82 protein-coding genes, 2 tRNA genes and 1 pseudogene (2 of these 85 cut by a window edge) are annotated in these 115,343 nt (G+C 47.4%); 71 read left to right on the top strand and 14 right to left on the bottom strand.

Features of this window, described 5'->3' with window-relative positions; all coding sequences use genetic code 11:
- From ASG16_RS29355 to ASG16_RS29310, 10 genes are all read left to right on the top strand, one after another.
- On the top strand, nucleotides 1-2,727 hold the 3' portion of the coding sequence (locus ASG16_RS29355) for a non-ribosomal peptide synthetase (protein ID WP_056488090.1). The gene continues 2,001 nt to the left of window position 1, outside the view; only the last 2,727 of its 4,728 coding nucleotides appear in the window; its start codon lies beyond the left edge, outside the window; it ends in the stop codon at nucleotides 2,725-2,727.
- 136 nt (nucleotides 2,728-2,863) lie between these two features.
- The gene (locus tag ASG16_RS29350; protein WP_056488089.1) at nucleotides 2,864-4,141 is read left to right on the top strand and encodes an MFS transporter; all 1,278 of its coding nucleotides are present in this window, start codon (nucleotides 2,864-2,866) and stop codon (nucleotides 4,139-4,141) included.
- An 88-nt stretch (nucleotides 4,142-4,229) separates the two neighbouring features.
- Nucleotides 4,230-5,435, top strand: coding sequence for an efflux RND transporter periplasmic adaptor subunit (locus ASG16_RS29345; protein ID WP_241970866.1), 1,206 nt, complete (start codon nucleotides 4,230-4,232; stop codon nucleotides 5,433-5,435).
- Between the two features lie 3 nt (nucleotides 5,436-5,438).
- Complete coding sequence (locus ASG16_RS29340) at nucleotides 5,439-8,480, top strand: efflux RND transporter permease subunit (RefSeq protein WP_056488087.1); 3,042 nt, start codon at nucleotides 5,439-5,441, stop codon at nucleotides 8,478-8,480.
- 118 nt (nucleotides 8,481-8,598) lie between these two features.
- Entirely contained in the window at nucleotides 8,599-9,648 is a 1,050-nt protein-coding gene (locus ASG16_RS29335; protein WP_056488086.1) for a Gfo/Idh/MocA family protein, read from the top strand.
- Between the two features lie 41 nt (nucleotides 9,649-9,689).
- On the top strand, nucleotides 9,690-9,893 hold the full coding sequence (locus ASG16_RS29330) for a hypothetical protein (RefSeq protein ID WP_026043127.1): 204 nt from the start codon (nucleotides 9,690-9,692) through the stop codon (nucleotides 9,891-9,893).
- A gap of 130 nt (nucleotides 9,894-10,023) precedes the next feature.
- Nucleotides 10,024-10,491: a MarR family transcriptional regulator gene (locus ASG16_RS29325; RefSeq protein WP_056488083.1), complete on the top strand. Its 468-nt coding sequence runs from the start codon at nucleotides 10,024-10,026 to the stop codon at nucleotides 10,489-10,491.
- Between the two features lie 86 nt (nucleotides 10,492-10,577).
- On the top strand, nucleotides 10,578-11,762 hold the full coding sequence (locus ASG16_RS29320) for an MFS transporter (RefSeq protein ID WP_056488080.1): 1,185 nt from the start codon (nucleotides 10,578-10,580) through the stop codon (nucleotides 11,760-11,762).
- Between the two features lie 79 nt (nucleotides 11,763-11,841).
- Nucleotides 11,842-14,244: an AAA family ATPase gene (locus ASG16_RS29315; RefSeq protein ID WP_056488077.1), complete on the top strand. Its 2,403-nt coding sequence runs from the start codon at nucleotides 11,842-11,844 to the stop codon at nucleotides 14,242-14,244.
- 94 nt (nucleotides 14,245-14,338) lie between these two features.
- Complete coding sequence (locus ASG16_RS29310; RefSeq protein WP_056488075.1) at nucleotides 14,339-16,612, top strand: S8 family serine peptidase; 2,274 nt, start codon at nucleotides 14,339-14,341, stop codon at nucleotides 16,610-16,612.
- A 52-nt stretch (nucleotides 16,613-16,664) separates the two neighbouring features.
- Here the strand turns inward: ASG16_RS29310 and ASG16_RS29305 are convergent, their stop codons facing one another.
- Nucleotides 16,665-18,302: a PucR family transcriptional regulator gene (locus ASG16_RS29305; RefSeq protein WP_056488072.1), complete on the bottom strand. Its 1,638-nt coding sequence runs from the start codon at nucleotides 18,300-18,302 to the stop codon at nucleotides 16,665-16,667.
- Nucleotides 18,303-18,434: 132 nt separating this feature from the next.
- On the opposite strand from ASG16_RS29305, the gene ASG16_RS29300 reads away from it, so the two are divergent.
- Both ASG16_RS29300 and ASG16_RS29295 read left to right on the top strand, forming a co-directional pair.
- Nucleotides 18,435-19,943, top strand: coding sequence for a CoA-acylating methylmalonate-semialdehyde dehydrogenase (locus ASG16_RS29300; RefSeq protein WP_056488070.1), 1,509 nt, complete (start codon nucleotides 18,435-18,437; stop codon nucleotides 19,941-19,943).
- 31 nt (nucleotides 19,944-19,974) lie between these two features.
- Complete coding sequence (locus tag ASG16_RS29295) at nucleotides 19,975-21,339, top strand: aspartate aminotransferase family protein (protein WP_056488067.1); 1,365 nt, start codon at nucleotides 19,975-19,977, stop codon at nucleotides 21,337-21,339.
- Between the two features lie 83 nt (nucleotides 21,340-21,422).
- On the opposite strand, the gene ASG16_RS29290 is transcribed toward ASG16_RS29295, so the two are convergent.
- Nucleotides 21,423-21,746 carry a MazG nucleotide pyrophosphohydrolase domain-containing protein gene (locus ASG16_RS29290; protein WP_056488064.1) on the bottom strand — a complete coding sequence of 108 codons (324 nt, stop codon included), beginning with the start codon at nucleotides 21,744-21,746 and terminating at the stop codon, nucleotides 21,423-21,425.
- Between the two features lie 93 nt (nucleotides 21,747-21,839).
- On the opposite strand from ASG16_RS29290, the gene ASG16_RS29285 reads away from it, so the two are divergent.
- The 3 genes from ASG16_RS29285 to ASG16_RS29275 all read left to right on the top strand — a co-directional run bounded on the left by ASG16_RS29285 (nucleotide 21,840) and on the right by ASG16_RS29275 (nucleotide 25,336).
- Complete coding sequence (locus tag ASG16_RS29285; protein ID WP_056488061.1) at nucleotides 21,840-22,421, top strand: LOG family protein; 582 nt, start codon at nucleotides 21,840-21,842, stop codon at nucleotides 22,419-22,421.
- Between the two features lie 167 nt (nucleotides 22,422-22,588).
- On the top strand, nucleotides 22,589-23,890 hold the full coding sequence (locus ASG16_RS29280; RefSeq protein WP_056488057.1) for a hypothetical protein: 1,302 nt from the start codon (nucleotides 22,589-22,591) through the stop codon (nucleotides 23,888-23,890).
- A 186-nt stretch (nucleotides 23,891-24,076) separates the two neighbouring features.
- Complete coding sequence (locus ASG16_RS29275; RefSeq protein WP_082517177.1) at nucleotides 24,077-25,336, top strand: hypothetical protein; 1,260 nt, start codon at nucleotides 24,077-24,079, stop codon at nucleotides 25,334-25,336.
- Nucleotides 25,337-25,346: 10 nt separating this feature from the next.
- Here ASG16_RS29275 and ASG16_RS29270 read toward each other — a convergent pair whose 3' ends face one another.
- Complete coding sequence (locus ASG16_RS29270) at nucleotides 25,347-25,775, bottom strand: hypothetical protein (RefSeq protein ID WP_056488054.1); 429 nt, start codon at nucleotides 25,773-25,775, stop codon at nucleotides 25,347-25,349.
- A 9-nt stretch (nucleotides 25,776-25,784) separates the two neighbouring features.
- A complete protein-coding gene (locus ASG16_RS29265) occupies nucleotides 25,785-26,294 on the bottom strand; it encodes a hypothetical protein (protein ID WP_056488051.1) in 510 nt (169 codons plus the stop codon).
- A gap of 186 nt (nucleotides 26,295-26,480) precedes the next feature.
- On the opposite strand from ASG16_RS29265, the gene ASG16_RS29260 reads away from it, so the two are divergent.
- The 6 genes from ASG16_RS29260 (at nucleotide 26,481) to ASG16_RS29235 (ending at nucleotide 33,940) form a co-directional block, all read left to right on the top strand.
- Nucleotides 26,481-27,827, top strand: coding sequence for an NAD(P)-dependent oxidoreductase (locus ASG16_RS29260; protein WP_056488049.1), 1,347 nt, complete (start codon nucleotides 26,481-26,483; stop codon nucleotides 27,825-27,827).
- A gap of 15 nt (nucleotides 27,828-27,842) precedes the next feature.
- Complete coding sequence (preA, locus tag ASG16_RS29255; protein WP_056488046.1) at nucleotides 27,843-29,120, top strand: NAD-dependent dihydropyrimidine dehydrogenase subunit PreA; 1,278 nt, start codon at nucleotides 27,843-27,845, stop codon at nucleotides 29,118-29,120.
- Between the two features lie 88 nt (nucleotides 29,121-29,208).
- Entirely contained in the window at nucleotides 29,209-30,594 is a 1,386-nt protein-coding gene (gene hydA, locus ASG16_RS29250; protein ID WP_056488044.1) for a dihydropyrimidinase, read from the top strand.
- Nucleotides 30,595-30,628: 34 nt separating this feature from the next.
- A complete protein-coding gene (locus tag ASG16_RS29245) occupies nucleotides 30,629-31,519 on the top strand; it encodes a nitrilase-related carbon-nitrogen hydrolase (RefSeq protein ID WP_056488041.1) in 891 nt (296 codons plus the stop codon).
- Nucleotides 31,520-31,608: 89 nt separating this feature from the next.
- A complete protein-coding gene (locus tag ASG16_RS29240; protein WP_056488036.1) occupies nucleotides 31,609-32,121 on the top strand; it encodes a hypothetical protein in 513 nt (170 codons plus the stop codon).
- A gap of 106 nt (nucleotides 32,122-32,227) precedes the next feature.
- Nucleotides 32,228-33,940, top strand: a complete 1,713-nt coding sequence (locus tag ASG16_RS29235) for a methyl-accepting chemotaxis protein (protein WP_056488033.1) — start codon at nucleotides 32,228-32,230, stop codon at nucleotides 33,938-33,940.
- Between the two features lie 66 nt (nucleotides 33,941-34,006).
- On the opposite strand, the gene ASG16_RS29230 is transcribed toward ASG16_RS29235, so the two are convergent.
- Complete coding sequence (locus tag ASG16_RS29230) at nucleotides 34,007-35,497, bottom strand: NCS1 family nucleobase:cation symporter-1 (RefSeq protein ID WP_048033277.1); 1,491 nt, start codon at nucleotides 35,495-35,497, stop codon at nucleotides 34,007-34,009.
- A gap of 223 nt (nucleotides 35,498-35,720) precedes the next feature.
- Here ASG16_RS29230 and ASG16_RS29225 point away from each other — a divergent pair, with 223 nt between their 5' ends.
- The 15 genes from ASG16_RS29225 (at nucleotide 35,721) to ASG16_RS29160 (ending at nucleotide 48,359) form a co-directional block, all read left to right on the top strand.
- On the top strand, nucleotides 35,721-37,331 hold the full coding sequence (locus ASG16_RS29225) for an ATP-binding protein (RefSeq protein WP_056488030.1): 1,611 nt from the start codon (nucleotides 35,721-35,723) through the stop codon (nucleotides 37,329-37,331).
- A gap of 32 nt (nucleotides 37,332-37,363) precedes the next feature.
- The gene (locus ASG16_RS29220) at nucleotides 37,364-38,017 is read left to right on the top strand and encodes a response regulator (RefSeq protein WP_241970865.1); all 654 of its coding nucleotides are present in this window, start codon (nucleotides 37,364-37,366) and stop codon (nucleotides 38,015-38,017) included.
- A 147-nt stretch (nucleotides 38,018-38,164) separates the two neighbouring features.
- Complete coding sequence (locus tag ASG16_RS29215) at nucleotides 38,165-39,223, top strand: tripartite tricarboxylate transporter substrate binding protein (protein ID WP_056488024.1); 1,059 nt, start codon at nucleotides 38,165-38,167, stop codon at nucleotides 39,221-39,223.
- A 47-nt stretch (nucleotides 39,224-39,270) separates the two neighbouring features.
- Nucleotides 39,271-39,738 (top strand): tripartite tricarboxylate transporter TctB family protein, encoded by a 468-nt coding sequence (locus ASG16_RS29210; RefSeq protein ID WP_056488021.1) that lies wholly within the window; start codon nucleotides 39,271-39,273, stop codon nucleotides 39,736-39,738.
- 17 nt (nucleotides 39,739-39,755) lie between these two features.
- Nucleotides 39,756-41,282 (top strand): tripartite tricarboxylate transporter permease, encoded by a 1,527-nt coding sequence (locus ASG16_RS29205; protein WP_056488018.1) that lies wholly within the window; start codon nucleotides 39,756-39,758, stop codon nucleotides 41,280-41,282.
- A 109-nt stretch (nucleotides 41,283-41,391) separates the two neighbouring features.
- Nucleotides 41,392-41,982 carry a GNAT family N-acetyltransferase gene (locus tag ASG16_RS29200; protein ID WP_056488016.1) on the top strand — a complete coding sequence of 197 codons (591 nt, stop codon included), beginning with the start codon at nucleotides 41,392-41,394 and terminating at the stop codon, nucleotides 41,980-41,982.
- Between the two features lie 94 nt (nucleotides 41,983-42,076).
- On the top strand, nucleotides 42,077-42,493 hold the full coding sequence (locus ASG16_RS29195; protein WP_056488013.1) for a DUF3054 domain-containing protein: 417 nt from the start codon (nucleotides 42,077-42,079) through the stop codon (nucleotides 42,491-42,493).
- A gap of 55 nt (nucleotides 42,494-42,548) precedes the next feature.
- Nucleotides 42,549-42,680 carry a hypothetical protein gene (locus tag ASG16_RS31580; protein ID WP_255413062.1) on the top strand — a complete coding sequence of 44 codons (132 nt, stop codon included), beginning with the start codon at nucleotides 42,549-42,551 and terminating at the stop codon, nucleotides 42,678-42,680.
- An 83-nt stretch (nucleotides 42,681-42,763) separates the two neighbouring features.
- Nucleotides 42,764-43,126: a hypothetical protein gene (locus tag ASG16_RS29190; protein ID WP_056488010.1), complete on the top strand. Its 363-nt coding sequence runs from the start codon at nucleotides 42,764-42,766 to the stop codon at nucleotides 43,124-43,126.
- A complete protein-coding gene (locus ASG16_RS29185; protein ID WP_056488007.1) occupies nucleotides 43,110-43,733 on the top strand; it encodes a thiamine phosphate synthase in 624 nt (207 codons plus the stop codon). Before ASG16_RS29190 ends, ASG16_RS29185 begins: the two co-directional genes overlap by 17 nt.
- Before the next feature lie 3 nt (nucleotides 43,734-43,736).
- Nucleotides 43,737-44,399 carry a thiamine phosphate synthase gene (thiE, locus tag ASG16_RS29180; protein ID WP_056488003.1) on the top strand — a complete coding sequence of 221 codons (663 nt, stop codon included), beginning with the start codon at nucleotides 43,737-43,739 and terminating at the stop codon, nucleotides 44,397-44,399.
- 87 nt (nucleotides 44,400-44,486) lie between these two features.
- The gene (locus ASG16_RS29175; RefSeq protein WP_048033266.1) at nucleotides 44,487-45,395 is read left to right on the top strand and encodes a hypothetical protein; all 909 of its coding nucleotides are present in this window, start codon (nucleotides 44,487-44,489) and stop codon (nucleotides 45,393-45,395) included.
- Nucleotides 45,396-45,480: 85 nt separating this feature from the next.
- Nucleotides 45,481-45,771, top strand: coding sequence for an antibiotic biosynthesis monooxygenase family protein (locus ASG16_RS29170; RefSeq protein WP_056488000.1), 291 nt, complete (start codon nucleotides 45,481-45,483; stop codon nucleotides 45,769-45,771).
- Nucleotides 45,772-46,132: 361 nt separating this feature from the next.
- Nucleotides 46,133-47,659, top strand: coding sequence for a two-component system sensor histidine kinase NtrB (locus ASG16_RS29165; RefSeq protein WP_056487997.1), 1,527 nt, complete (start codon nucleotides 46,133-46,135; stop codon nucleotides 47,657-47,659).
- 190 nt (nucleotides 47,660-47,849) lie between these two features.
- A complete protein-coding gene (locus ASG16_RS29160) occupies nucleotides 47,850-48,359 on the top strand; it encodes a hypothetical protein (RefSeq protein ID WP_048033264.1) in 510 nt (169 codons plus the stop codon).
- A gap of 11 nt (nucleotides 48,360-48,370) precedes the next feature.
- On the opposite strand, the gene ASG16_RS29155 is transcribed toward ASG16_RS29160, so the two are convergent.
- Nucleotides 48,371-49,057: a response regulator gene (locus ASG16_RS29155; RefSeq protein ID WP_056487994.1), complete on the bottom strand. Its 687-nt coding sequence runs from the start codon at nucleotides 49,055-49,057 to the stop codon at nucleotides 48,371-48,373.
- On the bottom strand, nucleotides 49,054-50,289 hold the full coding sequence (locus tag ASG16_RS29150; RefSeq protein WP_056487993.1) for a sensor histidine kinase: 1,236 nt from the start codon (nucleotides 50,287-50,289) through the stop codon (nucleotides 49,054-49,056). The genes ASG16_RS29155 and ASG16_RS29150 overlap by 4 nt, the downstream gene beginning before the upstream one ends.
- A 172-nt stretch (nucleotides 50,290-50,461) precedes the next feature.
- Here ASG16_RS29150 and ASG16_RS29145 point away from each other — a divergent pair, with 172 nt between their 5' ends.
- The 12 genes from ASG16_RS29145 to ASG16_RS29090 all read left to right on the top strand — a co-directional run bounded on the left by ASG16_RS29145 (nucleotide 50,462) and on the right by ASG16_RS29090 (nucleotide 60,006).
- On the top strand, nucleotides 50,462-50,794 hold the full coding sequence (locus ASG16_RS29145) for a MarR family winged helix-turn-helix transcriptional regulator (protein WP_007727206.1): 333 nt from the start codon (nucleotides 50,462-50,464) through the stop codon (nucleotides 50,792-50,794).
- 124 nt (nucleotides 50,795-50,918) lie between these two features.
- The gene (locus ASG16_RS29140; protein WP_048033261.1) at nucleotides 50,919-54,056 is read left to right on the top strand and encodes an efflux RND transporter permease subunit; all 3,138 of its coding nucleotides are present in this window, start codon (nucleotides 50,919-50,921) and stop codon (nucleotides 54,054-54,056) included.
- Between the two features lie 28 nt (nucleotides 54,057-54,084).
- Nucleotides 54,085-55,311 carry an efflux RND transporter periplasmic adaptor subunit gene (locus ASG16_RS29135; RefSeq protein WP_056487990.1) on the top strand — a complete coding sequence of 409 codons (1,227 nt, stop codon included), beginning with the start codon at nucleotides 54,085-54,087 and terminating at the stop codon, nucleotides 55,309-55,311.
- Between the two features lie 323 nt (nucleotides 55,312-55,634).
- Entirely contained in the window at nucleotides 55,635-56,345 is a 711-nt protein-coding gene (locus ASG16_RS29130; protein WP_048033259.1) for a cytochrome c biogenesis CcdA family protein, read from the top strand.
- 23 nt (nucleotides 56,346-56,368) lie between these two features.
- On the top strand, nucleotides 56,369-56,902 hold the full coding sequence (locus ASG16_RS29125) for a TlpA family protein disulfide reductase (RefSeq protein WP_056487987.1): 534 nt from the start codon (nucleotides 56,369-56,371) through the stop codon (nucleotides 56,900-56,902).
- 171 nt (nucleotides 56,903-57,073) lie between these two features.
- Complete coding sequence (locus ASG16_RS29120) at nucleotides 57,074-57,271, top strand: hypothetical protein (protein ID WP_048033257.1); 198 nt, start codon at nucleotides 57,074-57,076, stop codon at nucleotides 57,269-57,271.
- Nucleotides 57,272-57,375: 104 nt separating this feature from the next.
- The gene (locus tag ASG16_RS29115) at nucleotides 57,376-58,467 is read left to right on the top strand and encodes a phosphotransferase enzyme family protein (protein ID WP_056487986.1); all 1,092 of its coding nucleotides are present in this window, start codon (nucleotides 57,376-57,378) and stop codon (nucleotides 58,465-58,467) included.
- A gap of 85 nt (nucleotides 58,468-58,552) precedes the next feature.
- The gene (locus ASG16_RS29110; RefSeq protein ID WP_082195949.1) at nucleotides 58,553-58,723 is read left to right on the top strand and encodes a YycC family protein; all 171 of its coding nucleotides are present in this window, start codon (nucleotides 58,553-58,555) and stop codon (nucleotides 58,721-58,723) included.
- A gap of 28 nt (nucleotides 58,724-58,751) precedes the next feature.
- The gene (locus ASG16_RS29105; RefSeq protein ID WP_056487981.1) at nucleotides 58,752-59,318 is read left to right on the top strand and encodes a thioredoxin family protein; all 567 of its coding nucleotides are present in this window, start codon (nucleotides 58,752-58,754) and stop codon (nucleotides 59,316-59,318) included.
- A 66-nt stretch (nucleotides 59,319-59,384) separates the two neighbouring features.
- Nucleotides 59,385-59,702, top strand: a complete 318-nt coding sequence (locus tag ASG16_RS29100; RefSeq protein WP_056487978.1) for a hypothetical protein — start codon at nucleotides 59,385-59,387, stop codon at nucleotides 59,700-59,702.
- A gap of 92 nt (nucleotides 59,703-59,794) precedes the next feature.
- A tRNA-Tyr gene (locus ASG16_RS29095) sits at nucleotides 59,795-59,879 on the top strand.
- Nucleotides 59,880-59,924: 45 nt separating this feature from the next.
- Nucleotides 59,925-60,006 (top strand) — tRNA-Leu (locus ASG16_RS29090).
- 165 nt (nucleotides 60,007-60,171) lie between these two features.
- On the opposite strand, the gene edeQ is transcribed toward ASG16_RS29090, so the two are convergent.
- Nucleotides 60,172-60,609: an edeine self-resistance N-acetyltransferase EdeQ gene (gene edeQ, locus ASG16_RS29085; protein WP_056487976.1), complete on the bottom strand. Its 438-nt coding sequence runs from the start codon at nucleotides 60,607-60,609 to the stop codon at nucleotides 60,172-60,174.
- Between the two features lie 297 nt (nucleotides 60,610-60,906).
- On the opposite strand from edeQ, the gene edeP reads away from it, so the two are divergent.
- The 18 genes from edeP (at nucleotide 60,907) to ASG16_RS28995 (ending at nucleotide 106,742) form a co-directional block, all read left to right on the top strand.
- Nucleotides 60,907-65,412: an edeine non-ribosomal peptide synthetase EdeP gene (gene edeP / locus ASG16_RS29080; RefSeq protein WP_056487975.1), complete on the top strand. Its 4,506-nt coding sequence runs from the start codon at nucleotides 60,907-60,909 to the stop codon at nucleotides 65,410-65,412.
- Nucleotides 65,413-65,490: 78 nt separating this feature from the next.
- A complete protein-coding gene (locus ASG16_RS29075) occupies nucleotides 65,491-66,738 on the top strand; it encodes a lysine 2,3-aminomutase (RefSeq protein WP_056487973.1) in 1,248 nt (415 codons plus the stop codon).
- A 23-nt stretch (nucleotides 66,739-66,761) separates the two neighbouring features.
- Nucleotides 66,762-73,280, top strand: coding sequence for an edeine non-ribosomal peptide synthetase EdeN (gene edeN / locus ASG16_RS29070; RefSeq protein ID WP_056487971.1), 6,519 nt, complete (start codon nucleotides 66,762-66,764; stop codon nucleotides 73,278-73,280).
- Between the two features lie 6 nt (nucleotides 73,281-73,286).
- A complete protein-coding gene (locus ASG16_RS29065) occupies nucleotides 73,287-74,450 on the top strand; it encodes a pyridoxal phosphate-dependent aminotransferase (RefSeq protein WP_048033249.1) in 1,164 nt (387 codons plus the stop codon).
- Between the two features lie 17 nt (nucleotides 74,451-74,467).
- Nucleotides 74,468-77,758, top strand: coding sequence for an edeine non-ribosomal peptide synthetase EdeL (gene edeL, locus ASG16_RS29060; protein WP_056487968.1), 3,291 nt, complete (start codon nucleotides 74,468-74,470; stop codon nucleotides 77,756-77,758).
- A gap of 33 nt (nucleotides 77,759-77,791) precedes the next feature.
- Complete coding sequence (gene edeK, locus ASG16_RS29055) at nucleotides 77,792-81,775, top strand: edeine non-ribosomal peptide synthetase EdeK (protein ID WP_056487966.1); 3,984 nt, start codon at nucleotides 77,792-77,794, stop codon at nucleotides 81,773-81,775.
- A gap of 30 nt (nucleotides 81,776-81,805) precedes the next feature.
- Nucleotides 81,806-84,496 carry an edeine non-ribosomal peptide synthetase EdeJ gene (gene edeJ / locus ASG16_RS29050; RefSeq protein WP_056487963.1) on the top strand — a complete coding sequence of 897 codons (2,691 nt, stop codon included), beginning with the start codon at nucleotides 81,806-81,808 and terminating at the stop codon, nucleotides 84,494-84,496.
- 1 nt (nucleotide 84,497) lies between these two features.
- Nucleotides 84,498-93,155 carry an edeine biosynthesis hybrid PKS-NRPS EdeI gene (gene edeI / locus ASG16_RS29045; protein ID WP_056487961.1) on the top strand — a complete coding sequence of 2,886 codons (8,658 nt, stop codon included), beginning with the start codon at nucleotides 84,498-84,500 and terminating at the stop codon, nucleotides 93,153-93,155.
- Between the two features lie 16 nt (nucleotides 93,156-93,171).
- Nucleotides 93,172-94,440: an ACP S-malonyltransferase gene (fabD, locus tag ASG16_RS29040; RefSeq protein WP_056487957.1), complete on the top strand. Its 1,269-nt coding sequence runs from the start codon at nucleotides 93,172-93,174 to the stop codon at nucleotides 94,438-94,440.
- A gap of 41 nt (nucleotides 94,441-94,481) precedes the next feature.
- A complete protein-coding gene (locus ASG16_RS29035) occupies nucleotides 94,482-97,847 on the top strand; it encodes a beta-ketoacyl synthase N-terminal-like domain-containing protein (RefSeq protein ID WP_056487954.1) in 3,366 nt (1,121 codons plus the stop codon).
- A gap of 43 nt (nucleotides 97,848-97,890) precedes the next feature.
- Nucleotides 97,891-98,934 (top strand): BtrH N-terminal domain-containing protein, encoded by a 1,044-nt coding sequence (locus ASG16_RS29030; protein WP_056487951.1) that lies wholly within the window; start codon nucleotides 97,891-97,893, stop codon nucleotides 98,932-98,934.
- Between the two features lie 25 nt (nucleotides 98,935-98,959).
- The gene (locus tag ASG16_RS29025; protein ID WP_056487948.1) at nucleotides 98,960-99,196 is read left to right on the top strand and encodes a phosphopantetheine-binding protein; all 237 of its coding nucleotides are present in this window, start codon (nucleotides 98,960-98,962) and stop codon (nucleotides 99,194-99,196) included.
- A gap of 56 nt (nucleotides 99,197-99,252) precedes the next feature.
- Nucleotides 99,253-100,221, top strand: coding sequence for a 2,3-diaminopropionate biosynthesis protein SbnA (gene sbnA / locus ASG16_RS29020; protein ID WP_056487945.1), 969 nt, complete (start codon nucleotides 99,253-99,255; stop codon nucleotides 100,219-100,221).
- 45 nt (nucleotides 100,222-100,266) lie between these two features.
- Nucleotides 100,267-101,235, top strand: a complete 969-nt coding sequence (gene sbnB, locus ASG16_RS29015; RefSeq protein WP_056487942.1) for a 2,3-diaminopropionate biosynthesis protein SbnB — start codon at nucleotides 100,267-100,269, stop codon at nucleotides 101,233-101,235.
- A gap of 24 nt (nucleotides 101,236-101,259) precedes the next feature.
- The gene (locus tag ASG16_RS29010) at nucleotides 101,260-102,021 is read left to right on the top strand and encodes a ParB N-terminal domain-containing protein (protein ID WP_235617743.1); all 762 of its coding nucleotides are present in this window, start codon (nucleotides 101,260-101,262) and stop codon (nucleotides 102,019-102,021) included.
- 164 nt (nucleotides 102,022-102,185) lie between these two features.
- Nucleotides 102,186-105,245 carry a cyclic peptide edeine export ABC transporter EdeA gene (gene edeA, locus ASG16_RS29005; protein ID WP_198674285.1) on the top strand — a complete coding sequence of 1,020 codons (3,060 nt, stop codon included), beginning with the start codon at nucleotides 102,186-102,188 and terminating at the stop codon, nucleotides 105,243-105,245.
- A gap of 201 nt (nucleotides 105,246-105,446) precedes the next feature.
- A complete protein-coding gene (locus tag ASG16_RS29000) occupies nucleotides 105,447-105,734 on the top strand; it encodes a hypothetical protein (protein WP_056487939.1) in 288 nt (95 codons plus the stop codon).
- A gap of 90 nt (nucleotides 105,735-105,824) precedes the next feature.
- Complete coding sequence (locus tag ASG16_RS28995) at nucleotides 105,825-106,742, top strand: aldo/keto reductase (RefSeq protein WP_056487936.1); 918 nt, start codon at nucleotides 105,825-105,827, stop codon at nucleotides 106,740-106,742.
- Here ASG16_RS28995 and ASG16_RS31440 read toward each other — a convergent pair.
- The 4 genes and pseudogenes from ASG16_RS31440 to ASG16_RS28975 form a co-directional block, all read right to left on the bottom strand.
- Nucleotides 106,712-106,849 (bottom strand): annotated as a pseudogene (locus ASG16_RS31440) (DUF3885 domain-containing protein); the annotation flags it as partial. The gene ASG16_RS28995 and the pseudogene ASG16_RS31440 overlap by 31 nt on opposite strands.
- 139 nt (nucleotides 106,850-106,988) lie before the next feature.
- On the bottom strand, nucleotides 106,989-107,381 hold the full coding sequence (locus ASG16_RS28985) for a YkvA family protein (protein WP_048033235.1): 393 nt from the start codon (nucleotides 107,379-107,381) through the stop codon (nucleotides 106,989-106,991).
- A gap of 202 nt (nucleotides 107,382-107,583) precedes the next feature.
- A complete protein-coding gene (locus tag ASG16_RS28980) occupies nucleotides 107,584-108,567 on the bottom strand; it encodes a zinc-dependent alcohol dehydrogenase family protein (RefSeq protein ID WP_056487933.1) in 984 nt (327 codons plus the stop codon).
- 159 nt (nucleotides 108,568-108,726) lie between these two features.
- Nucleotides 108,727-108,936 (bottom strand): CDGSH iron-sulfur domain-containing protein, encoded by a 210-nt coding sequence (locus ASG16_RS28975; protein WP_056487930.1) that lies wholly within the window; start codon nucleotides 108,934-108,936, stop codon nucleotides 108,727-108,729.
- A gap of 190 nt (nucleotides 108,937-109,126) precedes the next feature.
- Between ASG16_RS28975 and rtpA the strand changes: the two genes are divergently transcribed.
- The gene (rtpA, locus tag ASG16_RS28970; protein WP_048033232.1) at nucleotides 109,127-109,297 is read left to right on the top strand and encodes an anti-TRAP protein; all 171 of its coding nucleotides are present in this window, start codon (nucleotides 109,127-109,129) and stop codon (nucleotides 109,295-109,297) included.
- A gap of 91 nt (nucleotides 109,298-109,388) precedes the next feature.
- Here rtpA and ASG16_RS28965 read toward each other — a convergent pair whose 3' ends face one another.
- The gene (locus ASG16_RS28965; protein WP_056487927.1) at nucleotides 109,389-109,763 is read right to left on the bottom strand and encodes a DoxX family protein; all 375 of its coding nucleotides are present in this window, start codon (nucleotides 109,761-109,763) and stop codon (nucleotides 109,389-109,391) included.
- A gap of 151 nt (nucleotides 109,764-109,914) precedes the next feature.
- Between ASG16_RS28965 and ASG16_RS28960 the strand changes: the two genes are divergently transcribed.
- The 4 genes from ASG16_RS28960 to ASG16_RS28945 all read left to right on the top strand — a co-directional run bounded on the left by ASG16_RS28960 (nucleotide 109,915) and on the right by ASG16_RS28945 (nucleotide 114,958).
- The gene (locus tag ASG16_RS28960; RefSeq protein WP_048033230.1) at nucleotides 109,915-110,601 is read left to right on the top strand and encodes a response regulator transcription factor; all 687 of its coding nucleotides are present in this window, start codon (nucleotides 109,915-109,917) and stop codon (nucleotides 110,599-110,601) included.
- The gene (locus ASG16_RS28955) at nucleotides 110,594-111,595 is read left to right on the top strand and encodes a sensor histidine kinase (protein WP_056487924.1); all 1,002 of its coding nucleotides are present in this window, start codon (nucleotides 110,594-110,596) and stop codon (nucleotides 111,593-111,595) included. The genes ASG16_RS28960 and ASG16_RS28955 overlap by 8 nt, the downstream gene beginning before the upstream one ends.
- 85 nt (nucleotides 111,596-111,680) lie before the next feature.
- On the top strand, nucleotides 111,681-112,364 hold the full coding sequence (locus ASG16_RS28950; RefSeq protein ID WP_016739677.1) for an ABC transporter ATP-binding protein: 684 nt from the start codon (nucleotides 111,681-111,683) through the stop codon (nucleotides 112,362-112,364).
- The gene (locus ASG16_RS28945; protein ID WP_056487920.1) at nucleotides 112,361-114,958 is read left to right on the top strand and encodes an ABC transporter permease; all 2,598 of its coding nucleotides are present in this window, start codon (nucleotides 112,361-112,363) and stop codon (nucleotides 114,956-114,958) included. Before ASG16_RS28950 ends, ASG16_RS28945 begins: the two co-directional genes overlap by 4 nt.
- Before the next feature lie 118 nt (nucleotides 114,959-115,076).
- Here ASG16_RS28945 and ASG16_RS28940 read toward each other — a convergent pair whose 3' ends face one another.
- Nucleotides 115,077-115,343: the 3' portion of an isochorismatase family protein gene (locus ASG16_RS28940; protein WP_056487917.1), read on the bottom strand. It continues 261 nt past the right edge of the window; only the last 267 of its 528 coding nucleotides appear in the window; its start codon lies beyond the right edge, outside the window — the gene reads right to left on this strand; it ends in the stop codon at nucleotides 115,077-115,079.

Below are 115,343 nucleotides of genomic sequence, written 5' to 3'. Positions count from 1 at the left end.
ATGGGGGTATTGACAGGGGCGAGACTGGTTGTGGTTTCAAAGGATGTCGTACTCGATTCCCAGACTTTCAGTGAGTATCTGCTGCGACATGAAGTAACAGTTGCGACGCTCCCGCCTACTTTTGTGACGTATTTGGAGCCGGAAAATTTCCCGAAACTGCAAACGTTAATCACCGCAGGCTCCGCAACAAACTGGGAGCTCGTCCATAAATGGAGCGCGCATTGCCGATACATCAACGCATATGGTCCAACCGAAACAACCATTTGTGCGACGACTTGGACGTATGAAGGGCAAGAGGAGCTGCCGCAGCAAGTACCGATCGGAAAGCCCATTGCCAACACAAACGTATACGTGCTCGATCCGCATGGTCATTTGCAGCCCCAGGGAATTCCTGGTGAGCTAGCTATCGCGGGCATTAGCGTCGCTGATGGCTACATCAATCGTGAGGAATTGACGAACGAGAAATTTGTGGCAGATCCGTTTCTTTCCGGTTCGAGGCTCTACAAGACGGGAGATATGGTGAAATGGCTTGCGGATGGAAGTTTGGAATATTTGGGGCGAATGGACAACCAGGTCAAGATACGCGGTTTCCGTATCGAGCTTGATGAGGTTGAAAACGTGATCCAATCACAGGCAGGAGTGAAGGAAGCAGTCGTGCTGGCCAAAAAAGAGCAGGGAGGAGATGCCTGCCTGATCGCTTATCTGGTCTGGGAGCAGCCTGAGTGGAACAGAGATTTGCGTCAGGAGCTTTTGGCTACCCTTCCAGCTTATATGGTACCTACGTATATCCACGTCCTTGAGAGAATGCCTGTAACACCGAATGGAAAAATAGATCGGAGGGCATTACCTGAGCCTGTCATGATCCGGGAGGCGAGTAAGCAACTGAATCCCCCTGTTACAGAACAGGAGATGAAGCTGGCGGAAATCTGGAAAGAAGTGCTCGACCTACAGGAAATCAGTGTGGATGACCATTTTTATGATCTGGGCGGGCATTCTCTCAAAGCGATCCAACTGGTAGCGCGTCTGTATAAGGAAGGCATTGAAGTGAAGATTCAAACGATCTTCCAATACGATACAGTCAGAGCGCTAGCTGGATATGTAGATACAGTAAACCGGATTCGCACCACAAAAGCGCAAGATAAAAAAGAGCTGGAAACCTTGATCTACGCCCATTTTCAAGTACGAAGCAACTATGTAGAGGTACCGTTCGGCAGCAAGCACCGAGCTGTTCTGTACGTGGAGGAAAATGCGCAGGGCAAACACCAAGAAATCCTGTCCTTATTGCGTAGGTCTTGTGATCCTTCGATTCAGCCGCACGCTATTCAATATCTGGATCTCTCCCAAAAAGCATGGGAGAAAGAGAAGAATCATTTCCAAAAGGCTACGCTTGATGAGAAAGATACCCTGTCATGGCAGGAGTGCCTCGTCAACGACCTCGATACGAAGCTCCTTCGTTATTCGGAGGCAATCGTCAATCAGCAGACCTTTATCAGACGGCCGCTGTCACCTTCACAGCGCTATCATGTACAGGAAAAGGACATTTCTGGAACGGTGATTCACTTTGAGCGGATGATCGATCCTAAGACGTTGGAAAAAGCCTTTCTTACCATCTTAGAGCGGCATCATTTACTGCGTTGCACGTTGGATTTTGAGGAAGAAGAGCCATATTGGAAAGAATATCCTTGCCCTAGTGAAATTCACCTCCCTGTTGTTGATGTATCGGGCGATTCGCAAGAAAGAAAAGAAGCGGTGCGCCATCTTTTACAGAGCGAATATTTTTACAAGCAGCATGATTCGATCAGCTCTTTGTCATACAAAGTAATCTTGCTGAAAGAAAGCGAGAAAGAGTATTCGTTTATATTCCCGGCGTCGCATCTCATTTTTGATTTAATTAGCAGCGAGGTCCTGCAAAACGACATGAACCTGTATTACGAAGCTTTGGAGAATGACTCAGACCTCTCGGAGAATGATCGGAATACGTATTGGGACTTTGTCCGACAAATTACGAAGGGTCCAGTCGGAATCGAAGATCAGCAGATTATGGAGGAATTTGACCTTCACGCATTTGAGAATAGTCTTTTGTCCATTGAAAGACAGCTTCCATCTTCATCCACTTTGGACGGCTACACGATTGTTACCTGCGAACTAGATATGGACAACCCGCAGGAGACAGAAAATGCCCGGATTCCGATTGCTCTTCTGGCCAGATTTTGTGAAAGAAGTTATGGAGTCCACAAGGCACCCGTTCTTCTCATGAACTTTGGCAGATCCTTTATGGGGAACCATTTCTTCGATGTGCTTGGCGAGTGTATCGATCATATTCCGCTTCATATTGATCCGGCATGGAGTCTGAATGAGTTGGAAGCGTATGTGAAGGTTCGGTTGGATCTCGCAAAGGATAGGAACATCCATTTCGCCAATCTCGTGCAAAATCCTGACGTAACACAAAATTATCCTCTTTCCCATCACTCACTCATCCGATCCATGCAGATGACACCTATTATTTGCAACTTTCTGGGTGAGCAGAACAAGAGTCATCAACCAAGTGAATACGATTACCTGTTTATAAAAGGAAAGAAGCGTATTCTCTTTGAGGCTTCCTATACATCCATGGGCAAAATGACTATTTTTATGGCGCTGCCATATCGCGAGGATGAAAGGAAGCTACGAGTGATCTTGGAAGAGGAAGCGAAAAAATTGATAGGAATGCCTCTAGTCATACGCTAAGAGAGGCCTAGGCATCGTATTGACAATCGGCAGATGGATTCCGCTCTATTCCGGGTTTATTGTCCGTGGGGTGTAGCGGGATCATCTGGCCGACATAGTGCGTCAGCTAGAGGGATTACTATTCAGGGAGGTTAAGATGGGCAAACAATCATACGGTTTAAATATTTTTCTCTTTTCTTTTACTCGTTTCATTACAGAATTAGGTAGTGGTGTCTACAAATTTGCTCTTGCCCTGTACATTGCGGATATGACGGGTTCTTCCGCTGCATTTGCAACTGTTTTGGGCTTTTCGTACTTGCCAGGGGTGCTGATTAATATTTTTGCAGGCGCCTATATTGATAGACACAACAAGAAAACAATCATGGTTGTCACCGAACTGCTTAGTGGTGCGCTAGTTCTCCTGTTTTTACTGTTTTTCCTTCAGTTTCCTACGAATCTATGGCTATTTGTCGGATACGCCTTTTTGATCAGTACCATTCAGGCTTTTACGTATCTCGCTTTACAAGCATCGATTCCTGAGCTGGTAAATGAGGAAAGAGTAGGTAGTATGAACTCAATTTACCAAGCGATCAGCGCCATCCTTAATGTAGCGGGTCCTTTGGTAGGGGCGGTGGCCTACGGCTTGCTGGGGATGGAAATGATTTTGCTGATAGATGGTCTTTCTTTTATCGGAGCAGGGATCTTGCAGATGTTCCTCCGTTTCCGCAAGACCGAGGCAGTACAGGAGACAACGCAAAGCTATACAGAAACAATCAAGGAAGTCTTCCAATATATCCGTGAACAGGTCGTCATCAAGTACTTGTTCCTGATTTTCCTTGTGCTCAACTTTATTTTCCCTCCGCTCATGTATGTGGGGCTGCTGCATATTGCCTATCAAGCCGAAAAATTATCGGTGGAGCAATTCTCCTTTATTCAGTCCTCCTGGTTTATCGGGATCATTATCGGAGCGGCTATTGTCTCTATGAAAAAGGTGAGCAAATACGTTGAGAATAAAATCTTCCTTCTGATTCAAGTGCAAGGGATTCTCTTGATGACGTGGATCTTTCCGATTTTTGTTCCGGAAACGAGTAACGCCTCGTGGATCATTACGGGCGTGTTTGTCGGAATTTTATCAGTCTCCGCGATCTTCAACTCCATGGGGAACATTCCGATCTTTACCTTTGTTCAATTGAACACACCTGAGCATTTGCGTGCCAGTATGTTTGGAGTGGTCGGCACTTTTACCGGTGTGGCCGTACCGTTTGGGATCTGGTTGTACGGTATTTTACTGGAGGCCGTTTATTGGCCGTATCTCTTGTTGGCCTCAGGTGCCGTCATTTTTGTGATCGCCTTGATCGCTCATCTGAACAAGCAAGTGAGTCAATACTTTAAGAAAAAAGAAGAGCAGGTGGTAGCTACAGACAAGTCTGCTTGAGCAAGGTCAAGATAGAGAGAGAAAATATGATGTCAGTTTCATTCAAAAAGACAATGACAAAACTACTGGAGGACTCTACGTGAAGAGTATGCGCTATGTCGTTTTGACCGTTGTACTGATGTTCATCACGGGATGTGGAGTGGAAACGAAACAGGAAACGGAGCAAACCAAACAAAAGATCGTGCAGGTGCACACCGTAAAACAGACGGATTCCTTGCCGATACCACTTACTGCTTTCGTTGAATACAAACAGGAGAGCCATCTAGCCTTTGGAGCTTCTGGTACGATTGAACGAATGAACGTAACAAAAGGGGCAAAGGTGACACAGGGCCAGGTATTAAGTTCATTAAATACGAACTATTATCAAAAAGGGCTGGAAGCGGCACAAAGTCAGGTTCAAAGTGCATCTGCGTTGCGTTCAAAAACGTTGCAAGGAGCGAGCGCCGATCTCATCAGCAAGCAGCGCTTGGCAGTGGATAGCCAGGAAAAGCGCATGAAGGATGCGCAACGGAAATGGGAGACGGCCCAGGAGCTGTTTAAGGGCGGCGCTATTTCGCAGAGTGAGCTGGATAGTGCGCAGTCGGAAAAAGAGCAAATCGAGATTTCACTACAAGAGGCGCGAATTACGTTGGATAAGCTGCTAAAGGGTGCGGAAGTCAACGAGATTGCCAGTGCCGATGCCGATTTGAAACAAGCGGCCAGTGAAGTAGAGCTCGCAAAGAAAACCCTTCAAGAAACGCAACTCATTGCGCCATTTAGTGGTACGGTCATTGATGTGACCCAAAAGGCAGGCAGTCTTGCCCAACCAGGTGAAAGTATCATTCACCTGGTTGATAGCTCGGAAGTGAAGCTGAAGGTCGATGTCCCATTGGATGTGATGGAAAATTACAAACAAGGGGACACGGTGCCTGTGGCAGTAGAGGGAAAGGGCAAAAGTACAGGGACCATTACATTTATCTCGCCTGTACTTAACCAGGAAACGGGAAAGTATCTTGTAGAGTTAGCTGTTTCCAATAATGACAACAAGTTGATTGAGGGCATGGTCGCGACTGTAGAGATGTCGCGCAAAGTGAACGGAGTGCTCGTTCCCGTCCAAAGTGTGGGCATTAAAGAAACACAGCGCTTCGTCATGGTTGTCGAGAATGATGTGATCAAGAGACGCGACGTGGAAGTGGGGCAAATTTTTGGAAATAACGTTGAGATTTTATCGGGTCTACAGTCAGGCAATCAAATTCTGATCTCCGGCATAACGTACTATGCCGAAGGAGAAGTCGTTAAGGTGAAAGGGGAGTAACCGATGGACAAGGTCATTCTCTTTTTGCTGAAACGAAAAGTGATCCTCTATTTGTGCACATTCCTCATCGTGCTTACCGGAATCGGTGCTCTCTTTTCTTTCCACGTGGAGCTTGTACCGAAAACGAATTTGCCTTGGATTGAAGTGAATATTTCAGGAGGAGCACTGCCGCCTGAAGAGATGGTGGAAAAGGTCACGAAAAAAATAGAGCAGGAATTGAAATCTTTGGCTGGGATTAAAAATTTCTCATCGAAGACAGGGACGGGGTTTTCTGGCATCTCGATCCTTGCAGAGGATGGGGAAGGTGAAAAGGTCAAGCAAGAGACACAAAATATTGTGAATCGGCTGCGCAACGAGTTTCCCAAAGTAGTAGATACCGTAACCGTCACTCAAACGAATTTAGGTGATGAGGACTTAATCGACTACGCAATGGTGGGTGCCGATACACAGACCATGCTCACCTTGCTGAAGACGACCATTAAGGATCGAATAGAATCCGTCCCGGGTGTGAAGGAAGTGGTCGTATCCGAGGACGGTTTTGAAAATAAGGTTGCGATAACATTTCGTCCTGAACGGCTTACTGCCTATCGAACGACAGCAGCGGATGTTGTTGGTCAGCTACAGGGTGCCAATTGGAAAAAAGCCGTGGGGATATTGGAGAATCCAGGTTTCGACACCGTTGTGATGATTGACAACAGCTTAAAAAATGTAGAAGAATTCAAAGCTATTTTGATCAAGACACCGAAGGGCAAGGTTGCACTTGAACAATTGGCAATGGTGAGTGACTTGCGCGGAAGCGTGAAGGACGCTATTTCCATGACAGAAGGAAACCTCTTTGTGCAAATCAGTGTAAAGAGGGCTGCGGGGAGTGACCTGATCACTACACAGAAGAAAGTCGAAGAAGTTGTAAGGCAAATCAATGATGAGGGGGGCGGAAACTACGAGCTGAGAGTCATGTTTGAATCCGTCTCCTTTATTAAAAAAGCGATCACCAATTTGAGTCGAGATGTTGTCATCGGGGGAATATTGGCAATCCTCGTACTCTGGGTATTCCTGCGAAATTGGCGTGTGACGATGGTCATTGCAACGACGCTGCCTCTCTCCATCCTGATGACTTTCATCGCTTTAAAAGCTGCCGGATACAACATTGACATGGTGGTATTGATATCACTGAGCTTGTCAATCGGATTGATTGTTGACGCCGCGATCGTTGTTCTGGAGAGTATTTATCATTTGAGAGAAAAGGGAATGCAGTTGAAACAGGCCATCGTTCAGGGCTCAAAAGAAGTCATTGCACCTGTTTTTGCATCCCAATTAACTTTGATTATTGTATTTTTACCGCTTGTGGTCGCGGATTTTGAACAGTGGCTGAAGCCTATTCTTCATACCATTGCGTTTACCGTTACCTCTACGATTCTTGCGTCAACGATTGCAGCTTTTCTGTTTGTTCCGATTTTTTCCGAGCGTTTTCTCCAACATGATAAACAGTTGCAGCCCCGTAGCGAAAAAGGGAAAACGGGGATTGTTTCTCTCTTTCAGCGATTACTGCTGTTAACCCTTCGTCATCGCGTTCTCACATTGCTGGTGGCTTTTGGGGTGTTTGCAGGGGCCTTGAGTCTCTTCCCATTGATTAAAATAGGAAATGGCTTGAATGCCAATGAGAATCAAATTTTTGCCACACTAACGATGCCCGATGGCACTAGTTTGGAACAGGCGCGAACAGTCGCAGTTGAAGCGGAAAAAGCGTTGAGAGAGTTGTCCGACGTGAATCAAGTCTTTTTTACGGCAAAGAAAGAGACAGTCGAGTTAAATATTTCATTAGTGACCAAGTCGCAACGAACGCAAGAAAAAGAAGAGTTTATGCAAGAAGTAAACGGGCGCTTGAATGCAATTGACGGTGTGGAACAAACGAGTATGACATTTGGATTCTCAGGTAAATCGGCACCTATTGAGTTGCAGGTCGCGGGCGAGGATTTGGAGGTTTCCCGGACGATTTCCACAAAGGTAGAAGAAATGCTGGCGAGCATCCCTGGTGTAGTCAATATTCGGAATGACTTTGAAAGAGGGAAGGAAAAAGTAACGCTGACACCGAATCAGGAGGCAATGGCTCAATTACAGGTTGACTCAGATTCATTGGACAGCCAAATCAGCATGTTGCTTGGGGAGCAGCCCCTATCTACACTCAGTCAAAATGGGATCGAAACCTCGATTGTGGCCAGATTTCCAGAGACTTGGGTAACACATCCTGACCAACTCCAGCAGATTATGATCCGAACCGGAACAGGCTCACAGGTGCCGTTACACGAACTGGTTGATTTCCATTTCAGCAAATCTCCGATTACGATCAAACATGAAAAAGGAGAACAAATCATCACGGTATCAGCAGAACTGTTGGGTACGGATATTGGTACGGCGGGCAGACAAATCAATGACAAGCTGGGGACAGTGGAATTGCCCGCTGGTTACAAGATCGAGATCGCTGGCGATTTGAAGGAACAGAATAACACCTTTACGCAAGGAATCATCGTCCTGGTAGTGGTAATCTCCCTCATCTATGTGATCATGGTGGCGCAGTTTGGGAGGTTATCTCAGCCGTTTATTATCATGCTGTCATTGCCTATGGCCTTGGTGGGAGTCATTCTCGGATTCGTGGTCACGCAGCGAACCTTTGGTGAGATGGCGATGATTGGGCTCATCATGCTGGTAGGAATTGTTGTTTCGAATGCGATTCTGTTAATTGACAGAATCAATCTGCTCCGTTCACGGGGGATGGAATTGGAAGAAGCGATTGTACAGGGCACGAGAGATCGTGTTCGTCCGGTAATTATGACTAAGCTGACAGCGATACTTGGTATGCTGCCGATGGGACTCGCTGTTGCGGAAGGAGCGGAACTAGAGGCGCCGCTTGCTACCGGGGTAATTGCGGGGTTGATTTTTCACACGCTCGTAACGCTTGTATTGGTTCCCGTTCTTTATTCGATCTTTGAGGGGATTCGTGAAAAGCGATTAGCACGAAAAAAAGCGCATCGCATCGCTGATTTGTAAAAAGGGAAGCAGGGCACAGCGCTGTCGAACCAGCGTTGTGCCCTCTAACAACTTCATAGAGTGAATGACATTACGACAGGTGAGTCTGTAGAGTGTTCAACACAAAGGAGGAGCAATCATGAGCATAAAAGTAGGCATTATTGGCTGCGGGTCCATTGCAAACGAACGGCATGCGCCGGAGTATCACCATCATCCAAATGTCGAGCTTTTCCTTGTGTTTGACCCGAATCCAGATCGTGCGCAGAAGCTGGTTGCAAAGTATGGGGGCACGGTAGTGGCTAGCTGGCAAGAGGTCGTTCATCATCCTGAGATTCAAGCAATCAGCGACTGCTCGACGAACGAAATGCACCATATCATCACCACTGAGGCATTATTGGCTGGAAAACATGTCTTGTGTGAAAAGCCAATCGCGACGACGAGCGAAAATGCAGAGGTTATGCTTGCGGCTGCCGAGGCTACGGGTGCGATTCTTATGATCGATCACAATCAGCGGCTGGTTATCGCCCATCAAAAAGCGCGTCAGATCATTGATTCAGGTGAGCTGGGGCGCATCCTATCCTTTAAAACAAGCTTCGGACATAAAGGGCCTGAGCATTGGAGTATCAACAAAACAAACGCCACATGGTTTTTTAAAAAGAATCGTTCTGCACTCGGTGTTGCCGGAGACTTGGGCATCCATAAAGTAGATCTGCTGCGTTATTTGCTTCAGGATGAAATCGTGCAGGTCAGTGCCTTAACAGCCGTTTTGGACAAAAAAGACGAGGAAGGCCTACCAATCGAGGTATGCGATCATATGGTTTGCCTTTTACGAACAAAATCGGGTGCGGTGGGTACGGCTTCCTTTAGCTGGAGCTACTACGGTGAGGAGGACAACAGTACGATTCTGTACGGCGAGCGTGGAGTCATGAAGATTTTTGCTGATCCAGAAAAGGATATTGAGGTTATAACAGCTACGGGCGAAAGAAGAGTAGAACGAACAGGGGCGATACAGACAAACGATCATCAGACAAATAGTGGGGTAATCGATGCCTTTGTAGACGCGATCCAGAATCAAACAACGCCAATCGTCACAGGAAAAGATGGGCTTATCGCTCTTTTGATTATCGAAGCGGCCATGGAGTCAGCCGCAACGGGAAAAACGATTTCTTTGCAACAAAATATTGGATGATTGCCATGTTGCTTGGTCACACTAAGGTAGGAGGTGTAACCATGGAACGAACCATTCAGGTCAATGGTGAGGATTATCATTTCGAGTCAACGTATGATGGGGATTCACAGTATAACGTACAAGTACGATGCGGCAAGAAAGTGGTATCGAGTTTCAAAATCTCGGCTGGATCGGAAAGTGAAGTGTTTGAGGCTGCTCGTGCTCATTTCAGTGCGGACAAGGAATTGGGCAATCTAAATGGATAGAGACTGGGCTCGGAACGCAGCTTGCGAATGCAGGGCTGCGGTTTTTTCTTGTGCAAAAGGAAATCTCATGGTAAGGTTATTTTGTTTCCGTGGAAACAAATATCGAAATAGATGAGGAGCTGATGCTGCATTGGACCCTAAAAAGAAGCTTTGGAATCGATGGATCACCTTTCTACATAAACAGGAGGAGCGCAGCAAGCTACGTGAAGAAATGCTATTGCGCCAGATCAGAATCAGCGTACCTGATTACGATAAAGTTGGAAGGTTATCCGTAACAGAGCTCCACGTCCTTCAAGAGGTAGGGAGGAAGGATCGAGTCAATGTTACGACAATTGCTCAGCATATTGGGGTAACAAAGAGTGCGATATCCAAAATAACAGTCAAACTTTTGAAGAAAGGATTACTCGAGCGCTATCAGCTCGAAGACAATCAGAAGGAAGTTTTTTTCAGGCTGACATCAGTAGGAGAAATGGTTAACGAGATTCACGAACACTACCATCAACGCCTGGAGAATGACGTATACCGATTCTTGGATAGGTATTCCCCCGCTGAATTGGCTTTTTTGGATGAGGTCATAAGAGAAGCAACAGAAGATTAGGGGAAACATACAATTGGAGTTCATTATTTTTTTTGAAAAAATTGTTTCCAAGGACACAATATTAACGAGATAAGAGGAGAGCAACCATGAATCCAAGAAAAGTGCTGTACCTACTTGGGATAACGCTTATGCTGGGTATGTTCGCGCAAAATTTGTTCATGCCTATTTTACCAGCCATGCAAAAAGAGTTTCAGACGAGTGCAACCATGATCAACTGGACCGTGTCAATCTTTACCGTCATGCTGGCGATTATGCAAATCATCTACGGACCATTTATCGATCGGTTCGGCCGAAAACGTGTCATGGTACCTGCCCTGATTCTATATACGATCGCGTCAATTGGATGCTATCTGGTTGATTCTATTTATGGGCTATTATTTTTCCGGGCTTTACAAGGGGCAGGGTTTGCTGCCATTCCGATCGTAGCCGCAACGATCATTGGAGACCTATTTACAGGAATCCAACGTGCATCTGCGATGGGTACTTATCAGATGCTGCTTGCGCTCAGTCCGGCACTTGGTCCACTGTTAGGTGGCTGGATTGGCGGCATCGGCGGACATTCTGCGGTCTTTTTGTTTTTGGCGATCTGCGCAGTCTTTCTCGTCGGCATCAATGCTGCACTGTTACCCGAAACGAAAAGGAATCAAGCTACATCATCAGGCGGTTTTACACTAGGGTCTTTCCGTTATATTTTGCTCCACCCAGTCGGTGCGTCTGTCATTTTGATCGGTTTTAGTCAAATGTACGCCTATTATTGCTTTCTGCTGTTTCTTCCTGTCCAATTGACGAATCAATACGCAGTCTCCGTTGAAATGATCGGATTGGTTTTCTTGCTCGTGTCAGTCGTCTTTATTATCAGTAGCAAGCTGTCTGCTGTATTGCAAAATCGATGGGGGGCACGTAAAACATTGCTGGTGACGACCGGTTCGAATGCTTTGGCGATGCTTCTTTTTATGACTGCGGCTGATGTTTCTTTTCTCCTGCTTGTCTTAACAAGTACGCTGTTTGCCTTAACCTTGGGTGTAGGTATGCCTGCACATACGATTTTGCTATCCGAAGTATTTGAAGAAGAGCGTGCAACGTCTATTGGTGTGTACAATTTCATCCGCTATACGGGGATGGCTGCGGGTCCGGTTGTAGGTGCGATGCTGTTAGAATGGGGAGGGGTCTGGCTTGAATTTGGTATGGCTGGTATCCTCATTGCTTTGGCGGCCTTGTTCACACATCAAATGGTGAAAAGAACCGCAGCGAACATCCAAGGGGAGTTCTAATGTTCGGACAGACTTTTCATGTTCGGCTAAATATGCTACAACAGGGATGAAACAATGGAGCGGGAGGAGCAATCTAAAGATGCAGCATCAAGAAGAACGGGACCCGAGGGTACTGATTGCAGGTTTTAGCGAAAATCCGTCCAGTATCCAGTCACTATCCGAAGGCGAATGCCTAACATTCCTGCAAATGCTCGAACAGCATCGTCAAGAACATCCAGGCGAAGAGCTTGATTGGATGGAAGCGATGGTGTTGACGCGGATGTCTGCCTTGCGGATGCACAAAACAGGAGGCCATACGCTTGCGGCTGAATGGGTAGATCGTGCGCTTCAACTAGCCCCTGATTATCACTATGCTGGAGAGGTTAAGCTGGAGCTGTACTTTTCACAGTTGCGATCCCATGTCTTCCTCACTGAATTCAAGTCCGTGCGTGAAACGGATAATGTCGTCATGCGCAGGAGAACAGTTGAGGTGCTGGAAGAACAGGCAACCAATGAGTTGGCTGAAATCACGAAGTGGCGCTCTCTTACTGAAGTGACGCTACTAGCAGCGCAAAAGTGGAACGATTCGGAGGCGGAAGCTACGGCTGCTGCCCTCGTGCTGTTATACACGGAACGACAAAATTTATTAGTACAATTGCAAGAACGTGTTCAAGCATATGGAGCGTCTTTATCCGGGGTCTTTTACTCCAGTGAAATGCTCGTCCAATTGCAAGAGACGATTCGCGCTTTAACGAACCAGCAAGAACAGAAAGAAAAGCTCCTGCCGCAAAGGCACGAAAGGGTAGAAGATCGCGAAAAAGCGCCTCAGCAAGATTTGAGTGCTTTAGAGCAATTGGAGAAGTTGATCGGCTTGGACGAGATCAAGCATCGGGTTCGGCAGTTGGCCCAATTTCTGCAGTATCGCCAGCTTCGCGAAGAAAAGGGCTGGCATATGAAAGACCAGCTCCCCCTTCATCTCGTGCTGATGGGGAACCCAGGCACAGGGAAGACGACTTTGGCTCGCTTAATCGCCAAGCTGTATCAGGAGCTCGGGTTGTTGGCAAAAGGACAGCTCATCGAGGTGGATCGTTCGCAATTGGTCGGCGCTTACGTGGGACAGACAGAGCAGCGCGTCATGGAAGCGATCAAGCAGGCAGACGGTGGAGTTCTGTTTATCGATGAAGCATACAGCTTGAAGCGCCCAGATAGCTCCGGTAGTGATTACGGACAAGTGGCGATTGACACGCTTGTATCCGCTATGACGAGTGGCGAGTTTGCAGGACGCTTTGTTGTGATGCTGGCGGGCTATCCGGAAGAAATGCGTCATTTTTTGTACGCCAATCCTGGGCTGAATAGCCGTTTTCCAGAGACGGGCCACTTTTTACTGCCGGACTATCAAGCGGACGAACTAGTGCATATCGCAGAAGAAGTAGCTGTCCGGAACGATTTTACGCTGACAGAGGCGGCAAAAGTTACGCTGCGTCAGCGCATTGAAAAAGCGCAAGTAGACGAGACATTTGGCAATGCACGGGCAGTTACAAATATCGTGCTCGATGCGATCTTTGCTAAAGGACGCGAGACAGACGGTAAGGAACTGAAATGGGATGACTTTACGATTCTGAAACCAGAGGATGTCCGTGGCTTTGATCCACCGCAAAAAGAAAGCAATGCAGAAGCCAGGCTGCAAGCTTTGATTGGTCTTGCTCAAGTGAAAACCGAGCTGAAAAAAATCGCGGCGTATGTGTCCGTCCAGCAAGAACGCGCAGCAAGAGGTCTGCCGAAAAGTCCGATTGAGCTGCATGCCGTCTTTACTGGAAATCCAGGCACAGGGAAGACGACGGTTGCCCAGTTGTATGCACAGATTTTGCAAGAAATCGGCTATTTGAAACGCGGTCATCTTGTTACAGCGAGTAGAGCCGATTTGGTAGCGGGGTATGTCGGTCAGACCGCAGCACTTACACGCAGAAAAGTTCGAGAAGCATTGGGTGGTGTCTTGTTTATCGATGAGGCGTATTCGCTGCTCGGCGGGGGAGAGCGGGATTTTGGGCAGGAAGCGGTTGACACACTCGTAGAAGAGATGACCAAGCACGAAGAGAATCTGGTCGTGGTCCTCGCGGGCTACCCACTCGAAATGAATTCATTATTGATGAGCAACCCCGGACTCTTGTCACGGTTTAAAAAATATATTGCGTTCGCCGACTATACCGTGAAGGAACTCGTGCACATACTTGAACAGGCTGCATGTGACGTAGGGTATGCCATTGAGAAGAACGTGCTGGAAATGATCTCACAGTCTTTGGATAAAGCAGTCAGTGATCATCGATTGAATGGCAACGGCCGTTTTAGCCATAACCTATTGCAAGAGGCGATCCAAAACCAGGCCGTGCGACTGATGGATATTCCGAAGGAGGAATGGAATCAGGAAATGCTGATGCAGTTGGCATGGGCCGATTTTCAACCCCTATTACAGTGGACGGTAGAAGAGGATGGGACAAAAAATTAGTTTTTGTCCCATGTCTATGCCTTCTTACTCTTTTGAGAATTCACCCTTTCTCTTATAATGGATAGAAATGGATTCATTATGCCATGGGGGAAGGGTGTTTGGTTTGCGAAAAAAATGGCAGGCAGCTTTATGCACGACACTTGTTCTGACGCTTTCACTGGAGGGCATTCCGGCGGATGCCAAGCAAGAGGGAGAGCGTCGGGGAAATATCCAGATCGAAGCGGATAAAGGTCTTGCACTGGACAAGCTTACGTCGAAAAAGAGAGAGTCTGAGCTCGTCGTTATTCAGTTAACCGGTCCTGTTCGTGAGGAGTGGAAAGAAGAACTGGAAGATATCGGCGTCACGCTTGGTGATTACATACCGGATTATGCATTCATCGCGAAAATTGAGGATGAACAGGTAAGAAGGGAAGTTGAGGAGCTTTCCTTTGTCGAAGATGTTTTGGCGTTTACACCGAAGTCCAAGGTATCGTCCGAAGTTCGCTTTCAAGGAGGCAACAGAGAGCGGGTCGAGGTTGCCGTCATCGGTTTCAATCAACGGGTGGACATGTATCGAGCGATGACGGAATTGACGGAGGATCAAGATATACGAGACATTCAATCGCCAGAGGATGCTCCGCATATATCAATCGCGAAGATGGATCAGCAAACGATTGAACAAGTGATCGAATCAGAAGATGTCATTGCAGTTGTCCCCGTGCCAGAAAACACGCTGCGCAACGATGTGGCAGCTACTATCATTCATGCGGACAAGCTAGCCTCGACAGGGTACACAGGCAAGGGACAAATTGTTGGCGTCGCCGATACCGGACTTGATACAGGGAAACTTCAAGCGATGCATCCAGATTTTAAAGGCCAGATTGAGAAACTCATTTCTATTGGGCGACCGAATGATGCAAGTGATGTTCACGGTCATGGCACACATGTAGGCGGTTCCATTGTGGGCACAGGAGAAGCATCAGATGGACAGTATAAAGGAACAGCACCGGGAGCGAAGCTCGTTTTTCATTCCATCGAGACCGCAAAAGGGAAGCTCAACACGGATGTCGAGACCATTTTGCAGGAAGCATACGAAGAGGGAGCCCGCATTCACTCCAATTCATGGGGGACGAATGATAAGGGAGCTTATAGCCTATCATCGCTTCTGTTTGATCGCTTTTTATGGGAGCATCCAGATATGACGGTGCTTATTGCGGCTGGAAACGATGGCGAGAAAGGCTATAAAACGATTGGGAGCCCAGCCACTGCTAAAAACGTCATCGCCGTTGGCGCTACGGAAAATGTTCGACCCAACTTGGGTAAGGGCTCTGATAAAGCGGACGACGTATGGGTATCGAGCAGTCGCGGCTTAACGGAGGACGGACGTTTGAAGCCTGATATTGTCGCACCTGGTACAGCGATCTTGTCCACGCGCTCTTCTCTGGCACCGAGTAAAAATTTCTACAAGCGTTTCAATGAGCATTACGCATATATGAACGGCACGAGCATGGCTACGCCGATTTTAGCGGGCGGTGTGGCACAAATCCGGGAATTTTTGCAGGAAGAAGGGGAAAAAAATCCGAGTGGTGCATTAGTAAAAGCCATGCTGTTGACGAGTGCAGACAACTTGGATGAAGACATGCGAGAGCAAGGCTTCGGACGAGCCAATCTGGAGCATGCGATTGAAACGGACTACAAGGACGAGAAGGATGGCATTCGCACGCGTGAAAAAGTCACGTATAAGGTCAAGGTCTCGGATGATTCCAAGCCTTTGGCAATTACGCTTGCGTGGACGGATTATCCCGCTGCCATTGTCGCAAAGCGTGCGCTCGTCAACGACTTAAATCTGAAGGTGACGACACCAAGTGGAGAAAAGCTGAACGGCAACGACTTTTTTGAGGCCCCGTACAACGATGAAGTGGACAACCTCAACAACGTCGAGCAGGTATGGATTACCGAGCCGGAAGAGGGAACCTACACCGTGACGGTCGAAGGCTATAACATCCCGAAAGGACCTCAGCCGTATGCGCTAGCGACAACGGGTAAATGGCAAAAGGCCGATGACGAGGAAGAGGAAAAGCCGCCAGTTGTAGACAAAGAACCTGCGCGAACAGGGAAACTGACGAAGAAGCAGAAAAGCATGGAGTATTTGATCCGTGTTAATGAACCTGGTGATTTGGAATTGTCCGTAGAGTGGGAAGAGGATGCCAATATTGATTTGTACGTGTATAACAGTCGTTCACAAGAGCTTGCTGCTGCAACAAGCACCGACAATCCAGAACCACTTACGGTGAATCTGGAAAAATCCGGTCTGTACAATATTCGCGTTGTGTTGACGGATGGAAAAGAAGCGAAGTATCGCCTATATATGAAAAAGCCAGGAAAATAAATAACAGACACAACCTTCATCTTTTGATCAGGATGAAAGGTTGTGTCTTTTTTTACTGATGCTGCTCTTCTTTGCTTAACCAGTCCCGCGCTCGCAGGGCGATTTCCAGGCAAATCCTGTTTTGCGTTGCCGTGTAATCCTCACCGAGAATTTCTTCGATTTTTTCCAAGCGATGATAGAGCGTTTGACGATGAATGAACAGTTTTTCCGCAGCCTCCTGCTTAGACAGGTTAACATCCAAATAGACACGCAGCGTGTGCACGAGCGGGGAGCCGTGTGCTTGGTCATGGGCTAACAATGGGCCGAGGTAATCGCTTATAAAGGTCTTTAGCACAGGCTCACTAGGTACGTGGAACAGGAGTCGGAACAATCCGAGATCAGCGAAAAACGGACTGGATGATTCCTGATAAAAAGCCAGTGCCTGTTCCGCCTCTGCGAGGTGTCGTCCAGCGTCAGACAACCGTTTCCCGGCTCGACTGATGCCCATCCAGAGCTGAACATCCGCCCCTAGCATTTGTGTCATGATTCTTTTGACATCGCGAAAGGCTTTTTTCAGAGTACGACGGGAATCTGCAAGCGGCCTCTGCTCGATCAGTAAAAAGTAAAAGCGATGGCCCTTGCAACGTATGAAAGGACGAAAGTGATGACGAGTCAATAGGGAGCGGAAGATAGCCGTTAGATCGTGCGGCGGAAGGGAATCCTCGGCCAAGTTCTTCGGCTTCTCAAACGATAAAATAATCATGTGATAGGCCGAGGCTTTACCGCTGCCCGTGATACCGAGCAAGGAACGCATTTGTTCCTCCGGTATGGTGCGGTTGGCAATCAAATCATCAAACAGCCGGTTTTCGGTAGCAAGTGCCTGTTCCTCCACAAACATTTTTCGCATTAAAATTTGGGCCATCGCGCTGACTGTATTGTCTAAGGTGAGGAGCAAATACTCATCCGGACTTCGTTCATACAAGACAATACCGACATAAGCGAGCACGTGACCCATCGCCATCACTGGTTGATAAGCAAGCTGCCTGGTCGCAGATAGAGAAAGGAAGCGGACGCCAGCTTCACTACTTTCCAGATTGGAAAAATGAGTCCGCATCAAATCACTCATCTCCACTGCAACATCATGCGGTACCACAGGGGCAAATTGTGTGGAGCCATCTGGTGCGTAATAGAAGACCTGCATCTGAATCGCGACCTGAAAATGCTGTAATAGCTTGGGTACGCCAGCTGCCTGCAGGCTGAGCTGTTGCAAACTGCGAGAGTATGCTTCGAGATTGCGAAGTGCTTGCATCTGCGCATGGATCAAATGCTCGTGCAAATCTTGCGTGATGTCCACAAAGCGCACAGGCTGATGAAAGACGAGCAACGGAAACTGGTGGTGGTTCGCCAACTCAAGCATATCCTCAGGGATGGAGGGGATGTAACGTCCCAGCTCGATGCACAGTCCAACTGCTTTTCTCCGAATGAGCTCTGATAAATACGCAAGTCGCTTTTCCTTTTCTTCGCCAAATCCTAGCCCGGTGGATAGGATCAGCTCGCCGCCATTTAAAAACTGTCCCGTATCGGCAGTCTCCAAGACGTGAACCCAACGAACAGGAAGGGACAGGCCGCGATGCCCCGCCACCACTTGGGCATGTTGAAACAATGGTCGCTTGATGATTTCTGTAAGGGTCAGGCGCAAATCGTTACTCATTAGGTTCACCTCTTCCGTTTACACTCTGTATGATTAACCCTACGTAATGCGTTACGCTTTGTCTAGTGCTGACAGGCATTATTTTTGGATAAAATGGAATTGTCAATTAATTGAACGTGAGGAGTTGAAGGGATGAACACAGCAATCGTTGGAAATCCGTTGAAAAACTACATCGGGGGGCAGTGGGTAGATTCACTGACGACACGTTTTGAGGATGTACCCAATCCGGCAACAGGAGAATTGTTGTCACGCGTGCCACTGTCCACGAAAGAAGATGTGGACATGGCTGTTGCTGCTGCGAAGGAAGCGTTTGTGAGGTGGAGTGCTACCCCTGTCGTGGATCGTGCGCGTATTATGTTTCGTTTTCATAGTCTTCTCGTCAAGCACGAGGACGAACTCGCCCGGATGATCACCATGGAGAACGGCAAAAATCTGCCTGAGGCACAGGCTGAGCTATTGCGTGGACTGGAAATGGTAGAGTTCGCTTGCGGGATGCCAACACTAATGATGGGAGAAACATTGCCCAATATCGCAAACAGCATCGACAGTCAGGTGATCCGTTTTCCGCTGGGGGTAGTGGGCGGGATTACTCCCTTTAACTTCCCGGTGATGGTTCCGATGTGGATGTACCCGATTGCGATTACCGCAGGAAATACGTTTGTCCTGAAGCCCTCGGAGCGTACGCCGCTGTCTTCGATTCGGATTGCTGAACTACTCAAGGAAGCAGGGCTGCCAGACGGTGTATTCAACGTTGTAAACGGAGCGCATGATGTCGTCAATGGTCTGTTGGAGCATCCGGACGTTAAGGCGATCTCATTCGTCGGCTCGCAGCCAGTTGCGGAATATGTGTACAAGACAGCGGCGGCGAACGGAAAGCGTGTGCAAGCACTGGCTGGAGCGAAAAATCACCATTTGGTCATGCCTGACACGGATTTGAAGCGCGCGGCAAAAACAATCACGAGCTCAGCGTTCGGCTGTGCAGGAGAGCGGTGTATGGCAGCCAGCGCTGTAGTAGCTGTTGAAGAGATTGCCGATGAGCTGATCGCGCATCTGATCGAGGAAGCGAGTGCTCTTGCGATGGGGAATGGTTTGGAGGAGGGCATCGATCTCGGACCAGTCATCCGTGATTCTCACTTGTCCAAAGTCCATGACTATATCGAAAAAGGTGTCGCGTCTGGCGCTGCATTGGTTCGTGATGGTCGCGAGGACGCGAAAAAGCTGCCGGATGGTTACTTCCTCGGGCCAACGATTTTTGACAAGGCAGATGCCGAGATGGTCATTGTCCGCGATGAGATTTTTGCGCCTGTTCTGAGTGTCATGCGTGTAAAAGACTTTGAAGAGGGCTTGGAGACGATCAGCCGCTCGCGTTTTGGCAATGGGGCGACCATCTATACGAACAACGGAAAATGGGGAAGAGAATTCGTTCAGCAGGTGGAAGCGGGAATGGTCGGTGTCAATGTAGGAGTGCCTGCTCCGATGGGCTTCTTTGCTTTCTCAGGCTGGAAGCAGTCCTTTTACGGTGATTTGCATGCAAACGGAAAAGATGGCGTTCTCTTTTTCACGAAGAAAAAAACGGTCACATCCAGATGGTTCGAAGATGGCGATACCAGCATTGGCTCGCAAAAAGTTTTTGTTAAGTAACCTCTAACGAAAAAATAAGGAGGATTGCGCGATGGAGCAAGGACAAGTAACGAAAGATTTTGATAAAGAGCGCTTGCTGGATGCCGACCGTTCGCATATGTGGCACCATATGTCCCCCTACAACCCCAATCCGATGATCGTAACGGAAGCGAGCGGATCGTGGATCACCGATATCGACGGGAACCGATATCTGGATGGGATGTCTGGTTTGTGGTGTGTCAACGTTGGCTATGGTCGACAGGAGCTCGCAGACGCCGCTTATGAGCAGTTGAAGCAATTGGCTTATTTTCCACTCACACAAAGCCACGTACCCGCTATTCGTCTATCCGAGAAGATTAGCGAATGGCTTGGGGAGGAGTATCGCGTTTTCTTTTCCAACAGTGGCTCGGAAGCGAACGAGGTCGCATTCAAGATTGCCCGTCAATATCATCACCAGAACGGGGAGTCGGGCCGTTACAAATTCATTTCGCGACATCGGGCTTACCACGGGAATACGATGGGGGCTCTCGCTGCAACTGGTCAATCCATACGAAAGGAAAAATACGAGCCATTAGCGCCTGGCTTCCTTCATGTACCGCCGCCTTACTGTTATCGCTGTCCGGCTGGAAAAACATACGGCAAATGTAATCTGGAGTGCGCCCAATATTACGATCAAGTGATCAATTGGGAAGGTGAAAAGACAGTAGCAGCGGTCATCATGGAGCCGACCATTACAGGGGGAGGCGTTCTTGTTCCTTCGCCGGAATACATGCCAAAAGTGCGGGAAATCTGCGATAAGTACGGCGTGTTGATGATCGTAGACGAGGTCATCTGCGGATTCGGTCGCTCCGGTCAAAAGTTCGGCCACCAAAACTTCGGAATCAAGCCAGACATCGTGACTATGGCCAAAGGGATTACAAGCGCCTACCTGCCACTTTCTGCAACGGCTGTGCGGGCAGAAATTGCAGACAAATTTAATGAGCAGGGGAATAATCTGCATTTCCGTCATGTCAATACGTTCGGCGGCAATCCGGCGGCATGCGCGCTTGCCCTGAAAAATCTCGAAATTTTAGAAGAGGAAAAACTGGTGGAGAGAGCGGAAGAACTCGGTGGAGAATTGCGTGCCAAGCTCGCGTTTCTCGCAGATCATCCTTACGTTGGAGACATTCGCAGCTTCGGCTTCCTGATGGGGATCGAGATGGTTGAGGATCGCAAAACAAAGGAACCTGCGGCGCCAGCGAAATTAACACAGGTGATTGCAGAGTGCAAGAAGCGTGGGCTAATCATCGGACGCAATGGCGACACCATTCCGAGCTTCAACAATGTGCTGACACTCTCGCCACCGTTTACCACGACGAGCGATGATATCGATTTTATTGCGCAGGTAATGAGGGAAGCCTTTGATACGTTAGAGTAGGGGTAGCTTGGACGAAAAGACGGATTGATGAGAGCAGCGGCAGACTAGGAGGTACGAAAAACCTAGAATGCCGCTGTATGTATTCAACGATGGAGCTGATAGCGCTTTTGCAGCTTTGCTCGATGTGCTTCCAATATCTCCTCAAAAGGAACCTCGTATTGGTTTGCCAGTAAGATTAAATTCCCGAGTACATCGCCCAGCTCTTCCACCAGCTCCTGCCGAGCTTCCTCTGCCGGCTTTTCCCCTTCATCAGGACGATCTCGACCAATTTCAATGGCGCGTACAGCTCTTGCCAGTTCGCCAGCTTCTTCCATCAGAAATCCTACACGAATAAACGGACCATACCCAGTCCATCCGCGCTCTTGATAAAAATCTCCAACCCATTTTTGAAACTCAGTTATATTCACATATATCTGTCCCTTCCTGATTTTAGTATAATTATATTACACGCAAAGAAATTCAGGGAAACATTCTACTTCAACAAGTTTTGGGAGGATGACATGAAACGTATTTGTGTTTATGCAGGTTCCAATCCGGGTGTAAATCCACTTTTTGAGCGGTACGCACAGGAGTTGGGAAAAGAATTGGTCGCTCGTGGTCTTGAATTAGTCTATGGTGGTTCTAGCATGGGACTGATGGGACGTGTTGCAAATGCAGTACTGGAAGGCGATGGCAAAGCGATCGGCGTCATGCCTACGGGACTGTTCCGCGGAGAAATCGTACATAAAGGGCTGACAGAATTGCATGAGGTCCTGACGATGCACGAGCGCAAAGCGAAAATGATCGATCTGTCTGATGGCTTCATTGCTTTGCCAGGTGGATTGGGTACCTTTGAAGAAATTTTCGAAGTGGTGAGCTGGGGTCAAATTGGCATTCACCAAAAGCCAATCGGACTGTTGAACGTGGACGGCTACTATACGCCGTTGATGCAAATGGTGGAGCATGCGACCGAAGCTGGATTTATTCCTGCTATGCAGGGCGAATTGATTCTGTGCGAGAGTGATCCCGCTATTTTGCTAGATCGGATGCGCGATTACACACCACCGGTGAAAGTAAACAAATGGTCAGAGCTGGATAAATAAGAACGAGTGAAAAAATAACCCGAAGCCTCCGTTTGTGCGAGGAATTCGGGTTATTCTAGTTATTGACAGGACGAGTGCAGGAGTGCTAAGGTAGTTGATTATATACCTAGTAAACATATAGGAATAATATTAATATGATTCATCTTCATACGTCAGGAGGATTCTTCATGAACAGATCAGCGAAATGGCTACAACTCTCCGCTTCGGCTGCCGTACTCTCAGCGGCACTCGTTTTTCCAACTGCTGTAGGTGCAACAACGAAAACCACGGTAGAAGCACACACAGAGTGGAGCAGCTTTTTGCAGCAGCAATACGGTGTGAAATTTGACAAGACGGTAACTCGCGAGCAATTTGAGAAAGCATTGCTCAAGATCGTATCTACTACCACAAGTATATCGGAAAAAGACTTGTCAGCCAAAACTTTCTTGCCTGCATCCAAAGATGCCTCCAAGCTGGTTGTATGGGAAGCGGTTAGCGCTGCCGCAAAAGCTGCTGAGTTAAAAGAGCTCGGGTATACATATAGCGAGGAAAAAGTAGCGGCTGCCTTGAAAAAAGCAGGGATTTCGTACAAAAAAGGCGGGGCGCTGACCTTGCAGGCTGCACAAGAGCTGGCTGTGGCCATTGACACGAGGCTTGTGTCCGCCAATGCCTTGAAGTCAGCTTCTGTAGAAGGAGCAGTATCCGCAGAGCTTGCGAGTCAATTACTAGCCAAAGTAGCAGAGTTCCATGGCTCTGCCAAAAACTATCTGGGCACAATCGCCGATGAAGAGATTTTTGGCAAGCTTGCACAGGCGTGGAACGAATCGCAAATCATTAAAGCCGGCGAATTGCAAGAGCTCGTAGACAAAGGCTTGAAGCAAAACCTGATTACTGGCTACAATCTGAAGGATGCCACATTCGATCCTCATTTTGATCCACAGCGCACGATTACGTATGGGCATAGTGATATCGCGCACGCCATTCAATTAATCGGCTTGTTAAAAAGTGAAGGCGTCGATGCCAAGGTTCAATTTGAACCGAAAACATCTGCTTTCATTTACTTGAAGGAATGGGGAGAGCCTGTTCAAACAGCCGATTATCAGGTGGTTCAGATTGAAAACGGCAACTACATTGCGTATGCCAAGGAGTACGATCTCAGCCTGGAATTCGACAGTGTGGAAGAGAAAGAGAAGTTCCAGCCGCTCGTTTTGAAATACGCCAAACGGGATCAAGAGGACATGACCGGATTGCTCAAGGCTTCTTGGTGGCAGCCGCTGTATCATTCCCGCACGGAGCTGGCAGATTATGCTGTCATTACGAACAACGTGTTAAAAGATGGCCGTTATGTCGTGCAGTCTTTCTCTCTGAATGAAGAATCACCTAAAGTCGTGGAAGGCTTCCAAAAGCTGAATGACAAAGTAAAGGTAGAGACATACAAATTTTGGGTGGATCAACCGTTCTTCAATTATCTCAACGGCGAATCGAAGTAAATAGCGTGCATCGAAAAGCGTCCTTCCCTTCACAACAGCGGGGAAAGGACGCTTTATTCTGTTACATGGATTATGCATGAAAAAATCCGTTTAGCGGATTTTGTCTATTTCTGGTATAATTTAGGGATAGCCGTTGTTTTATGGCGATGGTTGTATAGTCAGGCTGATAGTTTGGGAGGGAATGAAGTGGAAAAGAAAGCGAAAATGCTACTGTTGTCCTGCTGTTTGTTCGCTTCGACAGCATTCGGAGCAAGCGCATCAACGACAATGCCAATCACGCCGCAAAGCGGTACTGGAACATCCGTACAGGCACCAGCAGATTTGTCAAAAGGGCTGCTCGTGAATACCTTCACTTCCCATCAGTGGAAACAAGATTCGCTTACGAAGCTACTGGGGAAATCCGTGAAAGAATTTGATGATTATGTGTATTACCCACAAGGAATCAGCATAAAGTGGGACGAAAACAAGCAAGCGTTTGCCGTTCTCGTTGAACCTTCCTATAAAGGTGAAGTGGCAAAGGGTATTACGACCTCCAAAAGAAAAGACGAGATCGTTCGAGTCTTGGGTAAACCACATTTTACGGATGAAAAGCTTGAGTTGATTGGCTATGCGGAACAGGGCTACCACTTGTTTTTCACGTTTGCTCAGGATAAAGTAAAAGCCATTTCTATCTATCGTCGTGATCAAATCACCGATACAAAAGCACTTGTTGATATGGCTAAAAATTTGCAAGAGTACGGTGAAAAATTAGGGGCACCCGCTGAATATGCTGATTTTTCTATCTTTGGTGCATGGGGTAAGCCGGATTTTTCGTACCACCTCAGAGGAATCGGTACATACGCCTGGGAATATCCATCCAGAGGCATCGCCTACGATGGTATGCCAGATGATGCAACGCTAACCATCTACAGTAATTTTGCAAGCAAAGACGATCTCGCTGATTTGAAAAACGTAAAAAACATTGTATTTTCCAAAGAAGATGCGCTGTTCCTGATCGAGAAAATAAGGATCGAGACCGAAAAAGAAAAAATCGAATTGGCGAAAAAAGCTGGAATCCTTTCACCAGACAAGAAAAAAATCGCGGTGATTGATTCAGACAATTTGTACAATACCGCGAATATTCGCTTCTATCAGCCAGACTACACACCACAAGCTCAACTGTTTCCAGGTTATTTTATTGATGAAGTAACGTGGCTGGACAATAACTGGATCTTGTATCAGACAATGATGGGTGTAGGAGTCTATCATGTTACTACCCATGAAAAGATAGAAATTGTAGGGACGGAGAAAAAGGCAAACGAGCCGTTTGATATGCTGGATGTCGATACAGTCAAGCCAGATCTGACGAAAAAAGCCATTGTATTTGAAGTCGGCATGAAAGAGAAGAATCAGACTTATACGGTTCGCTATCAAATCACGGGCGACAAAATCACGTTTACCTGGTAGGGAGCAGGGATTATCGTTCTTTTTTGGCGCTGATGGGTGAGTTGGCTGCTTCTTTCTCGGCTAAGTACGAGCGCATGCCTCGAATGAACAACTCGCGAAGGACTTCCTGCTGCGTCTTGCTGCTGACGAGAGAGCGAATGAGCTCCAGCTCAGCTACCAATTCTGAATCAAGGTGAAGGTTGACAGTCTTCCCTTTGGTTCGGGGGTGTAGCTCGTAGTACTCTGCTGATTTTTTTACGATTCCTTCGATGACAACAGCTTCGTCCAACCATTCCTGGTCAGGGATATACAAGCATGGTGCTTCTAAAATAATATGGGTCAGTTCTTCGCTAAATCGAATGGCGAGGGGCTGGCCCTTTTTTTTATGCAAATCGCGAATTTGTCGTGATCGCTCTTGATTGGCAGATGTATTTTCCAGCGTGATTACGGCCAGTTCCATAGTGCCTCCTTACGGGATGAGCAGTTCTTCTTCTGGTACCGCCAATACTTCTCCCGTTTTGTCCAATTGTACTTGGTAGGTGAAGTGCTGATCGCTTCGCTCGACGGAGGTGATAATTCCCCAGCAGCAGGTACTATCCCTTGTGAGCTGGACACGATCCAAAACCTCGTAGCTCGGGCGAAGATACCCTTTTTTATATAGATAAGTGAGCACGGATTCTCGAGGAAAAAGAAATCGTTTGTTTCCTTGTTTACTGGTCAAAAGGGGGAAGGTCTCCCGTTCGTCTATACACTCCCCTAAGTAGCCTTGATCTGCCCAGCGTTTGACGGTAGCCATACTGCCGACACGGCCAGCTTTTGTCTCCAGGATGTCTAGAATTTCGCGCGAAGAGAGAAACGCTTTGCGTCTTTCGAGTTGCGTCAGGTAGTTTTTGCGCTCAGTTTCCAACTGGCCAAGAAGTGCGTGTGCATCCGCAATTTTTTGTTTCACTACCTTGATTTCCAGGTCGTAATCCTTCATACGGGACGGCCCTTTCTTCCTTGTTTGTTTTTATCGTATTCGAACATGAAATCATTCATGTCAATCCAAGCAGATTGATTTCGTTATCTCACTAGCCAAATACGAAATGTAACAATCATAAAAAAGCGATTTCGCACATTGATTAATAGCAAGCATGTTTAGATCTGGTGAGGAGGTTGTGGACAGATGAGCATTCCCAATGAGCTCGCGAAAAATTTCGCGGAAGTCGTGCCTGCCCTAAAACCGATGGAAGCCATCGATGAGGCGAATCGCTGCTTGTATTGCTACGACGCACCCTGTATTAAGGCTTGTCCCACGTCGATTGATATCCCTTCCTTCATCAAAAAAATTGCAACCGGGAATTTGTTCGGATCAGCCCGGACGATCATGGAGTCGAATCCCGTTGGGGCGAGCTGTGCGCGCGTATGTCCAACCGAAGAGCTGTGTGAGGGTGCCTGTGTACTAAATTCAGCCTCCAAGCCCATCATGATCGGGCTTCTCCAGCGTCACGCGACAGACTGGGCAATCCAAAATCAAGCTACGCTTTTTACAAAAGGCGAAGCAAATGGAAAACGGGTAGCGATCGTCGGAGCAGGACCGGCGGGGTTATCAGCAGCGCGTGAGCTTGCTCGTCTCGGCTACGCAGTTACTGTATTTGAAGCCAAAGAAAAGGCAGGAGGATTGAACACGTACGGCATCGTGTCGTTCCGTCTGCCGCAGGAAATTTCGCTATGGGAAGTCGAGCAAGTAGAGGCATTGGGGGTAGAAATACGTACCCATACGCGAATCGGCGTGGATGTAGCGCCAGAAGAGTTATTGGACCAGTATGATTCGATCCTGTTGGCAGCGGGTATGGGTAATGTCCCTCAGTTGCATATCCCGGGAGAAGAACTGGAAGGTGTCCTCGATGCCATTGCACTCGTGGAGGAGACCAAGACCAAGCCACTATCCAACGAGCTGCTCGGCAAAAAAGTCGTGATCATCGGTGCGGGGAATACGGCGATTGACGCTGCCACCTGTTCGAAACGGCTGGGTGCAGACAATGTTCAGATTCTATACAGGCGGACAGTTCAAGAGATGTCCTGTTATCAGTTTGAGTACGAATTCGCCAAGCAGGATGGCGTAGAATTCCGCTGGCTCGTTGCCCCAACGCGTGTACTCGAGGAAAACGGCCGAGTGAAGGGATTGGAACTGGTGCGAATGGAGCTAGGTGAGCCGGATGAGAAAGGAAGAAAGCGGCCAGTAGAGATTCCCGGCAGTCATTTTGTCATCGAAGTAGATTATGTTGTCAAAGCGATCGGACAAAACAGACATCTGTCTTTGATTGAATCATTTGGACTTCATCATCGCAATGGGATTGTTGAGGTCGAGGAAGGCACCTATCGAACCTCCCATGGCAAAGTTTACGCGGCGGGCGATGTCATTTTTGGTGGGGGCAAGACAGATGCGATGGTAGTCGATGCAGCCAATCATGGGAAACGAGCGGCTCATGCTATCCACCAATCGCTCCGTGATCAAAAACAACCAGTATAAAGGAGGAGACCTATCATGGCGGATCTCAGCATTAATCTGGCGGGAATCCAATCCCCGAATCCATTCTGGTTGGCCTCTGCGCCGCCGACCAATTCAGGCTACCAAGTACAGCGTGCCTTTGAAGCAGGCTGGGGTGGAGCGGTCTGGAAGACACTCGGAGAGCCGATCATCAACGTCACCTCCCGTTTTGCAGGACTGAACTTCGGGGGACAGCGAGTCTTCGGTTTTAATAACATTGAACTGATTACGGACAAACCACTTGAGGTCAATTTGAAGGAAATGGATGAAACGAAGCGCCGTTTTCCGAAGCACACGTTGATTGCGTCGCTCATGGTTGAACATAAACAGGAAGCATGGCACGAGATTGTCAAAAAGGTAGAGGCAATCGGTGTTGACGGACTGGAACTGAATTTTGGCTGTCCGCACGGCATGGCAGAACGCGGGATGGGCTCTGCGGTCGGTCAGCATCCAGATTTAATCCGGCAACAGGTCGAATGGGTAAAAGAAGTCGCCCAAACCCCTGTCATCGTCAAGCTCACCCCAAACATTACGGACATCCGGTTTACAGCGCGGGCCGCGAGCCAGGGGGGAGCCGATGCCATCAGCATGATCAACACGATTAACAGCTTGATGGGGGTTGATCTCGACAAATGGCTGCCGATCCCACATGTAGATGGAAAAGGGGCGCACGGCGGCTATTGTGGACCAGCAGTCAAACCAATCGCCCTGAACATGGTCGCAGAATGTGCACGTGATCCCAAGGTTGGTATCCCGATCTCTGGTATTGGAGGAATCTCTGATTGGCGTGATACTGTTGAATTTTTGCTGATGGGAGCAACGGGTGTTCAAGTATGTACAGCCGCTATGCATCATGGCTTCCGGATCGTGGAAGACATGATTGATGGGCTAAACAATTACTTGGATCAGCGTGGAATTGCGTCCGTAATGGATATTGTCGGAAAAGCCGTGCATACGTACTCGGATTGGGGCCATCTGAATCTGAATTACAAGGTCGTGGCGCGAATCCATGAAGAGACCTGTATCAATTGTAACAAGTGTCATATTGCTTGTGAGGACACCTCGCATCAATGCATTGACATTGTTCCTGATACAGCGACGGGCAAAGAGCGCTTAGTCGTACGAGAAGAAGATTGTGTAGGGTGTAATTTGTGCTCCATCGTTTGTCCAGTGGAAGGAACGATCGAAATGGTCGAGATCCCGAGCGACAAAGCCCCTCTCAGTTGGAATCAGCGGCAGGCTGCTTTGGCTGCGGGTGGCAGCTGCGAGCTGTAAAGCGTCATGTTTTCGTCGTGTGGTGCATAGCGTGTACAAGGGAAGGCATGTCTACTTAGTGACGGGTTGAAGGGGAGATGATCATCGAATGAAAAAGTGCATTCGAAATGGCACAGTCGTGACAGCGTCAGACACGTATCAGGCGGACATCCTGATCGAAGGGGAAAAGGTAGTCGCAATCGGCTCCAATCTGGATGGGAAAGATGCCGAAGACATCGATGCTACCGGATATTATGTTTTCCCAGGAGGAATTGATCCACATACCCATCTCGATATGCCTTTTGGCGGAACGGTTACTTCCGATAACTTTTATACAGGCACGAAGGCAGCAGCATTTGGAGGGACGACGAGCATCATCGATTTTTGTCTGACGAATAAAGGGGAGCCATTACATTCATCCATTTCGACCTGGCACGAAAAAGCAAGGGGCAAAGCAGTCATCGACTACGGCTTCCACCTGATGGTTTCAGATGCGAATGATCAAGTTCTCGAGGAATTAGGAGCAGTCGTGCGAAATGAAGGAATTACTTCGCTCAAAGTATTCATGGCCTACAAAAACGTGCTGATGGCCGATGATGAGACGCTATTTAAAACGTTGGTTCGGGCTAAGGAACTAGGTGCCCTTGTACAGGTCCATGCAGAGAATGGAGACGTTCTGGATTATTTGATCAAGCAGGCGATTGCAAACGGGCAGACAGACCCCGTGTACCACGCTTACACCCGCCCACCAGAAGCAGAAGGAGAAGCAACAGGACGTGCGATTGCACTGACTGCACTGGCAGATGCCCAACTGTATGTCGTGCATGTATCGTGTGCTGAGGCAGTACGAAGGATAGCAGAGGCTCGCGAAAAAGGATGGAATGTGTACGGGGAGACATGCCCGCAATATTTGGTACTCGATATTACGGATCTACAGAAGCCGGACTTTGAAGGAGCGAAGTACGTCTGGTCGCCTCCGCTCCGGGAAAAATGGAATCAGGACGTCTTGTGGAGCGCGTTGAAAAATGGCATTTTGCAAACGGTTGGCTCTGATCATTGTTCTTTTAATTTCTCCGGTCAAAAAGAGCTGGGGCTAGGGGATTTCACGAAAATCCCGAATGGTGGACCAATCATTGAGGACCGGATGCGTCTCCTCTTCTCGGAAGGGGTAGCAAAGGACAAGATTAGCCTCAATCAGTTCGTCGATATGACCTCTACAAAAGTAGCCAAACTGTTCGGGATGTTCCCGCAAAAAGGAACGATTGCGGTAGGCTCGGACGCGGATATCGTGTTGTTTGATCCAACCGTGAAGCGCACGATCTCCGTTGAAACTCACCATATGAATGTCGACTACAATCCATTTGAAGGAATGGTGGTAAACGGCGATATCATCTCGGTGCTGTCGCGAGGCTCATTTGTCATTCGCGATCAGCAATTCGTCGGTCAAGCCGGGGCTGGACGCTTTGTAAAACGATCGACCTTTGCAAGACCGTAAGAAATGACAGCGTAAAAAGGTGAGGAGGGCGATTATGGCAGATATCATTCGCATCGGCTTGATTCAGGCGAAAAACGATGTCCACGGAGACGAACCAGTCCATTTGCACAAAGAAAAAGCCATTGAGAAGCATGAGAGGATGGTGCGGGAGGCGGCAGCCAAAGGGGCACAAATCATCTGTCTGCAAGAAATCTTCTATGGCCCGTATTTTTGTGCCGAACAGCAATCGAAATGGTACGAATCAGCGGAAGAAGTTCCAAATGGACCAACCGTGCAGCTTTTCTCTTCCTTTGCCCGCGAGTTAGGAACCGTACTCATTTTACCTGTGTACGAGCGCGTGGGGATTGGTACGTACTACAACACTGCCGCTGTGATTGATGCGGATGGCACGTATTTGGGTAAATATCGCAAACAGCATATTCCGCATGTTGGAGTGGGCAGCAGCGGGTGCGGATTCTGGGAGAAATATTACTTTAAGCCTGGCAATCTCGGGTATCCCGTTTTTGAAACCGCTTTTGCCAAGGTCGGGGTCTATATATGCTATGACCGCCATTTTCCGGAAGGCGCACGACTGCTGGGCTTGAATGGGGCGGAGATCGTATTCAATCCGTCTGCGACCGTCGCTGGCTTATCTGAATACTTGTGGAAGCTCGAGCAGCCAGCTCATGCCGTAGCCAACGGTTATTATGTGGCAGCGATTAATCGGGTAGGGACAGAAGCACCGTGGAACATGGGGGAGTTTTACGGACAATCGTACTTGGTCGATCCGCGAGGGCAGTTTGTTGCCATCGGGAGTCGGGATCAGGATGAGGTCGTTCTCGCTGAAATGGACCGTAACAAAATTCATGAGGTGCGGGATACGTGGCAATTTTACCGGGATCGCCGACCGGAAACCTACGAAGATATGGTAAAGCTATTGCCTTAATACAAGAGTGAGGGAGGTGCCGGATACGCGCCTTCCTCCTTTTCACATCATTGGAAGGATTCCATCAGAGTCAAAAGGGGCGTTCAGGGATGAGGCAGATTGTATATCGAGGGGTCGAATACGGCGAGGGTCTTCGCGTCGTGAAAGCGCAAAAGTATGAGAGAGCAGAACGGCGTCATTTTATAAACGGTGCTAGTGCAAAGGCAGTGTTTGGCGCTGGTGTTTACTTGGTGAGCAATCCGGAAATTGCCGCACAGTATGCGATTTGTCATGCAGAGACCAATGGGGAGAAGGCGGTTGTGTTGAGTCAGCAGCTTCATTTGCAGGGTCTCGTTTGTTTGGACGAGCGCTATGGGGAAAATGAACTGCGCATGGATGCATTGCGCACTGCTTATTCAGAAGAGGAACTCGAACAGAGACAGAACAAAATGGGCTATGAAGAGTGGCTGGAATGGACAGGCGATAAAGTGCGCGCGTATTTGATTGCCTGTGGATACCGGGGGATTCGGTATCGGATCAGCCCGGAGCTAACGTATTATATTTGCTATGAGCCTGACGTTCAAATTGCAGAGATTACGATTCTATCTGTGCTCGATGTGTGAGAAAGTGACTACGACTATCGACTTATTCGACAAACTTTGGTAAGATTAGACAATATTCGCGCTTTTTCTAGCTTACCTATTTGACACAGGAAGGATTGCCGCAACGATGAGTCTATTACGTAACCTCAGCACCCGAGCCAAACTGTTTAGCTTGATTGTGATGATGGCCGTCTTTTTGTGTGCTGTCGGATTCACCGGATATTATCATGTGCAAGTCCAAGGTGAACGCATTCAGGCCATGTACGAAGAGCAGCTTCTTCCCGTTAAGTGGATTAACGACTGGAGACAAGAAATCCGCGCGATTGATGGATTAGTCTATAAAATGATTCTCGATCCATCTCCTGCGGTCTTTGCCGAATATAAAACGGAGCTTGACTTGCGAATGGAAACAGCAAATCAAACGTTCCAATATCTCCAGAACGCTAAGTTGGATGCACAAGAACAAGAAAGAGTTACGATGCTAAAGGAGCTCATCGAGCAGTATCGCAAAGACCAGGGCGAGGTCATTAAAATGATCCACGAGGGGAAAGCGGATCAAGCCTATTCGTTTTATCGTGCAACGGATAAGACGCTGAATTGGATTAATCAGGAACAGCTCGAATGGGCGAATTACAAATCAGAGCAGGCAGTCGCCATGCAGAAGGAAAACCAAGCCGAAACAGAGGAAGCAATTACATTCCTGATTGTGGTTGGCATACTGTCGATCGTATTAGGTAGTGTACTGGGGTTCATTATCTCCCGGATGATCGCGGACCCACTGCGCATCGTTTCAAGCCGTATGCAGCAATTAGCGAACGGAAACATGGCAGTTGCCCCTGTTACCTACGTGACTCGTGATGAGGTAGGGACACTTGGTACTGCTTTCAATGAATTGGTAACGAATTTTCGTTCATTGATCGAACAAGTAAAAGTAGCGGGTGAGCAAGTCGCTGCTTCCTCAGAGGAATTGTCGGCGAGCGCGGAGCAGTCCGCCTTTGCAACAGAACAATCGATCAGTAGTGTGCAGCAAATCGCCTCTGCCTCCGAAGTACAAACGCATCGTACGCAAGACAGTGTTCGTGTCATGGAAGAAATGTCGATTGCCATTCAGCGGATTGCCGATACATCTGGTTCGGTTTCTGAATCATCGGCACAGGCAGCAGAGGATGCAGAGCAAGGAAATATTCATATTCAGCAAGCCGTTGATCAGATGAATACGATCTCCAACTCAGTGAATCACGCAGCGGATCTCGTGCAACTGCTCGGGGTGCGGTCAGAAGCCATTGGCCAAATTGTTGACGTGATTACTGGAATTGCTTCCCAAACGAATCTGCTGGCGCTCAACGCGGCGATTGAAGCGGCGCGTGCAGGAGAACACGGCAGGGGATTTGCTGTCGTAGCCGATGAGGTTCGTAAACTCGCAGAACAGTCAGAGGAATCTGCGCGCGAGATTGCGAGACTGATTGGGGAAATCCAGCAAGAAACCACGCAGGTCGTGCATGTCATGATGGATGGAACCCAAGAGGCTAAAAAAGGTGCAGAAGTCGTTCAAGAAGCAGGTGTCACCTTCCAACGTATCGTAGCGTCTTCTCAGGAGGTTGCGGGTCAAATTCAGGACGTATCCGCAGCTACCGAGCAAATGTCAGCAAGCATACAGCAGGTCGTATCTGCTATGGATGAAATGAATCGCCTCGCACAGGAAGCAGCCGTACATACCCAAGGCGTATCGGCGGGGGCAGGAGAACAGCTTGCCAGCATGCAAGAAATCGCCCGTTCCAGCGCGAATCTGAATGAGCTTTCGCAAGAGTTGCAGAAGTCCATCAGTCAATTCAAATGGTAGCGTAAGTGAGGAAATGAAAGACTGGCAAACCCAATCGGGCAGCCAGTCTTTTTTGGTAGCTTGCTATCAGGAAGCAATCGTTTGTTTGTTGTTTGCTGTGATCTTTTCGTAATCGTTGGCACTCAAGATTGAAGCATCGCTTTTCATCATCCACGTGTAAAGAACAAGTGAAATTAGTAGTCCGACAGTCCAGGCATTGTCCCAAATAATGGTTAAGCCCGGAATGTATTTACTTATAAAAGGAATCGCAATTCCGATTAGCATCGCCCAAATGGCTCTGCCATTAAAGCCCGTTTTGTAGTTGTAGATCCCGTTTGTTTTGTACAACTCGGTTAAATGGATGCGCCGTTTGCGTACGAGCCAATAGTCGGCAATGGCTATTCCGTCAATCGGGCCTAACAAGGCTCCGTACGTTCCGAGCCATAAAAAGATGTAGTTGCCGAAGTTCTCCAAAATGTACCAAGGCTGCATTAAGAGCGACACGACCCCGGCGATGATGGCGCCTGTTTCATACGAGAGACGGCGAGGGGCCAGATTCTCCACTGCCCGGGCCGGGGCAACGATATTGGCCGCTACGTTGGTTGTCAATGTGGCAAGAATAATTCCAATTGTTCCGAGGAAAATGGCGAAAGGCGAGAATTTAGCCAACACGGCAGCAGGGTCCCACAACGCTTCTCCGTAAATGACGACGGTAGCAGAAGCGACAGCTACTCCGATGAACGAGAAGAAACCCATCGTGGTCGGTAGCGAAGAGGATTGTCCAATGACTTGGGCTTTTTGACTTTTGGCATACCGACAGAAATCCGGAATATTGAGAGCCATTGTGGCCCAAAAAGCAATGGCTCCCGTCAATGCGGGGAAGAAAACCTTCAGGAAATCGGCAGTGGACGTGAATTTCGAAGGTGCCGAGAGCATCGGGCCCCATCCGCCTGCTTTGGTAAGCGCCCAGACGAGGAGCGCCAAACTCATGATGATCAGGACGGGAGCAGCCCAAGCCTCCATTTTTTTGATCGCTTCGGGACCGCGATAAGCGACCCATACGTTTAATAGCCAAAAGCCAAAGAAGGATATCCAGAGATGTCCGGGAACATTCGCCCAGCCTGTCATCGACATGAGGAGTGTATCGATGGCAGCACCTCCGAACCAACAGTTGATGCCAAACCAGCCTGCACCAATCAGACCGCGTGCGACAGCGGGAATGTGTGCTCCTTTGGAGCCGAACCAGAGGCGCGCAAAAACTGGATACGGAATGCCAAATTTCGTCCCGGCATGAGAGTTGAGAAGAATGGGAATAAGGACAATACAGTTACCGAGAATGATCGTCAAAATGGCCTGCCACCAGTTCATACCCAAGGAAATTAACCCTGCCGCCATTGCATACGTCGGCAAACAGATCGACATACCGATCCACAAGCTGGCGAAGTTGTAGGAAGTCCAGGTGTGCTCTGCTGTTCTCGTCGGCCGAAGCCCTTCATTATAAAGCGGACTGTTCTTGATAGCCTCTTCGCCTTCCTTCGTCAGGGTAACAATTCCATTTGATACCGTTTGCGTCTTCACTTCTTTCCCTCCTTTGCTTTTCAAGATGTCTCGTATTCGGACAAGCGCCCCAGTTTGTCTTGAACACAAGTTGTAACATTATATTGGGGGAAAGAAGGCCTAATACCTGATTTTTCGTCGCAAAATGACAACCTGAAACGACAAGCTTCGCCATTGACAATGGGAATGATTCTACCTTTTTACCTAATTGGGATGGTAAGATGAAGCAAGGGGTGAGCGAGCTGTGACGACAAGAAAAATCCGATTATCTTTGCAAACCAGAATGATCTTATTGATTACTATTATCATTATTCTGATTGTTTCGTCAGTTGGAGCGGTGTCTTCTTCCATTGTTGCGTCTTCGATCGAAGAGCAAGTGGGCAAAAAAGCATTGAGTGTGGCGAAGATTGTTGCCAGCGATCCTGAGCTGCGTAGCGCTTTTTCAAGCGATTACCCTCCTGCACTCATTCAACCCATCGCTGAAAACGTCCGTGTTCAAACCGGAGCAGAGTTTGTGGTTGTGGGAAACCATGAGGGAATTCGGTATGCGCATCCGATTCCGGATCGGATTGGAAAGGAAATGGTGGGAGGAGATAACGAGCCGGGACTCGCACATGGTCAATCTTACATATCGAAGGCGGTCGGCAGCATGGGACCATCCTTGCGTGGAAAGGTGCCGATCAAAAATGAAAAAGGGGACATCATGGGAATCGTATCCGTTGGATTCCTGGTGGAAGATATCGAGGAGGCTATTGACCTCTATCAAGACCGCATACTGATCCTGACTCTTCTCGCCTTGCTGTGTGGTGTTGCCGGTGCCATTGCACTCAGTCGCTATTTAAAGCGCTTAATTTTGGGATTGGAGCCGGAGGAGATCGCATCCTTATACGTAGAAAGAAATGCTGTACTGGAGTCAGTCCGTGAGGGAATCGTGGCGATTGACCGCAATAATCGCATCACGATGATGAACAAGGCAGCCATTCGTATTCTGAACTTACCAGAAGAAGAGTTTCATCGCAAAGAAATAGTGGAAGTGCTACCAGACAGTCGTATGCCAGAAGTTCTGGAATCAGGCGAGCATCAATTAGATCGCGAGTCCATCATGAGCGGAAAAGAAATCATTGTGAACCGACTTCCGATCAAGTTCGGAGGGAAGGTCGTAGGCGTAGTCAGCAGCTTTCGCCCCAAATCGGAAATTGACCAGCTCGCTTCGGAATTGTCCCAAGCGAGGCGGTATGCGGATGTACTACGCGCCCAAACACATGAATTTCACAATTTGTTGTATACCATTTCTGGTTTGTTACAGCTTGGCTCGATTCAGGAAGCAGTCGAGCTAATCACGAGTGAAACGTCCGCACAGCAAGAGATGATTTTGTTTTTGGCGAAGCAAATTCCCGATCCGTTAATAGGGGCTTTGCTGTTAGGCATGCACAATCGAGCCAAGGAGCTGAAAATTCAGTTCGTCATCCATCACGACAGTCACTTGAAAGAGCTCCCACCGACGATCAACCGACAGCAGATCGTGGTTTTATTAGGGACATTGATCCAAAATGCATTCGAAGCTGTCAATGAGCCAAGCGTCGAGAACAAGCGAGTGGAGTGTTATTTGTCTGACACAGGCGATGAGATTATGTTCGAAATCGAGGACTCGGGATCGGGAGTTGTGGAAGAGCTGCGAGAAAAAATATTCGAGCACGGCTTTTCAACGAAAAAAGGCGAAGATCGTGGAATTGGTCTGGCTAAGGCTCATGGAATTATTAACGAATTGGACGGCTATATTCTCGTTGGCAAAAGCGAGCTAGGAGGTGCACTTTTCACAGTATCCCTACGCAAAAGAATGGAGGTGGCGTCTTGAGAAAGCTGGAGGTTCTCATCGTAGAGGACGATATGCGGATCATCGATATCAACAAGCGGTTTGTCAGCAAGATTGAAGGTTTTGAAGTAATTGCTACAGCAACGAATGGAACGGATGCCAAAGAATTGCTGTCTTATACGCGCCCTCAGCTCGTTTTGTTGGACGTGTACTTGCCAGACATGCTGGGAACAGAGCTGGTCTGGTTTATTCGGCAACACTACCGCGAAGTAGACGTGATCATGATCACCGCAGCCAAGGAAATGGAAATGGTACAGGAAGCGCTACGCGGCGGCGTATTTGATTACATCGTCAAGCCGCTGGTTTTCGAGCGTTTTCGTGAACGGTTAGAAAGCTATCGCGAGCATGTCATTCGAACGAGGGAAGCTGTCGAGGTGGACCAGGAAGTCATTGACCAAATGCTGACCAGAAGGCTGGTCGCCCCCAAAAATCGAGATGTACTTGCACCAAAGGGAATTGATTTTTTAACTTTGGAAAAAGTGATCGAGGCGATCAGACAGACGGGAGACAAGGGGGTTTCGGCAGAGGAAATTGGCCGCGAGATTGGAACTAGTCGAACAACGGCGAGACGCTATTTAGAATACTTGGTCCTGGAAAAAAAGGCGCGGGCTGACTTGATTTATGGAACAGTGGGCAGACCGGAAAGAAAATATCGCTATCTCCCATAATGTTCCATGAACAATATGAACAAAAAGTGATTAATTTTCAAAATAGACCTTATGCACGAAAACTATTCCCCTAGCTTCTGCGGTGGTACATTATGTTCAAGCGTGATAGCGCTTACAAAAAAGCGGGTTAAGGGGGATATTTGTTTGATGAAAAGAAAAAAAGTGCTAATCACAGTGTCCACTTTTCTTACACTAGCATTGGCTGCTTGTGGTGGAGGTACTGGAAATACAGGAACAGCAAGTCCAGGAACGCAACCAGCCCAAGCGCCACAGCCTGCAGCAGAGGCATCCAAATACCCAGAAAAGCCGATCGTGTATGTAGCTCCATCCGGTGCAGGCGGGGGCTGGGATAAGACAGCTCGCTCGGTAGCAAAGGTGCTGGCGGAAAGCAAGCTGGTGACAGAAACCATCACGGTCGAAAACAAGCCGGGTGGTGGGGGAACCGTGTTCTTGGCAGAGTATGTAAGCAAAGACAAAGGCAATCCTTATAAATTATTCGTGAGCTCTCCACCTATCTTGATTAACAATAACAAAAAAGAGGGGAACAGCCCATTTGGCTACAAAGATGTCACACCATTGGCGCAGATGACGAAAGATTTCGGCACCCTCGTTGTGAAAGCGGATTCACCTCATAAGGACATCAAGAGCGTGCTGGACGCAATCAAGGCTGATCCAAGCAAAATTACACTGGCAGGAGGTTCTGCTCCCGGATCAATGGACCATCTGATCGGCGTACTGCCAGCAGCTAAATACGGAATTGATCCGAAAAGCGTAAAATACGTTTCTTATGATGGTGGCGGAGAAGCAATGGCAGCGTTGTTGGGCGGCAATGCAGATATCATCGCAACGGATGCTTCCAGCGTGGGTGAATATCTGAAAGCAGGTAAAATCCGTGTACTGGGCGTAACTTCTGATGAACGTCTCGGCGGCGATTTGAAAGATATCCCGACGTTAAAAGAACAAGGCGTTGACGCGACATTCACCATTTGGCGCGGTGTCTTCGGTCCAACTGATATGCCAGCAGATGCAAAAGCTTACTGGGATGCAAAGCTGAAAGAACTTTCTACGCATGAGACATGGACAAAAGAATTGGCAGCAAACGGTTGGGAAAGCGAGTACAAGGACGCTGCTGCTTTCTCCGCATTCCTGGACGAACAAGATAAGCAAGTCAAAGAACTGTTGACATCACTTGGTATGTCGAAGTAGGGAGAGGAGGGGCATCCCCTCCTTTTTCCACACCTTAGGAGGTATACATGAACCTGATGTTTGATCGTATCGGCAGCCTGTTTTTTGCACTAGTAGGTGCACTCTTTATCGCCGAAAGTCAAAATATTTCCTCAAGTGCCTACGGAAGTCAGGTCGGGCCGAATATGTTTCCATTTGGACTTGGCGTCATCCTGATCTTGTTGAGCTTGCGATTGTTGTGGGAGACCTACAAGAAAGGCGTGGCTACGTCCTCATCCGAGTCACAGTCTCCATTGCGATACAAGCGATTTTTATTCATTTTGGCAGCAACAGTCCTGTATGTATTGTTGCTGGAGAAACTCGGTTATGTCATCTCGAGCTTCGCTTTCCTTTTGTACGCCTTCACCATGATGGGAAGTAAAAGCGTTCTTAAATCAGGAATCGTTTCCTTACTGTTTTCAGTAGGAGTGTATGTCATCTATGTGCATTTGCTAAAAGGTACGCTTCCAGGACTACCTGCCTGGCTAGGCGTCTAGGGAGGGGATAGGTTAGCATGAGTGCATTGCAATTTTTGGCGGATGGTTTTCTCGTTGCCTTACAGTGGCATAATCTTGTCTTTGCCTTTATTGGCGTCCTGATCGGTACTGCGGTAGGGGTCCTTCCCGGCATCGGTCCAATGAGCGGAGTCGCTTTATTGATGCCCGTTACGGCTTCCTTGACTTCTGGCTTACCTCCTGAAAGTGCGGCGGCTAGCGCACTGATTTTGCTGGCAGGCGTTTACTATGGCGCAATGTACGGTGGTTCCACAACATCCATTTTGTTAAATACGCCGGGTGAATCCTCTTCTGTCGTTACGACATTGGACGGCTATCAGATGGCCAAACAGGGACGTGCTGGCGCAGCGTTGTCGATTGCAGCGATCGGTTCTTTTGTCGCGGGGCTCGTGGCGTTGATTGCTCTTGTGTTTTTGGCTGATCCATTATCCGATCTCGCTTTGAAATTCGGCCCTGCTGAATATTTCTCCCTCATGCTTCTCGGCTTGTGTGCGGTCAGTGGACTGGGGGGGAAGTCGATGACCAAAGCCCTCATTATGACAGTCATGGGACTCTTGCTTGCGACAATTGGGATGGATACCGTTTCGGGTGTGGCGCGGTTTACCTACGATATTCCCGATTTGTATCAAGGCTTGGAGTTCCTCACGATAGCAGTTGGTTTGTTTGCCCTTGGAGAAGTATTCAAGACAATCCTGGAAGACGACCAATCGACCAAAGAAATTATTAAAGTGGGGCGAGTACTCCCTACCAAGCAAGACTTAAAAGAAAGTGCCGGACCGATTACACGCGGTTCGTTGCTCGGGTTTTTCATTGGTGTTTTGCCTGGTGCTGGCGCTACTCTCGCATCCTTCTTCTCGTATATTTTTGAGAAAAAGCTGAGCAAAGATCCTAGCCGCTTTGGAAAAGGAGCGATCGCAGGTGTAGCAGCGCCGGAGTCTGCAAACAATGCTGCTTCTGGCGGTGCGATGATTCCACTGTTGACGTTGGGGATTCCGGGGTCTGGAACGACTGCGATTTTAATGGGTGCATTATTGATGTATAACGTACAACCGGGACCACTCTTATTCGCTGATCATCCGCAAATTGCTTGGGGTTTAATTGCGAGTATGTTTATCGGGAATGTGATGCTGCTGGTTTTGAATATGCCCTTAGTGAAAGTGTTTGCTAAAATTATTGAAACACCGTCCCATTTCCTGATTCCCCTCATTATCGCGATTTCCGTTTTCGGTGTGTACGCTGTGCAAATCAGTACGTTTGACTTGATTTTGCTCGTGATTTGTGGGGTATCTGGCTATTACCTGACGAAAAACGATTTTCCGCTGGCACCGCTCGTCCTCGGCCTTGTGTTGGGACCAATGATTGAAAATAACATGAGAAGGGCGTTGACCACCTCGAATGGCGACTTCTCGATCTTCTTGACAAAGCCTCTTTCCGCTGCTTTTCTGGTTTGTGCGCTTCTCTGGTTGCTAATCCCTATCTTCTTAAAGCGCAGAGGGAAGCAAGTCATTATCAGTGAAGAAGCGTAACATCCGATTAGTTGTCTTGACAGTGTCCTCGCGAGCCCGTATCATAGGAAAAATTTCGGGAAGCTGTTCTGCCTGATAGATGCGGCAGAACAGTAGAGGAGAGACAGACATGTTAAACATTCAACCTGTGATCTTGGAAGGCAAGCTGGTCCGGTTGGAGCCGCTCACAATGGCCCATGTGGATGGAATCTGGGAAGCAGGCGCATACGAAGAGATTTGGCCGCATATGTCCGTTACCATTCGAACGAGAGAAGATGCTCAGGCTTTTATCTTGCAGGCTTTGAAAAATGAACAAGCCCAAACAGAATTGCCATTCGTCATCATTCGCAGAGCAGATGAGCAGATTATCGGGAGCACGAGATTTTTAGGGATCGCGAAAAAGGATCGCGGATTGGAAATCGGTTTTACATGGCTGACCCCATCCGTCTGGAAAACGGGCGTCAATACAGAGTGTAAATGGCTTCTCTTGCGCCACTGCTTCGAACAATTAGGATGTATTCGCGTACAACTCAAGACAGATTCGCGCAATGTGGATTCGCAACGTGCCATTGCTCGAATCGGCGGGATCCGGGAAGGTGTCCTGCGCAATCACATGGTGATGCCAGATGGATACATTCGCGACTCGGTATACTTCAGCATACTCGACCGTGAATGGCCAGAAGCCAAGCAAAAGCTGCAATTGTTGCTGTTTGGTGAATAAAGGCCTGGATTGATTGAAGGGTGTTCAGAGCATGTGTACAATAGGGGTGAACCAAGAGGGTTTACTCTGACAAGACCCGGAAAAGAGGGTATACATGAGACTGCGTTTGTCGACACCGGGCTATCTATTGCTGCTCGGGGATCTGATCGCCTTTGTGCTTTTTGTTTATTACGGAAAAATCATTCATAACTACCCTGTCACGGTCATGGGAATGATCGAAACATTAGCCCCATTCCTGGTAGGATGGATCATCGCGATTCTGCTATTCAAGAGCTATGGACAGCGAACGTATGAATCTGCGGGCCGACAATTATTATCGGCACTGATTACTTGGACAGTAGCCGCACCCATTGGCTTACTGATCCGCTCCTGGTGGACAGGTGTACCGATTACGCTTATTTTTGCAGGTGTGACTTACTTTATTACGTTGGCATTTTTGCTCGGGTGGCGTGTACCGTTCGCCATCGGTTATGCGATCTACAAACGCAATATACTACTTGCAACCAGCTAATAAAGTGTCCCGAATTGGTTACGCTATCCTATGAACGACGTAGGAGGTGAAGCAATTGGGAAAGAACAACAACAGCAAAGACCTCGGAAAAAACCGTGGCAAAACGCTGGATGAAAATGATCGCAACACAAATTTGCGACAATCGAACCATAATGATCGAAATGAAGGAACTGCAAAAGACCGCTGAGCAATCAGCGGTTTTCTACATGGATACAGGTTATTATGTGATATAATAGATTTTGTTTTTTTCTAGTGAGTGGAGGGAAACGTATGACGGAACCGATGCAGAATGTACAGCCGGTGACCTTGTCGTCACAGGCGTTTTTACTTTTGTGCAGACTATATGATGGCTGCTATGACGAATTGAAGCAAAATGAACAGGTTCACGAACTCGTGGAGTCCATCGGTGATATTTTGTTGGCGGGTGTGGAAACGTTGGAGAAACAAGAAACGAAGCCGAAAAATATTACCTTTCCACTTACCGTGCAACAAGCATTTTTCTTGCGTCGGCTCGTGATTGAGCTGTTGGCTCAGTCGCCGACGGACAAAGAAGACCGAACGATTCAATGGCTGCAGGAATGTGTGACAGCACTCGCTGGAGGCGGTGTCCAACCTGATGTCAAGCATTCGTGAGCTGCATGTGATTACGAGCGGTCGGCATTCGCTTAATGAGGTATTGCGAATGGCAGAAGCTGCTTATGCAGGTGGTATGAACTTTTTACATATTCGGGAAAAACAGCGTACTGCAAAGGAATGCATGGATTGGGTAAAGGCATTGGCGAATGTCATACCCCTTTCGTCCTTGATCGTGAATGATCGGGTGGACGTGGCTGCGGCAGCGGGTTGTTCCGGTGCTCATCTGGCATACCATAGTCTGTCTCCTGCGGAAGCGAGAATGGTGCTGAAGACTGGTCAAAAAATAGGGCGTTCCGTCCATTCCGTGGAGGAAGCACAGCAAGCTATTGCAGCAAAAGTCGATTATTTGCTCTACGGGCATATTTTTGCGAGTGGTTCGAAGCCAGGTCTTGCGCCAAGAGGAACAATCGAACTCGCGCAAATGACGGCAAAATGGCACGTGCCGATTATCGGACTCGGCGGAATCACACCGGATCGGACGGTGCAAGTTTTGGAAGCAGGGTGTGCGGGCATCGCTGTCTTATCGGGGATCACCGATGCAATTGATGCCAAGTCAGCAGCCAGCGCTTATCGTGAGGCATTGGATCGTTGGGAGGGGAAATAAAGCATGCGAGATATACAAAGACTTCGGGAAAAGATGGGTGTATACTTTGTCATTGGTACGCAGGATTGCGGCTATTCCAGTGAAAAGACCGTGCAAATCGTGGAAGCAGCATTGCGCGGAGGAGTGGGCACGCTTCAGCTACGTGATAAAGGAAGCAAGCTGACTGCTCGGGAACAATATGAGTTGGGCAGACAGCTGCAACAGCTATGTCGTGAACATGATACATTATTTTTTGTGAATGACGATGTGGATCTGGCGATTCGCTTGCAGGCAGACGGCGTCCATGTCGGGCAAGATGACATGGCGTTGTCGGAAGTACGAGCCAAAGTTGGCTCTGAGATGTACATCGGTGTTTCGGCTGGTACGGTCGAAGAGGCACTCGCTGCCCAAAGCGGCGGCGTTGATTGTATTGGCGTAGGAGCGATGTTCGCTACCCGTTCTAAGGCAGATGCTGGCGAGCCTATCGGACCAGTGGGGCTAGAGGAGATCCGTCAGGCAGTCGGTAATGACTTGCCTATCGTCGGAATTGGTGGCATTACACTGGAAAATGCTTCTGAAGTACTTGCTGCCGGGGCCGATGGGGTCGCGATTATCAGTGCGATCAGCCATGTCGAATCACCAGAAGAAGCAGCCCAAGCGCTACAGCGGATTGTACGATCTCGTTAGCACGGACAAAGCGGCGATTACATATGGTAGGGTAATAGAAACAAACCAGGATGATGCAATTTTGGCGATCAAAAGGAGGTGAAGCCGATGAAAAATCGGATTTACCGTATCGGATATGAATGGGTGAGCAAACGGGAATTGCTCGAGAGATTGTTCATGACCGACTGCATTCTTATCGAACACAAGCGAATGCATCCCACACCGGTGGATCAAGATACAGAATTGCCACCAGAAAAGGAAGTTCATGCTGTTTTGGTTCGCAGCCAGCGCCGCCCGGGCGAATGGGTGACGTTTAATGGGCTATACGAAATACAGTCGAGGGAGCCCATCCCTTGGATAGATTCACCACTGGAGTACCATCAATTCGGAGTAGAATTGATTCCTGGGAATATTCGCAGGGAAAAGGCACCTCAAGGCAGGATACCCGCACGAACCAAGCTGCAAATCGCAGCTGTTCGACAAGATACAGTATTTGTCACAGTTCCTGGGCATCCGTCCAGGCGTTACGAAATGTCTTTGGCTCACGCGCGTTTTGCCAAGGATCACCCGACAGAATTGGAAATGAGGCTGCAAGTATACGCTTTTCCGCCACGCAATGATATTTTTGTGGATTGGTTATTGAAAGAAGGACGTAAAACAGGAATTATTACGCGCCCCAATCAGGAAAGGGTAGAAAAATCAGCTTTTCAGGTATGGGAGGATTTACGCCAAGAATACGGCATTAGCGTCAGCGCCGCATTGATTGCGATTAAACAAGCACTCATTGTACTGGATCGTGCTGGTGTCGAGACTGACTTCCCATACCCGACCCAAGAGCGATCGGATATATCTTTGTTCAGCGAATCGGAGCGGGATGCCTTTTATTCCTACCAATCCGTTCGATGTGCGATGGCCGCTGTTGCTGCCCTGTTGACGGTAGACCCGAAAGATCCGTTGCAGGATACACTCTTGATGGATATCATGCTCGAGCAACAAATTAACCGCAGGCGCGAATAGCGTTTGCGGTTTTTAGGTTTTTCACCAAAGTAGTAGTATAATGGGAGTTGGTAGATGAACCCAATGAAAAGGATGTGTGACCATCATGTATGTTTCCATGAACAGACTGACTGTACCAGCAGACTACCAATCCCATTTGGAACGCGCATTTGGTAATGGGGGAGAACGGATGAAGGAGGTTCCGGGGTTTTTGGAGTTCCTTTTCCTGGCACCAACGGAAGGTGACGAATACATCGTTTTTACGAAATGGACAGATGAGGAATCATTTAAGAATTGGACTGAAAGCGAAGCATTCAAGCGCGCGCATACAGGAACCAACCCAAATACCCCGGTAAAATCGGATTTGCGCAATTACGCTGTCAAATCCCATTCATAAAGCAAAAGCATTTGTCTCTAGGGGGGCAAATGCTTTTTGGATGATTGAATAATAAACATACTTTTCCTTTTTATGCTCGATCGTGATATGATAGAAAATGTTGGGTAAGCGTTTTCAGTCAAACATGATCGAGGGGGTGAAGATGTCCGGAAAAGGCAATAGATAACGCGCGATAATAGGATGCTAGCCGAGATTGTTTGTCTGTAAGGATAAGTAGAGAACCTGATTGGATGGTGTCATTCTCTGCACCAGGATATCATCATGCCGCTTTACATCTTGTCTCATTTACGTCCATAATAGAGCCTATACATACTTGGAAAAATAGCCTCAATGAAGCACGGAGAAAAGGAGCCAGAGTGTTTTGAAAAATCGAATAAGTAAGTATCTTACTCATTTGGTCCCTGCGGCGGTGGCCAAGACGTTTTCCTTTCTTTCAGATCATCATTACTCTGCTTTGCTTCTAGAAGACCGCGAAAATACAGAGGCTTTGTTTGTTCAGCAAATCACGAAATGGATTGAAGTAGTAAAAGTAATCGACACGTATACATTCGAGCGAGAATTGAGCGAAATTGCGTATAGATTTTCGTTAGTTGGAATGAATCTAACGTTTTTACAGCAATTTTTGCGCAAGTGTCGAGACGTTATTATTGAAGAAATGAATAACAATACAAATTCTCTTGCTACGACGGAAATAGACCGGGTAGAGCTTTTGCAAGGACAGATTCGTCTCTATCAATCGATGGACTATATTTTGCATCAAATGGACGATGTCTTCAACAAAAATTCGCATCAATTTCCGGTTGAGAAAACTCCAACTTCTCCTACAAGTTCGGCCAAAGGAGAAGATGTTACAATGCTCGCTGAACAGGAGCTTGTTCAATTAGTCTTGCAATCCAGTGATATTGCCGTCTTGATGGTCGACCGCCAGTTAAGAGTTATTGAAGCGAATTACGCTGTCTGTCATTTATATGGCGTAGATCGGAATCAACTCATTGGCCAAAACATTGATCATGCGCTTCGTCCTCATATTAGCGAGCGTTTTGTCCAGTGGGTAATTGAACGCGGGCAGTCCGGCCATTATGTTGCGGAATACAGAGGCAAATGGACGACAGTGAGCACGAGCCCCATTTATTACGATGGAGAGATGTGGGGAGCGATAGCCGTTCTTCGTAATGTTACGGAAAGCAAAAAGTACGAAGAAGAATTGAACAAGCGTGAAGCGCTGGCAGCAGTTGGGCAACTGGCTGCTGGGATGGCGCATGAGATTCGGAATCCACTAACAGCCATCAAGGGCTTCATTCAGTTGTTGCGAGAGCAAGGGGAAGCAAATCGTAGTGAATCTTATTTTTCTGTCATCTTAACGGAAATTGAACGCATTGATGGGCTATTGAACGATGTCCTTGTTTTGGCCCGGTACAGGGATGATAAAATCGTATCGGAACGTTTCTTAGTGATGGACGAGTTACATGGAGTCATTCGTTTACTGGAGCCAGAAGCGAATCGAAGAGGAATCAAGCTAGAGCTGGACATTGCACAAGGTGAGTGGCATGTGTTTGGTCATCGTTCGCGAATCAAGCAAGCCATTTTGAACATCTTGAAAAATGCGCTTGAAGCATTGTTGACCCAAGGCAACCTCGTTCAAGTGAAAGTGTATTCATCTCTCAATCAAGTAATCATTGTTGTGGAAGACAACGGACCTGGTCTGTCAGATTCTTGCCTGCAAAATTTATTCGTTCCTTTTTATACGACCAAACAAGAGGGAACGGGATTAGGTTTGTCTACGACACAACGCATCATCGCGGACCACGGCGGCGAACTCTATGCGGAAAACTCTCCGAAACTGAAAGGAGCCCGTTTTGAGATTCGTTTACCCCTTTCCATTTCCTAAAAAATATAAAAAGATTGTGACTGTAGGCGGATCAATATCCGTCTTTTTTTACGTTTGAATGAGCGAATAGTCCTATTTTCGAAAAAGTTGCAAGTCTTTCGAATCAATCTTTTTGCAAGTTGTTGTCAAGACCTGTCGATCAGTGGAATAATTTACAAAACGGTTACAATTTGAACGGAGTTGAACAACGGTGATTCGGATGCTGAAAAAAAACGAAACGAGGTGGAGCTACTGGGAGGTTTGGTATGAGGAAACGGAGCACCTTTATACTATTCATTATGGAAATGTAGGGGAAGTTGGCGAGCATTTTGCTGTAGTAGCGGAGCAGATCGAGGGAAGGCCAGACGAAGTTTTACAGAGCTGGACAGAAGAGATGAAAGAACAAGGATACCAGGTCATGAAAACGAACGATTTCCATCCGATGATCGTTCACTTTCCCCAGTTGTGTGAGTCAGAGATTGAGATGCGTTATTTGATCGAACAGCTGTTGGACGAATGCTTGGGAAAGACAGGGAATGGCCATAGCGACGGCGGGGAAGACAGCGAGAGGACGTTAGCGGTGATTTGCCGCGTAATCGATACGAAGAAGGCTGCTGCTGCCGTATTTGAAGCGATGTCCAGCGCACAGTTGGTGCAAGGGTTTTCCATCAGCATAAAGCAGGAGGACGGAAACTTGATTCCACTTAATCCTCCTGCCTAAAACAGTCTGATTTATTTCACGATTTTGTGCCGTAGAGCTTTTGCCACTGCCTGGGTACGATCCTCGACACCCATTTTTTGCAGAATCCGATGCACATGTGTTTTTACAGTGCCTTCTGATATAAATAAGTTTTGCGCAATCTGATCATTTCGATAGCCATCTGCGATCTGTTGAAGCACATCCAATTCTCGATCCGTCAAATCATCTAACAAGACTGATTGAGCGGAGGTAGTTGAATTAGGTGTCTCACTTTGACCTTGCAGTGCTTCGGCAAGCGCTTTTGCAGCTGTCACGGTGTGGAAGAGGGCTTCTCCCTGGTGGGCTCTGCGAATTAGATCAAGCATTTCCTGAGAGTCGGCATCCTTTAGCATATAGCCGACGGCTCCAGCACGAATCCCGTCCACCACATAATTGTGATTGTCAAAGGTCGTAAGAATCAGGACCTTCGTACGGGGGTGCTGTTGCATAATTTCTCTCGTGGCCTCAATGCCAGACTTGTTGGGCATCTGAACATCCATCAAAACGACATCGGGTGCAAGGGTGCCAATCAGTTCAACAGCTTCGACGCCATCGGAGGCTTCCCCAATTACTTCCATATCAGATTGCATTTGAATGACATAACCCAAACCTTGGCGAATCATCGTTTGGTCATCTACTAGGACCACGCGAATGGCTCCTTCTTTTTGTTTACCGGTCATGTTCGCATGCTCCTTTCTGGTTCAGACTGGCGAATCGGAAAGCTGAAATCGAGTTGGAATCCGTGAGGCTCTCGAATGCGATAGGCGAGCGTTCCGTTCAATAGTTGAATTCGTTCAGATATGCCAGTTAGGCCAAAGCCAGGTTTGATTTTTTGGTCGCTCGTGATGCTTCCATCGTCTCGAATGGACAACAACAGGATGTCCTTCTTTTGTTCAATGATGACGAGGATTTCTTTCGCGTCAGAATGACGTAGGGAATTGGTGATCGCTTCTTGCAAAATTCGATAAAACGTTATCGTCATTTCTTGAGAGAGCGGAATGTCCAGATCGGAGCATATTAGCTCCATTTTAATTCCTGTATGCTTTTGAGCCTGCGACAAGAGAGCCCGCAGAGGCGTAAGTCCCAAGGAGGTTTTATCCAGGGCCAATGTATGGACAGACGTGCGAATATCCTCCAGACTTTGCTTGGCAACTCCGAGCATGTTGCGGACGGCTTCTTGTGCGTTGTCAGGTCCATCCTGCAACATATACTTCAAGGCATGTAGCTGGACAATGAGTGAAGTCAAACTATGGCCCAATGCATCGTGAATATCACGGGCAATTCTCGTTCGTTCCTCCAGAACGGCTACTTGAAGGGAATGAAGTGCTGCTTCTTGAAGTTGTAAGTGCGCCTCTTGTAATTCTGAATGTGCTTTTTGTAGCTGCTCAAGGTGCTGTTGGTTGGTTTCGTATGCTTCTGTTTGAATCCGATAGCCACGTGCGCCGATATAGCAACCCACATACGTAAGAATATAAGAGATGATGTGCGTGAATTTCAGGTTTTCTTCAAAATATAAAAAAAGCGTACTGCACGTACCGAAAAAAGTAGCATAAGCCAACGCACGGCGTCCATGAATGTGAAAACCGATAAAAACAGCGAGTGGGAGCATCAAGCCGAAGCCCTCTCCACCCAAAATGAGGGACTTTAGTATCGAGACAATTCCAAGCACGACTGTCACGAATTCGAATTGGAAAGGCTTCCATTTTTTCTTGGAAGTCCAAAATACCACAAGGTAACAAATAAATAGTACAATGGTAAGGGAAAATTGCAACGGAGTTTCCCGTTTAAAGGAATCAGGAAGCAAAGCTAATACAATTAAGATGGAAAACCACATGATTAATAATCGTTTTTGTATGGCTTTCATCATTATCTTCAACAATGAGAAGTCCTTCTTTCTCTGCCGGATAATCACTTAACTTCATTCTAGCATGCGTTGTCGTCTATCTCCAGATAGATAAATCCCTGTCAGAAATCTACCCCTGGGTAGACTTCACTACATATACATTTCAGTAGAATTATTTTTGGGAAATAAACGTTTAGTTATGGGTTGAAGTGGTTAAGTAAGGATGGCAAGGGAGGTTCTCATGAAAGAACTGATTCAGTTGGCAAAACTCCTGCAAGAAGCCAGTGTTTTGTTTACCACGATTTCTGAGCAAGAGCTGGATACAAGCGATGTAACTTGGCAACAGGTCTTGATTCTGGAGCAGCTTGGAAACGGGCCAAAAACAATGGGGGACATAAGTAAGACTGTCGGTCTTTCATACAGCACAACTTCCGGTCTCATTAACCGGTTGGAGCAGGAAAACCTGGTACGCAGGTTCCGAGACCAATCAGATCGACGAGTTGTGTGGGTGTCACTGACAGAGCGTGTATACCAACAGCGAGATGTGAAATGGGGAAATTCACAAACCGTCTAAAAATGGTTTCATCCCTTGATATTTCGTTAATCGAAATGTTGACTCGAGGTTCACCTTATTCATTTCGTTATACGAACTATTACTCACAAAAAATTAGCAGATATATAAAGAAGAGGTGAGTGGATTGAATCTTTCTGAACTATCGATTAAACGCCCGGTCACCATGATTATGTTGACTCTGGCCATGATGATTTTTGGTTTCGTTTCACTGCCTCGCTTGTCGATTGATCTCATGCCGGATCTTAACTTCCCGGTTGCTGTCGTGGTTACATCCGTTGACGGCGGATCTCCGAGTGAGGTAGAAAAACTAGTAACGAAACCGATTGAGGACGCACTTGCAACGGTATCCGATTTAGATAGTATACAATCGGTATCGATGGAAGGAGCTTCACAGGTTATCCTCATGTTTAACTGGGGGACAGACCTTGATCAGGCGACTCTCGACATGCGGGAGAAGGTAGATCAGGTTCGTGGCTCTTTGCCCGACTCAGCCAGAGCGCCCCGCGTACTGCGCATTGACCCGAACAGTACACCGATCATTGAATTTGCGGTGACGGGTGAGCAAGATATCAACAAATTGAAAAAGATGGCAGAGAATATGATCCAATCACGCCTGGAGCGTATTGATGGGGTCGCATCTGCTTCCATCAGTGGCGGACAAAGCCGTATCATCGATGTAACAGTCGACCCAGCCAAACTAGCGGCGTATGGACTGTCACTTGATCAAGTTCAGCAAGCTTTACAGAGCAGCAACTTGTCAGGTTCCGGTGGAGCGGTACGCGAGGGTGACGCTAAGCTCAACATCCGTGTACAAGGTGAGTTTGCCGATATCGAACAAATCGCGCTGACACCAATCTCTGTCGGAGGAAACTCCATCAGGCTCAGTGATATTGCCGAAGTAAAAGACACGCATCAAGATATAACGCAAATGAGTTACGTAAATGGAACACCTAGCTTGGGTATTAAAGTGACAAAAGCTTCTGGCGGAAACACGATTGAGGTAGCAGATGATGTAAAAGCTGAGCTGGAGAAAATCAAAAGTGAGCTGCCAGAAGGCGTAGAAATCATTACGACGCTGGATACATCCGTCTACATTAAGGATTCCGTTTACACCACCGCTGAACATGCCCTGTTGGGTGGCGGTATCGGTATGATCTTGCTGTTCTTCTTCTTGGGCAGCTTGCGATCCATGGTAATTGCGGTCATCGTTCTTCCCGTATCGATCGTTGCTACGTTCTTGCTGATGTACATGACTGGACAGACGATCAACCTGATTTCCCTCTCCGGTTTGACACTGGGATTGGGATCGTTGATTGACTTTGCAGTTGTTATGCTCGAGAATGTTTTCCGTCATCGAGAACAGGGAAAAGGCATGATGGAAGCCGCCTTGGATGGTTCCAAGGAAGTAGGTACGGCAGTTATGGCTTCGGCTTTGGCGCAAATTTGCGTATTCTTGCCGATTGCCCTCACAGAAGGTATTGCTTCTGAGTTGTTTGGACCTCTTGCATTGACGGTTGTTTACTCACATATTGCGGCGCTTGTATTCTCGATTTTGCTCGTGCCGATGCTGAGTTCGAGAATTTTGAACAAAATTCCGTCGCATACGCATCATGAGAACTATCGTGGAATCAATCCGGTTACTTGGTTCAACATTGGATTTAGCAAAGTAGAAAAAGGCTACCAAAGATTGTTAAAATGGTCATTGGGCCATCGTAAAACAGTCATGATTTCTTCAGTTGTCATGATGGTGGGCTCTCTTGCATTGACTCCATTGATTGGGGCAGAGTTTATCCCGGCCATGGACCAAGGTCAAGTAAACATCTCTATCAAAATGCCGAATGGTACCGTTCTGGCTGAAACAGAAAAAGTAACCAGACAAGTTGAAGAAATTGTCAATACGGTTCCGGAGAAGAAAATTGTAGCGACTTCGGTTGGTAGCAATGCATCACCGATAGCGAGCACATTGTCATCCAATCAGGGAACGATCAGCCTGATGCTGGTTGATCTCGACCAGCGCACACGTTCCTCCAATGAAGTTGTGATGGATCTCCAGGAAAAGCTGAAGCATATTGCTGGACCTGAAATTAAGGTAAGCGCACCATCCGGTATGTCTACAGGTTCCCCAATTCAATTGAAAGTTAGCGGGGATGATCTGGACGTATTGAAAGACATTAGTGGTATTATTAAAGGTGAAATTGAGAAGGTACCTGGTACGAGTAACGTAACAACCAGCTTGGAAGAATCAAGACAAGAGCTGGAAGTGAAGATCGATGCGGAGAAAGCGAGCTTGTACGGATTGACGACCGGACAAATTCTCTCCAGTGTTCGCACTTCCTTCCAAGGTCAAACGGTAACGTACTATCGCACGGGTGATGATGAGATTGACGTCAACCTCAAGCTGCCGAAAGAGTTTCAGGAAGATATCAACTTCTTGAACAATATGCGAATTTCCGCTCCAGGTGGGGCACAGATCGCATTGACCTCGGTTGCGACTATCAATAAGGTAGATGTGCCTGTATCAATTAACCGTGCCAACTCAAGCCGTGAAGTTCAAGTAACGAGTGATTTGGCAGGGCGTGACCTGAGCTCTGTAACAAGGGAAGTGCAAGAGAAAATCTCGAAGCTGAATCTCCCGGATGGCTACAAAGTAGATTTTGGTGGGCAAAGTGAAGAAATGATGGAATCATTCAGTAGCCTTGCTCTAGCGATTGTTCTATCAGTCGTGTTGCTTTATATGGTAATGGCAGCGCAGTTTGAATCGTTATACACTCCATTTATCATCATGTTCTCCGTGCCACCGACCGTTACAGGCGTTCTGCTTGGACTATTGGCGACAGGCACAACGATCAGCGTTGGGGTTTTGATCGGGTACATTTTGTTGATCGGTCTGGTCGTGAACAACGCGATTGTATTGATCGACTATGTGAACCAATTGCGCGCAAAAGGTATGGAGCTGTATGATGCGATCCTGCATGCTGGCCCGATTCGTCTTCGTCCGATTTTGATGACGACACTTACCACCATTCTGGCGATTGGACCGCTCGCATTCTCTGGCGGTGCCGGCTCTGAGACGAATGCACCAATGGCCGTAACGGTTATTTTCGGTCTCGGTTTCTCTACACTGATTACTCTGGTTCTGGTTCCTGTCGTTGCTTCTTGGTTTGATGATCTAGGGAAAAAGAGACGCTTGAAGCGCCAGTTGAAACTCGAAAAGAAATTAGCAAAGAAACAAAAGAAAATTAATCCCGCTTTGGAATCGTAAGACGTTTGTGGGAAGAGGAGGGACATACATGAAACTAAGTAAAAAACCCGTCATTTTGGCATTGCTAGCCATCTCGCTAGTGGCAGGGTGCTCCAGCCCGCAAGCGGAAACGCCGCCTACGGAAACGGTGGAAGCGGCAACCCCTGTACAGGTGGAAACTGTTGCAACGGGCACAGTGGTATCAGATTCTGGTCTCACGGCAAAGCTGGCGCCGAGTGAGGAAGTGCAAGTCTCCCCGAAAGTGGGTGGGAAAATTTCTTCCCTGCCAGTGAAACTGGGCCAATACGTGACAAAAGGTCAAGTCTTGTTCAAGCTCGATGAAAAAGATCTGGTAAACGGTGTTAAACAAGCAGAAGCAGCCTACAACGTATCAAAAGCGAGCTTAAACCAAGCGGGCAGCAGCTCTGATCAAGGCTTGGTTCAAGCGAAAAATAGCCTGAAGCAGGCAGAAACCGCCCTCCAGGATGCAAAAGTAAACCAGCAGCGGATGCAACAGCTCTTTTCACAAGGAGCAATTTCCGCTCAGCAGATGGAACAGGCAAACTCCCAACTGACAACGGCACAGACCTCTTACGATAACGCGCAGCAGGCATTGCAATCTGCTGGGCAAAAAACGAGTGTGCAAGTTTCCGAAGCTTCTGTACAGCAAGCGCAAGTAAGCTTGCAAAACGCGCGTGAGCAATTAGCAAATGCGACTGTGACGTCTCCGATCAACGGATATATTTCCAGCGTAAACGGCGCAGTTGGTCAAATGGCAGGTCAGCAGCCGGTTGTGGTTGTTGTGAACACGAACCCACTACTGGTAAAAGCGAATCTGTCAGAAGCAGATATCACAAAAATAAAAGTAGGAACAACCGTAAAAGTAAACGTACAATCGACAGGAAAAACGATTGATGCCAAAGTAACGGCGATGAGTCCAGTGATGGATACCCAACTCAAGGCATATCCAGTAGAGATTACGATTCCAAACCCATCCAATGAGCTGAAGTCTGACATGGTTGTAAATGTAACCTTCCCAACGGTTGGGGAAAGTGGAGCAAAATCGATCGTTGTAACGCGCGGTGCGGTCTTTGATCGGGATGGTAAGCAGTATGTATTCAAGCTGGAAGGTGACATTGCAAAACAAGTCGAGGTCACTACAGGCAAATCCTCCAGTGATCAGATCGAAATTTTGACAGGCTTGTCTGCCGGCGATAAGATCGTGGTAAAAGGGCAAACACTGCTTCAAGATGGCGGTAAAGTCACGATTCAGTAAAAAAAGAGTATCGAAGAAGGGGCGGAGTGCATCCGCCTCTTTTTTGTGTACAATGGAAGTATTCGTTATCCTGTGCAGTTTGAAACCTATAGCAATATCGCACCTGAAGGTAATCACATTTGTCACAAATCTGATTTATTTTCTAACGTGGATCAGATTTATTCATCCAATTGTAATATTTTGGGGTGAGTTTTAAGACATAATGAATATTATGTAAAGTAAATTGTCACGGATTTAAGACAAAGTGTCATTGCTACTTTTGAAGGGGGAAAAGATTCGATACAATGAGAAGATAGTGGATAAAATACCCACCGGAGGTACATATGACTGGCGATATTACTGTGTTTTTGGCTTTTGCAGCAGGTTTTCTCTCGTTTATTTCCCCTTGCTGCCTGCCGCTTTACCCGTCCTTTTTGTCTTACATAACTGGGGTTACGGTAGATGAAGTGAAGAAAGGGAGAGCGGTTTTTCGCAAGCAAGCGTTCTTGCATACCTTTTTCTTCATTGTCGGGTTTTCGATCATTTTCATTGCGCTCGGGCTGTCTACATCTTGGATCGGAAGCTTGTTCACCGACCAACAGGACTTAATTCGTCAACTGGGCGGTATTTTGCTTGCTGTCATTGGTTTGGTTATGCTTGGCGTGTTTAAAATGGATTGGATGATGCGTTCTTTTAAAATCGATTTAAAATCGAGACCATTGGGGTATACTGGGTCCATACTGGTGGGAATGACGTATGCAGCAGGATGGACACCTTGTGTGGGACCGATTCTTTCTGGCATTATCGTCATGGGCGTTTCCAATCCATCAAGCGCCTTGGCTTACACATTGGCGTATACACTCGGTTTCGCCATTCCATTTTTTGTCATGACGTTCTTCATCAGTAAAGTGAACGCGATTGTGAAGTATTCCGACCTGTTTATGAAAATCGGAGGAGCCATTATGATTTTGTTCGGTATCCTTCTGTATACAGATAAACTGACGGATATTACACGCGTTCTCATTCAAATGTACGGAGGCTTTACGGGATTCTAACTCAGTAGGGCAGAGGTGACAAAATGAAAAAGCTGTTGCTCGCGGTACTCGTATTAGTGGGGGTCGGACTTGCTGTTTGGGAAAAGCCTCAAGAAACAGCCGCAATCGTAGCAGAGGTTCAAAAACCGGAAGTTGGCTTTGCAGCTCCTCATTTTACACTGACAGGATTGGACCAGCAGACGTACAAGGTAGAAGGAAAAAGGACGAAACCATTAGTCTTGAACTTTTGGGCTTCCTGGTGTGGACCATGCAAGCTGGAGGCACCTGATTTACAGAAAGTCTACGAAAAATACGGCGGACAGGTTGATTTGTATGGCGTGAACGTCACGAGCAATGATAGCCCGGAAGCAGCTATAGCCTTCGTCACCAACTACAAGCTGACATTTCCAATACCGATGGACGTAGCTGGAACCGTGTCAAACCGTTACAAGGTGATGGCATTCCCAACTACTTACTTGATTGACGCAGATGGGATCGTACGAAAGAAGATAATCGGCATGGTTGATGCCCCTACACTGGAGCTGGAACTGCGACAGTTGTTAAGTCCAAATCCATAGGGAAGACTTATCGTCGCTTGGAGAGAAATCTCCGGCGGCTTTTTCTATTTGTTGACACGTTTGACAAGGCCCATTTTACAGGTGGATATCTTGATTTTGTATGCTTGCCTAAAGAGCGGGGGTGTTCTTCTTCATAGACTGGAGTGATCCAGGGCAAAGGGAGGAGAACGGATGGCCAAAGGCAAAAAGATAAAGAAAAAGAACACGCGACAGCACCCCAATCAAGTACAGTTGAAAATCGTAACGTCCCATACATGTCAAGTATGCAAGCAGCAATGTGCACGAGGGTTGGCATATCTAGAACAGATGTCCCAGCCCGGCGCGATCGGCTTTGGTGTACCATGCATCCTCACAAAGCAAAAACCATAGTTTGTCCTTTTCCAGTGCAAGTGTCCGGTTCACAGGAGATAGTCCCTTTCCTTTCATTCAAGAGGGACTATCTTTTTTGGCGTGAAAAGCGAGGAAAAGCGGAGTTGCATGTAGAAGTGAGACCTGTACAGAAGAAAGCGGAGGGGGAATCGTCTACGGATCAGGTGAGAGTAGCTTTAAAAAAACATTATCAGTTAGATGTTAAGCGTATTGAGCGCATTGCATATGGCTTATGGGAAGAAAGCTTTTCTGTTTGGACAAGCAGTCAACGATATTATGTAAAACGGTTTTATGCCAAATGGCGCTTGCAAACTCGCTATGAGGAGATGCTTAATGGTCTAGCACTCAGCCAAGAACTACGAGAGAAAGGCTTTCCTGCACCGCGTTTGCTACTCCCTCATCATCAGGAATGGCTTGCCCATGATCAGGGAGAGACGTACCAAGTAAATGAATGGATCGACGGGCGTAGCTATCATCCAGGAGAATTGCCACTTCGTGAAGCAAAGGCGATGGGGGAGCTGTTAGCCCATTTTCATCGCCAATTTGATCCTCTTCCCCCCTTTGAGGACGTTCCCATGCTTTCGCCTTCCAAAGCAATTGCAGATTGCCGAGAGTTATGGAGTCAGTATCAGAAAGAGCAGGGAGCATTTCCAGGATACGTACGTGAAATACTTGAGCAGCAAATTTCCTTGTTGGAGACGGTGAGCCATGAATACGTTTCCCGTTTGCCAGTGCCCTCGCTCCGAGGTAGATGCTTTCATTCGTATTGGGTCGAACAGCTCATTTTTCATCCAAATGGCGAGGTGGCTGCACTCGTAGACTGGACAGATGGTGCCGGAAGGGAAGGGTATTGGGCAAAAGATCTGGTTGCAGGGCTTCACTTGTCAGCACTTCAGTACGAAGGGATTCTTGCGTTCTGTGAAGGGTATCAGGCTCATCATCCACTACCAAAATCAGAGTGGCAAGCGGTGCTGGCGAAGCTCTGCTACGGACATTTGGCGTCAACGAATTTTTTAGATAGCTGGCTCGTCAAGCACAACCGTCGTATGGAGCATTGGGAACAGATTGCGATGACTTGGACCAGGCTCGTTCCAGAGCGATTCCACCTTTGGCACAAGCTAGAACAAGGTCTATTGGATATGCTTTTCCCGGATTATCAGCAGGCCACCGTTGTGGTTGGCAGGGATAACGAATGAACCTCAAGATACCAAGCTGGCAGGTTTAAGAGTCGTGTATTATACTGGAGGGACTGATGAAAGCAAACGGAAGGAGTGGAAATACATGCGTCCGTTACAGATATCACCTGATACGGCTGTCAAGCTGGCCGAAGCACTTCAGGTACCTTTAGAGCGCCTCATGCACATGCCGCAGCATATTTTGTTACAAAAAATGATGGAGTTGGCAAAGCAAGAGAAAGAAGAAAGTGAGCGAGAGTCTGAAAAGCAAGACTAGATTCATTACACACGAGGAGGAGAATAAGATGGGGGCAAACGTAGCACATAAATTCCGTACGGGGCTCAAGCCACAAGCGTTCGTGGAAAGCATGACAAAAAATCAGGATACATACAAAAACTGGTCGGATGCATTTTCATGGGAGGATGAACAAGACCGTGCGTTTTTTGCCTCTCTCCAGCATCGTGATGACCTCAGATGCTTGATTTTGGCTGCGGATTGGTGTGGCGACGTCGTTCGCAACTTGCCAGTCGTCTTGCATGCCTTGAAAGAAACTGACATGCCAGTGGAAATTATGGTGATGGAAGAGCATCTCGATCTTATGGATGAGTTTCTCACAATGGGCGGTCGGGCGATCCCCGTTGTTATTTTCGCGGACACGGGTGGACATGTTCTGGCAAAATGGGGACCACGACCGAAGCATGTCCAAGCTGTTATGACGGTGTTTAAACAGCAAAACCCGGACCGAAACGCAGCAGATTATGAAGAAAAGATCAAAGTGGTCCGTGCCGAAATGCTCGAACAGTATGGAGAAGGCACTGGCTACCAGCAAGTGATTGTCAAAGAACTAAGAGAGCTGCTTTCCTCGATCTAATCGATCACATCAATTACAGGGCGGAGTCACGGCTCCGTCCATTTTCGTGCAGAAGGGCTGAATAACATGTATTACTACGGGAATGAAACCATTATGTCCTTGGAGCAGGTGCTTCGCTTAAAAGCATCGGAAGTTCGAATTCTGGAGTGGGTACGTACCTACGAGTTTTTAGAAAATAGTTATGGGATCGATGAAGCCGTTCCCTACTTCTTGGAGATAAAATGCGAAGAAGACCAAGTGAAGATTCGCAAAAACCGCATACTAGACTTCCCGGAGTACTCCTGTGAGGGAGAAGAAACATTTCAAGAAGTGGACGAAGCGCTACGCGTCTTTCACGAGTGGGCACAGGAGATCTTGGAGAAAAAAGAGAGTCAATCTAAATAAATATATTGACGTCAAACAAAGTTCATGGTAGATTAATAAATGTCGCTTCTGGTTGAAGAGAGTAGACGCAGAAGATAGACAGCACATATTGTGGGGAGATAGTGAAGTGGCTAAACACGGCAGACTGTAAATCTGCTCCCTCCGGGTTCGGCGGTTCGAATCCGTCTCTCCCCACCATTGATTTTCTATCGATGATGTGCTATTTTATTCATAGTTTCACATGCCGGTGTGGCGGAATGGCAGACGCGCGCGACTCAAAATCGTGAGGGAAACCGTGGGGGTTCAAGTCCCTTCACCGGCACCATATCAAAAACGAATGCACACTAACCATGATGTTTACAGACGCATGGAAGGTGTGCTTTTTCATTTACGGAAAAACACAAAACAATTCAAATAGCGGCGATTCTAAGACTGGATTTTCAGGTCTTAGGTCGCCGCTGTTTCATTTTTGGGAAAAGAACTAGCTAACTTAAAAGTTCAATTCGGCAATCGTCTCGCCAAACAGGACCATGCCATTTTTTTGAAATCCGAGTGAAGCGTAAAGGTTTTCGGCTGCGACATTGGCTGGGGCATAACCAATGACAATTTTTTGACAATCTTCTTTTGCTTTCAGGATATCAATGACTTGCGAGATCGCAGCACGTCCGTAACCTTGCCGTTGATACTTTGCATCAACTAAGAGTCTGTAAATCCAGTAGTTTCCATCGTCGGGGTCAAGACCGTACATGACAAAGCCAACCATCGTGTCATCGTGGTAGATGGCCAAAGGGACAAATGTAGTTTGAAACTTTGCTTCAGCGATGGAGTAGAGGTTCGGGGCAACAAATTCACTCTGTTCAGGCGTAGGTTCCAGTTCAATACACTCTTCCCAGTTTTCCAGGGTTATTTCACGAAGTGTCACAGACATCTAATCACATTCATCCTTCCAGGTGTTTTTTACCAATATATTACATTTTATCCTACGTGAAAAGGCAGCCAAAATCAATAGTGTGTACAAACTTTTTTCCATTCTATGCAGCGCTAAAAAGGGAAGGAAGAAATGGAATTCATCCAATTTTCAGAAATAACATTTTATGGAAAATTCATTTGACACTATAGAAGATTCATCTATATAGTTGGAATTGGAAGTATTTGTAATCAATTAGATTTTTTACCATTTATGAATTGTGATGATATCTTCGCAATTCCGAAAGGGGGATATGCATTGCGCCAGGATAAGAAGCAATTGAAGGTGGGATATCCTTTAAGCCATCCACAAAAGCGTATCTGGTATACGGAAAAATTACATCCACAGCTTCCTATCCATACGTTAGGGGGGATGGTTCGGGTTCAAGGCAAGGTCAAACTGGATGTACTGGAAGCGGCCATTCACCTGTTCATTCAAAAGAACGATGCTTTGCGACTCAACTATCAGGAGGAAGAAACAGTCCTTCAGTTTGTTGGAGAGTACGAACTGGAGCCCTTGCAGGTGTTTGATTTCAGACAGGAACCGAATGCCCCTGATCGGTGCAGACAATTCCTGCAAGCTTTGTTTGCAAAGCCGTTTTCGATCGGACAAGAGCCTCTATTCTACTTTTGTCTGATTCAACTGAGTGACGAAGAAGCGGGATATTTTGTGAAGTTTCACCATTTGATTGCTGATGGTTGGTCTATCTCCATTATGACAGAACAAATTGCTCACTATTATGACACGTTGTTGGCAGGCGGTACCGTTCATCTAGGGGATGAACACGCTTATCAAGCTTTTGTCGACAGGGAGCATGCCTATTCTCAGTCTGAGAGATTTGAAAAGGACAAGCGATACTGGCGGGACAAGTTTCAGAGCTTGCCTGTGATCACGACATTACAAAAGGCAACAGATACGACCGAAGGCAAGCGCAAAGTCTATGCATTCAACCGAGAAGATTCGACAAGAATACGCCAGTTTGCAGACCAGATGAAATGCTCGCTAAATTCCTTGTTTGTGGCTCTCGTCAGTCTTTACCTTCAGCGCTGCACGAGGCAAGAAGAAATCGTGATCGGTACGCCGCTGTTAAATCGTTCAGGCAAAGTGGAGCGCAAAATTTTCGGGATGTTCACAAGCACCATGCCATTTCGTCTGGCAGTTCCGATGGAAATGGATGCTCTCGATTATGTCAAATATGTCAACAGGGAACTCACTTCCTGTTTTTTTCATCAGAAATATCCGTACGATTTGCTCGCTCAAGAGTTGGAATTGAAGAAACATGGCTATGACAGCTTGTTTCAGATTTGTGTCAATTATTACAGCACGCAGCTGCCCTTCACCCTTGGCGGGCACCCCGTGACGAATGAGGAGTTTTACAACGGTCACCAGTTGTATTCGCTCCAAGTGATTATTAGGGAATGGGCTATAGATGAACGATTGACGCTGGAATTGGATTACAAGATTGCCGAGTACACGGAAAATGAGGTTGATCGAATTGTGGATCATCTCATAAGGCTGCTCAATCAGATGATCTCGAATCCAGAAGTCCCGCTGTCCAATCTGAACTTCCTTGCTGACGAAGAGCTGGCACTACAACTCAAAACATGGAACGATACAGCGGCTTCCTATCCCAGCGAGAAGACGGTTGTCCAATTGTTTGAAGAGCAAGTAATACGCTCGCCACAGGGAGTTGCGTTGGAGTCAGAGGGGCGCATACTGACATTCCAGGAACTGCATGATCAAGTGAATCGACTCGCTCAGTCGTTGCGAAACCGTGGAGTTGGCCCTGGCGTGATTGTTGCGCTGCTCGCAGATCATTCGCCAGAGATGATCATCGGGCTGTTGGCCGTGCTAAAAGCAGGCGGGGCTTACCTTCCGATTGACCCTCAACTCCCTTCTCAGCGTATCGAATACCTGCTGTCTGATTCTGGAGCGGACCTGATGCTTCGTCACACCTCCCGACTAGAGGTTATTTCATGGTCCAAAGAAATCCTGGAGCTTGGCGATTCGTCCTTGTATCTAAATGATGGGGCAAGCCTGGAAACGGTTAATCAGCCAGAGAATTTGGCCTATGTCATTTATACATCAGGCTCTACCGGAAATCCGAAGGGGGTCATGGTTACTCATCAAGGGTTAGTCAACTATATTTCGTGGGCGAAAGACCGCTATCTCTCCTGTCCTGAAGAAGCGTTTGCTTTTTATTCCTCACTAGCATTTGATTTGACTGTTACATCCATTTTTTGCCCGTTGGTAAAGGGAAATCGGATGGTTATCTATCCACACTCTGATTCAGAGTTTGTGTTATCTCGCATCTTTAGTGACGGACGTTCCCATGTTGTAAAGCTGACACCTGCCCATCTGTTTTTGCTGCAAGAAATCGCTTTGCCTTCTACTACAGTAAAGCGAGTGATTGTGGGCGGCGAGGACTTGAAGGTGAGTCTGGCTGAGGCGATTCATGCGAAATGGAACGGACAAGTCGAAATTCTCAATGAGTATGGTCCTACCGAGACAGTAGTCGGTTGCATGATCTATCAATTCGATCCAAAGACCGATGTCGAGGGTTCTGTGCCGATTGGACATCCGATCAGTAACGTGCAGCTCTACATTTTGGATTCATATGGGAAACCAATCCCGATCGGATCGACAGGAGAGCTATTCATCTCGGGAGATAGTGTGGCACGGGGGTACCTTAACCGCGAGGAACTGACGCAAGAGCGCTTCCTACCCGATCCGTTTCAGCCAGGTAAAGTGATGTACAAGACGGGCGATCTGGTTCGGTATCGGCCAAATGGAGTCATGGAGTATCTGGGACGGGCTGACTATCAGGTGAAGATTCATGGTTACCGCATTGAATTGGGGGAAATTGAACAGCAGCTACTTGGTCATTCTTCTGTGCGTGAGGCAGTGGTGATTGATCGCATGGATACGTGGGGGCGAAAGTACCTTTGTGCTTACTTGATCACGGAAACATTTTTCCGGGAAAAAGAGCTCCGTGAAGAACTGGCAAGTCGATTGCCCGCATACATGATCCCTTCGCAAATCGTGCAGCTTGAGCAGTTTCCGCTGACCTCAAATGGCAAGGTAGATCGAAAACAGCTTCCCGAACCTGTCATGGAGCGAAAAGGTGCGGAGGATGAAACCGGTCCTCGTGACGAGTTTGACAAGTTATTGGTTGAAGTGTATGAAGACGTGCTTGGTCGTTCACCATTTGGTCTACATGACCCGTTTTCCCAACTAGGGGGGGATTCGATCAAGGCGATTCAGGTTTCCTATCGATTGCATCAGCGGGGAATCAAGATTCCGGTGAGAGACATCTTGATTTATGACACGATTGCCGAACTAAAAGCGGGCAGTGACTGGAGCTGGGGAGCGGAACAGATCTCACAAGAGCCGTGTACTGGCGAGTTGCCGTCATCTCCCATCGTTTCATGGTTTCTGTCACAACAGTTCCGCAATGCTGATCATTGGAACCAGTCGTTGCTCCTGGAAAGCAGGGAAAAAGTAACGCTGGAGGAGTTTGAAGCGAGTCTGTCTGCACTGGTTAACCATCACGATTGTCTGCGACTCAATTACTCTGCAAAAGACGGGAAGCTCTTTTACAATGAGCATCACCTTGCCAACCGAGTGTCCGTGTCTTGCATCGACCTTTCTTCCTTACCGCAAGAAGAACAGGAGAGTAGAATGCTTGAGGCGATGAGAGCTTGCGCTGTTAGCTTTAAGCTGGAAGAATCATTGCTGTTTACCGGTTGTCTCTTTGAATTAGGTCCCGATCGACCTCAGCGATTGTTTCTGACTGCCCATCATCTTGTTGTGGACGGTGTTTCCTGGAGGATTCTCCTGGAAGATTTGATGAGCGCCTTGGCCAGTCTGAAACGTAAGGAGCCAATTATCTTGCCGGATAAAACACATTCGATGCAAGCGTGGGTCAAGGAAGTCTCCGCTTTTTACCAGTCAGATCAGGCGATCAAAGAAAAAGCCTATTGGGACACGTTTTCTATCCCGGAAGACAAACTTCCCACGGATTACGATTTTGGCGAAGACTTGGTAGAATACAGCGCTACATCTACACGCACGCTTTCAGCCGAGATAACGTCGCGACTGTTGACAACGGCCAACCGAATGTTCAACACGGGTCCTCAAGACCTATTGGTTGCAGCACTTACACGGACATTGTGTGAGGTGTTTGAAAGGGAGCGCCTCTTGCTGGTAATGGAGTCGCACGGGCGTGAGTCTTCCATTCATGCGATGAACGTAACCAGAACAGTAGGATGGTTTACCAGCATGTATCCTGTTCTATTCGAAACGAATCCATCCAATCGGACTGATCACCTAAAAGCAGTAAAGGAGAAGTTGCGTCAGATTCCGATGGGCGGCCTTGGATTTGGCTGGTTTAAGCCTCATCTGCTCGCGGCAGAGGAAAAGTCCCACATTCGTTTCAATTATCTGGGAACCGTTGATCATCAACTGAGTGATGATCTGGTACTAATGGGAGGAAACTTGGCGGTTGATGCCGGAGTGGGTAATCATTTGACAGCACTGCTTGACGTGGCTGCTCTCGTTCGTCAAGGAGAGCTCCAGGTTTCTGTTACGTACAGCTTACGAAAGTATCGTGAGGAGACCGTGGAGAAAATCCTTGCGTTGTTTTTCCATGAATTGGAGCAGCTCATTGATCATTGCTGCAGCCAGGAGGTCCCTGAATTTACTCCATCGGATTTTGAAGATGTGGAGTTGACACAAAAAGAGCTGGACTTGCTGTTTGGTTAACATACGAATCACATGCTTGAACGAGTGTTCCAAGAAAGCAAAGATGACGAGTGTTTATGAATGACGGGAGGGATTACATTGAGTGTTAAAGTGCTAATGGGAAAAAAAGGATTTGAGGAGTTCGCAACAATTGTCGGCTTTACAGAAGCAGAGAAGGAAGAACGCAGTGCATTACTGGAGCAGTCTTATATGCCATTTAAGGTGACTCGTTATTATGCCGAGTTGATTGCGAGTCAATCAGAGCCTTATCGTACTCAGATGATCAATATCGTACTTCCGCCACCGGGAGAGAAACCTTATAAAGGCCGCTTTGATCCTTATGGTAACAAGTCGTACCGTCAGGATGAAACAGCTTTCCTGCAACACAAGTACAAGAAGACATTGTTGCTTCACATCGACGACTTTTGTATTGCCAACTGCCAGTTCTGCTATAAAGTGAACGAAATCCGCCACGAGGATATTGGGTACACCAATATTATGGAAAAAGCAGAAAGGGCCGTGCAGTATTTGGAAGCTCATCCGTACATCGATAATGTCCTCTTTACCGGTGGAGATCCTGCTTCCTTCCGTAAAAGCTCTGATCTAATCAAGCTGATTAGCTCCCTATTGAGTGTGAAGAGTATCCGACTCGTTCGCTTTGCCACCAAGGCTCTGGCCTATGATCCCGCTCGTTTTCTCGACGGAGAGCTGCTAGCGTTCTTTGACCAAGTAAGACAGACGCCAGGCAAGCAGGTAAGTGTGATTTCCCAGTTCAACCATCCTGGGGAAATAAGCGACGTTTCGATCCAAGCAACGCAAGCGCTGCTGTCCGTCGGTGTACAGATTCGCGGTCAGCCTGCCATCATTCGCGGAGTGAACGATTCTGTCGAGACCTTGATCGACTTGCAACGCAAGTTTCTCGATAATCGAATCATTTCGTATTATTTGACAGTGTTTATGCCAGTTAGAGGAGTCGAGCAGTATGCCATTCCACTGGACGAGGCGTTCCGGAATGTGGCCGAGTCCAAACGCAATCTGGGTGGCTTGGAGAAAAAAGGGGTACTTCTTACCTCACACGACTTTGGAAAATTAGAGATTTGTGGTTTTTATCCGACAGTTGAGCGCCCTGAAAAAATTGTTTTGAAATGGCATCAAGCGGTTGGACCAGACTATCTTCCAGAGCGGTTGAAGGAATTAATCCCGACCCGTTCAGAAGACCTGATGATTTTGGACTACAAGCAGGGAGAGATGTATTGTCTCGACCATGTGTTCAAACACAATGGATTGCCGTACGTGGATGCAGATGGGGAGATCGTGGAGAACCTGCCGAGTGAAGCTGTTCGGTAAGGGAGTCAGGAGAGAAAATTGTGATGAACAAGATCGACAAAAACAATATAGCTGACATCTTGCCGTTAAGTCCAACGCAGGAGGGCATGCTGTTTTACTACCGACTCCAAAAGGATTCCAATTTGTATTTCGAACAGCATCGGCTAACCCTTCGTGGCAAGTTTCAGCTGGAGTTGTTTACACAGGCTGTTACGATGGCGTTTGAGGCCAACGAAATGCTTCGGACGGTTTTTCGCTGGGAGGGGCTTCAAGCTCCTGTCCAGCTCATTCTTAAGCAAAAGACATTGGAGATTCCTTATTTCGATTGGACCGAGTTACCATCTGCAACGCGGGAAAGAAAGCTGTCTGTCTTGTTGGCACAGGACAAACAAACACCCTTCACGCTTGAGTTAGGCAATACCATTCGCATTCAAGTAGTACGGATGGAGTTGTATCGTTATGAAGTCATATGGTCATTTCATCACATTCTCATGGACGGATGGAGTTCCGGCATTCTCCTAAGAGAGATATTTACAGCGTATGGACAATTATGCTCGGGGCTGTCTCCTGCGATCAAACAGAAGGCGAAGTACAAGGAGTATCTGCGTTTTCTCAAAGAAGCAATGAAAGAAGAATCGCTATCGTATTGGAAAGATTCCTTACAAGGAATTAGCTCGCCTACACCGCTTCCCTATATGCGGAATCGTAACGAAGAGCCGCGATATTCTTCTTATCATCTTCGGCTCAGTCGAACGCTGATGGAGACATTGGAGGAAGCATCCAAGCGATACCGCGTGACAATCAGCACAGTGCTGCAAGCCGCATGGGGTATTTTGCTGCAAAAATACAGCGATACGCGTGATGCTCTTTTTGAAGTAGCATACGCTGGTCGTCCTGCCCATCTCACTGGAGTAGAGGAAATCGTCGGCCTCTTCATCAAGACGTATCCGCTTCGGGTCAAACGGACAGAAACGACAACAGTCAAAGAGCTGCTGGGTGTCATGATGGAAGAACAGCACCAGATGGCCCCTCATTTGTACGTGCCATCGGTTGAGTTGAAAAACTGCTCGGAGATGGACGCACAAACTCCTTTGGCGCACAGTTTGTTCGTATTCCAAAACTATCCCATCGACAAGACGCTGGCCGGATTGGAACTTGACTTCGAGTTGGAGAATATCACTTCACATGAAACAACCGATTATCCATTGGTGCTGGAAGTAACACCAGGTGATGATTGGACAGTCCACGTCAACTACCAGGCATGGAAGTTTCAAGCGAAGGAAATGGAACGCCTGGCGCTTCACTATCTGAGCCTTCTCGAGCAGATTGCGGCTGATCCGGATCAAGAGATTCGTGACCTTACCCTGCTCAGTGATCGTGAGCGGCAGGAGATGATTGAGGAACAGATGAAAGTCGTGCCAGTTCCGAGTAACTACTGCGTGCACGAGTTGATTGATCAAGCGGCCGAAAAAACACCGGATGCAGTTGCGCTTGTACGAGGAAAGCAGACTGTGACCTACAAGGAGTTACAAGAGCAAGCGAATCGCCTGTCTTGGGCTCTGCAAAAGGAGGTGACAGATGCAGGCCGACCGATAGTTATCATGTGTGATCGTTCCCCTGAGATGATTACTGCACTGCTAGCTATCCTTAAAGCAGGGTGTTACTATGTCCCGCTCGATCCAGATTTGCCGAAAGCGCGGATCGAACAGATCGTTAGCCAGATTCAGCCTGTTCTGATTGTGACAGAGGGCAGCTATCTGGAACTCGTCGCTGATTTGCAAACAAGGGTGTTTCGTCTGGATGAACAAGCATGCTGGGCACAGGAGTTAACCCAAACACCACAGCGAATAGCGACACCTTCGAGTACGGCGTATGCCATCTTTACTTCTGGTTCGACAGGTACGCCAAAAGGTGTGCGTGTAAAACATGATCAATTAATCAACGCTCTTTGGTGGCACATTGAATTTGTCGGGTTCGGTGAGCAAACGAGAACGTTGCAGATCGCTACGCTAACTTTTGACGCATCGGTTGTCGAGATTTTCTGCACACTGATCAGCGGCGGTACCCTTTGCTTGTTGCAGCGACATGAAAACAAGTCCCCGCAAAAGCTCGCGGCTGCCATAGAGAGACAACAGGCAAACGTGATACTCGTCGTCCCTACGATGTATCACGCTTTGCTTGACCACGTGGCTGATGGCTCGATGGATTCGATACAAAAAGTGTTGTGTACAGGAGAGATGCTGTCTTCTTCGTTAGTGGAACGACATGCAGCCCTGCTGCCTCAAGCACAGATGTACAACTTGTATGGCCCAACGGAAAATAGTATCTCGGCATCTGGGTATTGTGTACCGAGACAAGGGCCTTTTGAAAACCCGCTCCCGATTGGACATCCAAGTTACAACGTTCGTGTCTTTCTTCTGGACCAAGATTTTCATCTATTGCCCAAAGGGGTAATAGGGGAAATGTACGTAGGCGGGATGGGGGTAACAGAAGGATACATCGCTGACGAGGAAAAAACCAAAGCGTCCTATATACTGACCCCGTATGGCAGGCTTTATCGTACAGGAGACTTGGCATGCTGGACGGATGAAGGACATCTGCAATATTTTGGCCGCAAGGATTTTCAGATCAAGATTCGCGGCAACCGTGTTGAATTGGAGGAAATTGAAGCTGTCCTGCGCCGTCAGCCTGGTGTTCGGGAAGCAGCGGTTGTGGCCATTCAGGAGTCAAAGCGCGATCCTTATCTGGTTGCATGCTTGGCTGCGACGCATCCGATTGAGGAACATGTTCTGCGCGAAGCAGTGCTGACTTATTTGCCTGACTATATGCTACCTGCCTTTTTTGTCCAGCTTGATGCCTTGCCTCGGACGCAGAGTGGAAAAGTAGACAAGACTGCCTTGCAACGTCTGGATTACACGCAGTATCGCACGGGAAAGGAAGAGGCCCCGGCAGATGAACTTGAGCAGCAATTGGCCCAAATATGGCGAGAACTTTTGGTAGTCGAAAAAATAAGCGTGCACGATCATTTTTTCTCGCTAGGAGGCCACTCGCTAAAGGCCGCTCAACTCGTGACCAGATTGCAAAAAGAGAGAAAAACAGACATCACGATCAAGGATGTATTCCAGAACCCCACCATTCGACAATTGGCAGATCGCATCAGGGGTAGACAGCCGATATCTTACGCGCCAATTGATCGGGTCAGTCATGCCGAGAGATACAGAGCTTCGTCTTCACAGAAACGAATTTTCGTCATGCATGGAATAGAAGGAGAAAGCACCAGCTACAACATGTCTGGTGTAATTGCGGTGAACGGTCATCTGGATGTAAGTCGAGTGAGCAGTGTGTTTAAGGAAATCATCCAAAGGCATGAAGCTTTCCGTACTTCGTTTGCGGTACAAGATGGAGAAGTATATCAGTACATCAGCGACCATGTGCCATTTGAGATCAAAAACATGCATAGCGACGGCAGGACATTGGACGAACTGATGGAAGACTTCCGGCAATCTTTTGATTTGACGAAAGCACCTCTCCTTCAGGTATGCCTAGTCGAGGTCACAGCCACTCAGCATTATCTGCTGTTCAATTCTCATCATATTATTTTGGATGGCATTTCACTGAATGTGTTAATGGAAGACTTTGCTAGATCGTATGTGGGTGAAGAGCTGCCAGCACTCCCTATTCAATACAAGGACTACGCGGACTGGCAGTGGCAGAAGCGAGGGAGCGAGCAGTGGAATCAGCAGGAAAAATACTGGGTGGATACCTTCAGCGACCGAGTCCCGCTCATGTCTTTTCCGCTGGATTATCCACGTCCTTCTGTTAAGACATTCCAGGGGGACCACCATACGTTTTTCCTTACTGATTCTACGTACGGTGATTTGCATACATTTGCCAAGCAGAACGAAGTGACTGTCCATGCGGTTTTGATGTCGGCTTATTACGTGTTGTTGATGAAATACACGTCTCAGGAAGATTTCGTTGTCGGTTCACTGGTAGCTGGACGAAATCATCCCGGTTTGGAGCGAATTGTCGGCGTCTTTATCAACTTCCTTCCGATTCGCAATCGTCCTCGTGCCGATCTTGCGTTTACCGATTTTGTACAAGTGGTTCAGCGCAGTCTGTTACTGGCCTACGAACATCAGGAGTATCCGTTTGAAGAAATCGTTGCTCGTTGCGCCGCAGGCATCCAGCAAACACAAAATCCATTGTTTGATACGATGCTGATCTTCCATAACCAGCGCGAGCAAGAAGTCAGGTTTACAGTGGGCGACTTGCAATTTGAAGAGGTTCCGCATGAATCGAAGACGTCGAAGCTTGACTTTAAGCTGGATATTACACCACTCGCTGATCAATTCAGGTGCGTGCTTGAATACGATACCCAGTTGTTTAAAGCCGAGACAATGGAAGGCTTTGCTGACAACTATTTGCGTGTACTTGCAGCGCTTCTGAAGCATCCGAAACAGCGATTGGATGATGTCGACATCGTACATCACCAAACAGAAAAAGAAGGCGTGATGAACCGCCTTCATCATGTCGGAGTTGCCGTTCCAGAACTGGGTCCGGCTCAAATCATGTATGGCACTCTCGGATTTGATGCGAGCGATTCTTTGCATGATCCAGAACAAAACGTGTATCTCTCCATGTGCATGAAACCGGGATGTGTACCAATCGAGCTAATCGCGCCTGTCGATGAAACGTCACCTTGCGTTCGTTTGTTGGAAGAGAAGGGGACGGGTCCGTACCATCTATGTTATTCGGTTTCCAACATTGATCATTTTTTGAAAATGTTAGTTGATTCTGGCTTCCAATACGATTTGGTCAGCGCTCCTAAGCCAGCGGTACTTTTTAATCATAGACTCGTTGCCTTTCTTTTTCTGGAATCGGTAGGCTTGATTGAACTTGTAGAGAGCGAGGGTATGAAGCAAGACGAATGGCAAAGCACCGATCAGCGGTCTGCTGTCCGTTTGCTTACACCTGATGCTGATAAGGCATTGGCGTTCTTTACGTTTCTGGGCTACCGTGTTCACGAGAAATATCTGGATCGACAATCGCAAGCCAGTATCATCACACTAGGTAAAGCGGAAGAGAGCAGCATCCAGTTAGTCGAGCCTCGAATGGAGCATTCGCAAGAACTCCGGGAGCTCATGAAAAGTGGTTGTGGTGTTTACCAAATCGAGGATCGGGTAGCGAACTTGACCGAACGGATCGACACCTTGTTAGCGTGCGGCATACCCATTTCTTTTGCAGACCAGGCAGGACGCAATCTGCAACTGACAGATGCCCCCTACCTACTTTTGACTGACGGAAAATCAGCCGCCCAAAGACCTAAGCCCATTCTAGGCGAGTTTCGCTCGGAAACAACGCCCATCTATTCTTTCGTTCAGGAACGCTTGCTGAAGCAGGAAATAGAAGATGGCATTGTGGCTGTCAGATGCTTTGACATCGAGCTTCGGAGCAGAATCGAACTGTCGTATATGCAGCAAGCATGGCAAGCTCTCGTGCGACGTTTTCCTCCGCTGTCGCCCCAAGGCTTATCCGAACCGATTCCGATTGCGCTTTGTGATTTACAAGAGAAAAGTGAGGCAGAGGTAACGGTATGGTTACGAGAACGATTGGCTGCCGTGCAGAAGAGGCCGTTTGAGGTCAAATCAGGATGTTTGGCTCATTTTGAACTGATAAAGCTGGCTGCTGACCGCTATCGGCTGATTGGAAGTCTACATAGCTCCTTTAGTGATTGGCGAGGTCTCGGACTTCTCCTGGAGGAATGGGAGGCTCTGTATCAGGCGATTGCAGAAGGGCATCAACCAGCCACGGAAGAACAGCCTCGCTACGAAGCATTCGCTGTTTGGCAGAAAAAAATGCTTGATTACGGACATCTCGAGTCCCAGCGTCACGAGTGGTTGACAACAGTTAATCCACATTCTGCTCAACCATTTGGTACGGGAGGGGTAGCGAAGCAACAAGTCGAGCAGTATATCGACCCTTCAGGTCACGCCGACTTGCTGCATGTAGCTGCTCATTCCAATCAGGAGCTGGGAGACATCTTGCTTGCTTCTTACCTGCTGTTGCTTCGACAGGTCACCCAATTGCCTAGTTTGATGCTTGGAGTAGTGACAACGAATCGGACGCAAGGTGTGCTGGAACAAACGCTAGGCAACTTTGACAACATCGTACCGCTCACCATCGATATGCAGACGATCAGTTCGTTTTCACAATTATTAGATCGAACAAAGCAAGTACGTGCCCATATGCAAGCACTCGCGTTGTATCCGTCAGAGCACTGGCAAGCGACGACGAATATGGAGTGGCCGACACTTTTTGTCAACCAGACGATCCCGTTCAAAGCTCAGTCAACTGTTTGGAAACGTGAAGTCAAACGGTCAGTTGAGCCAGAAATGGCAGGAAGTCCGCTAGTTCTTCAGGTAGCAGAAACTTCGGAAGGTATCCATGTCGTTTTTACCTATGATCCAGCTATGCTTCAGACAGCATATGTTGAATCCCTCTCGGTTCGCTATGTGAAAATCCTAAAAATGTTAGCAGACAAATCCAAAATAAAGGGGTAGGAGAATATGGAAATCAGATCCTCCATTAATTTTCACGATGAGCGCTTTTTGATGTTTGTACTGGACCAGATGGCAAATGAGCTTGAGAGAAACGGTGGAGAAGCGATCCGCATGACTCTTGGGAAGTCAGAAATGCCGCTGCATCCCGAAATTATCAATTCCATGCAACAGGCATTGAACAGCTTTGAAAAATATTCGCTCGTATATCCAGGTGGTCTGCCAGAGCTGAAAGATAAGCTCGCGACCCACTATAAAACAAAATACGATGTGTCAATCAAACCTGAGAATTTCGTGATCAGCGTCGGTACCAGCACACTCTTCCGTAACCTGTTCTACCTCCTGCTTAAAGAGGGCGATGAAGTGTTGCTGCCACTTCCGTACTACTCGCTTTACCATTTCTGCGCGCTCTTAGTCGGTGCGAAAGTTCGTTACTACAAAATTGATCTAGATACATTGAGACTTGATGTGGATTCGTTTAAAGAGAATTTTACAGACAAGACGAAAGTGGTCGTGATCAACACGCCAGGCAACCCGTTGGGAAATATTCTTACAAAAGAGGAATTGTATACGATCGACAGCATTGTAGACGGCCGTGCGGCTATTATCAATGACGAGATTTATGCGAATACCTACTTCGATGACGAGTGCGAATCTGTGATGCAACTGCAAAATACCAAGTCTACTTTCATCACAACGGATGCGTTTTCCAAAGCGTATCGGATGTATAGCAGACGTGTCGGATATGCAATCGTACCGGATGAGCTGGTACAGCCACTGACGGTCATTCAGCACCACACACTGCTCACTGCTGACCCAGTCGTACAGTTCGGAGCAATGGCTGCGCTTGATTACCAGCATGAGGTTGATCATTTGGTCCAACTGTACAAAGGTCGTCGGGACTACACGATTGACGCTTTCCAAAATGTACCGGATGTTCGTGCTCTGCCAGCGAGAGGCAGCTTCTACTTTACGATTGACTGCGAAGCATTTATGAAGAGAAAAGGCATCAGCACCTCGCTTGAGTTGGCTACGCAAATTTTCGAGGCTACACATGTGGCGACGGTACCGGGTTCAGACTTTGGCATCCCGAACACACTGCGCCTCTCATACTCTGCCGCCAAGTATAACGAGGGAATTAACCGTTTGCGGGAATTTTTCACCACCACCTAAAAAGGGGAAGAGTCGCAATGAATGGACGTATGCAGCTCGATCTGGATCTGAACGAGTTTAACCTGCTCTCTGATGATGAAGCGAACTTGTTAACCCGAGTCAATCAGACAGACAAACCGTATCGCAGTAATGTAACAATCGCTGAACTGTTCGTAGAGCAAGCGGAAAAAACGCCTGATAGAGTCGCAGTGGTAGAGGCGGATCGAGAAAGAACATACGCAGAACTACACGCGGAAGCAAACCAGCTAGCCCGTATCTTAAAAGATGCGGGTGTAGTTCCTTCGCAACTCGTAGGAATTCTCGCAGACAGGAGCTCCCGTATGGTGTCGGCAGTTCTTGCAATCCTCCAAGCGGGTGGGGGATACGTCCCGGTTGATCCGCATTATCCTCGAGCTAGAATACGATACCTTTTGCAGGACAGTCGCTGCAAGGTGCTTGTTACAGAATCTATGTATCTGGACGAGATCATACCGGATCTACCTGACAGCATCGAAACGATCATTTGTTTGGACGAGACTTCCTTCCATCACGAAGGATACAAGGTCTATACAGTGTCCGACATTCGCGGTCAAAAGGATGAGGCGATAGCTCCGGTAGGTTCAGAGGATGATGTTGCGTATGTCATCTACACATCTGGTTCGACCGGTGCACCAAAAGGCGTCATGATTACGCACAAACAGGTATTGAATACGTTGTTTTGGCTGGAGGAGACTTTTCCGCTAAGCGAGACAGACGTGGTTGCCCAAAAAACCTCGATTTCTTTTACGGACTCGGTGTGGGAATTGTTTTGGCCCCTGATGGTTGGATCAAAGCTGTCTATTTTGAAAGAGGAAGACGGGAAAGATCCGGGAGCATTGTATGACTGGCTGCGAGAGCAACGTATTACCGTCACCCAGTTCGTTCCAGCGATGATGAATGTGTTTCTGGCTCATGTGCATTCACGTAATGAACCAGACCCGTTACCCAATTTGAAGTGGGTATTTAATGGAGGAGAAGCGCTGACTGCTAATCTGGTTCGCGAATGGAATCGATTGTTCCGTATTGCGCGAATCGCCAATATTTACGGGATGACAGAATCAGCGATTTACGCTTCCGTCTATCTTTGCACAGAACAGCCAGCTGAAGAATCACTCAGAATCCCTGTTGGAGTTCCCATTGCCAATACTCATATGTTCATCCTTGGACAGACGGGGGAAATTTGTCCCCCAGAAGTCAAGGGAGAGATTTGTATCGGAGGAATTGGCATCACCGACGGATATTTGGGCAAGCCTGAGTTGACCGAAAAAGCTTTTACGTATCATCCCAATACCGGCGAGCGCCTTTACCGTACGGGAGATGTAGGATTGCTCAGCGAAACGGGAGTATTTGAATATCTAGGGCGGATGGACGACCAGGTTCAAGTGCGCGGCTACCGTGTGGAACTGAAAGAAGTGGAACGCGCCGTGCTTGCGCATCCTGCTGTGAATCAGGTAGCTGTTTTGGCTTTAACTGATCAAATGGGTTTGACCGAACTGGCTTGCTACTATGTCGTGCAAAAGGACGGCGTTCAGCCAGATGGGCTTCGTGCGCACCTGCTGGAGTGGCTCCCCGGATATATGATCCCGAGTTACTTTATGGAGCTGTCCGAGATGCCGCTTACTCCGCATGGAAAGATCGATCGCAAAGCTTTGCCTGCTGTAAAGCCCGGCGTCAGTAGTGATTACGTGGCCCCGGCAAATCCGATCGAACAAAAGCTGGCTGAGTTGTGGGCGGATGTCTTACAGATTCCATCCCCTGGTGTACTTGATCATTTTGTCGGACAGGGAGGGCATTCGCTGAAGGCCATTCAGCTTTTATCCAGGATTGAGAGTGACTTTCAAGTGAAGCTTTCTATGCGTGACCTGTTTGATGCCCCGACGATTCGTGGTTTGGCGACAAGGCTTACAGGCAATCTCAAGGAGAGGGAGCAAAAACCGATCGCCTTGCTCGCTGATCAGGAATATTACCCTGTCACAGGTGCACAAGAGCGACTTTATCTGTTGTGGCAGTTGGAAGAAGATACTACCAGCTTTCATACACCGGGAGTGATGCGGATCATCGGTTCCCTTGATTCAAGGCGTCTTCAAGACGTTGCAGATCAACTCGTCGCACGACATGAGGCGCTACGCACCTCGTTTCATTTGATGGAAGGCCAGGTGAAGCAAAAAGTACACCGTGACCTGTCTGTACAGATCGAGACATGGAAAGCAGACGAGGAAACTGTAGAAAAGGAAATCGAACGCTTTTTCCGACCATTCGATTTAAAGCAAGCTCCTTTGCTTCGTATCGGCCTAATTGGGCTCTCATCAGAGGAGCATCTGCTGATTTTTGATATGCACCATATCATTTCGGATGGCATATCCAAGTCCATCTTGCTTGAGGAGTTTTGTAACCTTTACCAAGGCCAGGTATTGCCGGAATTGTCGGTACAAGCCAAGGAATTCGCTTGGTGGCAAAGAGAACAAGCTACCGAGATCGGCTGGGCCGAGCATGAAGCCTACTGGTTGGATGCATTTTCCGAGCAGCCGCAGCCGTTGGCAATCCCGACCGATTATCCTCGCCCACAAACGATGACATTTGATGGAGATGAATTGCTGACTGAGCTGTCTGGAGAATGGCTGGAAAAACTCGACTCGTTTACCCGTCAGAGTTCTACGACGCTGTACATGCTTCTGTTGGCCGTCTATTCTGTTTTGTTATCCAAATACAGCAATCAGGAAGACATCATTATCGGCTGCGACATGGATGGTAGACAACGTGCGGAGTTTGCTCCTGTCGTGGGAATGTTTGTTAACACCCTGGCCCTGCGAAACTGGCCGAAGAAGGAATTGACTGTCCGAGAGTATATCGGGCAGGTACGCCAAAACGTGCTAAGCGGTTTTGAGCATGGAGACTATCCATTCGATCAACTGGTAAGCCAGATTCAATTCCCTCGTGATCCAGCAAGGAACCCGTTGTTTGACGCCATGCTGACCCTGCATCATGCAGCAGAGCAGCAAAAGGTCCGTCTCGATCAAATCGAGTTTGCTCCGTACGAGTTCAGACGCAAAGCTGCCATGCTCGATCTGGCTTTGGAAGTGGTGAAGGCTGAGGATCACTTATGCATGCACTGGCAATATAACACGAACTTGTATCACAGAAGAACAATCGAGAAGATGGCTCAAGACTTTGTCATTCTTCTGGAGCAAATGGTAGCCCACCCGAACCAAACCATCGGACAACTTCAGATCGGTCATGGAGTAGTACAGGTAGCACAGGGACAAGTGGATGACGATGACTTTGCTTTTTAAGAAATACATGACGGACAGAAAAGAGGGATTGGCTTGACAACGATAACGGCACAAAACATCTTGCTGGCCAGTGGGCGGTTTGATCGCGAAAAAGACTATTGGATGGAGAACCTCTCTCAAGAGTTTCATTCACTTGACCTTCCAACAGACTCTCGGGCCTCGTTTCAGCGTCAGTCTGAGCTTCGTGAGCTGACCATCGTGTTTCCGGACGAACTGAGCAGGGCGCTGATTCATTTAAGCAATGGCTCGGATCAACGTTTGTTCATGGCTTTGCTGAGTGGATTTGGCATCTTGTTGTCCAAATACACGGGACATCAGGACATATGCGTTGGAACGGCTATCTTTCGTCAAACTGAGCCGGGTGAGTTTTTGAACAAAGTACTGCCCTTGCGTCATCAGGTACTCCCGGAATGGAGTATCAAGGAGCTGCTGCAAGAAATTCGGCAGACCTTAAAGGCCGCTGTGGAACATCAGAACTACCCAATCTTGCGGTTGATCGAGGAAATGCAAGTACCTCAGCAGGGGAACAGCACACCTTTTTTTGAGGCGACTTGCTTGTTGGACGTTCTTCATGATCAGGACAGCCTGGAACAGGTATCGAGCGAGTTGCAGCTCCTCTTTTCTAAAAAGGGGAACTCGCTCGAATTACTCGTGCGTTACGTGGGGCAAAGATACCAACTCCCCATGATGGAACGGATGATGGAGCACTTGGTCCGTATCTATCAGGTTATCGTAACCCAACCAGATCAAAAAATCGCCGAGATAGCGTGCTTATCTGAGGCAGAGGTACGGGAGTTAGTTCTTTCATTCAACGACAATCGGATTGATTTTCCGCGCGATCAGAGCTTTGATCACCTCTTTGAGGAGCAGGTAAAAAAGACGCCTCATCGCAAAGCGGTGACAGACGGAAAAACAACTTTCACCTATCAGGAATTAAACGAGCGATCTAATCGACTTGCGCGCCATTTTATCCAGCAAGGATTACGACCTGGCACAAAAATCGGTATTTATATGAAGCGTAATGTAGATACGCTAGTTGCGATTCTTGCAGTGTTCAAAGCGGGAGGAGCCTACGTACCGATTGATCCAGACTATCCGCTGCATCGGATCTTGTATATCGTGCAGAAGAGCGAAATTACAGGGTTGATCACTCAGCCTGACTTGCTAGATGGATTGGGGTCGATTCAAGCATCCTCACCTGAATTGAAGTATCTCTATGTCTTTGGTCCATTCGATCAATCCGTAGAGTCACTTTCGGGAGAGGACATCGGTCGGGAGAGTGCGGGAACAGACTTGGCATATATCATCTTCACATCGGGTACGACTGGACAACCAAAAGGCGTAATGGTGCACCATCGTGGAATGATTAACCACATTTTCGCTAAAATCAACGACCTATCCCTCTGCGAGGATGATCTTGTCGCACAAACGGCTTCTCTTTGCTTCGACATTTCTGTATGGCAATATCTGGCTGTTTTGCTGGTGGGTGGCTCTGTGCAAGTGGTCGATACAGAGACGGTTATGGATACGCAGGCCCTTCATGACGTGCTGCGTTCCAACCGCGTCACCGTAGCAGAAGTGGTACCATCTCTGCTCTCCGTGCTACTTGATCTCGTTCAAGAATGGCCAGACTCTAAACGCAGCTTTCCTGATCTGCGGTGGATGGCAGTGACAGGAGAGGAGTTGCCTGCCCCTCTGGTACGGCGCTGGTTTGCCTGCTATTCGAAAATACCATTGGTGAATATGTACGGGCCAACGGAAGCATCCGATGATATTACCCACCACATTATCCGGGAAATGCCCAGCGATCAGCAGATTGTGGTTCCCATCGGCATACCGATCCAGAACACTCATATTTACATACTTGATCAAAATCAGTGTATCTGCCCGAGAGGCGTAAAAGGAGAAATAGGTGTGGCCGGGCCGGGGGTTGGATACGGCTACTACAAAGATGAGGAACGGACGCAAAAAGTTTTTATAGCAAATCCGTATGCTAGCTGGGTAGAAGACCCTGACTATCAAGTCCTCTACCGAACAGGTGATGTAGGCCGGATCACGGAGGACGGCTATATTGAGTACTTCGGGAGAATGGACAATCAAGTCAAGATTCGGGGTTACCGAATCGAACTGAGTGAGATTGAACAGGTTATGCGCAGACATCCTGCGGTCAAGGATGCAGTGGTCTTGGCGCTTTCAGAGGAAACGGGTGCAAAGTACTTATGTGCCTATGTCGTTCCCCTGAAGGATTTTTCCGCCCGAGATGTGTGTGATTATCTGTTTACTGTGCTTCCGGAATACATGGTGCCGATGCACTATGTAAAGCAAAACGTATTGCCACTTACCCCTAACGGAAAAGTGGATAGAGGGGCTTTACCGAAGCCTGGCATACAGGATCGGGTCGACACATCTATTTTTGTGTCAGCGACAACTGAGATGGAAAGAGCTCTTACCCACATCTGGGCGCATGTGTTACAGCTTGATCCAAACACAATCAGCGCTCGGGACAATTTCTTCGCTCTAGGGGGGCACTCGTTAAAAATCAACGCGGTAGCTGCCCAGGTCGCACAGCAGTTTGGCGTACAGCTTCCATTGCGAACCATGTTTAATCACCCAACGATTCAGGAGCTAGGCAAGGTGATTGATGGCGCAGACAAGACGATTTTGAAAAGACGATTCCCAGTCGAAGTCAGATCGTACTATCCTGTTACGGCTGCTCAGCGCAAATTCTTTATTCTTCAGCAGTTGAATCCGGCTGACACAAGTCTGCACATTACGGCTGCTCGTTTTATCGAAGGAGTTTTGAACCGCGAGAAGGTAGAGCATGCTTTTCAAGGATTGGTGGACCGCCATGAATCTCTTCGTACCTCGTTTGATTATCTAGATGGGCAAGTGGTTCAAATTGTACACAATTCACTAGTCTTCCGTTTGGAAGTGAGCGAAGCAAGTGCAGAGCAGTTGGAGGCCAACCTAGCAACGTTTGTACGGCCATTCGACTTGCGTCAAGCGCCATTGCTGCGTGCAGGGCTAATCAGGGTTGCACGGGAAAAGCATCTCTTGTTGTTCGACATGCACCATATCGTTTCAGACGGTGTATCCATGGATATTCTCGTAGAGGACTTTGTTCGTCTCTATGCAGGCGTGACACTTCCTGCATTGGAAGTTCAGCAAAAAGAGTTTGCTGTTTGGCAGGAATCTGCACTTGAGTCAGGGGAGCTTCAAGCTGACTATTGGGCAGACATGTTTACCAGCCCGGCTCCACTTCTATCGATTCCGACTGATTATGAAAGGCCAGAATCGCTTACGTTTCCTGGTGCGACGATTGAGTTCGAGATATCGGCAGAGGATAGGCAGCGGTTGCAGGATCTGGCAGCGGAAGAACATGCGACACTTTACATGGTGCTGTTGTCGGTTTACAACATGCTGCTTGCAAAGTACAGCGGCCAAGAGGATGTCGTTGTCGGAACTCCAGTAGCTGGGCGTAAATTTGCAGAGTTTGATGAAGTAATTGGGATGTTTATCAACACCATTCCTTTGCGCAATTATCCAAAAGGCGAGAAAACCTATCGAGAGTTTCTTGCGGAGGTCCGCGAGCATACGCTAGCCTCTTTTGAACAAGCGGATTACCCGATTGATCTGTTTGTCCAGACTCTTGGTCTTGAGCCAAATACAGGTCGTCAGCCCCTTTTTGATACGATCTTCGTCCTGCAAAACATGGACAATCCGGAAGGGGAACTGGAGCTTGAGGACATGATTGTCAAAAACTATCCACTGCAAAACAACACGGCTAAACTTGACCTTCATCTGGCGGCTTATCCTGTTTTCGACAGACTGACATGTAAGCTGGATTACCGCAGTGACCTGTTCCGGAGAGAGACGATGGAGCAGTTTGTGAGTGACTTCAAAAGCTTGTTGCAGCAGGTGATGGAAGATCCCGAGCGCCTCCTGCAAGACTTTGAATTGACCCGTGAGGTAGCCCTTATTCAAGCACAGGGCGTCGATTGGGATTTTGAATTTTAGCGCAAGCGGTGAGTAAGAGGGGGAGGGCATATGGAGACTACTATTTCGCAAAACATTCTGCTAACCAGTCGGAAATTTAGCCGGGAGGAGCAGTACTGGCATGAGAAATTACAGGGGGAGTGGACGCTCTCCCTCCTTCCAACCGAAGGGACGGAGAAGGAAGGCGATGGGGAGGAGGAGACTAAAGAAATATCTTTTGTCTTTCCAGATGATTTGAATGCTGCCGTTGCGGCCCATTGTGATCATCATCCGATGAAGCTCTACCTGTTCCTTCTGTCGACGTTTCAAATCATGCTGAATCGGTATAAGCAGACAGACGACATGATCATTCTCACGCCCGTCTTTCAGAATCCGCTTCCCCCTAATGCTTGGAATCGGGTGCTTCCGCTGCGTGTACGGATGCATCAAGAAGTTACTTTTGCAGAAGTGGCGAAAGAGGGTAAGCAACTGGTCAAAGAGGCAATGGAGCATCAGAACTATCCGTTTTCGCAAATGATGCAATGGCTTGATCTATCCGACACGGATATGAAGACACTGCTGGATACAGCCTTCGTACTAGAAAACATGCAAGATATGGCTGCTTTAGAAGGCTTGTCCCTGCAAGTGGTATTTGCATGCAAGCAAACAGAAGATGGAATTACAGGCCGTGTACGGTATGCGGGCGAGCAGTTCCAAGAGGCTGAGATCGAACGGATGATCAGCCATTATCTGCAAATTCTTCGTGAAGTCGTCGTCGATCCTAAACGGTTGGTTCACACAATCGATATGTTGACCGAGGAGGAGCGGACAGATCTGTTGTATACCCGAAATCAAACAGATGTCCTTCATTCTGCTCCCAAGCCGATCCATCAACTGATCGAGGAACAGGCAGCGCGGACGCCTCATTTAACAGCAGTTGTGTTTGGGGACAAAACCCTTACCTACGCTCAACTGAATGGCAAAGCCAATTGCCTTGCACGCATGTTGAAGGACCGCGGCATTGGAAGAGGAAGCTATGTTCCTGTCTTGATGAATCGTAGCTTGAATTTGGTCATTTCCCTGCTAGCTGTGATGAAAACAGGTGCGGCCTTTGTCCCGTTAGACGTGCAAAGTCCGAACGAACGGAAAAAGCAGCTACTGGATGAATTGGATTGTCCGGTGACCCTGATCGGGCCAGAAATACATCTGGAACCTTCATTTGTGCAAATGACACGAGCTGTAATCGTCGATGCGGATGATATCCAGGAAGAAGGGGACTTGAAGGTTCAGGTAGATGTGGACGATCCGATCTATGTGATCTATACATCTGGTTCTACCGGCAAACCAAAAGGAGCTGTCGTTCCGCATATCGGTATTTTCAATCGGTTTCGCTGGATGGATGAACACTATGGTTGCACGGAACAGGAAGCTATTTTCCAGACGACTCCCCATCACTACGACAGCTCGGTCTGGCAACTTTTCTGGCCGCTCTTGCATGGTGGCCGTACCGTCTTGCCGATTCCTGAATTCGAGATGACCCTCGATCAAGTATTGCACGCCATTTCAACCTATCAGATTACGATTACGGACTTTGTGCCGTCGGTCTTCAACCTGCTGGTGGATCAAATGGAAACACGGATGGACATACACGATTCACTTTCTTCGATTCGCCACTTGATCTTGGGGGGAGAGGAAATTACGGCTCACACCGTGCAACTGTTTCTTCAGCGGTTTCCCCACATTCGTATCACGAATCTGTATGGTCCAACGGAGACGTCTATTGGTGTTATCTACTTTGAGATCGACCATACCCATCAGGGACCGATACCGATCGGAAAGCCCATAGCCAATACGAAAATTTTGCTGCTGGATTCAAATCGTAAACTTGTTCCGGCGGGACATCAAGGAGAGATCTATATCACAGGCTTGTGCTTGGGGCATGGTTACTTGCACGATCCTGAGAAAACAGCAGCCAGCTTTGTTGACAACCCGTATCCGGAAATTGGTTATCAAAAGCTTTACCGGACAGGCGACCTTGGACGTTATCTGCCGAATGGCAATATCAAGTTCTGCGGTCGCATCGACCATCAAGTAAAAGTACGTGGGCACCGAATTGAGCTGGGCGAGATTGATGAGGTGCTCTTGTCCCACCCGCTAGTAAAAGAGTGTGCCGTTGTATTTCAAGAAAAGAAGGCTCGATTGTGCGCTTACTATGTATCGAATGCTCAGGAATTGACCGCAAGTGACTTGCGTGGTTATCTCGGCGAACGGCTTCCCGATCACATGATCCCTTCCTTTTTTGTCAGCATTGAAAAAATGCCGTTGACAGCAGGGGGCAAGATCAATCGCAAGCTACTGCCTGAAGTAGATGAGCAACAGGCGTCCGATGCAGAATATGTAGCCCCACGAAACGAGAAGGAAGAACAACTGGTTACCATCTGGAAAGAAATCCTGGGGATCGAAAAAGTGGGGGTACACGACAGCTTTTTCCAACTGGGAGGGAATTCCCTGCTGTTGCTTAAAATGCATGCACAAATGGTAAAACAAGTGGATAGCGAGATTAGCGTCGCGCATTTGTTCTCTTACTATACAATTGCCATGTTTGTGGATTTTCTCGAACAAAGAAAACAGGATCAGTTTGCATCTATGGAAGATCAAAGCGATGATGATGAATCCCTTCTGGAATTGCTGAGGGAGGTCAAGGAGGGAGTTCTCTCCGTAGACAAGGGTGCCGAATTGATCGACAAAAGGAAGGGGAAATAGGATGAGTTTGCTAAAAAAATACATCTTGGAGCAAGTGGCTGCTCATCGACTGCAAGAGAAGGAAGCACTCCCTTTGCTGAAGGAACTGTCCTCTGCCAACGTAAATACACGCCAAGATTTCGCGATCATCGGTATGGCTTGTCGTTTTCCCGGAGCCAGCAGCCTCGAAGAATACTGGAATAACTTGAAACAGGGGCACGATTCAATCAGTGATATCCCTGCTGCAAGGCTTCCAGATGTCGAGAGGGTAGCGAGAGAATTTTTAAAAGACACAGATTTCAAGTATGAGCGGATGGGGTATCTCGATCACGTGGATTTATTTGATCATGCGTTTTTCGAGATATCACCTGCAGAGGCTCGAACCATGGACCCTTATCAGCGGATGTTTCTCGAGTTGGCATGGGAAACATTTGAACATGCCGGGTATAGCGAGAAGATGATCAGCGGTTCTCCTACAGGCGTATTTCTGGGGTATTGTGACAATGAATCACAGTACCAGCGTGTGTTGAAAAACGTTGATTCGTCTTCGCTGGCTGGCAACGTTGCAGCAATTATCGCTTCACGAATTTCTTATTTGCTGAATCTGTCAGGTCCGAGCCAACTGATTAATACATCTTGCTCTTCCTCCTTGGTCGCTCTGCACCAAGCATGTCAGGCCATTGGAAACAACGATTGTCGAATGGCTCTCGTAGGTGGAGTTAATCTTTCCCTGTTTCCGATTCAACAAGATACGGACTTTGGCATCGTTTCTGTCGATCGCAAAACCAAAGCGTTTGATGACTTTGCGGATGGAACAGCATGGGGAGAAGGTCTTGGCGCTGTTCTTTTGAAGTCATACGATCAAGCAGTCAAGGACAACGACTATATCCATGCCGTGATCAAAAGCACTGCGGTCAATTGTGATGGCCGTTCAACCAGTATTACAGCGCCCAATGCGATTTCCCAGTCTGCTTTGTTGCGAACAACATGGGAGCGGGCGCGTATCAATCCAGAGAGTATCTCCTATATTGAGGCACATGGAACAGGGACAAGACTAGGCGACCCTGTTGAGATTGAGGGGATCATGCATGCCTTTCAGAAAGTTTCAAAACGTAAGCAGTTTTGCGCAATAGGCTCGGTCAAAAGTAACATTGGGCACACGATAGCAGCATCAGGTGTGGCTGGAATCATCAAGACGGCTCTGATGATGAAGCATCGCCAGATTCCGCCGACGCTGCATGTGAAGCGGCCGAATACCTTAATTCCTTTTATCGATTCACCTGTTTATATAAATGATGTACTAAAGGCTTGGGATGTAGAGGCGGACCAACCTGTGAGGAGAGCCGGCGTAAGTGCATTCGGCCTGAGCGGGACAAACGCCCACGTCATATTGGAAGAGCCTCCTAGGCGCGAGGCGACAGCCGTTTCGGAATCCGGCGATTACCTCATTACGTTATCTGCTAAAACAAGTGAGTCACTATGGGATTTACTCGAGAAATACCATGCATTTTTATCAGGGCCTTCTGAGTATTCCCTTTTGGATATGTGCGCTACTGCTAATATGGGGCGCGGACACTATCGGTATCGGCTTGCCTTCATTATCAACAGCAAAGAGGACTTTTTGCAGAAGATCCGTCGCTTGTGCGTGGAACAACGGACGGAGGACGGTACACCGCTTGTTGATGGGAACCAGGTGTTCTACGGAGCACTGAATTCTCGTGGGGAAAGTGCACTGCCAATCAGCATGCAAATAGACAGCTCTAACCCAGAAGAAATGGCAAAACAGTACGTGCGAGGAGTGCCTATCAATTGGCTAGAATACTACCGTCCAGTCAAATGGAAAAAGGTACCCTTGCCAACCTATTCCTTTGCCAAAAACCGTCACTGGGTGCAATCGGATCAACCCGTACAGGACATAGTTGAGCGGTCCGCTACTGTAGCATCTGAGGCGGCACATGAGGACGAAACAGTTGATGTTCATAAAGTTGCTTCCACCTTCTTTACTTTTGGAGAAACGTTACTGAATCAGATGAATGTCCAAAAGCAAGCGGGTTTGGAAGAGGATGAGACTTTTTATTCCGGCCTGTCATTGCTTGAATGCTTCAAGCAACTAGGTGTGTTCCACAAGCAGGAACAACTGTATACGCTGGAAGAATTGCGTGAAGCTGTAAGGTTTAATGGAAAAAATGAACACTTCTTCCAACTCATGCTTGAACTTGTCGTTAAGGCCTCTCTGGTTGAAGACGTTGAAGGAACATACCGTCTATCTGCACATGCAGAGGGTCTTGAGGCGGAAGCGTTTTATCAGGATTGTCTGGATCGCTATCCAAATGAGCATGATACGTTCTCTCAATTGAAAGCGTGTTTTGCCCATTACTCAACGAGCATGACGGGGCAGGACGTACTCGTGACGAACAACGGTACTTCCGACCTGTATAAGTCGTATGCGGATCGCATTACTCTAGGAAACCCTGCTGGACTTATGGCAGTGGAAACAATTGTCCAATATTTCCATTCGTTTAGACGTCCCGTTCGCATTTTGGAGCTCGGAGGCGGTTCCAGCAGTCTTACTCGCATGTTGCTGCCAAAGATTGAGAAACAGGATGTCACCTATCTGTTTACGGATGGTGCGCAATCGTCTCTCGCAGAGGCAGAAAAAGAGTTCCAAGAAGTGTACCCGTTTGTGCAGTTCCGTCCGTTCAACATGGAGCTGGCACCAGCCGAACAAGGCTTCGATCTACACGCATACGATGTGATCATCGCTAATAACGCTATACACAGGACGAAGGATGTTCGGGCATCCTTATCGATTTTACATCAGTTGCTTGCAGAGCAGGGCGTGCTGTTTGCGATCGAGCTCGTGAAAAATCGTTCAACGGCAAATGTGATCGGGGGGCTTGCCGCAGACTGGTGGCAGCACGAAGACACCGATCTGCGACCGCAAAACAGACTGATGGATGCTTTACGTTGGGAAAAGGCGCTTCGAGATACGAACTATCAATCGGTTGCCATTTATCCGTCGTCAACAGCGCTGGGTGATCTATCTGATTCAGCGTTATTGATCGGACATTCAGCGTATACGCCACAAGAGTATCGGGAGTGGCTTTACCAGATTCATTGGCAAACAAAAGAACTGACATCCAATCATCCGACCCAGCGTCCAGGAATCTGGCTAGTGTTTCAAGATGAAGGCGGTGTAGGAGAAACACTGGCTGACGCGATGTCATCGGACGGACATGAAGTGATCAGACTTCGCAGCGGTGACGCTTTTGCCACCGTCTCTTCCCACAAGTTCATCCTAGATCCCAGCCAGCCGGCAGATCTGCGGCGTGTGTTCGAGAGACTCGGGGACAAAAAGGAAAAGCTGACGGGGATTATTCACTTATGGAGCTTGAATACGCAAGCCCAGCAGCCAAGTCATCTCGGACAGCTAGAAGCCCTTGAGTCAGCGCAACATCTGGGAGTTTACAGCCTGTTTCATTTGACACAAGCGTTGCTTGAACTGGATCTGAAGCAGGTGCTTGATTTACGAATCGTTTCGAACTACGCACAAGCGGTAGATGACAACGGACCTGTATTTCCAGAAAAAGCTCCCTTATTTGGTCTAGCCAAGGTTATCTCGCAGGAAAATCCAAAACTGCAGTGCTTTAGCCTGGATCTCGCAACAGAGGGGCTTTCAGCATCGCAGTTGGCTGGACAGCTTCTAGCGGAAATTCGCTGCAATCGGGATGACACATTGGTTGCCTATAGAGGAAATCGCATCGTACCAGAGATGAATCGCTGCGATATCGCTAAAATACCGAAACGGCCTGTAGAGATACGCGAAAATGGCGTTTACTTGATCGCCGGAGGGACAGGCAAACTGGGACTGGCATTTAGTAAGCATCTGGCCGCTCAAAAAAATGTGACGCTCGTGCTGATTAATCGTTCTCCACTTCCACCAAACCACGAGTGGCAAGAGCGTTTACAGCATCCAGACTGCAGTGCTACTGAGGCACGAAAGCTGAGAAATCTGCTTGAGCTAGAGGAAATGGGAGCACAGGTAATTTGCTACGCAGCGGACGTGTCCAACCGTCAGCAGATGGAGGATATTTCCGAGCAAGTCCGTGCCCGTTACGGACCGATCAACGGCATTATTCAATCCGCGGCGCATATCACCTTCGAGACGATTCAGACGAAGAAGTTTTCCGATTTTCAAAATGGCTTGAAAGCGAAGATGGCGGGCACAGTCATACTCGATCAGATAGCTGAACCGGAGCATTTGGATTTCTTTGTGATCTTCTCATCACTTGCTTCGATTTGGGGTGGAGCGACTGGAAGTGACTATGTCTCCTCCAACTGCTTCCTGGATGCCTATAGTGCAGCCCGCAGTCGAACGGGAAAACCAACGATAGCGTTAAACTGGTATGCGTTTGAAGGAATAACAGGTCCTGGTTTTATCGGTTACATGCCGATGGATGGAGCGATACAAGCCTTTGATGCATCGCTGTCTTGCCAAACTGAACACCTGATCATTGGACAATTTGATTTGCAAGTGCTGAAGGAATGGGCACCGTCTCTGAAAGTAAAGCTCGGAGATACGATCTTTGCAACCAGAAAGTCTCATAAAGAACGCGAAGCACCATCCTCAGTGACCATGCAAAACCGAGTTGTTTTGTCTGGCAGGGAGGAAGGCGATCGCTACACTTTGTTGGAGCAAGCTTTAGGTCAGATTTGGTCCGATGTGTTGGGCTACACCGAATTAAGCATCGACGACGACTTTTTCAGGCTGGGTGGCGATTCTCTTCTGGCAATCGGTATCGTTTCCCGTGTCTCCAAGCAAATGCAAAAAGAGATGACGATCACCGACCTATTTCAGACACCGACGATCCGTCAATTGGCTGTATTGATGGCTCCGAATGAAGAAACAGCAGTGTCAGCGATCCCTGTAGCAGAGCATCGGGATGCTTACCCCGCCACCTCATCTCAGCAAAGAATTTATGTGCTGGAACAAATGCAGGAGGGGGCAGTTGCCTACAACATCCCTACAATCATGATGCTTGAAGGAGAGCTGGACAGAGAGGCTTTCGAACGTGCGTTTGTCTCGCTGGTGCAGCGTCATGAATCGTTGCGTACCTCATTTTCCATCGTGGATGGAGTTTTGATGCAAACCGTTCAACCGAGCGTAGATTTTACGTTGGCGTATAGTGAAGTTGACGAGAACGAGGCCAAGAGAACGGTCGAACAATTTATTCAACCATTTGACTTGTCAAAAGCGCCGCTTGTTCACGGTATGCTCATTCGCATCGATGTTAACAAACATTTGTTGCTGTTCGACATGCATCACATTGTTTCCGATGGTGTGTCCATCAATATTTTGATTCGCGAGTTCTTCCAATTGTATCAGGGACTCGAGTTGCCCAAGCTGCGGATTCAATATAAAGACTACAGCGTGTGGCAAACAGAACAACTGGGCAATGGGGTATTGGCCGCTCAGGAGAAATTCTGGCTAAAAGAGCTGGATGGAGAACTTCCTGTCCTTAATCTGCCTACGGATCATCCTCGACCGTCCGTTCAGAGCTTCGAGGGAGATGTCCTGACCTTTGAGATTCCTCAAGAGATGACAGAAAAGATACTGGCACTGGCAAAAAACAATGGTTCAACCTTGTACATGACGCTACTGGGAGCGCTCACCATTCTGCTGTCGAAATACGCTGGCGAAGAAGACATTATTATTGGATCGCCAGTGGCTGGCCGTCATCATGCAGACTTGGAAAACATCGTGGGTGTCTTTCTGAACACGCTGGCGATGAGAAACTTCCCGCGAAGCGATCGAACCGTGACGGATTTCCTTCAGGAGGTAAAAGAACGTGCACTTGCTGCACTCTCTCATGCCGATTATCCGTTCGAAATGCTGGTGGATCGCCTGACGCTGCCAAAAGATACGGCGCGCAACCCACTGTTTGATGTGATGTTCATTTTGCAAAATACCGGTGATGCGAAGGGAAGCATGAGTGCGAATGGGCTGACGCTCTCTCCTTATCCATTTGAACAGCGCTCTGCCCAGTTTGATCTGACCTTTGACATCATTGAGCGAGAACAGCGCCTGATTGTCGATATCGAATACAGCAACAAGCTGTTCAGCAAAGAAACGATCGCGTCGATGTCCACACACTTCCAGAAGATTCTGGAGGAGATGGTGGAAGATCCGCAACAGTTAATCGGCAATATGTCCATACTGGCAGCAGAAGAACGCTTGCTGCTGATAGAGCAATGGAATGACACGAGTTTGGAATACGCTCGTGAAAAAACAGTCGTCCAGCTCTTTGAAGAAGTAGCGGCAATACAGCCGAACGCGTTAGCTGTAGCATGCGGAGATGAGAAAGTTACTTATGCGGAATTAAATAAGCGAGCAAACCAAGTGGCCCGTTTGATCAAGAAACATAGCGTCACTGCGGATACTTGCGTGGGTCTTTTGACAAATCGCTCTGTGGAAATGATGGTTGGACTCTTGGCGATCTTGAAAGCAGGAGCTGCGTTTGTCCCGATTGATCCGCACTATCCAGAAGATCGTATCTCTTACGTTTTGGAAAACAGCATGACTCGCCTCGTCTTAACCCACGATTCTCTGGCAGAAAAGCAGTGGAGAAGTGTTGTGCGAGTAGACGTAAACGATCCCCGGATGGAGATGGAAGACGACACCAATCTTTCGCCACAGGCTACACCTGGCGACCTCGCCTATGTTATTTACACATCGGGTTCTACAGGCAAGCCTAAAGGCGTTATGGTTGAGCACGGCAATTTGATGAGCTTCTGCTCAGGGATCGGGGAACACATCGATTTTGCCAGCGCAGATAAAATGCTGGCTGTGACGACGATTTCGTTTGATATTTTTCTGCTTGAAACGATTGTACCGCTGACGAAAGGGATGACCGTAGTCATAGCAACCGAACAGCAGCAAGCCGATCCGCAGGTGCTCAAGGAGTTGATTTTGCAGGAAGAGATCACTTTCCTTCAACTGACTCCATCCCGTCTACAGCTCATGCTGGAAGAGAAGAGCAACTTGCACGTACTTGACTGCCTGAAAGCGATCCTGCTCGGAGGAGAAGCCCTTTCATCGTCGTTGTTCCAACGGATTCGCACACAGACCAAGGCGAGACTTTACAATCTGTACGGACCGACTGAAACAACGATCTGGTCTACGGTGCAGGACTTGACCGACGCAGAGGAAGTAACGATTGGCGCGCCGTTGCCCAACACACAAGTCTATATCCTCGACGAGCATCTCCAAGTGCAGCCGATGAAGATCACTGGCGATCTTTACATTGCAGGGGATGCGGTAACGAGAGGCTACTTCGCTCAGCCAACACTGACGGCTGAGCGCTATATCCCTAATCCGTTCAAACCTGGTCAACGTATGTACAAAACAGGTGATCTCGCGAGATGGCTGCCGGATGGGCGGATTGAATATGTGGGACGATCCGATTTTCAGTGCAAAGTACGCGGTTATCGAATCGAATTGGGTGAGATTGAAAGTGCCCTTTCTCAGCATCCGAATATTACGGAAGCGGTGGTCAGTGTACGAGATACCGCCAGTAATCCTTACCTGTCTGCGTATTATATGGCAAAGCAAACGTTGGACAGTGATGAATTACGAGCCATGCTGAGCAAAAGTTTACCTGATTACATGATTCCGAATTTTTATACGCATATGAGTATGTGGCCCCTGACACCAAACGGAAAACTGGATCGCAAATCATTGCCAGAGCCTGATGCTCTCCAAGACAAGCACACTGAATACCAAGCCCCGGCTACCAGACTGGAAGAACAGGTGGCTGACATTTGGCGGGAAGTGCTTAAACGTGAAACGGTCGGAATGCAGGATAACTTCTTCCACATAGGCGGTAATTCGCTTTTACTGGTGCAAGTTCATGCCAAGCTTGAACAGCTTTACCCTGGACGGGTTCGTATTGCCGATTTGTTCGCCCATCCTACGCTGTCTGGTCTAACCAACTTTTTGAAGAACACCGCTTTAGATGTAACAGATGAACAAGAGGAAATCGATACGACCGCTTATTGGTTGAAGGAGCTGGATCGTGTCTCGCTGATCGAGTTGCCGCCTCAGTATTGGGCTAATGGAGAAGGGAATGCGGACGCAAACTGGGTCCAATTCTCACTTACTGATGATCTGTTTGAAAATGTGCAGCAGGTCAGTCAAATGGAGGCTGTGGCGGTTAGAGACGTTCTGCTTTCAATGTACCTGTACCTCATGGCGGAATTGACAGGACAGCAGGATCTTTATATGGAAGTGGCTGTCGCCAAGGAGCTGCAAACGAGTGCCTATCCATTCCGGGTGAACATGTCAGAGGTCAACACCTTCTTCGACCTATTCAAACAGGTGCAGCAGAAACGACAGTTCATCGAAAACATGACTGGAGAGGTCACATTGTGGCTAAAAAAATTACGGACGGATCGCAACGGCGGAACGATTATTCCATTCTTCGGCAGTGTCAATGAGTTTACAGATGTATCGTTCACATACCATGAACATGAGCTTTCCTTCTGGATCAAGGAAGGAAAAGACGTGATTGATATTGTGTGTGCATTCGACCCTAATTGTCTCCGGGCAGAAAAAGTCACGGAGATGACGCAGGATTACCAGCAATTGCTCAGGATGCTAGTGAATGAATACATGACGTAGAGAAGGGTGATCAAAAATGGACAAAATCGCACTCTTATTCCCGGGACAAGGTTCGCAATATGTTGGAATGGGCCAAGCATTATGTGAGGCCCATCCCATTGCCGCTCGCACCTTTGAAGAAGCAAGTGATGCGCTTGGATTTAACCTGCAAACACTTTGTTTTGCAGGGGATGTACAAGAATTGACCAAAACAGAGCACGCACAGCCTGCAATCCTGACGGCAAGTGTCGCAGCCTTCCGCGTTTATTCACAGGAAATGAACATCGAACCGAAGTGGGTGGCCGGTCACAGTCTGGGCGAGTTTACGGCCCTGACTTGTGCCGGTGCTATCCAGTTTGCAGATGCTGTCCGCCTTGTCTATCGGCGAGGTCAGTTCATGCAGGCGGCCACGCCGCAGGGTGTCGGTGCCATGTCAGCAATCTTCGGGTTGAATGCTCAACTTGTCGAGGAGATTTGTCGGGAACATTCTCGTGACGATGCGATCGTCGTGGTCGCGAATCATAACTCTGCTGATCAGATTGTCATTTCCGGACATGCACATGCGGTGCGGCTAGCAGAAGAAGCGTGCAAGCAGCATGGCTCGACTTCCGTTGTCAGCCTCAAGGTGAGTGCGCCTTTCCATTCGCCTCTCATGGTGCAAGCCGCGGAACAATTAAATGAGGAATTGAAGCGATACACGTATTGCGATCCCAAATGGCCTGTGATTTCCAATGTAACAGCACAACCATATGTCCATGCTGATCAACTTGTCGATTTGCTCACAGCCCAGACAACAAGCCCTGTTCGCTGGCAATCCACGATGGATTACTTTGTAAAACAGGGAGCGAATACCGTAATTGAGCTCGGTCCCAAAAATGTTCTAACAAATTTGGCCAAAGGATATCCCCTGCGCGCCTTTGCCTTTGACAAGCAGGGGGAGATCAATCGTTATCAGCAAGAGCTTCAGGATGCCAAAGCTCGTAATCAAGCAACAATTGCCCAATTCGTCGATTCTTGCATTACGATTGCTGTTTGCACGAAAAACCGCGGTCTCGATGAAGAGGCGTACCAGCAAGGAGTGATCGCTCCTTATCAAGCTCTTCAACAACTAAGGCAACAGTTGGAACAAGGAGAAAAAGAGGGGGGCTACGGAGATGTACGCGAAGCTTTTTCTCTGCTTCGTTTGATCTTGCAAACAAAAAAAGCTCCTGACGCGGAACAAGCCATGCGCTTTGAACAGTTGACTAGCAAACCAGACTTGCAACAGCGATTCCCTGAGATCGGCAAGGAATGGCAAGCGAGCTAAGCCGAACCAGGTGAGCAGAGGACCCAAGGAGGAAGAATGCAGTGAGCAAGCCATTAGGACTGAACCGAGTCAAACTGAATAAACAGCAGACGGATGCTCATTCAACAGCCAGCAAACCCAATCAACAAGATATTGCAGTGATTGGTGCTGCTTGCCGATTCGGAAGCGCAGAAAACCCGGCAGACTTTTGGCGTCTGTTGCAAGCTGGTCAAGATTGTGTGAGAGAGCTTCCCAAAGAGCGCCAGAACGATTTGATACCATTGTTACTCGCCAAAGGGTTGACGATGGAGCAAATTCAATTTCGAGAAGCTGCCTACCTGAATGAAATTGATAAATTCGATCCGCAGCTCTTCGGTCTTTCTCCTAAGGAAGCCAGCCAGATGGACCCAAACCAGCGCTTATTTTTGCTGACATGCTGGGAGGCGATTGAGGACGCCGGATATGGTGGAACAATGCTCGCGGGCAGCCGTACAGGTGTATATCTGGGGTTTAGCAGTGATTTTGGTGAAGAGTATAGACGAATGATTCGAGAGCTGGACCCAGATGCGCTGTCCACCTCAATCATTGGCAATATGAAATCGGTGATCGCTTCTCGTGTCTCCTACCTATTGGATCTCAAAGGTCCGAGCATGCTTGTGGATACGTCCTGCTCCTCGTCGCTGATGGCTGTTCATCTAGCATGCCAGGCGATTCGTCGAGGAGAATGCGAGATGGCGCTGGCCGGGGGTGTCAAGCTCATCTTGCTGTCTTTACAAGATGGAAGCAATGATTTGGGAATTTTATCGCAATCTGGTCGTACCAGACCTTTTGACAATGATTCAGACGGTACGGGTGTTGGTGAAGGTGTTGGCTCCGTTTTCCTGAAGCCGTTGACAAAGGCTCTGGCGGATGGGGATTCGATTTATGCCGTAATCAAGGGAAGTGCCGCCAATCAAGATGGACATTCTTTCGGGCTTACAGCACCTAATTCATTGGCACAAGCCGAAGTGATTCAGCAGGCATGGAAAGACGCGCAAATTGACCCCGAGACCCTTTCCTATATCGAGGTGCACAGCATAGGCACCAAGCTGGGCGATCCGATGGAGATGGACGGGCTGGAGAAAGCGTTTCGCCGATACACAAACCGCCGCCAATTTTGCGGGATCGGTTCCGTAAAAACGAACATCGGTCACACCGACCACGTAGCGGGGATGGCAGGTCTTTTCAAGGTGATTCTGTCTCTGAAACAAAAGCAGATACCTCCGCATTTACACTTTCAGCGGGCGAATCGGATGATTCCTTTTGAACAATCTCCCATTTACATCCACGACACATTGACCGAGTGGGAACCAGAGCAAAGCGTGCGACGGGCTGGAATCAGTTCCTTTGGGATGAGTGGAACCAATGTGCACCTCGTAGTAGAGGAAGCACCATTCATACAGCCTCCCAAGCAAGACGAAGAGATTCAGGCTATCGCTTTATCCGCTAAAAGCGAGGCGAGCTTGCTCAACCTGTTGCTCCGTTTTCAGAAGTGGACCAGCAAGCCTGTGGAGGAACTGCCGACATTGGAAAGTCTCAGCTTTACGGCAAATACGGGTCGTAGTCACTATGGCTACCGCTTGCTGCTTATTTGCAGGGACATGGACGATTTTGCCGCAAAAATCTCCAAGCTGTGCGTGAGCGACTGGACAACACTTTCTGAACCAGATATTTTCTTTGGCTGGCACAAGGTTATCTCGGAGGAAAAAGCAGATAGAGAGCCTGGGATCGTGACTGAGGCAGAACAACAAGCATTGAATAAGGCGGCCAATGAACTTTTGCAAAAGCTTTTATTGGCTCAAAGCAAAGAGTTATCTGATCTGAAAGAGCTCGGCGAATTGTATGTGAGTGGAGCAGATGTACGCTGGAGTGCTATGTACACGTTCAAAAAGCCGCGCCGCGTGCACCTTCCTGTTTATCCGTTTGAGCGGAAGCGTTGTTGGCTGGAAATCTCTTCTCTTCATTCTCTTGGCAAGGATGCCGGGAGAGAAAAAGACAATGTCGCTCACCAAAAATTTGGAGATGCGAAGCTGCCAAACGTGGTGCTACGTGGGAGAAAACAGGATACGTACACCGTTTTGGAGCAAGAGCTGGCTCACATTTGGGGATATGTTCTGGGGCTTGAAGAAGTAGATGTCCATGACAATTTTTACGAGCTGGGTGGGGACTCGATCATCGCGATTCGCATGATCAGCGAAATCTCCAAGCGGATGAACCGAGAAGTAGAGGTACAAGACCTGCTTACCTATTTGACGATTTCCGATTTGGCTGCTTATCTTGATGCGGCTGGGTATGAAGTTGAGCAGGTTGCGAAAGCAGAGGCAGCTGCTACTACAGTCCAAACGGTTCAACAACGAAACGCAAAATCATGGCAAGGTACGCAAATCAAGCGCAGCTCGTATGCCGATGTCAGTCATTTATCCTGGCGTCAATGGAATTGTTATGATCGCGGCCTCGCTTTATTAATGGAGGAGCAGGATGCCCATCTGATTCCGTATTTTAAGCTTTTTCTCGGTTTGAAACGCAGCTATCAGCTTGATGCTGAGGGGTACCCCTATTCGTATCGGGAACATGCTGAGGTTATGGGTTATTTGTCGGATGAGGAGATGCTTTACAAATTTGGCTATCGGGTCAAACTCGTGCCTGTCGCTCGTCTGGATGAATTGCATGAGTCGATCATTCGCCAATTGGATCAAGGCAAGCCCGTAATGGTTGCGTTTGACGAGTACTACACCTTTTATACGCCGAAATACCAGAAGGAACATACTGATCATCTCACTGTCATCACTGGTTATGACCATGACAAGCAGGTTTATACGATCATTAATCACAATCATTTGACTCGCGGGCAAGCGCAGCGAATCCAGTACGATAAATTTTCCACAACGTACCAAACGCTTGAGGAGATTTATGCAAATCTAGAGCCGCATTCCAGGCTGATCATGGTGCTCGATCGCGTTACAGATGACGAAGCAATCTTGCGTGCCAGCGCGGAACAGGAGTTGCTGCGTTTACTAAAAGCGGTCGAGAGTAAACAGCAAGTTGGCCGTGAGCTAACGCTGTTGCTTTCACTTACGGAGCAGCCAGACACCTATTTTCATGAAGCCAATTTAAACGAGCTCTACGTTCAATTAGGCGGGAAAGAACTGTGGGTGGAAACATTATTGGACTGGTATATTCCACAGGGGGATCAGTCTGTACGCGAACTGGCGGAGGAGATTTTGCAGATATCCAATAACGTGGTGAATCGCTATGCCCTTAGCTTATATAAAGAAAAAATGGTGAAGCGATCTGACATGGAAGCTGCTATCGATAAGTTGAGGTCTCTCACTCGTCAATTTCTGCAACAAGTATTCGCCTTGCGAGAATGTGACTCGGATATCCGATAGTCGCATGTGATTACTATTACGATAGACAGGAAGGAGAGTGCTCATGTCACTCACCGAGATTCAACCGAGTAAGCATCCGAACCTGGATTGCATCGGCGCTTCTATCTACACGGTTCTGAAATACCGGAACTTTTCCGCCTTGGAAACAGCTTGGAAGCAGTGCGGTGCCATCTATCTGAAAACGCAAGATTCTCCTTATGGAGATATAAACGGTCAATACATGAGAACAGTCGCTGAGCTCACGTGGATTCACAATATCCGCGTAGAAGGAGGGGCTGAACCGCAAGATGACCTGTTTTTGGCAAATATACAAGAACGTTTGGAACGGGAGATACCAATAATCGTCCTCTGCAATATGGCAGAACTCCCGTACAACCCTTATTATCAGGACCTGGCTGAAATGCATAGCATCATTGTCACAGGTAGAGAAGATAACCAGCTTCTGATCGTCGATGATTACTACCGGTACAAAGGTCTGTTGCCCATCGAGCAATTTTTACAGGCAAGCAACTCTTCCTATCGGGATGCGGGCACAGGCGAATGGTATCCACTCCACAATCGTTCCTTTGAATTGGTACTCTCGGATTCCCTGCATCCGACGCCAGATCAGTTGCTTGAAGCAGTCACGAGTAATCTCAGCGTACTAGAGGGGCGTTGCGACACAAGTCGAATCAAGCGGGAGTTGGATCTACCCGACGATGTCAACGTCGAGGTTGGGCTAAAATCCCTTGATCCTTTTCTCAAAGACGTAGAGGCTTTTCTCGCTAGCGGAGTGGAGATCACAGATGATCATCTCGATATCCTTAACCACAGCTTGATCAGCATGGCACAAACACGAGCGATGTATGCCAATGTCTTGCAGGCGATCAGTGAAAAGTACGAAAATTTTGGTGATCTTGCCGAGCAGTATCGCAGTATCGGACATCAATGGAAAATTACGACCAATATGATTTTGAAGGCTTTTGACAGTAATCGCAGTGACATGGTTCATCGCGTTCTGCAAAAAATCAGCATCATTAAAACGCAGGAATTTGAGGCGGTCACAAAAACAAGAGAAGTACTGGAACGGGTTGGCGTTGTTGTGTAAGCATCTAGCACATGGAGGTACTCCTATGGAAAGGGAAAACGAAGTATACGAGACACTCCTCCGGTTGTTTTCTGAGTACGTGAACGAAAGCGGAGAACTTACGGAGTACATTGATTCATTGACCTTTATCAAGTCGGTCGTAAAGGTGGAAAAAGAGTTTGGCATTGAATTCGATGATGACATGCTCCATTTAGATAACTTTCAAGATATGAAAACGTTGGCAGGTTACATCCAGCAAAAAATGGATACAAAATCTGCCTGATCGAAGGGTCAAGATGTATACGGTCGATCGAATGAAATCGGGAGTGAGGGCTCAACATGCTAACAAAAATGATGGCCATAAGTCACATGATTGGCAATACGCCTTTAAACAAACTTGAGCATGAGCACATCAATCTGTTTTGCAAGCTGGAATACAACAACCTCATGGGGAGTGTAAAAGTGAGGCCGGCCTTTTACATATTACAGGAGGCGATCAAAAGAGGCGAGATCACGCAGGAAACGACCGTAATCGAGTCTTCTTCGGGAAATTTTGCTATCGCTTTGGCGACATTGTGCAAGCGACTGGGAATTAAATTTATTCCAGTCATTGATCCAAATATCAATCCCGTCTATGAGAACTTGCTCAGGGTAATTTCCCATGAGGTCGTGAAAGTAACGGATCGTGACGAGACAGGAGGATTTCTCCTAACGCGCATCCAAACGGTCAATCGCCTGCTGAATGAGACGAATAACTCGTTTTGGACCAATCAGTACGGAAATCCGGATAGCGCTCGAGCCCATTACTACGGACTGGGAGCCGAGATTGCAGACAGCTTCGAGACATTGGATTACGCTTTTATCGGCGTTAGCTCTGGTGGCACGATTACTGGAATCTCACAGCGATTGAAGGAACGTTTTCCGGACATAAAAATCATTGCTGTCGATACGGTAGGATCGGTGATTTTCGGACAAGAACCACAAAAACGTTACATCCCGGGAATTGGATCGAGCATGCGGCCTGACATACTCAAGGGCGCGATTATTGATGAGGTTGTTCATGTTTCGGAGGAGGACACAGTCAAGGCTTGCTATCAGCTATACGCTGAGCATGGCATTTTTGCTGGAGGATCTTCTGGGACTTCCTATTGGGCAATTGAAAACTACTTCAAAGATCAACAGTACGCCGTTAAGCCAAATGTCGTCTTTTTATGCCCAGACGGCGGTATGCCCTATGTCAATACTGTATACAACCAGGAATGGGTTTCGTGGTTGCATCAGCAAAAGCATTCTTTCGTTGGCAATTAAGCAGTGTCCAATAAATCTACTACGATAAGCAGGGTGGGATATACGATGTTATATCTAAACACGAGTGATATTGAAAAAGTCGGCAAGAATTGGAAGGAAACGATTGATGTCATTGAACATGCTGTGCATTCCTTACAAAAGGAAGATTATGCACAGCCAATTAAACCATATTTGCGATACCATGACATGTCAAATCGCATTATTGCTATGCCAGCATTTGTAGGCGGAGATACCTACATGGCGGGAATCAAGTGGATTGCCAGTTTCCCGAAAAACCTCCAAGAGGGTATCCAACGCGCGCATTCAATTACCATCCTGAACGAAGCTAAAACGGGTAAGCCTGTGGCAACAATTAATACGGCCCTGGTCAGCGGCATTCGAACTGCTTCTGTTTCCGGTCTTCTCCTCAAGTATTACGAACAAGTACGTCCCCTGCAAAATGTAACGGTCGGAATTATCGGATTTGGCCCGATTGGCAGACTTCATCTGCAAATGGTTACGGCCATGTTAGGAGAGAAGATCGACAAGGTGGTTCTCTATGACATTGCAGGTATCCAGCAGGAGCATATTCCGGCCGAGATAAAAGAGAAAACGATTATCGCGCAAACGTGGGAAGAAGCATACTGCGAGGCAGATGTGTTCATTACGTGCACGGTGTCACCTCATGGTTTTATTGACAAGCAACCAAAAGGACAGTCTTTGTTGTTAAATGTATCGTTACGCGATTTCACACCAAAAATTCTCGACTATACTCGCTCCATTATCGTAGACGACTGGACTGAAGTTTGCCGTGAGAATACGGACATCGAGATCATGCATCTGGAGAGAGGCTTGCAAAAAGAAGATACCAAATCCATCACAGATATCGTCTGCCTTGACCAGATGAAAGAGTTTCCACAAGATGAGCCCATCATGTTTAATCCGATGGGGATGGCGATTTTTGATATCGCTATTGCTGCCTACTATTACAAACAAGCACTCTCGCAGGGGATCGGAACTCACTTGCAAGACTAACTGGAGGTTACCATTTTGTACGATGTGCTGGCAAATCTAAAACTGGTAGAGTCATCTCGTATTTGTTTGCACGAGTCACATGAAAACAAGCGACTACACAAGACCAGACAGATCATTGAGGAGGAAGGGATTTTGCGCCATCCTCCGCTGGCGATTCTCATGCAAAACGGTCAGTATTTGATCATTGATGGTGCACATCGGACCTTTGCTCTTCAAGCACTTGGGTGCAAACATATCCCCGTACAGGTAGTGGAGCATGAGGATTTTCACTTGGATATGTGGGATCATATTGTGCCAGTTGCTGCATGGTTGCAATCAGTGGAGCAGGATTCTGTGTTTCGGTGGGAAACAGAGCGTTTAGGAGAAACGCCTGTGGCAGAAATGAAGATAGGGAACAAAGAACGCTTCTATCTGTATCCAAAGGAGAATCGGCAGGATGATGAGTGGCGAATGACGCTATGGCGTCAATTAGTGGACAGTTACAACTATAGCCACCCGGTGCATCGTCTGCCCACAGGGATGCTTGAATGGCCGGAAACAGGAGCCGCCTTGATACGGTTCCCGCCCATCAGTCTAGCGGAATTGGAGCGTATCGTATCGGAAGGGCATGTTTTGCCTGCGGGTGTTACTCGTTTTGAAATAGACGGGCGTCTATTAAACTTGTGTATTCCGATTAGCCTATTGAAACAGGAGCAAATCGAGCGAGAACAGTGGGAGCGATTGGTTAAAAAATGGAGAGAAACCTTGCGCCTCTACTCGAAACCCGTGTATATGTGCGATGCGTAATAAGAAACCGTGGCGAGTGTGATTCGTCACGGTTTCTATCCAATCCCAATTACACACGTACTCGTTTACTTGCGGGTGCGGTCTTTCCCACAGACGCAGTGCCTAAAAAGGAGTGGATCATTCTGCAAAAGATCAAAGATGGGTCGAGAAGGAAACTAGCATTCTTGCTGATGTGTCTGGTTCTCGTATTTTCCGGGAGTATGCCTGTGTACGCAGAAACGATCGTTCGACAGGATGCGGAAATCGCAACAGCAATCGAACAGCTAGTCAATAAAACCATGGAGTCGGAAAAAATCCCGGGTGCAGCCGTTGTGGTCGTCAAAGAGGGGAAAACGATTTACAAGCAATCGTTTGGATATTCCGATGTCCAAAAGCAGGAACGGATAACTGCTGACACATTGTTTGAAATCGGATCGAACTCCAAAGCCTTTACGGCGCTAGCCATGCACCAGCTGGTCGAGCAAAAACGTCTTTCGCTGGATGATCCTGTTCAGAGCTTTATACCGTGGTTTACCGTTACATATAAAGGACAACCGGAAACGATCCTGATCAAGGATTTGCTGTACCATACCAGTGGGATTCCATTTGAAAGCATTGGCTCCATACCTGTCTCTTCTAGCGAGAATGCAATCGAAGAAACAATTCGAGCGCTCAATCATACAGAGCTGGCACGTAAGCCAGGGACAGCGTATGAATACGCCACATTTAACTATGATGTACTTGGCTATATTATTGAAAAAGTGACCGGAGTATCATTTGAGCAGTATGTGCAGCAACAAGTCATTGCCAAATTGGGACTAACCCATACCTTAATGAAGGCACAGGCACCCGAGTGGGATATGGCAAAAGGGCACAAAATCAGCTTCTTTTCTCCAAAAGTGTATAATGCGCCTGATTATCGTGGAAACACGCCGGCTGGTTATGTCGTATCCAACCTGAACGACATGGAACGATGGCTGAAGATTCAGCTAGGGGTGGAGTCGTCTGCGTTTCGTACGGAGTTGGTGCGTGCCTCACATCTTCCTGACCGATCGGTACCTCCAGCGGCGGACGGTTCCTCGTATGCGTCAGGCTGGATGATTTATCAGGATGGTGGGGGGCAAATTTCGCACGGCGGCAACAACCCTGGCTTCTCGTCGTACATGGTGTTTCGCCCAGAGGAAAAGCTGGGAGCCGTGGTATTGACCAATACAAACTCGTTGAACGCATTTGTCATCGCGGAAGGGGCCGTCAATCTCGTATTAGGCAAAGAAGTGCCAGTAGTCGTGTCTGACACCAATCTTCAAGCGGATCGTATGGCAAGCATTTCTCTCGTGATCCTTGGTATCCTTTTGTTGGTACTTAGTGGGGGGATCGTGCAGATTTTCGTGCAAGTCTATCGAGGAGAACGAAAACTCGCCGCGAATGCGGGGCGAATCTGTTTTGCATCCTTTGTTGCATTTGTTGTCATGGGCAGCGTTTTGACAGCCGCCTTATACTATTTGCCAGATGTTTTTTTTATGGGCTTACCATGGCCGTTTATCGAGGTCTGGCTTCCAATTACCATTTTTTACGCCATGTACGCATTGGTAGCTGGACTTGCTTTGTTTAATGTGTACATCACACTCATCCGTTTGTTCCCGAAATCGCAAGAAACATCCATGACGTCTATTGTCATACAGGGGCTTATCAGCGGATTCGGGAATGCGTTGATTATTTTTATGATCAATCTGGCGCTCACTTCTACGAACAAGTTTCATGCATCCATTTTCCTGTATTTTCTCCTGGGTATCTTGTTGTATATCGTTGGGGAGAAAATGATGCGTAGCCGACTGATTGTGATCACAAATGAAATCGTCTACGAAAAAAGAATGGAACTGATCCGCAAAATCTTTCGGACCCCTTATCAAAAGTACGAGACACTTGATAACGGTGAAATATATGCGGGGTTAAATAACGATACGGAAACGATCAGTACGTTTGCCAATAGTGTCGTTGTGGCACTGACGAGTGCGGTTACACTCGTGTTTTGCTTCATTTATCTGGGCTCGCTGGATCTATACGGATTTTTGTTTTGTCTGGCTGTCATTTTTGTGGCAGTAGGCTTGTATACGCTGGCAGGTCGCTTTGCAAACAAAGTATGGGAGGAAACCCGAGACATCCAAAATGTGTTTTTCTCCTATATTACCGATATGATCGGAGGCTTTAAGGAGCTGTATCTGACGCAGGCACAACGAAATGAATTCGAAGAAGACATGGAAAGAAGCTGCTCTGACTATCGACATAAGAAATCAGCGGGCCAATTTAAATTTGTAAACGTGTATTTGATTGGGGAATTGCTATTCGTTGTGGTAATCGGAACGGTTGCCTTTTTATTCCCGGTTCTTTTCCCTTCGCTTCAAAAAGAGATGCTGATTAGTTATGTGTTTGTCTTTCTGTATATGACAGGACCCGTTCACGGTATTTTGAATGCAGTACCGGAGTTGATTCGGATCAAGATCAGTTGGCAGCGACTGAATGCGTTACTTGATTCGTTATCAGTGGAAACGAGAAGAGAAGAGGAGAGCTTGGCGGAGCGGAACGAGCAAGACTTTGAGTCGTTTTCAACGGAACAGGTGCGTTTTCGATACAAAAACAAGGAGGGCGAAGAGTTTTCCGTAGGGCCGCTGGACTTCTCCTGCCAAAAAGGGGAGATCGTCTTCATTGTTGGTGGCAACGGTAGCGGGAAGTCAACGTTTGCCAAGCTGATTACCGGATTGTACGAGCAGGATGAGGGCGAGTTTTTCATGAACGGACAAAAAGTGAGTGCTGATCAACGCTGCGAATTCTTTTCTGCGATCTTCAGTGATTTTTATCTGTTTGAGAAGATGTATGGAATCGATTACCAAGCGAAGCAAGAGGAAGTGAGCAAATATTTAGAGGTGCTTCGCATCGCTGACAAAGTAGAAGTGGATGAAACGGGAACGTTTAGCACGACGAAGCTGTCTACGGGTCAGCGTAAGCGTCTTGCCTTAATGCTCAGTCTGGTAAGAAACCGGCCCATTTTCCTCTTTGACGAGTGGGCAGCGGATCAAGATCCAGAGTATCGTCAATTCTTTTACGAATCCCTGCTGCCAGAAATGAAAAGACAGGGCAAATGTGTCATCGCGATCACACACGACGATCGCTACTTCTATCTTGCTGATCAGGTAGTGAAAATGGAGAGTGGGCGAATTATTTCGCAGCAAACACTTGCGCATGCCTGATGGAAAAGCAAGCAGAGAAGACCGAACGGGGATGGTGCCCGGCGGTCTTTTCTGTTTGTTCAGCAATGATTGCAGAAAAGCATGATTGGAAGCGAAACTTTTTAATGGTTCGTGAGTATTTTCATGTAGATAAACCCGAAGGAGGGTGTGCGATGAAGGAGATGAATTACGGTCATTAACTTCCCAAAAAGGAGGTTAGTGATGAGTAGAAGTTATAAGAAGTTCCCGGTTGTAAAGGATAAGAGCGGGCCAAGCAAAAAGTTCGCAAAACGGTTATCCAGTAAGGCTGTAAGAAGATACAGTTCTGGCATTCATGCGGGACGCATGTATCGGAAAATTTTTTGCTCATGGATTATTAATGATTTCTGGTTTTACAAGTCATTTCGAGAGGCCATTCGAGATTGGGAGACAAGTGATGTCCCTGCGGTGAAGGCGAAGACGAAAAAACAAATCATCAACGAATGGGCGAAATACTACTACCGAAAATAGAAGAATCAATGGTGTATAGGGAAGTTACACCAAACAAAGAGTCCTTCCGTGGTAATTGGGGAAGGACTTAAATTGAATCGGAGGATTGACATGCGAACGATACCACTCGGCACGAGCAAGCTAGAAGTACCAGTCATCGCAATTGGGTGCATGAGGATTGGGTCACTAGGCAAGCTGCAAGCGGAGCGCTTTGTACAAACAGCGCTTGAAGAAGGGGCGAACTTCTTCGACCATGCAGATATTTATGGAAAAGGCAGATGTGAGGAAATATTTGCGGAAGCGATTCAGATGAGCCCTAGCGTTCGCGAGCGTATCCTTTTGCAATCGAAATGTGGCATCCGCCCCGGCATGTTCGACTTTTCCAAGGAGCATATTTTGAACGCAGTGGATGGCATTCTAAAACGCCTAAAAACAGATTATTTGGATGTATTGCTACTGCATCGCCCAGACACGCTTGTCGAGCCGGAAGAAGTAGCGGAAGCGTTCGATCTTCTGGAAAGCACGGGTAAAGTGCGCCACTTTGGCGTCTCCAATCAAAATCCGATGCAGATCCGGCTGTTAAGCAAATATGTGAAGCAACCAATCGTCGCCAACCAGTTGCAGCTCAGCATTATGAACGCGACGATGATTTCGCAAGGCTTCAACGTCAATATGGCGAACAACTCGGCTGTGAACCGCGATGGCAGTGTACTCGACTTCTGCAGGCTGCATGATATTACGATTCAGCCCTGGTCGCCGTTCCAGCATGGATTTTTCGAAGGATCTTTCCTTGGGAACGAGAAATTTCCTGAGTTGAACAAAAAAATCGATGAAATGGCAGCTACATATGAAGTATCCAACACGACAATCGCCATCGCTTGGCTACTACGACACCCGGCGAACATGCAACCTGTCATTGGTACGACGAATATCGACCGAATGAAAGATTGTGTGAAAGCAGCACATATTCGTTTGACGCGAGAAGAGTGGTATGACATCTATCGATCTGCCGGAAATGTGTTGCCATAGCTCCAATGCGAATAGCTTTCATAAATCCCTCTGATTGTGTCAAGAGAAGTGGCTAGTAAATCACAGCCTCGATCGTCATAGATGTGAAAGATGGTTTGTTTGCTCATAAAAGGATTTTGACTCAAAAAGGATTCCAATATCCCAGCTATCAAACAAAGGTGGTCTAAGCATTAACGCTGGAAATGTATGGTGTAAATACTCGTGTAACGTCACCAAAGCACCTCGCACTACTCGAATGGATTGTACCTATTCCTGTAAAAATTCTTTTTGTTTCCACTCTTTGTATTGAGTAAGGTCGCTGCTTACTTGTCGAAACACCAATCCAATGATTGTCGCATCATCTAATAAACCAGCAACAGGAATAAAATCTGTGATGGCGTCTATGGGTGAAACAAAGTACAAAATCCCGGCAATAATCATCAAGATGGATTTAACAGGGATTGTTCGATATTTACCACTCGTCCAATCACCGAAAATTTGAAAGAGTAGCTGTAAATTCTCCCACACATCTCCGATCGCTTTTTTATCTGCTTTTTTCATTGCTTTTTTTAGGAGATTAGATGCTTTTTCTTTATCGTTCAGATATTCAGAGGCTTTTGATTCATAATTTTTAAGAAACCTCTTTTCATGTTTAGCCATAGGACCTCCTATGTTTCGCCGAAGCAAAAAAGGGTGAGAAAACGCTCATTTTTGGCTTCGTTGTTATTTAAACCACTTGTATATCCCAAAAGTCCGAGGTAGTATAGGCAATTTACATCTACATTTTCGCTACAGCGAGAGCTTATCATTTATTTTGCCCGTAGAAAAGTAGCGTTTCGGATGTACGATAGCATCCAAGCGATTACACCAAGACGATTTTCCCCTTACGATGAGGGCTCTCCGCAAATTGCACTGCCTCTCTTACATCATGCAAGGCAAATTTTGCTCCTGGCTCTGCTAAAAAGAGCTTCTCATTCTGAACGAGCTCGATGACTTTCTCAAACGTTTCGTGCCAGGTAGACACGGAAACGCGTTGATTCCAGTGGCGCAATAAAAACAGTTGAGGGAGAACGCCAAGCTCTTTCGAGATCATGGACCAATCCACTTGAACTCCCGATAATAGGCCTAACGACAAGAAAGTCCCACCGGCACGTGTAGACTTCGCCAGCTCTAAACCATCTGGGCCGCCAATGGAATCAATAGACGCATGAGCACCTCGTCCGTTCGTTACACTCATGATGGCATCGTAGATAGACACACATGAACTGTCGAGGACATGCCATGCCCCGAGTTGCATCAACTCCTCGGTATATCTTGCGTTTCGAACGATGGCGATCACCCGAAAACCGAAAAGAGCGGATAGCTGAATAAACAAGCGGCCAATGGCTGAGTTGGCTGCATTGACTAGCAAAACCTGTTGAGAAGATAGTTGAAGGGTCTCATTGCAGATGACCCACGCAGTGATAGGGTTGATGTACAACTGACATGCCATATCATCCTGGATCGAATCAGGAACTACAATGGCTAGCTCAGCCGTCGTTTTTACGTATTCTTGCCACGTACCCTCACCACGCAAAGGCAGAACACGTTTCCCGAAAAGAGAGCGGGGAGCAAAAGGACCGGTATCAATAACGGTACCAACCCCTTCATACCCAGGAATGGAGGGAAGGTTGATACGATGCTTGTAGGCACCTCGAATCGGGATGACGTCAGAAGGATTTATAGGACGTGCGCTCATTTTCACCAAAATTTCATCTTGTTTCAGCGGTTCAATCAGCCGCTGTTCAATCTTCAATACTTCATGAGGTTCACCAAATTGATTGTAACGTACTGTTTGTGCATACATGGTTGTGCACTCCTAACATTGCCTTGCGCGGGATCGGAATGTCATTATTTTAGGTATAAAAAAGAAACGCCGTCAATCAACTTTCGCTGTAAAGAGGAAACAATTTGACATAAAAAAGCGGTTGAAAGTGAAAAAAGAGCGCATCTGCGCTCTTTCGAATCATGCTTTTGCTCGTGGTGCACTTTCAAAGCCGATTTTTTTATGCGTGCCATCACAGAACGGTTTCTTCTCGGATTGACCGCATCGACAGAGTGAAAAAGATGAACCGACTTCATACTTGTCACCTGCTCCATCCAGCAATTCAACTTCACCCGTAACACGAATGGAACCATTGTCGTTAATCTTGATGGTTACTTTTTCTTGATCCACATGTCATCCCTCCTTTTTTACTATCTTTACCTACTATGATTTCAATCAGAAGGGTATGTAGTAAATAATTGCTGCTCTACATGGGAAGAGCCTGCCGCAGCGATCGTGAACCTGCTGGCAGCCCATGACGAATTCGTGTTAAAATCAGGACAAGGTACGGTTATTTTTAGCAGGGAAAGGGTTTTGTCTCATGACGATTTCGATGGATGACTTAGAGCAATCCTGCTGGGAATGCGAAGGCAAGGGGATTCTTTTGAATGAAAACAAGCAAGAGGAATCATGCCCCAAATGCCAGGGTAAGGGAGCCATTCTTACCGCACAAGGTCAGACCCTCCTACACTTTATAAAAAAGCACTTGTAAACGAACGAGCTTGAAGAAAAAGCGGGAGGCCGTCAAATCCTCACCTGGTTACGGGTGGGAACTGGCGGCCTTTTTAGCGAGCCATAAGACTCTAAACCGACGTAGCATGATTCGGCTGTTTTTTGCTACCACTCCGGCGACCGATCAGCAAGAAAACGAGGAGTAAGACAAACGGAATGGCTACGGTAGTCGTGTCACCGTGTAAAAGAAGAGTGATTGTAGCACCAAGCATAATCACAGCGAGCGCATAGGCGGCGTAACGTGTATACTTTTTCATCAGTAGGCCCAGTCCGCCAAGCACCTCGCCTAAACCGATTACAACTTGGAACCAATGGGGAAACCCGAATGCTTGGAAAGCGAGTGTTGACTCTGGATGTCCAATCAGCTTATAAATACCAGATGAAAGAAACATCAAGCACAACCCTACGATCAATACCCATTTTGCGAAAATACGCAGACCTATCATACCGAAATCCTCCAATCGTTTCGTTGATGGATTCAGTTTAAACCGCCCATTATGACATCTTTTGTCATATAGCTATGCTTATCGTTTGCGTTTCGTAGATCAATCGTATATAGATGGAGAAAACAATGAATGACAGTGGGGAGGATTACCATTGAAGGTTTTAGTAGTAGAAGATGACAAGACGATTGCAGATGGTTTGCATTATTCGCTTTCCAGTGAGGGTTATGAAGTAGTTCTTTGTGAAGGGAAGCAAACTGCCATTGAAACAATCAAGCAACAGCGTTTTGATATTTATTTACTGGATCTAACTTTGCCAGATGGTAATGGCTATGAGATTTGCGAATATGTAAAAGAAAATCAGGATGCACCTGTCATCTTCTTGACGGCGTGTGATGATGAAATCAATGTGGTTCGAGGGTTAGATATGGGGGCAGACGACTATATCACAAAGCCGTTTCGTATCCGGGAGCTGATTAGCCGAATGAAGTCATCCCTTAGGCACTACCAAAAAGAACCCACCCCGACTGACAAAGTGAAGATTGGACATGTTGTCGTAAATACAAAACTGGCTAAAGTGTACAAAGGAACCGAGGAAGTGATGCTGACTGCTTTAGAATACCGGTTACTGTTGGCATTCATAAATAGTAGAGGGCAAGTTCTGTCCAGAAATCAGTTGTTAGAGGGCATTTGGGATCTAGATGGTAACTTTATCAATGACAATACTCTTTCGGTCTACATTAAGCGGCTACGAGAAAAGTTGGAGGATGATAGCCAGAATCCCAAAGTGATAGAAACCGTACGCGGACTTGGCTATCGAATGAGTGGAAGTCATGCTTAAAAACAAGGAAATCCGGAAGTTATGTATGTATAGCGTAGTTATTTCCATCATTGGGATCACGATTCTTTGGATAATCGATTGGAAAGCGGGGATTGTGGCGATTGCCATGGTATTGCTGCTCCTTTCATGTTTTTTCTTGTTTACCCGCAAACGTTATCAGGACATCAGTAAGCTCGCTTATTATTTGGCTGCTGTATATTCAGGTCAACCCACGATGGATATTAGGGATAACGTTGAGGGTGAATTGAGTATTCTGAAAAATGATATTTATAAAGTGACATTAACGTTGTCCGAGCAGTCTACTCTGCTGAAAAAGGACAAACAATACTTGGCAGATACTCTTTCGAACATCTCCCATCAGCTAAAAACGCCACTTGCCTCTATGTTTGTCATGGCTGATTTGTTAAACAACCCTAGTCTGCCAAAAGAGAAGAGGGAGGAGTTCTTAGGCAAGATTATCAATCAGTTGAAGCGTATTGAATGGCTCGTGACTTCATTGCTCAAGCTGTCCAAAATCGATGTGCAGAGCGTTATTTTCAAGAAGGAATTTGTATCTGTCAAAAAAATGATAAACAAGGCATTAGAACCACTCCTTGTCCCCATGGAATTAAAAAATCAGGAGCTTTCTTTCTCCTGTAAAGAAGACCTTTTCGTGTATGCGGATGAAAACTGGACGGTAGAAGCCATCTTGAACGTAATGAAAAACGGGATTGAGCATACGCCGGTTGGGGGGCGTATTGCTATTTCGTGTGAGGAAACACCCTTGTATACACAAATTGTCATTACCGACAGTGGCGAGGGGATAAGCCCGGAAGATGCTCCACACATTTTTGAGCGATTTTATAAAGGGAAGAATGCAGGAGTGGATAGTATTGGAATAGGGCTAGCCATGTCTAAAACAATCTTGCAAAGTCAAAACGCCGATGTGTTTATGGAAAGCCAGACTGGTGTAGGCACAACATTCAAAATCAAATTTTACAAGCAAATGATGTAGATGACAAAATTGTAAGAATGAATGTCACCGACGAGACATGTTTGGCAGCTATTCTAAACGTAATTACTTATCTGGGAGGATCATGATGGAGATTTTGCGAGTAGAGAACCTGTCAAAGACGTACGGTGATGGCGAAACAGCTGTTACTGCATTGAACGATATCTCATTTTCCGTACAAAAAGGGGAGTTTGTGGCGATCATTGGACCATCTGGTTCAGGTAAGTCTACCCTTTTGCATATTCTGGGGGGCGTTGATACGCCCACATCCGGTAAGGTGATTGTTGACCAGACGGATATGTACGCGATGGATGAAACGGCACTGGCCATCTTCAGACGCAGACAGATTGGACTTATCTATCAATTCTACAATCTGATCCCTGTCCTTACTGTAGAGGAAAATATTACTTTGCCGTTGCTGTTGGATGGTAGAGAAGTAAATCAAGATATCTTTTCCGGTATCGTAGAGACTCTAGGTCTTCAACAGCGATTAAAGCATCTGCCAAACCAGCTTTCTGGAGGACAGCAGCAGCGTGCGTCCATTGGTCGTGCCTTGATTAGCAGTCCCGCTATTGTATTGGCTGATGAGCCTACGGGGAATCTGGACAGTAAAAACAGTGCTGAGATTGTGAAGCTCTTGAAAAAATTACACAAAGAACGGCATCAAACTCTGATTGTTATTACACATGATGAAAACATTGCCTTGCAAGCAGACCGTATTATTGGCATTTCGGATGGCAGGATTTCTAGAGATGAGGTGATCCGGCGATGAATATCGTAAATCAGCTCACCTTACGTTATATGAAGCAGAATAAGAGCCGTACGCTTGTTACAATCATTGGGGTTGTCATTTCTGTCGCAATGCTTACAGCAGTATTTTCGATTAGTAGTTCTTTCATGGATATGATGCAGCGAAACGCGATTGCCTACTCTGGCAAATGGCAGGCAGCTTTTCTCAATGTTGCAGGAGAAGATGTTGCGGTTATTACAAATACAGATGTAGTTGAGAGATACGACATTGACCAGAAACTCGGATTTGCACGACTTTCCAACTCTGCAAACCGCGTGAAGCCTTATTTGTATATTACTGGACACAATAATCATGATGTAATAGGGGTGAGCCTAATTAATGGGCGTTTGCCTCGGAATGAAAATGAACTGGCACTTTCATCGCAGTATCTTCAAACCGCCGGGGTAAGCTTGAAGGTTGGAGATGTAGTCACATTAGATTTTGGCAACCGCAGCTTGAATATAGATGGGCAGAGCGAGGCGTTGGGCAACAATGATGCCTATCAATCAAAGGAAGTCTTTACGCCTACAAAGACGAAAACATACACCATTACAGGGATTGTTGAAGCACCAGATAAAGAGCACGAAGCAATGGCTGCATACCGTGCATTTAGTGGTCTTTCCGAGGATGATCTAGAGGAGGGATCTCCCTACACGGTAAGTGTTGAATATAAGGATTTTAAAGGTTTAGGGAATGATATTTATGAAACGAGTAACATGATTGCAAGTAAGGTGAACGGAGTAAAGGATCAAGTTAAATCGAATGGAGTAAAAGTCAAGTACAACCGGGATCTTTTGCTTTATTCGGGGATTTCGAATGATTCCCACTTTCTAACCACCATGTATCTGGCAGTCTTAACCGTTGGAAGTATCATTCTGATTGGATCTGTCTCACTAATCTACAACGCGTTTGCGATCTCGCTTTCAGAGCGTAGCCGCACATTAGGGATGTTATCTAGCATAGGGGCAACCAAACAACAAAAAAGGGCGTCTGTGTTTTTTGAAGCTGCTGTGATCGGGGTCATAGCTATTCCGGCCGGGTTGTTTTTTGGGTCCATTGGCATTGGTGTTACTCTCCATTTGCTCAGCCCATTCATTCAAAAAATATTTGTCGTAAGCGAACCGATGCGATTGGTGATAGAGCCGTTTAGTATGGTTGCTGTCATTTTGTTTTCCATTTTGACACTGTTCATTTCTGCATGGTTTCCAGCAGTGAGGGCATCGGGAATTACACCGATAACTGCGATCCGCCAGACAAAGGATATCGAAATAAAAGGAAAAGATGTTCGAACATCCAAAATGACCCGTAAGTTGTTTGGATTTGAAGCGGAACTAGGATTAAAAAATCTGAAAAGGAATAAACACCACTATCGCTCAACTATCTTTTCTCTTGCGATCAGCGTAATCTTGTACCTAGCAGCTTCTTCCTTTTCGTTGTATATGGATAAGTCCTATAATATGGCGCAAGCACCGCTACCCTATGATCTGTCAGTATACGCAAGAGGAGCCGATCTGGAAAGGGTAAGGTCATTAACAAATGAATTGATGTCTGTCCAAAACGCAACAACGAAAGTGAAGACCCAACTTCTTTTTCATGATCTAGTCCTCAACGAAAACGAGGTTACCACAGACATATCCAGTCGCCATACTCTTGATCCAGATGGGAAATACTACATGTCTTCAAACATTGTTTCTCTTGATGAGGCCTCTTTTGCAGCGTATCTGCAAACCGCAGGGATTGATGCGAAGAAATTGGAAGGAGACCAGATTTCTGCAATACTTGTCAATCGGTTCACCTTGAAAGAACAGCATAATTTTACAGATATCTCTCAACTAGCAGTCCAAGAGGGAGCTGAAATACCTTTCACGAAGGTTGATGGAGCTAAAATCCGAATTGCTTCTATCACGGATAAACGTCCACCTTTTATGCTACGCTACCAGGAAGATGCTTTTACGGTGACGTTTGTTGTTTCTGAACGAAGTTTTGACAAGCTACTAGAATTAGGTAACGATATGTTGTCTCAACAAGTTACCAGCGAGGTTCAATTTACAACAGATCAGTCTGTGGCATTGGAAAATGAAATAAACCCGATTATTAACGAATATCCAGATGTACATGTCTATACGACTAATCTGATTGAGGAGCGTCAGGATGCAATGAATCGCGCCACAGTCACATCCGTATTCCTTTATGGGTTTGTGGTTCTCATCGGACTCATTTGTATGGCAAATATTATCAACACGATTTCGACAGGGATGGCCTTGAGAAAACGTGAGTTTGCGATGTTGGCTTCCATTGGCATGACGCCAAAGGGCATGAAGAAAATGCTACGCTTCGAAGGATTCTTTTATGGAATGAAGTCGCTTATTTACGGTTTACCGATTAGTTTATGCGTGATGTTTTTCATCTACATGAGCCTTAGCCGGAATTTTGAATTTGCTTTTACGTTGCCTTGGGCGAATCTTTTCATTGCAGGGATAGGTGTGTTCTTTATTGTGGGTACATCAATCCTCTATGCGACTAGAAAACATCAAGAACAGAATATCGTTGAATCGCTGAAGAACGAAAATATCTAATGTAGAGGGTAATTTTTGGGAACGGTCTAGATAAACAAAGGCATTGAAAAACTCGCCATCCAATCCACAATGGGAAATCGATGGCGAGTCCTCGGATAACAGGTACGACCTGCTCATATCATTTGTATTTTTCAGCGTACTCGGCGTAGTTTACTACTTCAATGACACTCGACCAACGGAGAACGGTTCCTACAAACTGATGAATGTCTAACCCTTGCATACCGTATGATTCGGCGGTATTGGTTGTACCAGTCGCGTCCTTAATGAAAGTCACTTTATATCCGCGATCATAGGCAGCGATCGCCGTAAACATACAACAAAATTCCGTCTCAAAACCAATGATAAAAAGATGATCGACCCCTAACTTTTCTAAAGTCTGTGTGAG

The sequence above is a fragment of the Brevibacillus sp. Leaf182 genome, from assembly GCF_001423865.2.
Classification (GTDB): Bacteria; Bacillota; Bacilli; order Brevibacillales; family Brevibacillaceae; genus Brevibacillus; species Brevibacillus brevis_C.
The sequence above is the reverse complement of the archived record's forward strand: the minus strand, read 5'-3'. Positions and strand labels throughout refer to the sequence as shown.

Bases quoted from the DNA above. Each gene is read 5' to 3' on its own strand.
- thiE (WP_056488003.1), top strand. From the start codon at position 43,737: ATGCGAGATATACAAAGACTTCGGGAAAAGATGGGTGTATACTTTGTC.
- ASG16_RS29285 (WP_056488061.1), top strand. From the start codon at position 21,840: ATGAAACGTATTTGTGTTTATGCAGGTTCCAATCCGGGTGTAAATCCA.
- ASG16_RS29155 (WP_056487994.1), bottom strand. From the start codon at position 49,057: ATGACCGGTAAACAAAAAGAAGGAGCCATTCGCGTGGTCCTAGTAGAT.
- ASG16_RS29000 (WP_056487939.1), top strand. From the start codon at position 105,447: ATGAGTAGAAGTTATAAGAAGTTCCCGGTTGTAAAGGATAAGAGCGGG.
- ASG16_RS28950 (WP_016739677.1), top strand. From the start codon at position 111,681: ATGGAGATTTTGCGAGTAGAGAACCTGTCAAAGACGTACGGTGATGGC.
- hydA (WP_056488044.1), top strand. From the start codon at position 29,209: ATGAAAAAGTGCATTCGAAATGGCACAGTCGTGACAGCGTCAGACACG.
- ASG16_RS29300 (WP_056488070.1), top strand. From the start codon at position 18,435: ATGAACACAGCAATCGTTGGAAATCCGTTGAAAAACTACATCGGGGGG.
- ASG16_RS29345 (WP_241970866.1), top strand. From the start codon at position 4,230: ATGCGCTATGTCGTTTTGACCGTTGTACTGATGTTCATCACGGGATGT.
- ASG16_RS29105 (WP_056487981.1), top strand. From the start codon at position 58,752: ATGGGGGCAAACGTAGCACATAAATTCCGTACGGGGCTCAAGCCACAA.
- ASG16_RS29025 (WP_056487948.1), top strand. From the start codon at position 98,960: ATGGAAAGGGAAAACGAAGTATACGAGACACTCCTCCGGTTGTTTTCT.
- sbnB (WP_056487942.1), top strand. From the start codon at position 100,267: ATGTTATATCTAAACACGAGTGATATTGAAAAAGTCGGCAAGAATTGG.
- ASG16_RS29195 (WP_056488013.1), top strand. From the start codon at position 42,077: ATGAGACTGCGTTTGTCGACACCGGGCTATCTATTGCTGCTCGGGGAT.
- ASG16_RS29240 (WP_056488036.1), top strand. From the start codon at position 31,609: ATGAGGCAGATTGTATATCGAGGGGTCGAATACGGCGAGGGTCTTCGC.
- ASG16_RS29110 (WP_082195949.1), top strand. From the start codon at position 58,553: ATGCGTCCGTTACAGATATCACCTGATACGGCTGTCAAGCTGGCCGAA.
- rtpA (WP_048033232.1), top strand. From the start codon at position 109,127: ATGACGATTTCGATGGATGACTTAGAGCAATCCTGCTGGGAATGCGAA.
- ASG16_RS29315 (WP_056488077.1), top strand. From the start codon at position 11,842: ATGCAGCATCAAGAAGAACGGGACCCGAGGGTACTGATTGCAGGTTTT.
- ASG16_RS28995 (WP_056487936.1), top strand. From the start codon at position 105,825: ATGCGAACGATACCACTCGGCACGAGCAAGCTAGAAGTACCAGTCATC.
- ASG16_RS29170 (WP_056488000.1), top strand. From the start codon at position 45,481: ATGTATGTTTCCATGAACAGACTGACTGTACCAGCAGACTACCAATCC.
- ASG16_RS29265 (WP_056488051.1), bottom strand. From the start codon at position 26,294: ATGAAGGATTACGACCTGGAAATCAAGGTAGTGAAACAAAAAATTGCG.
- edeI (WP_056487961.1), top strand. From the start codon at position 84,498: ATGAGTTTGCTAAAAAAATACATCTTGGAGCAAGTGGCTGCTCATCGA.
- ASG16_RS29335 (WP_056488086.1), top strand. From the start codon at position 8,599: ATGAGCATAAAAGTAGGCATTATTGGCTGCGGGTCCATTGCAAACGAA.
- ASG16_RS29235 (WP_056488033.1), top strand. From the start codon at position 32,228: ATGAGTCTATTACGTAACCTCAGCACCCGAGCCAAACTGTTTAGCTTG.
- ASG16_RS29295 (WP_056488067.1), top strand. From the start codon at position 19,975: ATGGAGCAAGGACAAGTAACGAAAGATTTTGATAAAGAGCGCTTGCTG.
- ASG16_RS29270 (WP_056488054.1), bottom strand. From the start codon at position 25,775: ATGGAACTGGCCGTAATCACGCTGGAAAATACATCTGCCAATCAAGAG.
- ASG16_RS29190 (WP_056488010.1), top strand. From the start codon at position 42,764: ATGACGGAACCGATGCAGAATGTACAGCCGGTGACCTTGTCGTCACAG.
- ASG16_RS28955 (WP_056487924.1), top strand. From the start codon at position 110,594: ATGCTTAAAAACAAGGAAATCCGGAAGTTATGTATGTATAGCGTAGTT.
- ASG16_RS29135 (WP_056487990.1), top strand. From the start codon at position 54,085: ATGAAACTAAGTAAAAAACCCGTCATTTTGGCATTGCTAGCCATCTCG.
- ASG16_RS29065 (WP_048033249.1), top strand. From the start codon at position 73,287: ATGGAAATCAGATCCTCCATTAATTTTCACGATGAGCGCTTTTTGATG.
- ASG16_RS28945 (WP_056487920.1), top strand. From the start codon at position 112,361: ATGAATATCGTAAATCAGCTCACCTTACGTTATATGAAGCAGAATAAG.
- ASG16_RS29185 (WP_056488007.1), top strand. From the start codon at position 43,110: ATGTCAAGCATTCGTGAGCTGCATGTGATTACGAGCGGTCGGCATTCG.
- ASG16_RS28980 (WP_056487933.1), bottom strand. From the start codon at position 108,567: ATGTATGCACAAACAGTACGTTACAATCAATTTGGTGAACCTCATGAA.
- ASG16_RS29320 (WP_056488080.1), top strand. From the start codon at position 10,578: ATGAATCCAAGAAAAGTGCTGTACCTACTTGGGATAACGCTTATGCTG.
- ASG16_RS29125 (WP_056487987.1), top strand. From the start codon at position 56,369: ATGAAAAAGCTGTTGCTCGCGGTACTCGTATTAGTGGGGGTCGGACTT.
- ASG16_RS29210 (WP_056488021.1), top strand. From the start codon at position 39,271: ATGAACCTGATGTTTGATCGTATCGGCAGCCTGTTTTTTGCACTAGTA.
- ASG16_RS29220 (WP_241970865.1), top strand. From the start codon at position 37,364: ATGCGGATCATCGATATCAACAAGCGGTTTGTCAGCAAGATTGAAGGT.
- fabD (WP_056487957.1), top strand. From the start codon at position 93,172: ATGGACAAAATCGCACTCTTATTCCCGGGACAAGGTTCGCAATATGTT.
- ASG16_RS29245 (WP_056488041.1), top strand. From the start codon at position 30,629: ATGGCAGATATCATTCGCATCGGCTTGATTCAGGCGAAAAACGATGTC.
- ASG16_RS29030 (WP_056487951.1), top strand. From the start codon at position 97,891: ATGTCACTCACCGAGATTCAACCGAGTAAGCATCCGAACCTGGATTGC.
- ASG16_RS29350 (WP_056488089.1), top strand. From the start codon at position 2,864: ATGGGCAAACAATCATACGGTTTAAATATTTTTCTCTTTTCTTTTACT.
- edeN (WP_056487971.1), top strand. From the start codon at position 66,762: ATGAACAAGATCGACAAAAACAATATAGCTGACATCTTGCCGTTAAGT.
- ASG16_RS29100 (WP_056487978.1), top strand. From the start codon at position 59,385: ATGTATTACTACGGGAATGAAACCATTATGTCCTTGGAGCAGGTGCTT.
- ASG16_RS29215 (WP_056488024.1), top strand. From the start codon at position 38,165: ATGAAAAGAAAAAAAGTGCTAATCACAGTGTCCACTTTTCTTACACTA.
- edeL (WP_056487968.1), top strand. From the start codon at position 74,468: ATGAATGGACGTATGCAGCTCGATCTGGATCTGAACGAGTTTAACCTG.
- ASG16_RS29175 (WP_048033266.1), top strand. From the start codon at position 44,487: ATGAAAAATCGGATTTACCGTATCGGATATGAATGGGTGAGCAAACGG.
- ASG16_RS29130 (WP_048033259.1), top strand. From the start codon at position 55,635: ATGACTGGCGATATTACTGTGTTTTTGGCTTTTGCAGCAGGTTTTCTC.
- preA (WP_056488046.1), top strand. From the start codon at position 27,843: ATGGCGGATCTCAGCATTAATCTGGCGGGAATCCAATCCCCGAATCCA.
- ASG16_RS29305 (WP_056488072.1), bottom strand. From the start codon at position 18,302: ATGAGTAACGATTTGCGCCTGACCCTTACAGAAATCATCAAGCGACCA.
- edeQ (WP_056487976.1), bottom strand. From the start codon at position 60,609: ATGTCTGTGACACTTCGTGAAATAACCCTGGAAAACTGGGAAGAGTGT.
- ASG16_RS29120 (WP_048033257.1), top strand. From the start codon at position 57,074: ATGGCCAAAGGCAAAAAGATAAAGAAAAAGAACACGCGACAGCACCCC.
- ASG16_RS29280 (WP_056488057.1), top strand. From the start codon at position 22,589: ATGAACAGATCAGCGAAATGGCTACAACTCTCCGCTTCGGCTGCCGTA.
- sbnA (WP_056487945.1), top strand. From the start codon at position 99,253: ATGCTAACAAAAATGATGGCCATAAGTCACATGATTGGCAATACGCCT.
- ASG16_RS29340 (WP_056488087.1), top strand. From the start codon at position 5,439: ATGGACAAGGTCATTCTCTTTTTGCTGAAACGAAAAGTGATCCTCTAT.
- edeJ (WP_056487963.1), top strand. From the start codon at position 81,806: ATGGAGACTACTATTTCGCAAAACATTCTGCTAACCAGTCGGAAATTT.
- ASG16_RS29260 (WP_056488049.1), top strand. From the start codon at position 26,481: ATGAGCATTCCCAATGAGCTCGCGAAAAATTTCGCGGAAGTCGTGCCT.
- ASG16_RS28965 (WP_056487927.1), bottom strand. From the start codon at position 109,763: ATGATAGGTCTGCGTATTTTCGCAAAATGGGTATTGATCGTAGGGTTG.
- ASG16_RS29200 (WP_056488016.1), top strand. From the start codon at position 41,392: ATGTTAAACATTCAACCTGTGATCTTGGAAGGCAAGCTGGTCCGGTTG.
- ASG16_RS29330 (WP_026043127.1), top strand. From the start codon at position 9,690: ATGGAACGAACCATTCAGGTCAATGGTGAGGATTATCATTTCGAGTCA.
- ASG16_RS29205 (WP_056488018.1), top strand. From the start codon at position 39,756: ATGAGTGCATTGCAATTTTTGGCGGATGGTTTTCTCGTTGCCTTACAG.
- ASG16_RS28985 (WP_048033235.1), bottom strand. From the start codon at position 107,381: ATGGCTAAACATGAAAAGAGGTTTCTTAAAAATTATGAATCAAAAGCC.
- ASG16_RS29145 (WP_007727206.1), top strand. From the start codon at position 50,462: ATGAAAGAACTGATTCAGTTGGCAAAACTCCTGCAAGAAGCCAGTGTT.